This is a genomic window from Providencia sp. PROV073 (assembly GCF_033688125.1).
GTDB lineage: Bacteria > Pseudomonadota > Gammaproteobacteria > Enterobacterales > Enterobacteriaceae > Providencia > Providencia hangzhouensis.
In genome coordinates, this window is record NZ_CP096353.1 from 4037000 (window position 1) to 4152342 (window position 115343).

112 protein-coding genes and 6 tRNA genes (1 of these 118 cut by a window edge) are annotated in these 115343 nt (G+C 42.2%); 45 read left to right on the forward strand and 73 right to left on the reverse strand.

What is annotated here, in order from left to right; genetic code table 11:
- Window positions 1-288 precede the first annotated feature (288 nt).
- Both M1F17_RS18470 and M1F17_RS18475 read right to left on the reverse strand, forming a co-directional pair.
- Window positions 289-1563, reverse strand: coding sequence for a tyrosine-type recombinase/integrase (locus M1F17_RS18470; RefSeq protein ID WP_154639986.1), 1275 nt, complete (start codon window positions 1561-1563; stop codon window positions 289-291).
- A gap of 317 nt (window positions 1564-1880) precedes the next feature.
- Window positions 1881-1965, reverse strand: a tRNA-Leu gene (locus M1F17_RS18475).
- Window positions 1966-2379: 414 nt separating this feature from the next.
- Between M1F17_RS18475 and ampH the strand changes: the two genes are divergently transcribed.
- The 3 genes from ampH (at window position 2380) to M1F17_RS18490 (ending at window position 4936) form a co-directional block, all read left to right on the forward strand.
- Entirely contained in the window at window positions 2380-3603 is a 1224-nt protein-coding gene (gene ampH / locus M1F17_RS18480; RefSeq protein ID WP_144139663.1) for a D-alanyl-D-alanine-carboxypeptidase/endopeptidase AmpH, read from the forward strand.
- A gap of 203 nt (window positions 3604-3806) precedes the next feature.
- Entirely contained in the window at window positions 3807-4250 is a 444-nt protein-coding gene (locus M1F17_RS18485) for a hypothetical protein (RefSeq protein WP_136134054.1), read from the forward strand.
- A 182-nt stretch (window positions 4251-4432) separates the two neighbouring features.
- The gene (locus M1F17_RS18490) at window positions 4433-4936 is read left to right on the forward strand and encodes a hypothetical protein (RefSeq protein WP_318837108.1); all 504 of its coding nucleotides are present in this window, start codon (window positions 4433-4435) and stop codon (window positions 4934-4936) included.
- 56 nt (window positions 4937-4992) lie between these two features.
- On the opposite strand, the gene lptG is transcribed toward M1F17_RS18490, so the two are convergent.
- Together lptG and lptF are read right to left on the reverse strand one after the other, a co-directional pair.
- Window positions 4993-6069 carry an LPS export ABC transporter permease LptG gene (gene lptG, locus M1F17_RS18495; protein ID WP_004264322.1) on the reverse strand — a complete coding sequence of 359 codons (1077 nt, stop codon included), beginning with the start codon at window positions 6067-6069 and terminating at the stop codon, window positions 4993-4995.
- On the reverse strand, window positions 6069-7166 hold the full coding sequence (gene lptF, locus M1F17_RS18500) for an LPS export ABC transporter permease LptF (RefSeq protein ID WP_036958756.1): 1098 nt from the start codon (window positions 7164-7166) through the stop codon (window positions 6069-6071). Before lptF ends, lptG begins: the two co-directional genes overlap by 1 nt.
- Window positions 7167-7505: 339 nt before the next feature.
- On the opposite strand from lptF, the gene pepA reads away from it, so the two are divergent.
- The 4 genes from pepA (at window position 7506) to M1F17_RS18520 (ending at window position 13285) form a co-directional block, all read left to right on the forward strand.
- Window positions 7506-9017 carry a leucyl aminopeptidase gene (pepA, locus tag M1F17_RS18505; RefSeq protein WP_004264329.1) on the forward strand — a complete coding sequence of 504 codons (1512 nt, stop codon included), beginning with the start codon at window positions 7506-7508 and terminating at the stop codon, window positions 9015-9017.
- Between the two features lie 257 nt (window positions 9018-9274).
- A complete protein-coding gene (locus M1F17_RS18510; protein ID WP_094961630.1) occupies window positions 9275-9724 on the forward strand; it encodes a DNA polymerase III subunit chi in 450 nt (149 codons plus the stop codon).
- A gap of 37 nt (window positions 9725-9761) precedes the next feature.
- On the forward strand, window positions 9762-12632 hold the full coding sequence (locus tag M1F17_RS18515) for a valine--tRNA ligase (RefSeq protein ID WP_172412245.1): 2871 nt from the start codon (window positions 9762-9764) through the stop codon (window positions 12630-12632).
- Window positions 12633-12790: 158 nt separating this feature from the next.
- Window positions 12791-13285: a GNAT family N-acetyltransferase gene (locus M1F17_RS18520; RefSeq protein ID WP_004264338.1), complete on the forward strand. Its 495-nt coding sequence runs from the start codon at window positions 12791-12793 to the stop codon at window positions 13283-13285.
- Between the two features lie 68 nt (window positions 13286-13353).
- Here M1F17_RS18520 and rraB read toward each other — a convergent pair whose 3' ends face one another.
- Window positions 13354-13767 carry a ribonuclease E inhibitor RraB gene (rraB, locus tag M1F17_RS18525; RefSeq protein WP_172412242.1) on the reverse strand — a complete coding sequence of 138 codons (414 nt, stop codon included), beginning with the start codon at window positions 13765-13767 and terminating at the stop codon, window positions 13354-13356.
- Window positions 13768-13936: 169 nt separating this feature from the next.
- Between rraB and argF the strand changes: the two genes are divergently transcribed.
- On the forward strand, window positions 13937-14962 hold the full coding sequence (gene argF, locus M1F17_RS18530) for an ornithine carbamoyltransferase (RefSeq protein WP_004264341.1): 1026 nt from the start codon (window positions 13937-13939) through the stop codon (window positions 14960-14962).
- Between the two features lie 118 nt (window positions 14963-15080).
- On the opposite strand, the gene M1F17_RS18535 is transcribed toward argF, so the two are convergent.
- From M1F17_RS18535 to phnW, 4 genes are all read right to left on the reverse strand, one after another.
- The gene (locus M1F17_RS18535) at window positions 15081-15233 is read right to left on the reverse strand and encodes a hypothetical protein (protein WP_153673787.1); all 153 of its coding nucleotides are present in this window, start codon (window positions 15231-15233) and stop codon (window positions 15081-15083) included.
- A 94-nt stretch (window positions 15234-15327) separates the two neighbouring features.
- On the reverse strand, window positions 15328-15867 hold the full coding sequence (locus M1F17_RS18540) for a hypothetical protein (RefSeq protein WP_318837109.1): 540 nt from the start codon (window positions 15865-15867) through the stop codon (window positions 15328-15330).
- Between the two features lie 151 nt (window positions 15868-16018).
- Window positions 16019-16828, reverse strand: coding sequence for a phosphonoacetaldehyde hydrolase (gene phnX, locus M1F17_RS18545; RefSeq protein WP_094961635.1), 810 nt, complete (start codon window positions 16826-16828; stop codon window positions 16019-16021).
- Between the two features lie 9 nt (window positions 16829-16837).
- Window positions 16838-17941 carry a 2-aminoethylphosphonate--pyruvate transaminase gene (gene phnW / locus M1F17_RS18550; protein ID WP_094961636.1) on the reverse strand — a complete coding sequence of 368 codons (1104 nt, stop codon included), beginning with the start codon at window positions 17939-17941 and terminating at the stop codon, window positions 16838-16840.
- A 139-nt stretch (window positions 17942-18080) separates the two neighbouring features.
- On the opposite strand from phnW, the gene phnR reads away from it, so the two are divergent.
- The 5 genes from phnR (at window position 18081) to phnV (ending at window position 22719) form a co-directional block, all read left to right on the forward strand.
- Window positions 18081-18800: a phosphonate utilization transcriptional regulator PhnR gene (phnR, locus tag M1F17_RS18555; protein WP_004905839.1), complete on the forward strand. Its 720-nt coding sequence runs from the start codon at window positions 18081-18083 to the stop codon at window positions 18798-18800.
- 127 nt (window positions 18801-18927) lie between these two features.
- Window positions 18928-19941 (forward strand): 2-aminoethylphosphonate ABC transporter substrate-binding protein, encoded by a 1014-nt coding sequence (locus M1F17_RS18560; protein WP_094961637.1) that lies wholly within the window; start codon window positions 18928-18930, stop codon window positions 19939-19941.
- 6 nt (window positions 19942-19947) lie between these two features.
- Window positions 19948-21057, forward strand: a complete 1110-nt coding sequence (phnT, locus tag M1F17_RS18565; protein ID WP_096864319.1) for a 2-aminoethylphosphonate ABC transport system ATP-binding subunit PhnT — start codon at window positions 19948-19950, stop codon at window positions 21055-21057.
- A 1-nt stretch (window position 21058) separates the two neighbouring features.
- A complete protein-coding gene (gene phnU, locus M1F17_RS18570) occupies window positions 21059-21919 on the forward strand; it encodes a 2-aminoethylphosphonate ABC transporter permease subunit (RefSeq protein ID WP_004905842.1) in 861 nt (286 codons plus the stop codon).
- A gap of 2 nt (window positions 21920-21921) precedes the next feature.
- Window positions 21922-22719 (forward strand): 2-aminoethylphosphonate ABC transport system, membrane component PhnV, encoded by a 798-nt coding sequence (phnV, locus tag M1F17_RS18575; protein ID WP_094961639.1) that lies wholly within the window; start codon window positions 21922-21924, stop codon window positions 22717-22719.
- Between the two features lie 61 nt (window positions 22720-22780).
- Here phnV and M1F17_RS18580 read toward each other — a convergent pair whose 3' ends face one another.
- A complete protein-coding gene (locus tag M1F17_RS18580) occupies window positions 22781-23137 on the reverse strand; it encodes a hypothetical protein (RefSeq protein WP_036958764.1) in 357 nt (118 codons plus the stop codon).
- Between the two features lie 443 nt (window positions 23138-23580).
- On the opposite strand from M1F17_RS18580, the gene pyrB reads away from it, so the two are divergent.
- The 5 genes from pyrB to nrdG all read left to right on the forward strand — a co-directional run bounded on the left by pyrB (window position 23581) and on the right by nrdG (window position 28551).
- Window positions 23581-24516, forward strand: a complete 936-nt coding sequence (pyrB, locus tag M1F17_RS18585) for an aspartate carbamoyltransferase (protein ID WP_004907510.1) — start codon at window positions 23581-23583, stop codon at window positions 24514-24516.
- A gap of 12 nt (window positions 24517-24528) precedes the next feature.
- A complete protein-coding gene (gene pyrI / locus M1F17_RS18590; RefSeq protein ID WP_004905852.1) occupies window positions 24529-24993 on the forward strand; it encodes an aspartate carbamoyltransferase regulatory subunit in 465 nt (154 codons plus the stop codon).
- A gap of 162 nt (window positions 24994-25155) precedes the next feature.
- Window positions 25156-25542, forward strand: a complete 387-nt coding sequence (gene ridA, locus M1F17_RS18595; protein WP_004907508.1) for a 2-iminobutanoate/2-iminopropanoate deaminase — start codon at window positions 25156-25158, stop codon at window positions 25540-25542.
- 401 nt (window positions 25543-25943) lie between these two features.
- A complete protein-coding gene (gene nrdD, locus M1F17_RS18600; RefSeq protein WP_318837110.1) occupies window positions 25944-28082 on the forward strand; it encodes an anaerobic ribonucleoside-triphosphate reductase in 2139 nt (712 codons plus the stop codon).
- A 4-nt stretch (window positions 28083-28086) separates the two neighbouring features.
- The gene (gene nrdG, locus M1F17_RS18605) at window positions 28087-28551 is read left to right on the forward strand and encodes an anaerobic ribonucleoside-triphosphate reductase-activating protein (protein ID WP_096864323.1); all 465 of its coding nucleotides are present in this window, start codon (window positions 28087-28089) and stop codon (window positions 28549-28551) included.
- Here nrdG and M1F17_RS18610 read toward each other — a convergent pair.
- Complete coding sequence (locus M1F17_RS18610; RefSeq protein ID WP_241098175.1) at window positions 28548-28985, reverse strand: YhbP family protein; 438 nt, start codon at window positions 28983-28985, stop codon at window positions 28548-28550. The two genes, nrdG and M1F17_RS18610, sit on opposite strands and share 4 nt — an antisense overlap.
- 290 nt (window positions 28986-29275) lie before the next feature.
- Window positions 29276-29527 carry a multiple stress resistance protein BhsA gene (gene bhsA, locus M1F17_RS18615; RefSeq protein ID WP_004905862.1) on the reverse strand — a complete coding sequence of 84 codons (252 nt, stop codon included), beginning with the start codon at window positions 29525-29527 and terminating at the stop codon, window positions 29276-29278.
- Between the two features lie 270 nt (window positions 29528-29797).
- On the opposite strand from bhsA, the gene M1F17_RS18620 reads away from it, so the two are divergent.
- Window positions 29798-30136 (forward strand): GIY-YIG nuclease family protein, encoded by a 339-nt coding sequence (locus M1F17_RS18620; RefSeq protein ID WP_004905864.1) that lies wholly within the window; start codon window positions 29798-29800, stop codon window positions 30134-30136.
- Here M1F17_RS18620 and M1F17_RS18625 read toward each other — a convergent pair.
- On the reverse strand, window positions 30109-30612 hold the full coding sequence (locus tag M1F17_RS18625; RefSeq protein WP_004905865.1) for a GNAT family N-acetyltransferase: 504 nt from the start codon (window positions 30610-30612) through the stop codon (window positions 30109-30111). The genes M1F17_RS18620 and M1F17_RS18625 overlap by 28 nt on opposite strands.
- On the reverse strand, window positions 30606-31130 hold the full coding sequence (ubiT, locus tag M1F17_RS18630; protein ID WP_094961643.1) for a ubiquinone anaerobic biosynthesis accessory factor UbiT: 525 nt from the start codon (window positions 31128-31130) through the stop codon (window positions 30606-30608). Before ubiT ends, M1F17_RS18625 begins: the two co-directional genes overlap by 7 nt.
- Window positions 31131-31644: 514 nt before the next feature.
- On the opposite strand from ubiT, the gene ubiU reads away from it, so the two are divergent.
- Window positions 31645-32640 carry a ubiquinone anaerobic biosynthesis protein UbiU gene (ubiU, locus tag M1F17_RS18635; RefSeq protein ID WP_094961644.1) on the forward strand — a complete coding sequence of 332 codons (996 nt, stop codon included), beginning with the start codon at window positions 31645-31647 and terminating at the stop codon, window positions 32638-32640.
- 17 nt (window positions 32641-32657) lie between these two features.
- Complete coding sequence (locus tag M1F17_RS18640; protein ID WP_318837111.1) at window positions 32658-33533, forward strand: U32 family peptidase; 876 nt, start codon at window positions 32658-32660, stop codon at window positions 33531-33533.
- A 39-nt stretch (window positions 33534-33572) separates the two neighbouring features.
- On the opposite strand, the gene M1F17_RS18645 is transcribed toward M1F17_RS18640, so the two are convergent.
- The 5 genes from M1F17_RS18645 to M1F17_RS18665 form a co-directional block, all read right to left on the reverse strand.
- Complete coding sequence (locus M1F17_RS18645) at window positions 33573-33890, reverse strand: type II toxin-antitoxin system YafQ family toxin (RefSeq protein ID WP_206277228.1); 318 nt, start codon at window positions 33888-33890, stop codon at window positions 33573-33575.
- Window positions 33871-34158, reverse strand: coding sequence for a type II toxin-antitoxin system RelB/DinJ family antitoxin (locus tag M1F17_RS18650; RefSeq protein ID WP_004905876.1), 288 nt, complete (start codon window positions 34156-34158; stop codon window positions 33871-33873). Before M1F17_RS18650 ends, M1F17_RS18645 begins: the two co-directional genes overlap by 20 nt.
- A gap of 130 nt (window positions 34159-34288) precedes the next feature.
- On the reverse strand, window positions 34289-35443 hold the full coding sequence (locus M1F17_RS18655; protein WP_206277227.1) for an ABC transporter permease: 1155 nt from the start codon (window positions 35441-35443) through the stop codon (window positions 34289-34291).
- Window positions 35443-36588: an ABC transporter permease gene (locus M1F17_RS18660; RefSeq protein WP_004905879.1), complete on the reverse strand. Its 1146-nt coding sequence runs from the start codon at window positions 36586-36588 to the stop codon at window positions 35443-35445. The genes M1F17_RS18655 and M1F17_RS18660 overlap by 1 nt, the downstream gene beginning before the upstream one ends.
- 11 nt (window positions 36589-36599) lie before the next feature.
- Window positions 36600-37571: an HlyD family secretion protein gene (locus M1F17_RS18665; RefSeq protein ID WP_094961646.1), complete on the reverse strand. Its 972-nt coding sequence runs from the start codon at window positions 37569-37571 to the stop codon at window positions 36600-36602.
- 409 nt (window positions 37572-37980) lie between these two features.
- Here M1F17_RS18665 and M1F17_RS18670 point away from each other — a divergent pair, with 409 nt between their 5' ends.
- The 4 genes from M1F17_RS18670 to M1F17_RS18685 all read left to right on the forward strand — a co-directional run bounded on the left by M1F17_RS18670 (window position 37981) and on the right by M1F17_RS18685 (window position 41185).
- Complete coding sequence (locus M1F17_RS18670; protein ID WP_094961673.1) at window positions 37981-39666, forward strand: sensor histidine kinase; 1686 nt, start codon at window positions 37981-37983, stop codon at window positions 39664-39666.
- A gap of 19 nt (window positions 39667-39685) precedes the next feature.
- Window positions 39686-40402, forward strand: coding sequence for a two-component system response regulator BtsR (btsR, locus tag M1F17_RS18675; protein ID WP_004905884.1), 717 nt, complete (start codon window positions 39686-39688; stop codon window positions 40400-40402).
- Window positions 40403-40555: 153 nt separating this feature from the next.
- Window positions 40556-40825, forward strand: coding sequence for a hypothetical protein (locus tag M1F17_RS18680; protein WP_094961647.1), 270 nt, complete (start codon window positions 40556-40558; stop codon window positions 40823-40825).
- Between the two features lie 15 nt (window positions 40826-40840).
- Window positions 40841-41185 carry a type II toxin-antitoxin system RelE/ParE family toxin gene (locus M1F17_RS18685; protein WP_164456148.1) on the forward strand — a complete coding sequence of 115 codons (345 nt, stop codon included), beginning with the start codon at window positions 40841-40843 and terminating at the stop codon, window positions 41183-41185.
- Window positions 41186-41266: 81 nt separating this feature from the next.
- Here the strand turns inward: M1F17_RS18685 and M1F17_RS18690 are convergent, their stop codons facing one another.
- The 16 genes from M1F17_RS18690 to rlmE all read right to left on the reverse strand — a co-directional run bounded on the left by M1F17_RS18690 (window position 41267) and on the right by rlmE (window position 59554).
- Window positions 41267-43198 (reverse strand): DEAD/DEAH family ATP-dependent RNA helicase, encoded by a 1932-nt coding sequence (locus M1F17_RS18690; protein WP_004905887.1) that lies wholly within the window; start codon window positions 43196-43198, stop codon window positions 41267-41269.
- A gap of 170 nt (window positions 43199-43368) precedes the next feature.
- Window positions 43369-44286 (reverse strand): lipoprotein NlpI, encoded by a 918-nt coding sequence (gene nlpI / locus M1F17_RS18695; RefSeq protein WP_226617020.1) that lies wholly within the window; start codon window positions 44284-44286, stop codon window positions 43369-43371.
- A 93-nt stretch (window positions 44287-44379) separates the two neighbouring features.
- Complete coding sequence (gene pnp, locus M1F17_RS18700; RefSeq protein WP_094961648.1) at window positions 44380-46503, reverse strand: polyribonucleotide nucleotidyltransferase; 2124 nt, start codon at window positions 46501-46503, stop codon at window positions 44380-44382.
- Window positions 46504-46906: 403 nt separating this feature from the next.
- The gene (gene rpsO / locus M1F17_RS18705; protein ID WP_004905890.1) at window positions 46907-47176 is read right to left on the reverse strand and encodes a 30S ribosomal protein S15; all 270 of its coding nucleotides are present in this window, start codon (window positions 47174-47176) and stop codon (window positions 46907-46909) included.
- Between the two features lie 112 nt (window positions 47177-47288).
- On the reverse strand, window positions 47289-48242 hold the full coding sequence (gene truB, locus M1F17_RS18710; protein WP_144139682.1) for a tRNA pseudouridine(55) synthase TruB: 954 nt from the start codon (window positions 48240-48242) through the stop codon (window positions 47289-47291).
- On the reverse strand, window positions 48242-48652 hold the full coding sequence (gene rbfA, locus M1F17_RS18715) for a 30S ribosome-binding factor RbfA (RefSeq protein ID WP_144139685.1): 411 nt from the start codon (window positions 48650-48652) through the stop codon (window positions 48242-48244). The genes truB and rbfA overlap by 1 nt, the downstream gene beginning before the upstream one ends.
- 86 nt (window positions 48653-48738) lie before the next feature.
- Window positions 48739-51477: a translation initiation factor IF-2 gene (gene infB, locus M1F17_RS18720; RefSeq protein WP_094961650.1), complete on the reverse strand. Its 2739-nt coding sequence runs from the start codon at window positions 51475-51477 to the stop codon at window positions 48739-48741.
- Window positions 51478-51500: 23 nt separating this feature from the next.
- Window positions 51501-53009, reverse strand: coding sequence for a transcription termination factor NusA (nusA, locus tag M1F17_RS18725; RefSeq protein WP_004905898.1), 1509 nt, complete (start codon window positions 53007-53009; stop codon window positions 51501-51503).
- A gap of 23 nt (window positions 53010-53032) precedes the next feature.
- On the reverse strand, window positions 53033-53485 hold the full coding sequence (gene rimP / locus M1F17_RS18730; protein WP_036958775.1) for a ribosome maturation factor RimP: 453 nt from the start codon (window positions 53483-53485) through the stop codon (window positions 53033-53035).
- Between the two features lie 252 nt (window positions 53486-53737).
- Window positions 53738-53814: transfer RNA gene (locus M1F17_RS18735), tRNA-Met, on the reverse strand.
- Window positions 53815-53872: 58 nt separating this feature from the next.
- A tRNA-Leu gene (locus tag M1F17_RS18740) sits at window positions 53873-53962 on the reverse strand.
- Between the two features lie 115 nt (window positions 53963-54077).
- Window positions 54078-54422, reverse strand: a complete 345-nt coding sequence (secG, locus tag M1F17_RS18745) for a preprotein translocase subunit SecG (RefSeq protein ID WP_004905902.1) — start codon at window positions 54420-54422, stop codon at window positions 54078-54080.
- Window positions 54423-54642: 220 nt separating this feature from the next.
- The gene (gene glmM / locus M1F17_RS18750; protein WP_004905906.1) at window positions 54643-55980 is read right to left on the reverse strand and encodes a phosphoglucosamine mutase; all 1338 of its coding nucleotides are present in this window, start codon (window positions 55978-55980) and stop codon (window positions 54643-54645) included.
- Between the two features lie 4 nt (window positions 55981-55984).
- Entirely contained in the window at window positions 55985-56821 is an 837-nt protein-coding gene (gene folP / locus M1F17_RS18755) for a dihydropteroate synthase (protein ID WP_094961651.1), read from the reverse strand.
- Window positions 56822-56887: 66 nt separating this feature from the next.
- Window positions 56888-58867, reverse strand: coding sequence for an ATP-dependent zinc metalloprotease FtsH (gene ftsH, locus M1F17_RS18760; protein WP_094961652.1), 1980 nt, complete (start codon window positions 58865-58867; stop codon window positions 56888-56890).
- Between the two features lie 57 nt (window positions 58868-58924).
- Complete coding sequence (gene rlmE / locus M1F17_RS18765) at window positions 58925-59554, reverse strand: 23S rRNA (uridine(2552)-2'-O)-methyltransferase RlmE (protein WP_004905912.1); 630 nt, start codon at window positions 59552-59554, stop codon at window positions 58925-58927.
- Between the two features lie 135 nt (window positions 59555-59689).
- Here rlmE and yhbY point away from each other — a divergent pair, with 135 nt between their 5' ends.
- Window positions 59690-59983, forward strand: a complete 294-nt coding sequence (yhbY, locus tag M1F17_RS18770) for a ribosome assembly RNA-binding protein YhbY (RefSeq protein ID WP_004905914.1) — start codon at window positions 59690-59692, stop codon at window positions 59981-59983.
- A 118-nt stretch (window positions 59984-60101) separates the two neighbouring features.
- Here yhbY and greA read toward each other — a convergent pair whose 3' ends face one another.
- A complete protein-coding gene (gene greA, locus M1F17_RS18775) occupies window positions 60102-60578 on the reverse strand; it encodes a transcription elongation factor GreA (protein WP_004905916.1) in 477 nt (158 codons plus the stop codon).
- A 245-nt stretch (window positions 60579-60823) separates the two neighbouring features.
- On the opposite strand from greA, the gene dacB reads away from it, so the two are divergent.
- Window positions 60824-62272 carry a serine-type D-Ala-D-Ala carboxypeptidase gene (gene dacB, locus M1F17_RS18780; protein WP_272674591.1) on the forward strand — a complete coding sequence of 483 codons (1449 nt, stop codon included), beginning with the start codon at window positions 60824-60826 and terminating at the stop codon, window positions 62270-62272.
- Between the two features lie 60 nt (window positions 62273-62332).
- On the opposite strand, the gene cgtA is transcribed toward dacB, so the two are convergent.
- The 3 genes from cgtA to rplU all read right to left on the reverse strand — a co-directional run bounded on the left by cgtA (window position 62333) and on the right by rplU (window position 64259).
- Window positions 62333-63508 carry an Obg family GTPase CgtA gene (cgtA, locus tag M1F17_RS18785; RefSeq protein WP_036958779.1) on the reverse strand — a complete coding sequence of 392 codons (1176 nt, stop codon included), beginning with the start codon at window positions 63506-63508 and terminating at the stop codon, window positions 62333-62335.
- 165 nt (window positions 63509-63673) lie between these two features.
- Entirely contained in the window at window positions 63674-63931 is a 258-nt protein-coding gene (gene rpmA, locus M1F17_RS18790) for a 50S ribosomal protein L27 (protein WP_004905922.1), read from the reverse strand.
- Window positions 63932-63950: 19 nt separating this feature from the next.
- Entirely contained in the window at window positions 63951-64259 is a 309-nt protein-coding gene (gene rplU / locus M1F17_RS18795) for a 50S ribosomal protein L21 (protein WP_004905925.1), read from the reverse strand.
- A 334-nt stretch (window positions 64260-64593) separates the two neighbouring features.
- On the opposite strand from rplU, the gene ispB reads away from it, so the two are divergent.
- The gene (ispB, locus tag M1F17_RS18800) at window positions 64594-65565 is read left to right on the forward strand and encodes an octaprenyl diphosphate synthase (protein WP_096864332.1); all 972 of its coding nucleotides are present in this window, start codon (window positions 64594-64596) and stop codon (window positions 65563-65565) included.
- A 40-nt stretch (window positions 65566-65605) separates the two neighbouring features.
- Here the strand turns inward: ispB and M1F17_RS18805 are convergent, their stop codons facing one another.
- Together M1F17_RS18805 and M1F17_RS18810 are read right to left on the reverse strand one after the other, a co-directional pair.
- Entirely contained in the window at window positions 65606-65968 is a 363-nt protein-coding gene (locus M1F17_RS18805) for a DNA-binding protein (RefSeq protein ID WP_004905928.1), read from the reverse strand.
- Between the two features lie 132 nt (window positions 65969-66100).
- A complete protein-coding gene (locus tag M1F17_RS18810) occupies window positions 66101-66448 on the reverse strand; it encodes a DNA-binding protein (RefSeq protein ID WP_004905929.1) in 348 nt (115 codons plus the stop codon).
- Window positions 66449-66964: 516 nt separating this feature from the next.
- Here M1F17_RS18810 and M1F17_RS18815 point away from each other — a divergent pair.
- A complete protein-coding gene (locus tag M1F17_RS18815) occupies window positions 66965-67237 on the forward strand; it encodes a helix-turn-helix domain-containing protein (protein ID WP_004905930.1) in 273 nt (90 codons plus the stop codon).
- A 94-nt stretch (window positions 67238-67331) separates the two neighbouring features.
- Here M1F17_RS18815 and metC read toward each other — a convergent pair whose 3' ends face one another.
- Both metC and M1F17_RS18825 read right to left on the reverse strand, forming a co-directional pair.
- Window positions 67332-68504: a cystathionine beta-lyase gene (gene metC, locus M1F17_RS18820; RefSeq protein WP_094961656.1), complete on the reverse strand. Its 1173-nt coding sequence runs from the start codon at window positions 68502-68504 to the stop codon at window positions 67332-67334.
- Between the two features lie 25 nt (window positions 68505-68529).
- Entirely contained in the window at window positions 68530-69717 is a 1188-nt protein-coding gene (locus tag M1F17_RS18825; RefSeq protein WP_232062811.1) for an amino acid permease, read from the reverse strand.
- Window positions 69718-69977: 260 nt separating this feature from the next.
- Here M1F17_RS18825 and M1F17_RS18830 point away from each other — a divergent pair, with 260 nt between their 5' ends.
- Window positions 69978-70952, forward strand: coding sequence for a LysR family transcriptional regulator (locus tag M1F17_RS18830; protein ID WP_004905935.1), 975 nt, complete (start codon window positions 69978-69980; stop codon window positions 70950-70952).
- Window positions 70953-71031: 79 nt separating this feature from the next.
- Here M1F17_RS18830 and mdh read toward each other — a convergent pair whose 3' ends face one another.
- The gene (gene mdh, locus M1F17_RS18835; protein ID WP_004905937.1) at window positions 71032-71970 is read right to left on the reverse strand and encodes a malate dehydrogenase; all 939 of its coding nucleotides are present in this window, start codon (window positions 71968-71970) and stop codon (window positions 71032-71034) included.
- A 493-nt stretch (window positions 71971-72463) separates the two neighbouring features.
- Between mdh and argR the strand changes: the two genes are divergently transcribed.
- Together argR and M1F17_RS18845 are read left to right on the forward strand one after the other, a co-directional pair.
- Complete coding sequence (gene argR, locus M1F17_RS18840; protein WP_004907450.1) at window positions 72464-72934, forward strand: transcriptional regulator ArgR; 471 nt, start codon at window positions 72464-72466, stop codon at window positions 72932-72934.
- 248 nt (window positions 72935-73182) lie between these two features.
- Window positions 73183-73599: a DUF6122 family protein gene (locus M1F17_RS18845; RefSeq protein ID WP_036958784.1), complete on the forward strand. Its 417-nt coding sequence runs from the start codon at window positions 73183-73185 to the stop codon at window positions 73597-73599.
- Window positions 73600-73642: 43 nt separating this feature from the next.
- Here the strand turns inward: M1F17_RS18845 and mpl are convergent, their stop codons facing one another.
- On the reverse strand, window positions 73643-75025 hold the full coding sequence (gene mpl, locus M1F17_RS18850; protein ID WP_036958785.1) for a UDP-N-acetylmuramate:L-alanyl-gamma-D-glutamyl-meso-diaminopimelate ligase: 1383 nt from the start codon (window positions 75023-75025) through the stop codon (window positions 73643-73645).
- A gap of 163 nt (window positions 75026-75188) precedes the next feature.
- Here mpl and fbp point away from each other — a divergent pair, with 163 nt between their 5' ends.
- Together fbp and ppa are read left to right on the forward strand one after the other, a co-directional pair.
- Window positions 75189-76196 carry a class 1 fructose-bisphosphatase gene (gene fbp / locus M1F17_RS18855; protein WP_004905947.1) on the forward strand — a complete coding sequence of 336 codons (1008 nt, stop codon included), beginning with the start codon at window positions 75189-75191 and terminating at the stop codon, window positions 76194-76196.
- Between the two features lie 205 nt (window positions 76197-76401).
- Window positions 76402-76932, forward strand: coding sequence for an inorganic diphosphatase (gene ppa, locus M1F17_RS18860; RefSeq protein WP_004905951.1), 531 nt, complete (start codon window positions 76402-76404; stop codon window positions 76930-76932).
- A 144-nt stretch (window positions 76933-77076) separates the two neighbouring features.
- On the opposite strand, the gene M1F17_RS18865 is transcribed toward ppa, so the two are convergent.
- Genes M1F17_RS18865 through tamA form a run of 3 tightly spaced genes read right to left on the reverse strand, consistent with a single transcriptional unit; the run spans window position 77077 to window position 82943 of the window.
- Complete coding sequence (locus M1F17_RS18865; RefSeq protein WP_004905952.1) at window positions 77077-77424, reverse strand: gamma-glutamylcyclotransferase; 348 nt, start codon at window positions 77422-77424, stop codon at window positions 77077-77079.
- Window positions 77425-77427: 3 nt separating this feature from the next.
- The gene (tamB, locus tag M1F17_RS18870) at window positions 77428-81204 is read right to left on the reverse strand and encodes an autotransporter assembly complex protein TamB (protein WP_094961659.1); all 3777 of its coding nucleotides are present in this window, start codon (window positions 81202-81204) and stop codon (window positions 77428-77430) included.
- Window positions 81201-82943: an autotransporter assembly complex protein TamA gene (tamA, locus tag M1F17_RS18875; protein WP_094961660.1), complete on the reverse strand. Its 1743-nt coding sequence runs from the start codon at window positions 82941-82943 to the stop codon at window positions 81201-81203. The genes tamB and tamA overlap by 4 nt, the downstream gene beginning before the upstream one ends.
- Window positions 82944-83076: 133 nt before the next feature.
- On the opposite strand from tamA, the gene msrA reads away from it, so the two are divergent.
- Both msrA and M1F17_RS18885 read left to right on the forward strand, forming a co-directional pair.
- Window positions 83077-83718 carry a peptide-methionine (S)-S-oxide reductase MsrA gene (gene msrA / locus M1F17_RS18880; RefSeq protein WP_110591051.1) on the forward strand — a complete coding sequence of 214 codons (642 nt, stop codon included), beginning with the start codon at window positions 83077-83079 and terminating at the stop codon, window positions 83716-83718.
- Between the two features lie 253 nt (window positions 83719-83971).
- Window positions 83972-85339: a hemolysin family protein gene (locus M1F17_RS18885; RefSeq protein ID WP_144139691.1), complete on the forward strand. Its 1368-nt coding sequence runs from the start codon at window positions 83972-83974 to the stop codon at window positions 85337-85339.
- Window positions 85340-85413: 74 nt separating this feature from the next.
- On the opposite strand, the gene M1F17_RS18890 is transcribed toward M1F17_RS18885, so the two are convergent.
- Window positions 85414-85620 carry a DUF1107 domain-containing protein gene (locus tag M1F17_RS18890; protein ID WP_004905964.1) on the reverse strand — a complete coding sequence of 69 codons (207 nt, stop codon included), beginning with the start codon at window positions 85618-85620 and terminating at the stop codon, window positions 85414-85416.
- Window positions 85621-85910: 290 nt separating this feature from the next.
- On the opposite strand from M1F17_RS18890, the gene M1F17_RS18895 reads away from it, so the two are divergent.
- On the forward strand, window positions 85911-86471 hold the full coding sequence (locus M1F17_RS18895; protein WP_094961662.1) for a YtfJ family protein: 561 nt from the start codon (window positions 85911-85913) through the stop codon (window positions 86469-86471).
- 194 nt (window positions 86472-86665) lie between these two features.
- Here M1F17_RS18895 and qseC read toward each other — a convergent pair whose 3' ends face one another.
- Together qseC and qseB are read right to left on the reverse strand one after the other, a co-directional pair.
- Window positions 86666-88027, reverse strand: a complete 1362-nt coding sequence (qseC, locus tag M1F17_RS18900; protein ID WP_144139702.1) for a quorum sensing histidine kinase QseC — start codon at window positions 88025-88027, stop codon at window positions 86666-86668.
- The gene (qseB, locus tag M1F17_RS18905) at window positions 88027-88689 is read right to left on the reverse strand and encodes a quorum sensing response regulator transcription factor QseB (protein WP_004905970.1); all 663 of its coding nucleotides are present in this window, start codon (window positions 88687-88689) and stop codon (window positions 88027-88029) included. The genes qseC and qseB overlap by 1 nt, the downstream gene beginning before the upstream one ends.
- 179 nt (window positions 88690-88868) lie before the next feature.
- On the opposite strand from qseB, the gene M1F17_RS18910 reads away from it, so the two are divergent.
- The 4 genes from M1F17_RS18910 to mqo all read left to right on the forward strand — a co-directional run bounded on the left by M1F17_RS18910 (window position 88869) and on the right by mqo (window position 92183).
- Window positions 88869-89273, forward strand: coding sequence for a YgiW/YdeI family stress tolerance OB fold protein (locus M1F17_RS18910; RefSeq protein ID WP_036958838.1), 405 nt, complete (start codon window positions 88869-88871; stop codon window positions 89271-89273).
- A gap of 114 nt (window positions 89274-89387) precedes the next feature.
- Window positions 89388-89978 carry a GDP-mannose pyrophosphatase NudK gene (gene nudK, locus M1F17_RS18915; RefSeq protein ID WP_094961663.1) on the forward strand — a complete coding sequence of 197 codons (591 nt, stop codon included), beginning with the start codon at window positions 89388-89390 and terminating at the stop codon, window positions 89976-89978.
- A gap of 313 nt (window positions 89979-90291) precedes the next feature.
- Window positions 90292-90681, forward strand: a complete 390-nt coding sequence (locus M1F17_RS18920) for a cupin domain-containing protein (protein WP_036958789.1) — start codon at window positions 90292-90294, stop codon at window positions 90679-90681.
- A gap of 8 nt (window positions 90682-90689) precedes the next feature.
- Window positions 90690-92183, forward strand: coding sequence for a malate dehydrogenase (quinone) (mqo, locus tag M1F17_RS18925; protein WP_094961664.1), 1494 nt, complete (start codon window positions 90690-90692; stop codon window positions 92181-92183).
- Between the two features lie 44 nt (window positions 92184-92227).
- On the opposite strand, the gene cysQ is transcribed toward mqo, so the two are convergent.
- A complete protein-coding gene (gene cysQ / locus M1F17_RS18930) occupies window positions 92228-92968 on the reverse strand; it encodes a 3'(2'),5'-bisphosphate nucleotidase CysQ (RefSeq protein ID WP_004905978.1) in 741 nt (246 codons plus the stop codon).
- Between the two features lie 124 nt (window positions 92969-93092).
- Window positions 93093-93713, reverse strand: coding sequence for a peptidylprolyl isomerase (locus tag M1F17_RS18935; protein WP_004907421.1), 621 nt, complete (start codon window positions 93711-93713; stop codon window positions 93093-93095).
- Between the two features lie 218 nt (window positions 93714-93931).
- Here M1F17_RS18935 and M1F17_RS18940 point away from each other — a divergent pair, with 218 nt between their 5' ends.
- Window positions 93932-94531: a LysM-like peptidoglycan-binding domain-containing protein gene (locus M1F17_RS18940; RefSeq protein ID WP_094961665.1), complete on the forward strand. Its 600-nt coding sequence runs from the start codon at window positions 93932-93934 to the stop codon at window positions 94529-94531.
- 150 nt (window positions 94532-94681) lie between these two features.
- Complete coding sequence (locus M1F17_RS18945) at window positions 94682-95431, forward strand: CDP-diacylglycerol diphosphatase (RefSeq protein WP_112308113.1); 750 nt, start codon at window positions 94682-94684, stop codon at window positions 95429-95431.
- 97 nt (window positions 95432-95528) lie between these two features.
- On the opposite strand, the gene rplI is transcribed toward M1F17_RS18945, so the two are convergent.
- The 16 genes from rplI to tsaE all read right to left on the reverse strand — a co-directional run bounded on the left by rplI (window position 95529) and on the right by tsaE (window position 111607).
- On the reverse strand, window positions 95529-95978 hold the full coding sequence (gene rplI, locus M1F17_RS18950) for a 50S ribosomal protein L9 (protein WP_004905983.1): 450 nt from the start codon (window positions 95976-95978) through the stop codon (window positions 95529-95531).
- Window positions 95979-96016: 38 nt separating this feature from the next.
- On the reverse strand, window positions 96017-96244 hold the full coding sequence (gene rpsR, locus M1F17_RS18955; RefSeq protein WP_000135199.1) for a 30S ribosomal protein S18: 228 nt from the start codon (window positions 96242-96244) through the stop codon (window positions 96017-96019).
- A 4-nt stretch (window positions 96245-96248) separates the two neighbouring features.
- A complete protein-coding gene (gene priB / locus M1F17_RS18960) occupies window positions 96249-96566 on the reverse strand; it encodes a primosomal replication protein N (RefSeq protein WP_094961667.1) in 318 nt (105 codons plus the stop codon).
- 8 nt (window positions 96567-96574) lie between these two features.
- The gene (gene rpsF, locus M1F17_RS18965; RefSeq protein ID WP_004905988.1) at window positions 96575-96970 is read right to left on the reverse strand and encodes a 30S ribosomal protein S6; all 396 of its coding nucleotides are present in this window, start codon (window positions 96968-96970) and stop codon (window positions 96575-96577) included.
- A 155-nt stretch (window positions 96971-97125) separates the two neighbouring features.
- A complete protein-coding gene (rlmB, locus tag M1F17_RS18970) occupies window positions 97126-97875 on the reverse strand; it encodes a 23S rRNA (guanosine(2251)-2'-O)-methyltransferase RlmB (RefSeq protein WP_144139693.1) in 750 nt (249 codons plus the stop codon).
- An 88-nt stretch (window positions 97876-97963) separates the two neighbouring features.
- A complete protein-coding gene (gene rnr / locus M1F17_RS18975; protein ID WP_036958793.1) occupies window positions 97964-100432 on the reverse strand; it encodes a ribonuclease R in 2469 nt (822 codons plus the stop codon).
- A 42-nt stretch (window positions 100433-100474) separates the two neighbouring features.
- Window positions 100475-100897, reverse strand: a complete 423-nt coding sequence (nsrR, locus tag M1F17_RS18980) for a nitric oxide-sensing transcriptional repressor NsrR (RefSeq protein WP_004907407.1) — start codon at window positions 100895-100897, stop codon at window positions 100475-100477.
- 331 nt (window positions 100898-101228) lie between these two features.
- Window positions 101229-102530 (reverse strand): adenylosuccinate synthase, encoded by a 1302-nt coding sequence (locus M1F17_RS18985; RefSeq protein ID WP_004905994.1) that lies wholly within the window; start codon window positions 102528-102530, stop codon window positions 101229-101231.
- 280 nt (window positions 102531-102810) lie between these two features.
- Window positions 102811-103812: a protease modulator HflC gene (hflC, locus tag M1F17_RS18990; protein ID WP_004905999.1), complete on the reverse strand. Its 1002-nt coding sequence runs from the start codon at window positions 103810-103812 to the stop codon at window positions 102811-102813.
- Window positions 103813-103814: 2 nt separating this feature from the next.
- Complete coding sequence (gene hflK, locus M1F17_RS18995) at window positions 103815-105020, reverse strand: FtsH protease activity modulator HflK (RefSeq protein ID WP_094961668.1); 1206 nt, start codon at window positions 105018-105020, stop codon at window positions 103815-103817.
- 133 nt (window positions 105021-105153) lie between these two features.
- On the reverse strand, window positions 105154-106434 hold the full coding sequence (gene hflX / locus M1F17_RS19000; protein ID WP_004906004.1) for a ribosome rescue GTPase HflX: 1281 nt from the start codon (window positions 106432-106434) through the stop codon (window positions 105154-105156).
- 92 nt (window positions 106435-106526) lie between these two features.
- On the reverse strand, window positions 106527-106820 hold the full coding sequence (gene hfq / locus M1F17_RS19005; protein WP_004906005.1) for an RNA chaperone Hfq: 294 nt from the start codon (window positions 106818-106820) through the stop codon (window positions 106527-106529).
- Between the two features lie 107 nt (window positions 106821-106927).
- Complete coding sequence (gene miaA, locus M1F17_RS19010; protein ID WP_004906008.1) at window positions 106928-107869, reverse strand: tRNA (adenosine(37)-N6)-dimethylallyltransferase MiaA; 942 nt, start codon at window positions 107867-107869, stop codon at window positions 106928-106930.
- The gene (gene mutL / locus M1F17_RS19015) at window positions 107862-109832 is read right to left on the reverse strand and encodes a DNA mismatch repair endonuclease MutL (protein ID WP_094961669.1); all 1971 of its coding nucleotides are present in this window, start codon (window positions 109830-109832) and stop codon (window positions 107862-107864) included. The genes miaA and mutL overlap by 8 nt, the downstream gene beginning before the upstream one ends.
- Before the next feature lie 9 nt (window positions 109833-109841).
- Complete coding sequence (gene amiB / locus M1F17_RS19020) at window positions 109842-111128, reverse strand: N-acetylmuramoyl-L-alanine amidase AmiB (RefSeq protein ID WP_094961670.1); 1287 nt, start codon at window positions 111126-111128, stop codon at window positions 109842-109844.
- 14 nt (window positions 111129-111142) lie between these two features.
- Window positions 111143-111607, reverse strand: coding sequence for a tRNA (adenosine(37)-N6)-threonylcarbamoyltransferase complex ATPase subunit type 1 TsaE (tsaE, locus tag M1F17_RS19025; RefSeq protein WP_004906013.1), 465 nt, complete (start codon window positions 111605-111607; stop codon window positions 111143-111145).
- A gap of 288 nt (window positions 111608-111895) precedes the next feature.
- On the opposite strand from tsaE, the gene queG reads away from it, so the two are divergent.
- Window positions 111896-113077 (forward strand): tRNA epoxyqueuosine(34) reductase QueG, encoded by a 1182-nt coding sequence (gene queG, locus M1F17_RS19030; RefSeq protein ID WP_094961671.1) that lies wholly within the window; start codon window positions 111896-111898, stop codon window positions 113075-113077.
- 686 nt (window positions 113078-113763) lie between these two features.
- Here queG and M1F17_RS19035 read toward each other — a convergent pair.
- The 4 genes from M1F17_RS19035 to orn form a co-directional block, all read right to left on the reverse strand.
- Window positions 113764-113839: transfer RNA gene (locus M1F17_RS19035), tRNA-Gly, on the reverse strand.
- Between the two features lie 40 nt (window positions 113840-113879).
- Window positions 113880-113955: transfer RNA gene (locus M1F17_RS19040), tRNA-Gly, on the reverse strand.
- Window positions 113956-113994: 39 nt separating this feature from the next.
- Window positions 113995-114070, reverse strand: a tRNA-Gly gene (locus tag M1F17_RS19045).
- A 303-nt stretch (window positions 114071-114373) separates the two neighbouring features.
- Window positions 114374-114919: an oligoribonuclease gene (gene orn / locus M1F17_RS19050; RefSeq protein ID WP_036958796.1), complete on the reverse strand. Its 546-nt coding sequence runs from the start codon at window positions 114917-114919 to the stop codon at window positions 114374-114376.
- A 111-nt stretch (window positions 114920-115030) separates the two neighbouring features.
- Here orn and rsgA point away from each other — a divergent pair, with 111 nt between their 5' ends.
- On the forward strand, window positions 115031-115343 hold the beginning of the coding sequence (gene rsgA, locus M1F17_RS19055; RefSeq protein ID WP_004906021.1) for a small ribosomal subunit biogenesis GTPase RsgA. 740 nt of this gene lie beyond the right edge of the window; 313 of the gene's 1053 nt are visible here — the first part of the coding sequence; the start codon lies at window positions 115031-115033; its stop codon lies beyond the right edge, outside the window.

A 115343-nucleotide genomic window follows, 5' to 3' on the forward strand; every position in this document is an offset into this window, starting at 1 on the left:
AACGTATTTCTTTATTAACACCTACATATTTTTCAGTCAATCCCTGTATAAAGTAAATGAGTAATAGAAGCATTAAATTAGTATTAATAGCTTTATAAGTAGACTTTAAAATATATTTTTATCCAAATACTGAGCGTGATTATACGTGTAACGGATCTAATACTTATCTATATACCCAGCTCAATCCATGTAGAGTTATATCCCTTCTCATACAAAATTGTACCCATCGTGTAAAGGGCTCCATCCCCTTACAGCTTTCCTTTATATCACAACAATTGATGATCTAATTTAAATTATCTTTAATGGATCATTGCCAAACTTAGCAAAACTAAAAGGCGAAATTTCTTTCTCCCTATTCGCATCCAGATAATCTGCCCACCATTGCACCATCAATCGCCGTTCCTCAATATGTTCCGCTTTATGAATATAAGCAGCCCTGACTGAGTTACGCTCTTGGTGGCTCATTTGTCGTTCTACCGCATCCTTCGACCACAGTCCTGACTCAATCAACGAGCTACATGCCATCGTTCTAAAACCATGTCCACAGACTTCCGTCTTAGTGTCATAGCCCATTACACGTAATGCATTGTTAACCGTGTTTTCACTCATTGGTTTTCTTGGATTATGATCACCGATAAAGATCAGTTCGTGGTTACCACTGAATTGATAGATCTGTTTCAATATCTCAATGGCTTGTCGGCTTAAAGGTACTAAATGGGGCGTGCGCATTTTTGATCCACGATGTGAGTGTTTAACCCCTTCTATCGCTTCGCGTTCAGCAGGGATCGTCCACATGGCATTTTCAAAATCGATTTCATCCCAACGGGCAAAACGCAGTTCACTGGAACGAATAAAGACTAATAAGGTGAGTTTTACTGCAAGTTTAGTTAAAGGCCTTCCTTTATAATCATCAATGCGTTTTAAGAACTCTGGTAGGCGTTTAAGCTCTAATGCAGCTCTATGAACTCGTTTACCAGTGGCAACTGCACCAGCCATATCTTGCGCTGGATTATAGTCGATTAAACCACTTTGGACTGCATAACGCATTATGGCGGTTACACGTTGTTGCAAACGTGCCGCAACCTCAAGACGTCCAGACATCTCCACTGCTTTAATCGGTTCGAGTAGATCACGAGTTTTCAGTTCAGCAATATTGCGTTTACCAATAGCAGCAAAGATATTGTCCTCAAGGCTTTTGAGGACTCGATGACTATGCCCTTCTGACCACTTCTTATTGGTCGCATGCCAATCGCGAGCTACCTTCTCAAAGGTGTTAAATTCCTTTTTCTGTTCTTCCTTTAATTCTTTCTTGAGCTCGCGAGGATCGATGCCTAAAGCAACTTGCTTTCTAGCGGCATCCCTTCTTTCTCTTGCATCCGCTAAAGAAATTTCAGGGTATACACCAAAAGCCATCAAATGTTGTTTGCCGCCAAAGCGAAAACGAAAGCGCCAATATTTAGAACCATTGGGGTGAATATAAAGAAACAAGCCATCACTGTCTGTCAGTGTATAAGCTTTCTCGTCTGGTTTAGCTGCTCGAACTTTCGTATCGGTTAATGCCATATTCTTTGTCCTCTTCACCCCAGAGTGAGTATATAAACGAGATATCTCAGATTACTGTCGATGATTTCGAGCTGAATAACCAACTATGTGCCTACGCCACAGGCTGCGCCTGCATTGCTCTAACATCAGTAATTTGAGATAAAATGAGTATACATTCATTATCGAAGCGGTGTATATACTCAGATGTATACTCACTCGGAGGTTGATGTGGGTTGAGTTAAGTTGATATGCATTGACTGAAAACGCGGGAAAAGCCTTGCAAACACTGGATTTTAGATACAAAAAAAGACGTCGGTTGACGTCTCTTGATGTTCTTATGGTGCCGAAGGCCGGACTCGAACCGGCACACCCGAAGGCGGTTGATTTTGAATCAACTGCGTCTACCAATTCCGCCACTCCGGCACGAAGTGATGTGTTTCTTGGAAAACGCTGTCATTATACTTGCCTTGTGTCTACTGGCAACACTTATTCGTGAAGTTACAGTTTGTTCGATTAAAAAAAAAGCATATTCCTTAGATCTGATTAAATCACTGGGAAAGCTTCTTTTGTTTATATATCTATTAATGAGTATGTTAACTTCTCCCAAATTATTTTTCTTATCGCAAGGCTCTGTGACTGGCGGCAGGTCATTATTTTTGTTAGTTTATCTGCAATCTAATGTCAATATTTAAGGTTTAATCATGGGTTTTGTTGGGTGGATAGCAACAGGTATCTTTATTGGCATCTTAATTGGTGTCGTAATGAAGATTTTCGCGAAGAAAAAATAATATTGGCTGAAAGGTCATTTGCAAACAATCATATCGGCTGGCTTCCAACATGAAGAAATCATTTCTAAAAATTCTGTCTGTATCTGCATTGTCTTTGGTGTTAATGGCGTGCTCAAGTAAGACAGAAAAAGCACCAAAGTTTCTGCAAAGTAATGATATTGAATCCTCAGATTGGCAGGTTTTTGAGGGAGATAGAAGGACTTACGAGCGCGTCGCTAAGATTGTCGATTTGTATGCTAACCGCATTTTTAATGAAAGCAATGCACGGGGCATGGCAATCATTGTTATCGATAATAATCAGGCGTTGTCACGCTATTATGGTGAAACCGCACCTGGCAATGGTAAAAAACCCGGTCCAAATTCATTAATTCGCATTGCATCAATTACCAAATTAATGACAAGCGAAATATTAATTAAGCTCGAACAGGATAAGAAGCTGTTAATTACTGATCCGTTACAGCAGTATGCCTACCACGGCGTTAATGTGCCTGATAATGCCAGCGGGCAGCCTATTCGCTTATATCATTTAGCGAGCCATACCAGTGGATTACCTCGAGAACAACCCGGCGGAAAATGGGGTCGCCCTGTTTTTATTTGGCCAACTCAAGATAACCGTTGGACATGGCTAAAAACAGGTAAGTTAGATGCGACACCAGGCACAGAAGCTTCTTATTCCAACTTAGCATATGACTTATTGGCTGATGCGATGGTTAAAGCTTCGAGAGTCTCTTATCCCCAATTATTTAACCACTATGTGACATCTCCCGCCAAAATGACGAATACCACTTATACCCCTAACAATGCGCAGTGCGCACTGTTAATGGAAGGAACAAAACCAAGCCCTTGCCATAACACACTCGCGGCAGCAGGAAGTGGTGGCGTGTATTCTACCCCTGCAGATATGCAAAAATGGATGCAGCAATTTTTATCGACAGACAGTAACTTAAGAAAAGTCACCGCAGCCCGTGAGCAAGGTATCTATTTTCCACGCGAAAAGCTTTTGGAAATTAAAGGGATGGATGTTGCAGGCCATGCTGATGGACTCGGCCTTGGGTGGGTGTATATGAAGCCTAAAAACGGCACTCCGGGAATTTATCAAAAAACCGGCGGTGGCGGTGGGTTTAATACTTATATGGCGATGATCCCACAGCAAAATATTGGGATATTTGTGGTAATGACCCGCAAAGATAACAGTAAATTCAGTAAATTAACAATTGGAGTTAACGAACTGCTCGCTTCACTGTCGGCTAACCATGCGTATGGGAAACATTGAAGGAGTACCGCCGAAGCGTTACAAGCAATGGCGAATTACACCCCAACCTTAAAACGTGGATTTACCCGCATTATTACATTAATTGCGACAACAGCCTGAGATATTCAGGCTGTTTTTGATAATTTTCTTAGCCTTTTTTATAATCAATTTTATTAGGTTCTCGATAATATTTTAGTAATGTCATTTACTTATAAGAGTCCATAATGAGAACCAAGAACTCCTCAACAATACTGAACTATCATTCCGAACCACAACGTAAAATTAGCCCAATCGAGTTTAATAACATTCTGAATGATATTAAAAACCACTGTATTAACAGCCCAAAAGAGTTAAAAGCAAGATCAATAACTATCTCAATCCCCAAAAGCTATTCTGATGATTTTGAAATGCTAGCGATTAAAGCCTATCGACAAGAAGAGCGGCGTATTTATCGAGAAGAATGTTCTGCTGCTTTCAAATTCAAAACACATAATGGGATGAAACGAGGCATTTTTTCTTTAGCTCAACAACTGGCTAATAAAAGCGGTGAAAATATTTTAGCGATGGATCCCCAGCCTCACGCAGCCCTCCCCAAAAGAAAATTATTTCGGCCACAACCGCCATTTATCGCCTTTATCAGCGCACTCGGTTATACACTTTTTAGCTAACAGTAAAAAACGCTGAGTTATAACCGCCAAAATAGTTAGCAAAACCATGTCGTTACCTGATAAATATAATAGCTTGGCCCTTCAAGCTATTATTTCACTCTCGATGTCGCTTTATACAATGTTTTTACCTGCCGAAAAGCTAGGATTATTTTCTCTCTCATTTTGTTAAAATAGGAAGTCAGATGAACATATATTCACTTTTCTCACACCATATACTGCGCCCTTCCACGATTAAACAAGGTAGAGCATCTGAATTAGTTTTACAGCTCAGAAAAATCTATAATCACCACACAGCTTACCCCACTCCCCAGCAGCCTACTCAGATAGAAATCGATCTTAGCCAGCTTAATTATCTCAAACTGGGAAATAATCAAAAAGAGTTAGAAAAAACCGCTGAATATAAACAGTTAGTCGATAACACTCGCCAAAAAGCACAAAATGAATTTACCGAAAAAGTATGGAATCACGCCTACCCTCTTCGTCAGTCATATACCGCTAACGGTGGAATGTTTTCTTACGCCCAACAATTAGCTAACAAAAGCCGTTGCAATGTCATTGGTGTTAAAGGTGAATATGTCCCTGCATTAGAGGGAAACAAGCTGCAATATATTATGTTTCGCCCTCAAAACAAACTGTTAGGGATTATTAGTCACTTAGGTAATGTCCTGCTAAGTCAGCAATGCTAAAAAGAAAAGGGCTGTGAACCCCGAAGACTCACAGCCCTTTATTTGCCTATAAACGGTTATTTTCGTTTAACTAACAATGTGATACTTACTATCAGGAATAGGACGCTTGGCAATGCTGCTGCAATAATCGGTGGCACCGAATACACTAAGCTCCAATTACCGAACCCTTGGTTAAGTACGTAAAAGAGGAATCCCCCCACAATACCTGAAATAACACGAACGCCCATAGGAACGGTACGTAACGGCCCAAAAATAAATGAAACTGCCATTAGCATCATAACTGCCGCAGAAAGTGGTGCGAGGATTTTTTTCCACATGCTCAGCTCATAAACCGCAGCCACTTGGCCACTTTCTTTTAAATATGAGACATATTGATACAGGCCGCGGATTGATAGCGAATCAGCATTCAGTGAAACTATTCCTAGTTTTTCTGGGGTTAGGTTGGTCTTCCAATCCACCGTCAATCGCTGTGAACCTGTGATTTTTTTCTCGCTACTTAGAATTGACTCATCCACTTGAGATAACACCCAAAGCTGATTTGTCGAATCGTACTCACCATTCGCAGCAAACATCACCGACTTCAATTTACGTTGGTCATCAAAACGATAAATCGACACATCTTGAATCGATGTCGCATTATTAATCCGCTGAATATGAATAAAATCATTGGCATCTTTTGCCCACATACCTTCATCTGTCACAACTAATGAGTTACCCACGATTTTTTCTGCGCGATAATTTCTTGCCCACTGTTCTCCCGCAGGTGCGATCCACTCACCAATAAACATTGCGACAATGACCAATGGAACTGCTGTTTTCATCACCGATAATGCGATTTGTAAGCGGGTAAAACCGGAAGCTTGCATGACGACTAGCTCACTACGTGAAGCCAGTGCCCCTAACCCCATGAGTGCTCCCAACAAGGCTGCCATTGGAAAGAAGATATCAATATCTTTTGGGACAGTTAATAAAGTGAATACACCTGCGCTCAATGCCGTATAGTCGCCATCACCCACTTTGCGAAGCTGCTCGACAAATTTAATGATCCCTGCCAGTGAAACGAGCAGAAATAGCGTCACTAAAATCGAATTTAAAATGGTTCGACCGATATACCTATCTAAAACACCAAACATCAGGCAACCCCTTTACTCAATTTAAGACGCATACGTCTCATTGGGACGGTATTCCACGCATTTAGGACTATCGCTAATATTAAATACCCCACATTCACCGCCCACATAGTATACCTTGGGTCAAGGTCGCCTTTATCAGCACTATTACGCAATGTACTTTGTAATAAAAAGAAAATGAGGTATAGCAGCATCGCTGGAAGCATACTTAATACCCGTCCCTGACGTGGATTAACTTCGCTTAATGGCACGACCATCAAGGCCATGACGACAACGGAGAATACTATCGTTAAGCGCCAATGGAACTCCGCGTTCACTTCAGGAGTATTTTCAGACCACAGTTGTAGCATATTTTTTTGCTCGACTCGGTCACTACGCGTTTCTGCGGTTTGGTGGTCAACAATAGCTTGGTAATTAACAAAGTCAGTTATTCGAAAATCTCGCAATAACGCGGTTCCTTCATAGCGAGTACCTTCGTTTAAAACAACGACTTGTCGGCCATCGGGGTCTTCTTTCATATAACCGCTATCAGCCACTACAACTGAAGGCCGTTGTTCATTTGCAGCGCGTAGCTGTGCAAGAAATACGTTCTTGAAGTTGCTACCTTTTACATCACCAATGTACAGGACATAATTGCCATCTTTAGTGGTTTTAAATTGCCCTTCCACCATCGCAGCTAGCCCAGGGTTCGCTTTCGCATCAGCCAATACTTGTTCTTGATATTGCGATGACCATGGTAACATCCACGTGATATTAGCCACCGCAACCATTGCGGTAATGACCGCTAGGACTAACGCGGCTTTTACTAAAACACTTTTACCTAAACCGCAGGCGTGCATTACCGTGATTTCACTTTCAGTGTAAAGTTTACTGTAGGTCATCAAAAGCCCAAGGAATAGGCTCAAAGGTAAGATAAGCTGCGCCATTTCAGGCACACCTAACCCCAGTAAAGGAAGTACTAAGTTTGAGGGAATGTTGCCCTGAACCGCAGCGCCAAGAATATCTATCGACTTCTGGCTAAAAAAGATTAGCATCAATACAAAAAGTATGGCTAACTGACTTTTCAGGGTTTCCCGTACCAAATATCTAATAATGATCACGCTTATTACGCCTGTGAAAACTTGTCTTTTGGGAAGAAAATGGCTAAGTTCGTTCGATGTCTGCCATTTACTAACATATACTCTAGTTTATTGTATGGCTACAATGATATAAAAGCATTCTCTATACTGGTTGAAATATCAGAACATGCTTAATATTCGAGAAACCAGATATACCCGCCATACTTCATGGTGTATCGCAATTAACAGCATACAACGTGAGCTATTTCGCGTATAGATGGTTAGTTTAACATAAAGAGTTCATTCTCTATGAGGTAGATCATGCGAAACGCTAATTTTAGCGGGAGCATCGGCCTTTGTCTTTAAGATTCAGGAGAACGCATGGAGTTTAGTGTAAAAAGTGGTAGCCCGGAAAAACAACGCAGCGCTTGTATTGTTGTCGGAGTCTTTGAACCACGCCGTCTGTCCCCAATTGCTGAACAGCTGGACAAAATCAGTGACGGATATATCAGCGCCCTGCTGCGCCGCGGCGAACTTGAGGGTAAAGTAGGGCAATCCCTGCTACTCCATCATGTACCCAACGTTCTGTCTGAACGCATTCTACTTATCGGTTGCGGTAAAGAACGCGAATTAGATGAGCGCCAATTTAAACAAATTATTCAGAAAACAATCAGCACATTGAATGAAACTGGCTCAATGGAAGCCGTCTGCTTCTTAACTGAATTACACGTTAAAGGCCGCAATAATTACTGGAAAGTGCGCCAAGCCGTCGAAACAGCCAAAGAATCACTGTATGTGTTTGATCAACTGAAAAGTAATAAAACAGAACATCGTCGTCCACTGCGTAAACTGGTTTTCAATGTGCCAACTCGCCGTGAATTGACCAGTGGTGAACGTGCTATTTCCCATGGTTTAGCGATTGCTTCAGGTGTTAAAGCGGCAAAAGATTTAAGTAATATGCCACCAAATATCTGTAACGCAGGTTATTTAGCGTCTCAAGCACGTCAATTAGCAGATATTTCAGACAGTAAACTAACCACGCGAGTGATCGGCGAAGAGCAAATGAAAGAGTTAGGAATGAACGCCTATCTCGCGGTGGGTCAAGGTTCACAAAATGAATCGCTGATGTCCATCATGGAATATAAAGGCAATCCAGATCCAGACTGCAAACCTATCGTACTCGTAGGCAAAGGGTTAACCTTTGACTCTGGCGGTATTTCAATCAAACCATCCGAAGGCATGGATGAAATGAAATACGATATGTGCGGCGCGGCTTCTGTTTACGGTGTAATGCGCTTTATCACTGAATTGCAGTTGCCAATTAATGTCATTGGGGTATTAGCAGGCTGTGAAAACATGCCTGGTGGGCGTGCTTATCGTCCGGGTGATATTCTTACTACCATGTCTGGGCAAACCGTTGAAGTCCTCAATACGGATGCCGAAGGCCGTTTAGTTCTGTGTGATGCACTCACCTATGTTGAGCGTTTTGAACCTGAGCTAGTTATTGATATCGCGACCTTAACAGGGGCTTGTGTCATTGCATTAGGCAGTCACTACACTGGGTTGATGTCAAACCACAACCCATTGGCTCATGAGTTATTAAACGCATCAGAGCAAGCGGGTGACCGTGCATGGCGTCTACCACTGGCTGATGAGTATTTTGACCAAATCACGCCTAATTTTGCTGATTTAGCCAATACGGGTGGCCGTCCTGCTGGTGCTATCACCGCGGGTTGTTTCTTGTCTCGCTTTGCGACGAAATATAACTGGGCACACCTTGATATCGCAGGGACTGCTTGGCGTTCAGGCGCAGCAAAAGGCGCTACTGGTCGCCCTGTCTCCATGCTAGCGCAGTTCTTATTGAACCGTGCAGGCCTTAATGGTGATGAGTAATCCCATTTAGCGCTTTAGCTGTACATCACTTGTAAAAATATCCCGATGAGCATTTATGCGACTCGGGATATTATTTTTGGTTTTTTGATACACCAAGAAAGCCATTTTGAGGCAGCTATAAAAAAGGTTATAATTCAACATAGACATAATTCTGCGCTTGGTCACCAAAAACGCGTAGCCCACATCCCATACAAAAGTATGTGACTAAGGCGAAAGTGCGTAGCCAACACCCCTACAAATTGAAGTATGACGGGTATATGAAAAAAGGTACATTTTACCAACTAAAACAGGCATCACCACATCCTGAACTTGAAGCCCATGAATGGCTAGCTTGTGAGCTTGCCGCACAAATGTGGCGCAGTGGAAAGCGTGTTTTAGTTGCTTGCGAAACACAGCAACAAGCTGAAAAGATTGATGAGGCCTTGTGGCAACGCGATCCACACCAGTTTGTCCCGCATAATTTGGCGGGTGAAGGGCCGCGTTATGGTGCACCGATTGAAATTTGTTGGCCTGCTAAACGGGGAAATACCCCACGTGATATCCTGATTAATTTACAAAATCAGTTCGCAGATTTTGCCACGGCTTTCCATGAAGTGGTAGACTTCGTACCTATTGATGAAACTTTAAAACAGTTGGCGCGTGAGCGGTATAAAACTTACCGTAGCGTCGGCTTCAATTTGACTATGGCGGCGCCGCCAACTTACTGAATACAAAAAGATAATGGAAAAGAAACCAGATAGCCCAATGAATGAGCCTTCGCTCGATAAAACGTATAACCCCGCAGAAATTGAGCAATCTCTATATGCTCACTGGGAGAAAAGCGGTTATTTTAAACCTAATGGGGATACCACCCAAGACAGCTTCTGTGTTGTCATTCCACCACCGAATGTCACTGGTAGCCTGCACATGGGGCACGCCTTCCAACAAACCATCATGGATACGATGATCCGCTATCAACGTATGCAAGGTAAAAATACCTTATGGCAAACGGGAACTGACCATGCAGGTATCGCAACTCAGATGGTTGTTGAGCGTAAAATTGCAGCAGAAGAAGGTAAAAACCGTCACGACTACGGCCGCGATGCGTTCATTGACAAAATCTGGGAGTGGAAAGCGGAATCCGGCGGTACAATTTCACAGCAAATGCGCCGTTTAGGCGATTCTGTTGATTGGGATCGCGAGCGTTTTACTATGGATGAAGGCTTATCTAAAGCCGTTAAAGAAGCGTTCGTTCGCCTTTATAAAGAAAACTTGATTTATCGTGGTAAGCGCTTAGTTAACTGGGACCCAAAACTGCACACGGCAATTTCTGACTTAGAAGTTGAAAATCGTGAAATCAAAGGGTCTATGTGGCACCTGCGTTATCCATTGGCTGATGGCGCAAAAACGGCTGAAGGCAAAGACTATTTAGTGGTCGCAACTACCCGTCCTGAGACCATGTTAGGAGATACCGGTGTCGCCGTTAACCCTGAAGATCCACGTTATAAAGATTTAATTGGTAAAGAAATTATTTTGCCAATCGTTAACCGCCGTATTCCAATTGTTGGTGATGAACACGCTGACATGGAAAAAGGTACTGGCTGTGTGAAAATCACTCCAGCTCATGACTTTAATGACTATGAAGTCGGTAAACGCCATCAGTTAACAATGATTAACATGATGGACTTAGACGGCAACGTTCGTAACGAAGCGGAAATTTTCGATACCAACGGTAACCCATCTACCGCTTATAGCTGCGAAATCCCAGAAGCTTACCGTGGAATGGAACGTTTTGCAGCGCGTAAAGCTATCGTCGCAGAATTCGAACAACTTGGCCTGCTGGTTGAAGTGAAACCTCATGACCTGACGGTGCCTTACGGTGACCGTGGTGGTGTGGTTATTGAGCCTATGCTAACCGACCAATGGTACGTGCGTACCGAGCCTTTGGCTCGTGATGCCATTAAAGCCGTTGAAGATGGCCGTATTCAGTTCGTTCCTCGTCAGTACGAAAACATGTATTTCTCTTGGATGCGTGATATTCAAGACTGGTGTATTTCTCGCCAACTGTGGTGGGGCCACCGCATTCCTGCATGGTATGACGAAAAAGGCAATGTCTACGTGGGTCGCGATGAAGACGAAGTTCGTCGTGAAAATAATCTAGGTGCGGATATTGCTCTACGCCAAGACGACGACGTACTGGATACGTGGTTCTCTTCCGGTCTGTGGACATTCTCTACTCTCGGCTGGCCTGAAAATACCGACGCACTGAAAACATTCCATCCAACAGATGTATTAGTCAGTGGCTTCGATATTATTTTCTTCTGGATTGCCCGTATGATCATGATGACCATGCATTTCATCAAAGATGAAAACGGCGAGCCACAAGTGCCATTCAAAACCGTTTATATGACAGGCCTGATCCGTGATGAAGAAGGCCAAAAAATGTCGAAATCCAAAGGGAACGTTATCGACCCATTAGATATGATTGACGGTATCTCTTTGGAAGATTTACTTGAAAAACGTACTGGCAACATGATGCAGCCACAATTGGCTGAAAAAATTGCTAAACGTACTCGTAAAGAGTATCCAGAAGGGATCGAAGCCCATGGTACTGATGCACTACGCTTCACTTTGGCGGCATTAGCGTCAACAGGCCGTGATATCAACTGGGATATGAAACGCCTGTCCGGCTATCGCAACTTCTGTAATAAATTATGGAATGCGAGCCGTTTCGTTCTGATGAATACTGAAGGCCAAGATTGTGGTCAAAACGGCGGCGAAATAAGCTTCTCACTGGCTGACCGCTGGATCATGGCGCAATTCAATCAAACAGTGAAAGCTTACCGTGAAGCGTTAGATACTCACCGTTACGATATCGCAGCGGGTATTTTGTATGATTTCACATGGAATGAATTCTGTGACTGGTACTTAGAGCTGTCTAAACCTGCTGTTCATAAAGGTAACGAAGCACAAGTACGTGCGGCTCGCTTCACCTTAATTGAGGTATTAGAAGGCTTACTGCGCCTTGCTCACCCAATCATTCCATTTATCACTGAAACCATCTGGCAGCGCGTCAAAGTGGTTAAAGGTATTGATGCCGATACCATTATGTTGCAAGCGTTCCCTGAGTTCGATGCGGCTAAAGTGGATGAGCTCGCGCTAAGTGACCTTGAGTGGATCAAAGAAGCCATTATTGCTGTACGTAATATTCGTGCAGAAATGAATATCTCTCCAGGTAAGCCACTGGATGTGATGCTGCGTGGTGCTTCTGCTGATGCAAAACGTCGCGTTGAAGAAAACCAAAGCTTTATCAAATCAATGGCACGTTTAGAAAGCATCCGCGTACTGGCTGATGGTGAAGAAGCACCGGTTTCTGTCACTAAACTCGTTGGCGGTGCAGAGCTGCTGATCCCAATGGCTGGCTTAGTCGATAAAGACGCAGAACTGGCTCGTTTAGATAAAGAGCTGGAAAAAGTGGTGAAAGAAATCGAAACCATTGAAAGCAAGTTAGCTAACGAAGGTTTTGTGAGCCGTGCGCCTGCTGCCGTTGTTGAAAAAGAACGTGAACGCTTAACTGCCAATATTGAAGCAAAAGCTAAAATTGAAGCGCAAAAAGTGACCATCGCCTCTTTGTAATTATTAATTAGCTAATCATTTTTAAGCCCTTATCGATTCGTTGATAAGGGCTTTTTATTCGAGTATCATCAAATGACTGCGTTCGCAGTTCTCAGATTGAAGTTCCCTTCTGGTTCTCTCTACACTGAGTTGTACACAATAATAATCAAGAGTTTCACATGACAACACAAAACTACAAAATTCGTCCTATCGAACAACAAGATAACGCAGGTATTGCCGCGGTAATCCGCGAAGTTTCTGCTGAGCATGGCTTAACCGCAGACAAAGGCTTTGCTGTTGCTGACCCTATTTTAGATACCTTATTTGAGGTTTATAGCAAACCGCGCAGTGCTTACTGGGTGGTGGAAATGGATGGCGAAATTGTTGGCGGTGGCGGTGTTTCACAAGTCGCGGGAGGCGATAACGATACGGCAGAATTACAGAAAATGTATTTATCTTCCGTGCTACGTGGCAAAGGCTTAGCAAAACAAATCGTACTGATGTCACTGGAATTTGCTAAAGCGCAAGGCTACACTCGTTGCTATTTAGAAACAACCAAAGAACTTCAAGCTGCTATTAAGTTATATGAAAAATTAGGGTTTGAATTTATTGATGAACCGTTAGGAAATACGGGTCATAGTGACTGTGAAATTCGTATGTTAAAGGCATTATAATTCTACGCTAAACAAAAAAGGATAGTTTTTAGCTATCCTTTTAAGTAATTATATGATGCGACTAATAATTAATGCACGCGATCTTCAGGGTCAACATCATCACCGTCTTCGTCGTCATACTCTGCATCTGGGTCTTCAAAATACGTGCCCCAACCATCATAGTTGATGCCCATTTTTTCAGCCAACTTCATTAATTGCTCAACCTGTGCGTCAATCAGCTCTGCATTTAAAGCACTTTCACTGATTACATCGCAACACATCAGGGTTTCACCCGTTTCAATTTCGAGCTCTTCTGCATCCGTGACTTCATAGCCTAGTTTAAAAGCTTCAACGGCTGCTTTCTCTAACAGAGCAAAGTTGTCCGCAGAGAAGTGATGCTCAATCGCATACAATGCATCAGGATCGCTACCATCTTCCAGTAATTCCTCGATGATCAAGCGAGTTTCTTCGTACTGCGCATCGAGTTCAGCTTTATCTACCATATCCACACCCCTTTTGTTTCTTTGTCGCTCATCTTTCTTTGCGCCATTCTCCCACACGGTTGACAGTGAAACCATATATTTAAAGATAATTTCTTTTACATTGGGGGTTGATTTTGAATTTTTATGAATATAAATTGAATATTAATTCAAATCAAAAAGGCTACCAATTATGAATCCCCTATATAATAAACCTTTTTTAAGGTTACTTGATTTTACTTCTAGCGAAATTCATTCACTTTTAAAACTCTCTTCTTGGTTAAAATCAGAAAAAAAAGCGGGCACAGAGCAGCCCCTCCTTTCAGGGAAAAACTTTGCCCTTATTTTTGAGAAAGACTCAACACGGACACGCTGTGCATTTGAAGTTGGAGCATTTGACCAAGGTGCTAGAGTCACTTATTTAGGGCCTTCTGGTAGCCAAATCGGCCATAAAGAAACCATGAAAGACACCGCTAGAGTGTTGGGTCGGATGTATGACGGTATCCAGTACCGTGGATTCGCCCAAAACACGGTAGAACTCTTAGCCGCGCATTCGGGAGTGCCTGTATGGAATGGATTAACTAACGAATTCCATCCCACACAGTTATTAGCCGATCTGCTGACTATTCAAGAGCACCGACCAAATACGCCATTCTCAGAAATTAAATTTGCCTATTTAGGCGATGCGCGTAACAACATGGGCAACTCGATGTTAGAAGCTGCTGCTCTCACAGGTTTAGATTTACGCCTTGTTGCGCCAAAAAGTTGCTGGCCAGAGGAAGACTTAGTGAACACTTGCCAAGCACTAGCTCAAAAAACGGGTGCGAAAATCACGCTCACGGAAGATGTCGCCGAAGGCGTTAAAGATGCTGATTTTATCTATACCGATGTGTGGGTATCGATGGGAGAAGCCAAAGAAGTATGGGCACAGCGCATTAATTTATTAAAACCATACCAAGTGAATATGAATGTGATTAAGCTCACTGGCAACCCAAATGTGAAGTTCCTACATTGTTTGCCTGCCTTTCATAATGAAGACACCACATTGGGCGCACAATTAGCTAAAGAATTCAATATGTTTGGTGGCTTAGAAGTCACGGAAGAAGTCTTTGAATCGCCTTATAGCATTGTCTTTGACCAAGCAGAAAACCGTTTACATACTATCAAAGCGGTGATGGTGGCGACATTAGCGCCAGAATTGCCTGTTAATATATTTTAATTATGCTGCTCTGTAGACATCAATTTAAGCAAAGGATGTCTACAGAAAAGTTTGACGAGTTAGAAGTGGCTATCAGGGATAGATCAGGCGCTACAACAAAATTACATTGTAAAAATCTTTATTTTTGAAGCGTTGATATCACTTTCTTTTTTTGACCAGTAACTTCAGGGGCTGTTGTTCTAAACCGGTCAGACATTAGTACTTTAGCATTCGCTAACATAATATCGCGCATTTCTTGAGGCGATAATCTTTCAACCTTATTATTCCCCATAAATCACCCCGTATCATTAATGTTCACAAGCTGTATTGTATCAAATTCCACAATAATTTTACAGCATGGTGAAAAATAGACTATTTTAATAGCACTATTGATTCGACAGTAATTCCGTAAGTAACGATAGCTGAATTAATTGCAAAGCGTCACTGGTTGCAAACATAACATTTTCATCCCTTAATAATTTGAAACCAAACTTTTGATAATGTGAGATCAAGCCTTCATCAGGTTCAATAATATAAATGGCTTTACTATCTGGATATTGAGTAAGGAAAAAAGTTACCGCAATAATAACTAAAGTAGTTAAACGCCCATTTAGAGGGTGCTCTGGGAGGTCTCGCACAAAAGACTCAATCAAAAAAATATGTAAGTCGCCACGCTTAGTCGCGTAAACACCAAGTACTGCACCATCAATTTCAGAACCTTTCTCTAATCTGAACCCCATATGAAAGCTGTCTTCACTGAGAAAATGTCCAAATTTGCTAAGCCAATTTAACACAGACCGTTTATCTCTCACTAAGGACTCAAAGTCATCTTCTGATAGCGTACTTACTTGTAAATCTAAGAGAGCTTCATCAACAAACTCCTGTAAAAAATCGACTGTTTTATGTAGATTAGACTCCGAAGACACATGCGACTCCCTATATTGTTATCCGTTATACTCTGCTCCTCATACCTCACCTGCAAAAATATTTTGGCCTACTTTGCTGAAAATTTATATCAAATAAAAGTAGGCCATTCAGATAGAAAAAAGTGATTAATAAAGAAATAATATATACTGATTAGGATCTTTCACCATTAGCCAATCGGCTATTAATTATTTCAATAACTGATGGCAAATCAGCTAAAGTATCAATCACATAATGAGCGCCAGCAGCATATAGTTTCTCTGTGGCTTGTTGTTTCAACGCGTTAACTTCATCAATTGGCATCCCTTGATATTCTTCCCATGTTTTACCAAATTCATTACCCGAAACCGATAATCCAACGCTCCACATTCCCGCATTGCGCCCTTCTTCAATTCCGGGAACGGCATCATCCACTTTGATACAAGCGGATACGGAACCAACACCTAGCTCAATGACGTTCTGTAATGCCATCCAAGGTCCCGGACGCCCACCAGCAAGGAGGTCATCACTTGCTATCCAGTAGTCGGGTTGGTAGCCCAATGCCTTTGCAGCTGGAACTAACTTTTCCATCACGGCACGAGGGTAACCTGAACAAGAGCCAATTTTAATACTTTTGTTGCGTAATGTAGCGATTGTGTCGACAACTCCAGTGATTGGTGTTGCAAAGTCGATAACTTTCGCAATTTGCAATGGCATAAAGGCCGCGTAGATTTTATCGATATCCTCACTACTCATTGAGCGGCCAAACTTTGCGTTCCATAAAGCGTCTACTTCAGGCAATTTACCCAGTGCTTCAATATGTTGCCATTTTCCTAGTCCCATAGGAATGCGCGCTTGAGCCAATGTAATATTTATATCAAACACAGATTTAAATGCTTCGATGAAAATCTGAGTAGGAGCAAAAGAGCCAAAATCTACAGTGGTACCCGCCCAATCAAGGATAACGGCTTCAATACGGTTCATTTCTTTTCCTTATTTTTCCCAGTAAATGGCTTTTTTTATTGCTACCAACAATGCATCAATGTCTTTTTCATAAACTTCACCAATATTTCCAATACGGAAACAATCACTTTGCGAGACCTTGCCCGGATAAATGACAAAACCCTGAGATTTTAAACTCTGATAAAATTGCTTAAATTGGTAATCAGATGAATTTGGTGAGTAAAATGCGGTGATAATTGGCGAATGAAGGCTATCTTCTAACAACGTGGTAAAACCTAATTTACGCATACCGGACACCAACTTGTATTGATTCCCTTGATAACGTTGAAAGCGAGCGGCTACGCCACCTTCTTTAGCTAACTCCTTGAGTGCTTGGGCAAATGCTAATACAGTATGAGTTGGAGAAGTAAATCGCCATTTACCTTGGAAATCTTCCATACAGCGCCACTGTGCGTATAAATCTAGCGATAATGAACGAGAGCGCCCCTTACAACGTTCAAGCGCCTCGGTACGGGCGATAACAAAAGCAAACCCCGGAACCCCTTGAATACATTTATTCGCAGAACTAATTAAAAAATCAATGTTAAGCTCAGCAATATCCATGGGGACCCCACCAAAACTGCTCATTGCATCCACGATATAGCGTTTTTGATACTGCTTCGCTAATTTCGCGACTTTTTCTATCGGGTTTAAAATCCCTGTCGTAGTTTCACAGTGCACCATCGCAATATGAGTGATTTGGCTATCTTGTCGCAATAACTGTTCAATCTGTTGCACATCTGGCAACGACACTTCACCGCAATCATAAACACAATGAGCCACACCCAATCGCTGAGCCATTTCAGCCATTCGAGCACCGTAAGCGCCATTACTGATAATCAAAACTTTCTCTTTATCACCGATTGCACTACCTAAAACCGCTTCAACCGCATAGCTTCCACTTCCTTGAAGCAGGACCGAAGAATACCCTGCTTTGGCCGTTGCCAGTGCCACTAATTGTTGACGAATATTTTGTACAACGCCTAAATTATAATCATCATCCCATGTACAGCTATCAAACAGCATGGCTTCTTTCACCGTTTTAGACGTCGTAAGCGGCCCCGGTGTTAATAGCAAATAATTATTGTTTGTCATTCAATTTACCTATTGGTCTATACCAGATTTCCATTATAATGGTCGTAGGCTGCTCAAAAGGTCAAAGGAAAAGTGCTCGTGAAACAAAAAATTCATATAACTATGTATAATATGACTGAAACAATGACAGGAAATAACCATGAAATTATCAGCGGATGAAGCCCCGCAATATCTGCTTATCAAAGCCCAATTACAGGAAAAGATTCAAAATGGCTCGCTAAAATGTGGTGATAAACTCCCCTCGGAACGCGAACTTTGTGCCATTTTCAATACCACTCGTGTCACTATTCGCGAAAGTTTGGCACAGCTAGAATCCAGTGGGGCAATTTACCGGTCTGAACGTCGTGGTTGGTTTGTCACACCTGAGCGCCTTTGGTTAGACCCAACCCAAAATACTAATTTCCATAAACTTTGCCTCGAACAAGGTCGCCAACCAAAGACAGTTTTACTGGATGGAAAAGTTATTACCGTTCCTCTCGAAGCTATGGAGCCGTTAAAACTTCAATCATTTGAACAAATTTATTTACTCACCCGCCTACGTTTTGCTGATGACAGGCCCGTTTGTTACTGTGAGAACCATTGTTTACCAGCTCGCGTTCCTGAACTGCTACGCCACGACCTCAACGGCAGTTTAACGGAAGTGTACGAAGCTCATTTCAATTTAATCTATACCAGTATGCATTTGTCTTTCTACCCAACGGCAATGCCTGCCCAAGCGGCACAAGCACTGGGGGTTACGGTTGGCCGTCCAGCCTTATTGTTGCAACGCTTAAACTATGACCAACATGGGCGAATTTTAGATTATGATGTTGAATACTGGCGCCACGATAGCTTGCGCATCGAAGTCGATACTTTGTGATTATTTCTATTTATAGAAAATAATTTTATCTATTTAGCTGCATTTCATCTTTCTGTCATATAAACCCGTTAGCGTAAAAAACATCTGGTATATACCAGAATACATTTTACCTTAACAGGAGATAACCATGAAACGCACCTACTTAGCTGGTCTATTAATGGCAACCCTTTGCTCTACCTCTGTTTTTGCCGCTGATGTTGTGACTGTTTACTCCGCTGATGGCCTGCACGATGGCAACAACAGTTGGTATAAAAATCAGTTCGAGGCGTTTACCAAACAAACAGGCATTAAAGTACAATATGTCGAAAGTGGTTCAGGGGCGATAGTTGAAAGGCTCGCTAAAGAACGCACCAATCCACAAGCCGATGTGCTTATTACCGTTCCGCCTTTTATCCAACGTGCCGCAAAAAACCAGTTATTAGCTGAATTTATGCCAGAAAATGCAGCAAATATTCCTAATTCAAATCACTTTTACACGCCGTTGGTCAATAATTACCTGACCTTTATCTATAACGCTAAGCTGCTTAAGTCTCCTCCTGAAAATTGGGACTCCCTACTCGATTCTCGCTTTAAAAATAAACTTCAATATTCAACACCGGGACAAGCTGGGGATGGTACTGCAGTGATGTTACAAGTTTTCCACAGTTTTAATGGCAAAGACGCAGGGTTTGATTATCTCGGTAAGTTGCAGGCTAATAACGTTGGCCCATCCGCCTCGACAGGTAAGCTTACCGCCCTCGTGAATAAAGGGGAGCTCTATGTCGCTAATGGCGACTTACAAATGAATTTATCCCAAATGGTACGTAACCCTAATGTCCAAATTTTCTGGCCAAAAGATGCCAATGGGGAACGTAGTACACTGGTTTTACCTTATGTTGTCGGCTTAGTTAACAACGGCCCTGAAACCGAAAACGGTAAAAAACTCATTAATTTCCTGCTGGATAAACCATCACAAAGCCGTGTTAGTGAGCTTTCATGGGGTATGCCTGTTCGTTCAGATATCACACCATCTGATAAGCAATACCAGAGCGCTGTCCAAATGTTAGAAGGTGTGAAAACTTGGCAGCCTAATTGGGATGAAGTTGAAGTTTCCCTATCCGATGATATTTCCCGTTGGCAAAAAGTCACTGATGGTGAGTAACTTGTGATGTTGATGAAACGAAAAGCCACTACTGCAATGCAGCAAACCGAGCACTCTGGGATCACATTAGAGTCTTTACGTGTCTCATATCATAATAATGTCGTGCTAAAACCTTTAGATTTAACCATCGACTCTGGGGAAATATTGGTGTTGATTGGCCCGTCTGGTTCAGGAAAAACCACGGTATTGCGAGCCATTGCGGGGTTTGCTCAACCTGACAGCGGGCGCATCTTATTAGGTGATATGGATATCACCCACCTTCCCCCATACCAACGCGGACTCGGTATGGTTGTACAAAATTATGCGCTATTTCCCCATATGAAAGTGGAAGAGAATGTCGCATTTGGCTTACGAGCTCAGAAACAACCTAAAGCACTCATTAACGAGCGAGTCATTGAAGCCCTTAAAATCGTCGGAATGACGGATTACGCAACCCGCTACCCTCACCAACTTTCAGGGGGGCAGCAACAGCGAGTTGCGATTGCTAGAGCGATAGCCGTAAGGCCTCGTGTTCTGTTACTCGACGAACCGCTTTCCGCACTAGATGCGCAAATTCGTCATAATATGGTTGAAGAAATTGCCCGTTTACACCGCGAACTGCCCGATTTAACTATTCTTTATGTGACTCATGACCAAACTGAAGCTCTCGCACTTGGTGATAAAATTGGCATTATGAAAGATGGCTACTTAGTCGCACATGGTGAGAAAAATGCCTTATATCACCGCCCACCCAACCGTTTTGCTGCTGAGTTTTTAGGCCGAGCCAATATTCTAGCCGCTACTGCGCTTGGTTTTTCAACAAGCCCTGGAAAAGTGAATGTCAGTTGTGGTGGAACATTGTTGGAGGCTCATACATTAGGCATGCGAGCAGGCACTCACAAATGGGTGTGTATCCGCCCACAGCACATCACGCTAGTACCAAATTCCAATGCCACCAATCAATTACAGGCCACATTGACGTCTATTCGCTGGCAGGGGGATTTAACGCATTTAATTTGTGATGTTGCTGGTGAAACCGTGAGTGTTGCCATCACCCATTTGGCCTCACCGCCTAAAATAGGCGACAAACTCACTTTATGGTTTTCACCTGCGGATACCGTTTTAATTGAGGAATAACATGTCACATATTAGCGTGCCAAAAGGTTCATCAATAACGATAAAGCCCATTTATTGGATATTGCCGCCACTACTGGTGTTAGTTACGTTGTTTTTTTATCCCTTATTGTTGATAGCCCAACAAGCACTACAAAATGAGGCGGGTAGATGGGGGTTGGATGCATTTTGGCAACTTATTGAGTCAAAACGCTTTATTAATGGGTTATGGAATACACTCTACATTGCCATTTTGGCCACCTTAGGTTGCCTTGTGATAGGCAGTGTATTGTCACTGATCTTAGTGTTTATTCCTTTTCCGGGAAGCCGTTTTATCACGCAAGTGATTGATACTTTTATTGCTCTACCGACCTTTTTGATTACCCTAGCTTTTACCTTCATTTATGGTTCTGCAGGGCTACTCAATGGCACCTTGATGGCATTGTTTGATTTAGAATTCCCCCCCGTTGAGTTTCTTTATTCTATCCATGGGGTGATTTTGGCAGAAATTACCGTTTTTACCCCGTTAGTCATGCGTCCCCTTATGGCGGCACTGCGGCAAATCGACAAAAGCCAGTTAGAAGCGGCAAGTATTTTAGGCGCACACCCTGCACGGGTTATCGCGCAAGTTATTTTCCCTGCGGCGCTTCCCGCTTTATTAGCAGGGGGTAGCCTGTGCCTGCTGTTAACCACCAATGAATTTGGCATCGTACTGTTTATCGGGGCGAAAGGCGTCAATACCTTGCCGATGATGGTATACAGCAAGGCAATATTAGAGTCAGATTATACCGTGGCATGCATGATTGCCTTAATTAACATCTTGCTTTCACTCGGGTTATTTTTCCTATACAGAATGGCGACCACTCGCCTTGGGGTAAGGAATTAATTATGTTGATTTGGTCTAAAAAAGGACGAGCCACTGCCACTATCATTGCCATCAGCTTATTTGGTTTATTGTTTTTACTGCCTTTAGTAATGATTTTAATGTCGAGTTTCAGCCGCCAATGGAATGGCATTTTACCTTCAGGCTTTACTTTTGAACATTTTGTGAATGCGTTTAGTGGGCCAGCTTGGGATGCCATTTTATCCAGCCTAGTGGTTGGTTTTAGTGCCAGTCTATTTGCGCTGTTTTGTGGGCTTTGGGCTGCGTTAGCACTAAGAAGACACAGTGGGAAAATACAAAAGTGGCTGAGTATTGCATTTTATCTCCCCAGCGCTATTCCTTCTGTGTCTATTGGGCTTGGGATCCTTGTAGCATTCAGCCAAGGCTATTTACAGATGAACGGCACTTTTTGGATTGTATTTAGTGCTCATTTTGTGTTGATTTCTGCTTTTACGTTTAGCAATGTTTCCACTGGGTTAACCCGTATTTCTCCCGATATTGAAAATGTGGCTTTTAGCTTAGGCGCTTCTCCTTGGTATCGTTTATGCCATGTCACCCTACCACTATTGATGCCATGGATGATTTCAGCATTAGCATTAAGCCTATCACTGTCCTTAGGGGAACTTGGTGCCACAATGATGTTATATCCCCCCGGCTGGGCGACATTACCTGTTTCCATTTTCAGTTTAACCGATAGAGGCAATATTGCTGATGGTTCGGCACTAACGATTGTATTAGTTTCGATTACATTATTACTAATGATGAAATTAGAGAAAGTAGCAAAAAGGCTTGGGCAAAAATAAAAGTTATCACGCTAAATAGCCAAGTAACCTCTACCTACTGGGCTATTTAGCGGCCTGTATACTATTCCCACATATACTTATCTTTTTTTGTCCAGCCTTTGGATACCATACATTCCAAGTAATAATTATTACGGGTATCTTCATTGACATCAATCACATAGCTTTCCATAACTGGTGTTTGTTCTTTATAAGTTTTGTCTTTTCCACAATCATCATCTTTTTTGCATTTTTTTTCGACATAAGACATAACAGAGCGCTGCGCAACTTCATTTTTGATTGGGTACAAATGAAGGGCTTCGGGTTTACAAACTGCATTCGCCTCAGCTTGAGTGAATTTTGAGCCACCGGAAACAGGTACCCAAACAGATGAACAGCCAGAAAGAAGGAATGCCAATAGAATAAAAAGTCGTGATTTCATAATGATCATATTTAATTAAAAAGAAAAAATATCTTACTCGTACATAAAATGTGTGTAAATAAATGTACTGTATATTCAATCATGTGATTTAATTTTGGTTTAAAAAACACCAATGCTCAGCACATTCCCTATTGAGAGATACTATTTCTCCCATTTTTCAGTTAGTTCAAATATTCACCAAAACGCAAAAATAAAAAAAATATATTTTTCTTTATGCAAACGCTTGCGTCATAGAATGAGATGCGTATAATGCGCCACAATTTGCCGGGAGAAACCATGAACGCTGCTGCTCTATTTTTTACAGAGAACACCTCCACTGCACTGCCTTCTGGCGGTCTGGACAGCCTGTTTTTCCCCTTCTTATTTATAGAAAAGCCCCTCAATTGAGGGGCTTTTTTTTGGCCTATAGACCTAACATGTCTTGCTGACACAGGAGAACAACAATGCCGAATCCTTTATACCACCGCGATATCATCTCGATTAATGATTTAGACCGTTCAGACCTTGAATTAGTGCTTAATGTTGCGGCTTCATTAAAAAAACAGCCGCAACCTGAGTTTCTAAAACATAAAGTCATCGCAAGTTGTTTCTTTGAGGCCTCTACACGCACACGCTTGTCATTTGAAACGGCTATCCATCGTTTAGGCGCTTCCGTTGTTGGTTTCTCTGATAGCACCAACACATCCCTCGGTAAAAAAGGGGAGACATTAGCCGATACCATTTCTGTTATCAGCCAATATGTCGATGCTATTGTCATGCGCCATCCGCAAGAAGGTGCCGCTCGCCTCGCTAGCCAGTTTGCAGGCCACATTCCTGTCATTAATGCAGGCGATGGTTCAAACCAACATCCCACACAAACATTACTCGACTTGTTTACTATCCAAGAAACGCAAGGCCGTTTAGAGAACCTGCAAATTGCCATGGTCGGTGACCTAAAATATGGCAGAACCGTGCATTCCTTAACCCAAGCACTGTCTAAATTTGAAGGCAATCACTTCTACTTTATTGCCCCTGAAGCGCTTTCAATGCCAAACCATATTCTGCACATTTTAGAAGAAAAAGGCGCAACCTACAGCCTGCATAATAATATTGATGAAGTGATGCCAGAACTCGACATTCTGTATATGACCCGTGTACAAAAAGAGCGCCTCGACCCCTCTGAATACGCGAATGTGAAAGCACAATTTATTTTAAGTGCGGCTGACCTGCATTGTGCAAAACCGAATTTAAAAGTCTTACACCCACTACCACGGGTTGATGAAATCGCAGTTGATGTGGATAGCACACCTTATGCTTACTATTTCCAACAAGCAGGAAATGGGATTTATGCAAGGCAGGCATTGTTATCTCTAGTTTTAAATAAAGAATTAGCTATCTGAGGAGGACATACCATGACACAAGATCATAAATTACAAGTTGAAGCAATCAGCCACGGTACCGTTATTGACCACATTCCTGCTCAAATTGGTTTCAAATTACTAAAGTTATTTAAACTAACAAAAACAGATGAACGCATCACAATTGGTTTAAATTTGCCATCAAGCAATCTAGGTAAAAAAGACATTATCAAAATCGAAAATACCTTTTTAACCCCAGAGCAAGCTAACCAATTAGCCATGTATGCCCCTGAAGCCACCGTTAACCGTATTGAAGATTACCAAGTGGTAGAAAAACTTGAACTCACACTGCCTCAGTATATCGACAATGTGTTAATTTGCCCAAACAGCAACTGTATTAGCCATAATGAGCCAGTATCGAGCAGTTTCCGCGTGAAAAAAATCGGCAAAGAAGTCGCACTGACGTGTAAATTCTGCGAAAAAGAGTTCGATAGAGACGCTGTGATCAATAACCAATAGGTTGTTTTTGCGTAGACTGCGGTGTTGTGTAGGTGCAATCCATGTTTATAATGGCGCCTAACACCCCATAAAGTTATACTCAAAGTCACACTAAGCCACAAACACCGCTGTGGCTTGCCATATGACGAGTATTTTTTCTTTACGTGATGAAACGGAGTAGTTATGTCATACGAAATCAATACAGAAAACGCACCAGCAGCGATCGGTCCTTACGTTCAAGGCGTAGATTTGGGTAGTATGGTTATCACATCAGGGCAAATCCCTGTTGACCCTAAAACGGGTGAAGTGCCTGAAGATATCGCAGCACAAACTCGCCAATCACTGGCTAACGTAAAAGCAATTTTAGAAAAAGCTGGCTTAAGTGCGGCTAATATCGTGAAAACAACGGTATTTGTAAAAGATTTAAATGACTTTGCGACAGTGAATGCAACCTACGAAGAATTTTTCAAACAACATAATGCACCATTCCCAGCGCGCTCTTGCGTTGAGGTTGCTCGTCTGCCAAAAGACGTGAAAATTGAAATCGAAGCAATCGCAGTACGTAAATAACGATTAATTCGAGCCAAACACCCCATGCTTTGGGTGGGGTGTCTTTCATTACTTCCTACCCCCGATACAGAATAACCTCCCCGCCACAATGGTCATTTTCATGGTTTACAAATAAAGAAAATCACATCTCTTTTTTTATTTAGCTCACTGAAATGAATATTGGCAACTGAAAAGATTTATTTCCTCTGCGCTTTTGATCTTCATACAAATTATTTTTTTCTTTGTTTTAAATCAAATGTTGGCGATCTAAATAAAAGCAAAATCCCACATATTGTGCTTTAATTACACCAAATGACACAACATATAGTATTTATTCACATTTTATCCACAGATTAGTCCCCGTGATAAACATGGCGAATAGCTGAAGTCGTATTGTGGATAACTTAACAAGGAGAATGCCCGTGGGAACGGTTGTTATAAAAAGAGATGGTTGTCAGGTCGGTTTTGACCTTCCACGAATTCAGGAAGCCGTTAAACGTGCAGCGGCTGCTGTGAATGTTAAGGATGACGATTATTGTCTTCAGGTTGCTTCTGTTGTCACAGAGCAGCTTTGCAGCCGTGACCGAGTGGATATCGCTGACATTCAAGATGCTGTCGAAAACCAATTGATGGCAGGGCCTTATAAAGACTTAGCCCGTGCTTATATTGAATATCGCCACGATAGAGACAGCGAACGCGAAAAACGCAGCCAATTGACACATGACATTCGTGGGCTAATCGAACAAAGTAACGTCTCTTTACTTAATGAAAACGCCAATAAAGACAGTAAAGTGATCCCGACACAGCGCGATTTACTCGCCGGTATTGTCGCTAAACACTATGCAAAACAACATATTTTGCCGAGAGATGTCGTTATCGCACACGAACGTGGTGAAATTCACTATCATGATCTCGACTATGCGCCGTTCTTCCCGATGTTTAACTGTATGTTAATTGACCTTGAAGGCATGTTAACTAACGGGTTTAAAATGGGAAATGCAGAAATAGAGCCACCAAAGTCTATTTCAACCGCAACAGCTGTTACAGCACAAATTATTGCACAGGTTGCGAGCCATATTTATGGGGGCACAACCATTAACCGTATTGACGAAATTTTAGCGCCATATGTCGCTATCAGCTACGAAAAGCACCTAAAAGTCGCCAAAGAATGGGGAATAGCAGACGCAGAAGGTTATGCACACAGCCGCACCGATAAAGAGTGTTACGACGCCTTTCAATCCTTAGAGTATGAAGTCAATACGCTTCACACCGCAAATGGCCAAACCCCGTTTGTCACCTTTGGTTTTGGTCTCGGAACCTCTAAAGAAGCACGATTAATTCAGCAATCTATTCTGAAAAACCGCATTGCGGGACTTGGTAAAAACCGTAAAACGGCCGTTTTCCCTAAGCTCGTATTTGCAATTAAAGATGGCCTAAACCATAAGCTAGGCGACCCTAATTACGATATCAAACAACTCGCTTTAGAGTGTGCCAGTAAGCGCATGTACCCCGATATTCTTAACTACGACCGTGTCGTTGATGTTACTGGGTCATTTAAAACGCCAATGGGCTGCCGCAGTTTCCTTGGTACCTATGAAGAAAATGGGCAACAAATTCATGATGGCCGCAACAATTTAGGCGTTATCAGCCTCAATTTGCCTCGTATTGCTATCGAAGCTCAAGGCAATGAAGATGCATTTTGGGCATTACTGGATGATCGCTTAGCTATTGCCAAAAAAGCCTTAATGACTCGCATTGCCCGTTTAGAAACCGTAAAAGCACGTGTTGCGCCAATTTTATATATGGAAGGCGCTTGTGGAGTTCGCTTAAAAGCGGATGATAACGTCGCTGAGATATTCAAAAATGGTCGTGCATCTATTTCTTTAGGTTACATTGGGTTGCATGAAACCATCAATGCACTTTTTGGCACACAGACTCATGTCTATGATAATGAAAAATTGCGTGAAAAAGCCGTCGAAATTGTCAGCCACTTACGCCAAGCCACTGATGAGTGGAAAGCCAAAACAGGCTATGGTTTCAGTTTATACAGCACACCAAGTGAAAACTTGTGTGACCGTTTTTGCCGTCTCGATACCGCTGAATTTGGTGTGATACAAGGTGTTACCGACAAAGGCTACTACACAAACAGCTTCCACTTAGATGTTGAAAAACAGGTGAATCCTTACGATAAAATTGATTTTGAAGCACCTTACCCTGCACTCGCGAATGGCGGTTTTATCTGTTATGGCGAATACCCAAACTTACAACATAATGTTAGAGCCTTAGAAGACGTGTGGGATTACAGCTATCAACATGTGCCTTATTATGGGACTAACACCCCCATTGATGAGTGTTATGAATGCGGTTTCTCCGGTGAATTTTCCTGCACCAGCAAAGGTTTTACCTGCCCGGCTTGTGGTAATCATGATACTAACCGCGTTTCAGTTATCCGCCGTGTCTGTGGCTATTTAGGCAGCCCAGATGCAAGGCCATTTAATGCAGGAAAACAAGAGGAAGTCAAACGCCGTATTAAGCATTTAGGTAACGGCCAAATAGGTTAATGCCATGAATTATCACCAATATTATCCTGTTGATGTGGTCAATGGCCCCGGAACCCGCTGTACACTGTTTGTGGCAGGGTGTGTTCATCAATGCCGTGGTTGCTACAACCAAAGTACATGGCGAGTGGATTCAGGTGTGCCATTCACCCAAGAAATGGAAGACCAAATTATCCAAGACTTGCAAGACACGCGTATTCGTCGACAGGGATTATCCCTGTCCGGCGGAGACCCGCTACACCCAGCCAATTTGCCTGCAGTGCTCAAGTTGGTAAAACGCGTTAAAGCAGTTTGCCCAGATAAAGACATCTGGTTATGGACAGGATACACATTGGGTGATTTAACGCTTGAACAGCAAAAAGTGGTGAGTTTTGTCAATACCGTGATTGACGGTAAATTTGAGCAGGATTTACATGACCCGCGCTTAATTTGGCGCGGTAGCTCAAATCAGGTGATCCATAGGCTTCGTTAAATTTGGCATTCCCAATATAGCTTGGTGCCAAAACCTAATTTATTATCCACCATTTTGACATTCTGTAAGTGAAGCTGCCAAACTGGCAGTTTCGCTGCTATTGCCACAGGGAAGCGGCGGCAGTAGAAACCGCGAGCAAGCTGTGCTTCCTCACTTTCTAATATTTTAATTTCACCTGTAAATTGAATACCTTGTATTGTATTCACGGCTTTAGTTTGCGCCGATATTGTGCCAGCCACTTGCGGGTTAGCCACCATCAATTGCCCATGCTTGGAATTCGGGTCTGTCATTAAAATCAGACACATCGTTTTCGCATCAAATGCATAGTAACAACTGGCAGGCCAGATATCATTGTTGTGATGAGCAAAAAGGGAAAAAACGTGTTGGCGAGCAATATAGCGTTGGATGTGTTTTAAAGTTTGTTCAGACGTCATAGCGGTTTCCATATAAACCCGTTCAGAACAAGCTTTCGGGTTACCCCTAAGCTTGCTTAAACTGTTCTGAACGTAGGCATAAAATTCGCTATTACTATACTCTAACTAGCTGAAATATTAACCTAAATGTTTTTAGACTTATACGCCAACTAAATTCGAGTATTTATTCTAAATAATTCGTGGTACAGCTAGGCGGCAAGTGAACGAGACGCTAGGAGCATACATAAGTATGTGACTAGTGCGAGTAAACGTAGCCAACAACGCTGTGACGTGAATTATGACGAATAAAATTACTTATAAATAGCTGCAGTACCACTCATGCTATTCTCACCGCCAGCAGAAATCACACGGAATGAAGTTGCGCCAGCTTCATCAGCTTTTTTGGCTAATTGTGCGGTCAGGTCATTTACACTCACAGCACCCGTTACTGAGACATAACCAGCTGCAGGCTGATTAGTATGTTGAACTTCTTCAGCCGCCATTGAACCAAATGAAACAGCACCTAAAGTTAAAGCAGCAGCTAATAATGTTGATTTTTTCATTGTATATACCTTCTTGTAAAATTGATTTTTAGTTGGGATTTTTACTGTCCCTCTGTGATATGGATCATATTATGCGCTTTATTTTGAAAAGAAAATTAGCTAATTTTGCTATAGTTATTCAAATAATTTGAATGCCAACTTAGGTTGAGGTTACAACTTTGTGACAGTTTTATATCATTTTTTATTTAAATTTTAATATGTTATAAATATCTTACTTAACGAATATATTCGTTGTTAACCTAATGTTTTCTTCTTATAAATCAGCACAGAATGATAAAAACAACCCTAGAAAAAAAACAATCAAAACAAAGTGATTGGTATCTTTACTTAGTAAGAGAGAAAAATAATGCCTTGTATTGTGGTATCACCACCGATGTACAACGTCGTTTTGAGCAACATAAGGCAGGAACAGGGGCAAAAGCATTGAAAGGAAAAATGCCACTAGAACTGGTATTTTCTTGTTTTATTGGTTCTCGCTCAGCCGCGTCAAAAATAGAATATCAAGTTAAGCAACTGAATAAAAAGATAAAAGAAAGGCTGGTCATTGACCAGCCTGATGATTTAACTGACTACTTAGCTAACTATAAATTATTGAAGTGTGAAGAGTAAGTCACCAAACCTTGGTGTTCCCCGATTTCGCCATTTTCTAAGCCACAAACCAAAAAATGAGCCTGTTGTTCAGGCCATTGGCAGCTTACGCCGTGGCTTGAAGCCGGTTCAAAACCAAAACGCGAATAGTAGCGTTCATCTCCCAGTACAACGACAGCACCATAACCAAACTCATTAAGGCTATCTAACCCTTCATAGACCAGTTTTTCTGCGATCCCTTGGCCTTGATGCGCTTTACTTACCGCTAATGGCGCAAGACCTACCCATTGTACGTCTTCGTCGTTAACATCAACGGGTGTGAAGCCAACATAGCCAATCACTTCACCATCATCATTTGTTGCCACAACCCCGAGAGTTAACAAACCATCCTCACGCAAATGTTGAACAAGGTTAGCTTCCGCTTCAGTTGGAAATGTTTCACGCAATAATTTATCAATACCCATTGCATCGACAGGGATTTCAACTCGAATTAGCATGAAGTTAACGCAGGCGATTTAGGCTCTGCGTCCTCAGCTTCATTCACGGTTTTAATCACATCGGCTAATTGTAATAGAGCAAAACGCAGCGGTGCTGGCATGTTTTCGAGTTCGAAAGCGTCCATTAAATTCTTCACATAAAGTCCGAGCTCAGTATCCCCTTCAATCACCAATCTACGTTGGAAAAAGAGCGTATCGGGGTCTTCTTTACGCGCGGCGATCAGTACCAGATCATTCGCATTACCACTCACACTAACATCAGCCTCTGCATGCTGTTTTACAGACAATTGACCATCTTGCAAACTGATAAACCAGACTAATGCTAAGTCACGAACTTCAACTTTTAGCCATTTGTCTTCGAGAAAATCAAGTTCCCCTTCTTTTACTGATTCGCGAAATTGCCAACTTAGCAACTGCTCGAGAACCTGACGCTGTAATGCGAATGGGGTCACTTTTAAAGGCAGTTTCAAAAATGAAGGGCCTTTTGTGATGAGTTGAGAACGAATTTTACCTAACACAGTACTGACTCCCGTAGTAATTGTCTGCCCGTTTTCGTGTAACTACTTAACCGCAGTAGCAGCTCGAATTATTTAGGGTAACATATTGCATATTTAGATGATTAAATTTTCAACGCTAATAACCCCATTTATTGAAGTCATTAACCTAACATTTGACTCACGATAAGTTATCTTGCCAAAAAATGACATTATTGGTTTGATCCTATATCAATTTTTGCCCATCCCGCCAATATTTATTTCTCACTTCCCATTGATAAAAAACTATCTCTAATTACCGATACTATCCAATTAACGTTCAAAATTTAGTCAAAAATGATTTGTTTTCCCTATTTAATAAACTTATTCTCTACTATTTGATACAGTTTCTTTATTACCCACCAGTCCCCTTATTTCCCTAACAACCTTAATTAACGAATACTGATATCCATTAACAATTTCTCTGCTCTAAATCAAAATCTATAACAGTTCTGTTGACTAGAATGGCAGCTATTAAATTTTATACAGGGATAGGACAATGGAATTACTCTGCCCAGCAGGGAATTTGCCCGCGTTAAAAGCGGCTGTCGATAACGGTGCTGATGCCGTTTATATTGGATTAAAAAATGATACCAATGCGCGCCATTTCGCAGGACTCAATTTTACTGAAAAAAAACTGCACGAAGCTGAGCGCTATATTCATAACCGTAAACGAAAATTACATATTGCGATTAATACATTTGCGCACCCTAATGGTTACGAACGTTGGCAAAACTCCGTCGATCTTGCTGCAGATCTCGGTGCCGATGCCTTGATCTTAGCCGATATCGCAATGTTAGAGTACGCGGCAAATAAATACCCGCATATTGAAAGGCATGTTTCTGTTCAAGCCTCTGCGACCAATACTGAAGCCATACGCTTCTATGAACGTAATTTTCAAGTCCATCGTGTCGTCCTGCCGCGCGTGCTATCTATTCACCAAGTGAAACAATTAGCCAAAAATAGCCCTGTACCGCTTGAAGTGTTTGCTTTTGGTAGTTTATGCATCATGGCTGAAGGCCGCTGCTATCTGTCTTCTTATCTCACGGGTGAGTCGCCAAATACCGTAGGAGCCTGCTCTCCAGCCCGTTTTGTTCGTTGGCAACAAACTGAGGAAGGAATGGAATCACGCCTTAATAATGTGTTGATAGACCGTTACCAAAAAGATGAAAATGCCGGTTACCCAACACTATGTAAAGGACGTTATCTTGTCGATGAACAGAAATATCATGTCCTTGAAGAGCCCACCAGCCTCAACACCATTGAATTATTACCTGAATTAATGGCAGCGAATATTGCCTCTGTCAAAATTGAAGGCCGCCAGCGCAGCCCAGCTTATGTGACTGAAGTGACCCGTATTTGGCGCCAAGCCATCGACCGTTACAAATCCAACCCGAATAACTTTGTCACCGACCCTAAATGGCTAAAAGCATTAGGTGGGCTTTCTGAAGGAAGCCAAACTACATTGGGTGCCTATCATCGTAAATGGCAGTAATTTAAAAGGTAAATATCATGCAGTACTCGTTAGGATCTATTCTTTATTACTGGCCAAAGCAAACGCTGGAAGATTTTTATCAATACGCCATACAAAGTGACGCCGATATTATCTATCTCGGTGAGACAGTGTGCAGTAAACGTCGAGAAATGAAGCCCAATGATTGGATAGAACTCGCACAACAACTCACGAAAAGTGGTAAACAGATTGTGCTGAGCACCCTTGCTCTCCTTCAAGCACCTTCAGAACTTAAAGAGATCAGCAAATTAGTTGATAATGGCGAGTTTCTCGTTGAAGCCCATGATTTTGGTGTGGTCAACATGTTAGCCGAGAGAGGACTTCCTTTTGTCGCAGGCCACGGTTTGAATTGCTATAACGCACAAACCTTAAATATTCTCTTACGCCAAGGCATGGTGCGCTGGTGTATGCCTGTAGAGCTTTCTCGTGATTGGCTAGTCAATTTACTTCACCAATGTGATGATATCGGTATTCGTGGCAAATTTGATGTTGAAGTGATGAGCTACGGTCACTTACCACTTGCCTTTTCCGCACGCTGCTTTACTGCGCGCTCTGAAAATAAGCAAAAAGACGAGTGTGAAACTTGCTGTATAAACTACCCACAAGGGCGCAAAGTACTTTCCCAAGAACACCAACAGGTGTTTACATTAAATGGCATTCAAACGCTCAGCGGCGCTTGCTATAACCTTGGCAATGACCTGCATTCAATGCATGGTCTTGTAGATATTGTGCGCATTTCCCCTGAAAGTATAGAATCCCTTGAGATAATCAAACAGTTTAAAGCCAATGAAAATGGGGATATTCCGCTGAATATCGTAAACCAAAACTGTAATGGTTATTGGCGACAAATTGCAGGGTTGTCGCTAGTACCTTGATATACAATAGGTAATGAGCTCGAACTATAGCTCATTACCTTAACCAAATAATTCACTGTGCGAACCAATATCAACGAAAGTGATTAAATTACTTTTATCTGACAAGCGATAAACCAGTAAGAAATCACCACCAATATGAAGCTCCCTAGCTCCTTGCCATTCATGACCTTCTAATTCATGGTCAAGATATTCTTTTGGTATTATTTTTTGAGAAAACAGTATTTCCATAACGAGAACAGCCGCGTTCATATCCCTACGGCCCGCTCGGTTATATCGTTCCCATGACTTCTTAACCGTTGGTGTATAAGCAACCTGCCTTGGTTGCTTAGCTCGCTTATTACTTGGCTTCTGAGTCAACTTTGCTTAACTCCACCATCATTTCGTTAATTGAATCGTAGTGCTGCTCAATAGCTTTAGCTTCTTTCAACGCTAGTGTAGTTTTCAGCGAAGGTTGCTTACGTTTGATTTCAAAGGGAACTCTTTGCTCTTGAACTACTTGCTCTAAAAACAAACGAATAGCTGCGCTAATAGTCAAACCACAATCTTGTAATACACTCGTGGCTTCCGCTTTTAATTGTTCATCAATTCGACTACGAACATCTGTTGTTTTCAATAGTGTTGACATATCATCCCCCCACACATATCAAACGTAGCTACATTGTGACTACATTGTGGTTGAGTTTAGCATTTGTCGATTAATTAGTCATTATTTCTTTAGGCCGCCTTTTCTAATAGACCATAAACACGATTAAATATTAATGCCGATGCCTGCGCCAGCGGTTAAACATATGGCTAATATGACGCAGTTCGCCATCTCGGAGCATACCAATAAATACCCCAATGACCGTATAAATAACCCCTAAAATCAGCATCATCACGATATCCATCAGGACATCGCTAAACGGTAGTCCCATTTGGTTAAGACCTGCCATGGCGTTTGTGGCCCATGTTGATGGTAGTGCTGATGCAATCATACGAACCCAATCAGGCATCGCTTGCAGTGGCCAAATCGTACCTGACATATAAAACACAGGGGTCGTAATAAATGCCAAAGTTAAATAAATCATTTCGACACTGCGCAAACATTCCGTCACTAACTTGCCAAGCCCCAGAACAGCCAAGAGGAATGGGAACGTGAACATCCAAATCACATACAATGGCGCTTCTTGCCGGTAACCCAATACCCACGGCCAAAGGGCAAAAAATACGGTAGATAAAAATAACCAAATCGGAATTAAAGCAGATAGCGCCCCTAAATAAACGGCTAATGGCGGTTTTCCTTTCGGCGTAGAACGGACCGCGATACTGACTCGCACACAGGCAATCAATAGGGAGTGCTGTAATAACATCACCAATAGGCCAGGGAAAACGATCGCTGCGAAGCTGATCCCTGGGTTATACAATGGCTCAGTTTCACTGCGAATAGGGGTAATAATCACTTTAGCTTGCTCTTGGCTATAGCCTGCTTTAGTGAGTAACTGGGTGTTATAGGCATTGAGCAGTGTTTGGTAAGCTATTGATAACTCTTGCTGAATTTGCCCACTCGCTAGCCGGTTAGTGCCATCACCATACACTGGCACAGTGATATTTTTACCACTCAATAAGTGTTGTTGAAAATCTGTTGGAATGATAATTATCGCAAATAACTTTCTCGCAATCATATCCTGACGAGCTTGAGCAAGGTTATCATAACTCTGCAATTGCACCTTCGGCGTCGCATCAAGATCGCGGATTAACTCACGACTTGCTGTGCTGTGGTCCATATCAATCACTGCAACAGGTAAGTCCCAAAGAACAGGCTTGGCATAAACTAAGCTCATAACGCACAGAGAAACCAATAATAACAGCCACATCGGTTTTTCCAACATCCCCAGCAGCACTTTACGAAAGGTTGCAAAATAGATAGCCATTAGACAACCCCTCCTTGGTTTTCTAACCGTTTTACTAGTCGCTTACGGATTAAAAAGCCAATCACGAATGGGTAAATCAATAAAAATAGACACACTTGAACGATGCGAGTAAAAGAAATCTCCCGCAAGAAAATATCAAACATAGCATTCAATGTATGTGTAAGTGGTTCAATATTAGAAATAATCTGTGCAGGCAATATCATTGATAGCTCAGGCACAGCCATACCCGAAAAGGCTAAGGCGATACTCACCAGCATCCCTATCAAGCTATACGCCATGATGGCACTTGAGGTAAAACTAAACAGCAATAAACCGATACTTTGCGCTGCTATCACATAGAAAAACCCTAATACAATCATATATAACGGGTTCCCTACCACTTTAGCATCAAAAATAGTGACTAGCGCCGCAATCTCTACGGCGAGCAATATACTGAAAAATAAGGTGTAAGGAGCTAACTTCCCAAGTAACGCCATGACAAACGGTTTAACACTTTGTAAGGTAGAACCTCGTGACATGGTGTAGATTGTTGCGGTAACAACAAATAGCTGTAGCATATGAATAGTTGCAGCAAACTGTTGATAATAAATATAACTACCGCTCGGATTGAACAAACTGTCATAAGAAAGTGTGACTTGAGCTAATGGCGGCAATGCCTTTCCCATGGACTTAGCCATTTCTTGGCGATACTTCGCATTCAGCTCTGCCACTAGCCCACTAAAATCTTGAATCGCATAACTGCCTGATGCATAAAAGAGCGCATTATAATACATCCGCAGCTCTGGCTGACGCCCCCGTAAAACATCTTCTTCAAAGTTATGAGGAATATACAATAACGCGTAATCTTTTGAACTACCGAGTCTTTTTAATGACGTACTCAAATTATCATCAATCGTTTTTACATCAGCGTGCGGGCCTGCGTTAAGGTCACGAATAATTTGCCGAGACACGGGGCTATGGTTGTCATCCACCACAGAAACGGGTAAATCCATTAATGTCCCCTCTGAAAAGTTAGCGCTAACTAACGTAAACAGCATTAATGGAAACAGCCAACTTAACCAATGAAAAACAGGGCTACGAATAGCCATTTGGGTTTCACGGCTAAAGGCGTGCTCAAAACCGTGCCAAGCGAACTTAAATTTCATGGCAACACCTTTTACTTATCCCAGTGCCATAACACACTCATGCCAGGCCTTAACCCTTCGATCGGCTCTACAGGATATAAGCGAATTTCAAATGTTTTTAAATCGAAGTCACCCGTTGCACGTGTTGCTCGCTTAGTAGCATAGTCACCTTTTGGTGCAATATAACGAATTTCAGCTTCAACCACCTTATTACCCAACGCTGGGATATCCAGCTGTACTTTATCGCCTTTTTTCACATCAACTAAAATATCTTCACGCAAGTTATAGACAAAATAAGCTTGCGGCAGGCGTATTAATGAAACCAAAGGGCTTCCTGCATTAAATAATTCGCCAATTTCAGCGGGGATAGGTCCTACTTCCCCATCAACCGGGGCTTTAACTTGCAAATCATCCACCTGAACTTGCAATTCAGCCAATTTTTGTTCTGCTTGGTCAAGCGCCGCCTCATATTGCTGACGTAATTCAATACGGTCACCATGTAAGCCTTCTTCTAACCGTGCTTTTGCCCCCTGGACTTGCGAAAATGCCACTTCTTTGGCCTTACGTGCGTTATCTAACTCATTCGCTGAAACATACCCTTTGTTTTTTAAATTACTTAAACGGGCATATTCACGAGAGGCATTTTGATATTGAGAGTTGGCTTGTGCCAAGGTGGCTTTAAGATCACGAATAGTTTCTTCGCGAGTACCATTAATAGAGAGTTCTAGCTGCGCCTTTGCTTGGTCTCTTGCCGCTTTTGATGCTGCATACTGCGCCTGTAGCTCAGGGCTTTCTAATGTTAAGAGAAGTTGCCCTTGTTTTACATCATCACCACGCTCAATATGGCGCTCAATCACCCGCCCTTTTGCTTTCGAGGTTACGATAACTTCAGGTGCATCGACTTCCCCCTGTAACAATAAATATTGGTTATGGGAATGAAAAAGTGCCGCTGCTGCTATTAAGATAAGCATCAGCAAAATCAGTGCTATTGTTCTTTTTTTCATTATTTATGTGAACCTTAAATAATAACGGGGGAAACTACCATCCCTAGAGTATGACAAGAAAGTTAAATACAGCGTTAATAAATTCGTGCGCAAGATCACGAAAAGGTAGGTCATTGACTAATATTGAAGCGGTTTCAGCCTTATGTCAAATATTGATGAGTGTACTTTTCTCAAATGTCGATTACTTAACCAGTGACTTACGATATAATTTCAAGCCGAATAAAGACTAATAATAGATAGCAAGAATAAATAATTCCGCCACAAAATAAAAATCCCACAACGTATCATGCTCTAAATAGTTCACATTGTGGGTAGGCGACAAGAGAAGATAGCTTGGGGAGCATACACAAGTATGTGACCCAAGGAGCTGAACGTAGTCAACACCCCCAGAATGTGAAACATGACGAGCATGTACGAATTTGACTTAATATTACTCCTCCTCCAGCAAATGTGCGTCTACTTAGTGATCGCATGGGTCCTTAGTCGTACCCCGCTGGTTACCCCATTACTTAAAGTCACTATTCGCTTACCTCACAAGGTGATGTGCTACCTGATTTTCTCAGTATTTTGCATTATCGGTACTTATTTTGGTTTGCATATCAATGATTCTATTGCCAATACTCGCGCCATTGGTGCCGTGCTTGGGGGCCTATTAGGCGGTCCCGCTGTCGGCTTTGCCGTTGGTTTTACTGGTGGGTTGCATCGTTATTCATTGGGTGGTATGAGTGCATTTGCCTGTATGGTTTCAACGATTGTTGAAGGGTTGATTGGCGGGTTAGTTCATCGTTACTTTATGAAACGTGGCGAAATTAATAAAATTTTTAATCCTATGATTGCCAGCTGTGTCACTTTTATTGCTGAAATCATACAAATGCTAATTATTTTATTGTTGGCAAAACCTTTCGATGAAGCCCTCGAACTTGTTAAAAATATCGCTGCACCTATGGTCATCGCAAATACGATTGGCGCAGCTATGTTTATTCGTATTTTACTCGACCGCCGCGCTATTGTTGAAAAATACACAACTGCATTCTCTGCTCAGGCGCTAAAAATCGCCTTAACCACTGAAGGAATTCTGCGTAAAGGCTTTAATGCTGATAACAGTATGAAAGTTGCCAAGATTATTTATCAAGAACTAGAAATTGGCGCCGTCGCCATCACTGATCGTGAAAAAATACTCGCATTTATTGGTATTGGCGCTGATCACCATCGCCCGGGAACACCGATTTCGTCGAGTCAGTCAAGGCAAGCTATTGAGAATAATGAAGTTGTATATGCCGATGGCAATGAAACGCCTTACAAGTGTTCATTAAGCCCCACCTGTAAACTCGGTTCTGCATTAGTGATCCCATTACGCGGGGAAAACGAAAAGGTCATTGGCACAATAAAACTGTATGAAGCGAAAAATAGCCTGTTTAGTTCCATAAACCGGACCCTAGGTGAAGGGATCGCTAGCTTATTTTCTGCACAAATTTTAGCGGGCCAATATGAGCGCAATAAACAATCACTGTTACAATCCGAAGTTAAACTACTTCATGCGCAAGTGAACCCCCACTTTTTGTTTAATGTACTCAATACGCTGCAAGCCGTGATCCGCAAAGATAGCCAGCAAGCAGGCCAGCTTGTGCAATATATTTCGACATTTTTCCGCAATAATTTAAAACGGCCTGAACAAAATGCCACGCTTGGTGAAGAAATTGAACATATCAACGCCTATTTGCAGATAGAAAAAGCCCGCTTTCAAGAAAGCTTACAAATTCATATTGAGATCCCAGATGAAGTCAAACAGGTTGAACTTCCAGCATTTACCCTGCAGCCACTGGTTGAAAATGCAATTAAACACGGCACCTCACAGTTATTAGAAACAGGATATATTACAATACGTAGTTATATCGGCAGTGAACATGTCTACATCGAAATAGAAGATAACGCGGGGCTATACAAGCCCACTAAAAAGTCCGATGGCTTAGGAATGGGGCTAGTCGATAAACGCTTACGTTTAAAATATGGTGAACAATATGGTATCAGCGTAGAACATGAGCCAGAAAAATTCACTCGAATGAAAATTCGCCTGCCTTATTTGGCTACAACATAATAATGATTAAATTACCTCTATGAATGTATTGATTGTTGATGACGAACCTCTTGCACGGGAAAATGTGCGTTGCCTACTTGAAGAACACGATGATATTGAAATTATCGGTGAATGCGCCAATGCGATTGAAGCGATTGGGGTCATTCACAAAAAAAAGCCTGATGTGGTTTTTCTTGATATTCAAATGCCGCGCCTAACTGGCCTTGAAATGGTACGTATGTTAGATCCAGAAGACCGCCCCTATATCGTCTTTCTTACCGCTTTTAATGAATTTGCCATCCAAGCTTTTGAAGAGCATGCATTTGATTACTTGTTAAAGCCCCTTGAAACAGAGCGATTAAAAAAAACCTTAAACCGCCTACGTCAAGGTAAGCAAAAACAGAACCTTGAACTGCTCAGCAACAATGAGCCGCTCAAATTTATCCCTTGTACTGGCCATAGCCGCATCTATTTGATGAAGCTTGATGAAGTGCTATACGCCACCTCACGTATGAGTGGCGTGTATGTGATGAGCACACAAGGGCAAGAAGGCTTTACTGAGCTCACATTACGCACATTAGAAACTCGTACACCTTTAGTGCGCTGCCATCGCCAATATTTGGTCAACATGACTCAGTTAAATGAAATTCTGTTTGGCGACGGTGGACAAGCCGAGTTGGTACTCAGCTCCGGTGAACATATACCTGTCAGCCGCCGTTATCTCAAGCCACTAAAAGAGGCATTGGGGTTAGTTTGAGTCGCGCTTCAACTTCCTACGCACAAACTTGGTGTATAAATTAATAATAAATTTGTACATCTAACTGATTTTTTCTATAATCAGAAATATAAGTTCAAAAAATACACAATACGTTATTCTGGGTTGTGTGTTCACTATTTATAGGAACAAAATATGTCTAATACAATGTCGCAAAAAGCAGCACGTGAAGGCCTTGGTAACCCTGAGCTCTTTAAGGGCGGCGTTTTTGTAACAAAAAATGGGCAATCTGAGCTGTTTATCCAAACAAGTGAAGAACGTGAAATAGAGCTAAAAGAAAGGGAAAGAGAGCGCCAAGCAAATGCACTGCTAAAATTGGTGATGGCAGCAAAAGATGATGTTAAAAATAAGAGAACCTTATCACCAGAAGAAGCGCTAGAAAAATTACGTGCAGCAAGAAAATAATGAAAGGAAATTGTGATGGAACAACCCTATACGGTCACCCTCGCAGAAACTGCATTATGGTCACTACAGGATGTAGAATCCTTTAAAATCAATTTTATGAGCAGTGTTCAAGCAGCCGCGTTTGTTGATGAGCTACTTTTATCATCCGTTAGAGCAATATCAGAAGATCCAAAGCGTTATCGCCCAAATCAAATGTTAGCCGATAATGGTCTACTAATTCGGGAGCGAATCGATATAACTAGCCAATATCGTTGTTTATATGAATTTGATATGCAAACAAATAACGTTGTTATCCTACTTTTTATCAGTACAGCACAAGATTTAGAAAAAACGCTTTATCGCTACTACATACTTAGGTAAAAATGGCTAGCAAAAAACCCGCATTTCCAAGAAGTGCGGGTTTTCATTTTATTAGGGAATAACTTCCCTAAAACCTAGCAATTACGCGTTATGGCTGCTGCTACGACGACGAGGTGCTGCATTAGTACCATCTTGACGTGGAGCAGAGTTACCACGGTCACGGTTACCACCGCCACGACGCTCACCACCGCTACGACGTTCGCCACCGCGCTCACCGCCACGGTCATTACGACGACCTGCACCAAAGCCACCTTCGCTGCCGCCATCACGACGACCACCACCACGACGCTCACCACCGCCGCGACGTTCGAACGGTTGTGCATCACCGATCAGCTGCATTTGAGTTGGTTTATTCAAAATGCGTGCGCGACTTAAATGAGTTAACACGTCAGTTGGCATGCCTTTTGGTAATTCAATTGTCGAGTGCGTTCCGTACAATTTGATATTACCGATATAACGGCTGCTGATATCCGCTTCGTTAGCAATCGCACCAACAATGTGACGAACTTCCACACCATCATCACGGCCAACTTCAATACGGTACATTTCCATATCACCGACATCACGACGCTCACGACGTCCGCCACGCTCACCACGTTCTGCACGGTCAAAACCATTGCCGTTGCTGTTGCGGCGATCACCACGGCGATCATCGCGATCATTAAATTCACGACGTGGACGACGTGGCGCATCTGGTGGCAGGATCAGAGCACGTTCACCTTGTGCCATTTTCAGTAATGCTGCGGCTAAAGTTTCCATATCTACATCTTCTGATGGAGACATTTTTGCTAACAGTGAACGATATTGGTCTAAATCGCTGCTTTCTAATTGCTGTTGAATTTTCTCAGCAAATTTCGCCTGACGACGTTGGCTCAGCAGATCTGCATCTGGTAATTCAACTTCAGGAATAGTCAGTTTCATCGTACGTTCAACGTTACGTAGCAGACGGCGTTCACGGTTCTCAACAAACAGTAACGCACGGCCCGCACGACCCGCACGGCCTGTACGGCCAATACGGTGAACGTAAGACTCGGCATCCATTGGGATGTCATAGTTAACAACTAAACTAATACGCTCAACGTCCAAACCACGCGCTGCAACGTCAGTTGCAATCAAGATATCTAAACGACCATCTTTTAAGCGCTCTAAAGTTTGCTCACGCAGTGCTTGGTTCATGTCACCATTTAGTGCAGCACTGTTGTAGCCATTGCGTTCTAACGCTTCAGCCACTTCTAATGTTGCATTTTTGGTACGCACGAAAATAATTGCTGCATCAAAGTCTTCTGCTTCTAAGAAACGCACTAACGCTTCATTTTTACGCATACCGTACACTGTCCAATAGCTCTGAGCAATGTCTGGACGGGTTGTAATGCTAGCCTGAATACGAATTTCTTTCGGGTCTTTCATAAAACGACGTGTAATACGACGAATTGGCTCAGGCATTGTTGCAGAGAACAGCGCAGTTTGGTGCTCAGCTGGAATTTGGCTCATGATGTTTTCAACATCTTCAATGAAGCCCATACGCAGCATTTCATCAGCTTCGTCTAAGACTAAGCCTTTTAATTTAGAAAGATCTAACGTGCCACGTTTTAAGTGATCAAGAAGGCGGCCTGGTGTACCCACAACAATTTGTGGTCCTTGGCGCAGTGCACGTAATTGTACGTCATAACGTTGACCACCATACAGGGCAACAACGTTAACGCGGTTCATATGTTTAGAGAAATCACTCATTGCTTCCGCTACCTGAACAGCCAACTCACGAGTTGGAGCAAGTACTAAAATTTGCGGAGCTTTTAAATCTGGGTCGATGTTATGCAGTAATGGCAAACTAAATGCAGCAGTTTTACCGCTACCTGTTTGTGCCATACCTAATACATCGTTGCCATCCATTAACAATGGAATACATTGCTGTTGGATTGGTGATGGTTTTTCATATCCCAGGTCATTTAGTGCTGTCAAAATAGATGCTGATAAACCTAACTCAGCAAAAGAAATATCGGTCTCAGTAGTCATGTAAAGGTGCCTCATACATAATGGCAGCCAGTTTACATAACCATGCGAAAATCATTTCGGTCATTTTCATTTAAAATGTGAACTGGCTCAAATTGTGTTTATTAAACGAACAAATAGGCCGTCACCCCGAGGGATGATGACTTAAAAATTTATCATGAAATGTTCGTCAGCTATTGCTGGCCCGATTCTAAAAGGTCGTCTTGTTCTTGGCCTAACAGCGCCAATTCCAACAATGCATAGCGGTGTTCAACAAAGCTGTGAGCGTTGTTAGCTACCGTCAGTTTGAATAACGCAACTGCGCTATCCTTATCCCCCAGACTTAGGTAATGCTTACCTAAATAGAAGTTAGTTTCACTGAGATGCTCAGCGAGCGAAGTGTTATCCGTAGATGTTTCTTTCAAACGCTCCATCAATGTATTTTCATTGATATTGCCAAGATAGAATTCTACGATATTCCAGCCCCATTGCCCTTTCTCCGCTTGGTTGTAGCGGGCAGCAAGATTATCTTGCGCCATACGCGGGTCTATGTCTTTCTCTACGAGGTAAAGCCACAGAGTACGAAAAGGATCATTTGGATCTATCTGATAATACGCCAGCAGATCATCCTGCGCTAGTTTGTACCGTTCACCGTAATATAATGCGATGCCACGATTCATTCGCGCGAAATTGTAAGTTGGATCAAGCTCTAAAACAGAATCAAACGCTTCATAGGCAGCATCATAATTGCCTGCCTGCGTAAAATATATCCCTAAAAAATTAAAAACTTCAGGAATATCAGGACGAATGGCTAACGCAGTTGAAAAATCATTACGTGCCAGCGCCCTTAAACCGAGACTATCATACAACACACCGCGCTCATATAAAAGCTGTGCGTATTCATCATCGGTTAAAGACCGACTCGCAAGGATTTGTTCCATACGAGCCAGTATCACTTCTTGTTGCAATGAAGGTTGAAGTGGAACGGCAAATACCTCGTTCTTTCGCCAATCTTTGCTACTACATCCAATAATAACAAAAAAGATAAGCGCCAAGAGCACACGCGGTAACGTGCGATAATCTCTCACCCGAAGACAGATACTGTTCAACATACTCCGCCCTTACATTACCACGCTTTACAAATGATGGTTTCAGCAAATTTAGGCTGATAGCGCCCTAACTTAATAGAGCGCTGTTAAGTCAGCTTACTCTGCTGAGTCCTGCGGTTGTGCACTTGCTTCTTCAGTTGCTACCGCTTCTTTCATGCTAAGACGGATACGGCCCTGACGGTCGATTTCCAATACCTTAACAGGAACTTCTTGACCCATTTGTAGGTAATCAGTCACTTTCTCAACACGTTTGTCCGCGATTTGAGAAATATGAACCAGACCTTCTTTACCGCCGCCAATCGCAACAAATGCACCAAAGTCGACAATACGGGTTACTTTACCTGGGTAAATGCGGCCAACTTCAACTTCTGCTGTGATATCTTCAATACGACGAATTGCTTCTTTCGCTTTAATACCATCAGTTGCTGCAATTTTCACAGTACCGTCATCTTCGATCTCGATAGTCGTGCCTGTTTCTTCCGTTAACGCACGGATCACAGAACCACCTTTACCGATGACATCTTTGATTTTGTCTGGATTGATGCGGATAGTGTAAATACGTGGAGCAAATTCAGAGATTTCTTCACGTGGACCATTGATTGCTTGTTCCATCGTACCAAGAATGTGCAAACGCGCACCTTTCGCTTGGTTTAAGGCAACTTGCATGATTTCACGCGTGATCCCTTCAATTTTGATGTCCATTTGCAGTGCACTGATACCTTCACGGCTACCAGCCACTTTAAAGTCCATATCACCTAAGTGGTCTTCGTCACCTAAGATATCAGACAGAACAACGAAATCTTCGCCTTCTTTTACCAGACCCATTGCAATACCTGCAACAGCGGCTTTAATTGGCACACCAGCATCCATCAGTGCTAATGACGCACCGCAAACTGATGCCATTGATGATGAACCATTGGATTCAGTGATTTCAGACACAACACGTACAGTGTATGGGAAATCTGCGTGGTCAGGCATCACAGCTAACACACCGCGTTTCGCTAAACGGCCGTGACCGATTTCACGACGTTTTGGTGAACCCACCATGCCAGTTTCACCGACAGAGTATGGAGGGAAGTTGTAATGGAATAAGAAACGGTCAGTATATTCGCCCATTAATTGGTCGATAACCTGTGCATCACGCTCTGTACCTAAAGTTGCAGTTACCAGTGCTTGAGTTTCACCACGAGTAAACAACGCAGAACCGTGAGTACGTGGCAGAACCCCCGTACGAACGTCCAGTGCACGAACCATATCTTTTTCGCGGCCATCGATACGTGGCTCACCACGGATAACACGGCTACGAACAACTTGTTTTTCTAAGCTTGCTAAAATATCTGCAACTTCAGAAACATCAACGTTTTCGTCTTCAGCAACTAATACTGCAGTGACTTCTTCTTTGATTAAGTCAACCTGCGCGTAGCGCTCTTGTTTCTCAGTGATGCGATAAGCATCGCCCATACGGCTTTCAGCTAATTGTGCAACACGGTCATGAAGAGCTTGGTTAACTGGCTCTGGCTGCCAATCCCATTTCTCTTTACCAGCTTCTTTCACTAATTCATTGATATTCTGAATAACAACTTGTTGTTGATCGTGGCCAAATACCACTGCACCTAACATTTGCTCTTCGCTTAACAAATCAGCTTCAGATTCAACCATTAATACCGCGTTATCAGTACCTGCAACCACTAAATCCAAACGGCTGTTTTTCAGTTCGTCTGCTGTAGGGTTCAGAACATATTGGTCATTGATAAAACCAACACGTGCAGCACCGATTGGGCCATTGAATGGAACGCCTGACAGCGCTAATACCGCTGATGCACCAATCATCGCAACGATATCTGGGTTAACTTGTGGGTTAACAGATACAACGGTCGCAATGATTTGAATTTCGTTATAAAAACCTTCTGGGAACAGAGGGCGTAGAGGACGGTCAATCAGACGTGCGATTAACGTTTCGCCTTCACCAGGACGACCTTCACGACGGAAGAAACTTCCAGGGATGCGGCCCGCTGCATATGTACGTTCTTGATAGTTAACAGTTAAAGGGAAGAAATCTTGACCTTCTTTCACTTTTTTCTGTGCAACTGCAGTCACGAATACTGCAGTGTCATCCATGTTAACCATAACAGCAGCAGATGCTTGGCGTGCGATCATACCGGTTTCAATCGAAACAGTATGTTGACCGTATTGGAATTTACGAACAATAGGATTTAACACTATATTACCCTTTTTGTAAGGCTACCTGAGATTCTCAGGGAGCATTGGTTTACTCTTCCTACTACAGCCTCGCGACTAATGAGAATACTGATGTTCTAGTGATCAATTCTCTCATTAGCCGCGCGAATCGGATGTAGCGAAGAGGCATTAATAAAAACAACTCACTACGATTTATAGCTTAGCATTTAAGTTAAGTATAATTCGAGTATTACTTCAACTTTCAAAATAACTTTTAGAAGAAAAGGGGCCTCTGGCCCCTTTTCTCTGAAACTGACTCTACTCGTCATACTTCAAGTTGCAACGTTGTTGACTACATTCACTCGTACTAGCCACATACTCATGTATGTACCTAGTAACTCACTCATTTGTCGCCTAGCTGCAACTCAAATTATCTAGAGTAAGATTAGCGGCGCAGACCTAAACGCTCGATAAGAGCAGTGTAACGCGCGATATCTTTACCTTTCAAGTAAGCTTGTAAGCGACGACGCTGAGCAACCATACGCAGCAGACCACGACGGCTGTGGTGATCTTTTTTGTGCTCTGCAAAGTGACTTTGCAGGTGGTTGATTTGTGCTGTCAGCAGAGCGATTTGAACTTCGCTTGAACCAGTGTCATTTTCACCGCGGCCGAACTCAGCAACGATTTTAGCTTTCGCTTCATTACTTAGAGACATAATAAACTCCAAAATGATTAATGTAAGTGATGAGAGCCAATCTCTAATTTAGCATCTCAAGATTAAGCGCCGCTATTCTACGCTGCTTAAGGCAGCAAAGCAATAAGCGCCACTACACGGACTGTTCATTTTCCACAACCAAACGCTTCGGTGCTATACGGCCATCTTCACTCACCAGAGCAATACCGATAAACCGCTGCTCTGCGCCACAAGTGACTCGGACCATACAACCTTCTTCAAGGCCTTGGACTGCGGCTCGCACAGGTTGACCCTGCTTAAAATAAGCCGCTGTTTCTTCTGTAATATTTACAGCTGGAAAATGAACGACTGCCGTATCCATTGGCAACAATAGAGAGTCGAGCAATGACTCAAAAGAGCCTTCACCCGCATCTACTTTTGCCCGTAAATCAGCTAATTGTTCTAATGTTACCATCCGCTCATAAGGGTAATTAGCCACTTGCACTCGACGCAGGTAAATCACATGCGCACCACAGCCTAACATCTCACCTAAATCATCGATAATTGTACGAATATAGGTTCCTTTAGAACAGTGTATCTCCAGTTCTAATTCATTATTTTCTAAACGAATAAACTGCAATTCATACACTGTAATTGGGCGAGCTTCACGCTCAACTGTAATCCCTTTACGCGCATATTCATACAACGGACGACCTTGGTGTTTCAACGCTGAATACATTGAAGGAACTTGTAATGTATCACCACGGAAAAATTCTAAAGCATCATCTAGTTGCTGCTGTGTAAACTCTACGTTACGCTCACTAATAATTTCGCCATGTGAATCTGACGTATCAGTGCGTTGCCCAAGACGTGCAATCACGCGATAACGTTTATCTGAATCGAGTAAAAACTGGGAAAATTTCGTCGCTTCGCCGAGACAAACAGGCAACATACCTGTTGCAAGAGGGTCAAGTGCCCCCGTGTGCCCGGCTTTATTGGCATTAAAAAAGCGCCGCACTTTTTGCAGCGCATCATTTGAAGAAATGTCCGTGGGTTTATCCAGCAGCACTACGCCGTCAATATTACGGCCGCTACGACGACGCCCCATTATTTTTCCTCTTTATCACTAACATCCGCACGACGTTTTTCATCATCGCGGATCACATTTGACACTAAATTAGACATCCGCATACCGTCAACAAGAGAGTTGTCATATTCAAATGTTAACTCAGGAATAATACGCAAACGCATTGCTTTTCCAATTAATGAACGTATAAAGCCTGATGCTTCATTTAATGCTTTAATGCCATCTGTAACCATTTCTTCTTCGCTTTTATCATTAGCGATATTGAAAAAGGTCACAAAAACTTTACCGTATGCGAGATCGCGAGATAACTCGACACCTGAAACGGTAGCCATACCAATACGTGGGTCTTTGATCTCACGTTGTAAGATGATCGCAATTTCTTTTTGCATCTCTTGCGCAACGCGTTGTGCACGACTGAATTCTTTTGCCATCGTTATATCTCCTGACAATAAAGGGGGCAAGCGCCCCCTCATTCATACTGTTTTCTCACCACGACATTTAGTGGGTACTCACAAAATTAACCGTCAATAGAACGTTTAACTTCAATAATTTCGAAAACTTCAATCATATCGCCTACACGAACATCGTTGTAGTTCTTAACGCCGATACCACATTCCATACCGTTACGAACTTCATTGACGTCATCTTTAAAGCGACGTAGTGACTCTAGCTCACCTTCATAAATAACCACGTTATCACGTAATACGCGGATTGGGTTATTACGTTTGATGGTGCCTTCAGTGACCATACAACCAGCAACCGCGCCGAATTTCGGTGATTTAAATACATCACGAACTTCTGCAAGTCCAATAATTTGCTGTTTGTACTCAGGCGCTAACATACCGCTCATAGCTTGTTTGATTTCATCAATTAAGCTATAGATAACAGAGTAGTAGCGTAAGTCAACACTTTCACTTTCAATCACACGACGAGCAGAAGCATCTGCACGTACGTTGAAGCCTAAGATGATAGCATTCGATGCCGCAGCTAATGTTGCGTCAGTTTCAGTGATACCACCTACACCAGAACCGATGATTTTAATTTTAACTTCATCAGTCGACAGCTTCATTAGAGAGTCGGTAATTGCTTCACAAGTACCTTGTACGTCGGTTTTCAGAACAATGTTCAGCTCAGACACTTTACCTTCTTCCATGTTAGCAAACATGTTTTCCAGTTTAGATTTCTGCTGGCGAGCTAATTTAACATCACGGAATTTACCTTGACGATACAGGGCAACTTCACGTGCTTTTTTCTCGTCACGTACAACGGTAGCTTCATCACCCGCTGAAGGCACGTTAGATAAGCCTAAGATCTCAACAGGCATTGAAGGGCCTGCAGACTGAACTTCTTTACCTAATTCGTTACGCATTGCACGAATACGGCCATATTCGAAACCACACAGGACGATATCGCCTTTGTTCAGTGTACCTTCTTGAACTAAGATTGTTGCAACTGGGCCACGACCTTTGTCTAAGTACGACTCAACAACGACACCGCTTGCCATGCCTGCATATACCGCTTTCAGTTCTAAAACTTCAGCTTGCAGCAAGATAGCATCGAGCAACTCATCAATACCGGTACCTTTCTTAGCAGAAACACTGATGAACTGAGTATCACCACCCCAGTCTTCAGAAATAACACCGTACTGAGACAGCTCATTTCTAACGCGGTCTGGGTCAGCTTCTGGTTTATCAATTTTGTTTACTGCAACAACAATTGGTACACCCGCTGCTTTCGCATGCTGAATAGCTTCAATTGTTTGTGGCATAACACCATCGTCTGCAGCAACAACCAGAACAACGATATCCGTTGCCTGAGCACCACGAGCACGCATTGAAGTAAACGCGGCGTGACCTGGGGTATCTAAGAAGGTAATCATACCCTTATCAGTTTGTACGTGGTAAGCACCAATGTGCTGAGTAATACCCCCCGCTTCACCTGATGCCACTTTCGTTGAGCGAATGTAGTCAAGTAGAGAGGTTTTACCATGGTCAACGTGACCCATAATGGTCACAACTGGCGCACGTGGCTCTTGAAGTGCAGAACCTGTATCACGGTCATTCATTACCGCTTCTTCTAATTCGTTTTCACGACGCAGAATAACTTTGTGACCCATTTCTTCTGCAACTAACTGTGCAGTTTCTTGGTCAATCACTTGGTTGATAGTCGCCATTGCGCCCATCTTCATCATCGTTTTGATGACTTGAGAACCTTTTACTGCCATTTTATTAGCAAGTTCACCAACAGTGATTGTTTCACCAATCACAACATCACGGTTAACCGCAACTGCTGGTTTAGTAAAGCTTTGTTGTAAAGAACTACCTTTACGTTGCTTACCTTTGCTGCGACCCGAACGGCCTGCGGCACGTTCTTCTTCGCGATCTGCTTTTTCAGAAAGTTTATTACCTTTCTTCTGGCGAGGTGCTTTTGCAGTACGATTACGTGAACGACGGCCTTCTTCTTTCTCATCACTTTCATCTTCAGCTGCACGAGCGTGCGTTGAAGTTGTCGTGTGATAATCGCTGTCTTCTTCAGTTTTCGTTTCAGCAGTCCACTTTTCACCGTTTTCTTCTGCCATTTTGCGTGCTTCTTCAGCTACGCGACGTGCTTCTGCTTCAACTTTGCGCTGAGTTTCTTCTTCAGCTTTACGTTTTAGCTCCGCAGCTTCAGCTTCACGGCGTTGTTTGTCGGCATTACTTTCTACAGCTTTGCCTGGTTTTTGTTGATTTTCGCTTGGTTTCACTTTTTCTCTTTCCGCTGCTTCGCGCGTAGCTTTATCTGCTGCTTCACGTTTTGCTTTCTCTTCGGCTTCACGTTTTGCCTTTTCTTCCGCTTCACGTTTAGCTGTTTCTTCTGCTAATCGTTTTGCTTCTGCTTGACGTTGTGCCAGTTCTTCAGCTTCGCGCTGTGCCTGCTCTTCCGCTTCACGCTGCGCCTGCTCTTCCGCTTTTGCTTCTTCAGCATCACGGTTCACATAAGTGCGTTTTTTGCGGACTTCGACATTTACCGATTTGCTTTTGCCACCGGTGACGGGGACACTCAGCGTACTACGAGTTTTGCGCTGTAGTGTCAATTTGCTTGGCTGACCCGCTACCCCGCCTTGTTCACGGTTTAAATGGCTCAGTAAAGCTTCTTTTTCTGACTGGCTAACAGAGTCATTCTCACCTTTTTTGATCCCTGCTTCAGCAAATTGCTGTACCAGGCGATCAACTGTGGTTTGAATTTCCGTTGCCAATGTTTTTACAGTTTCTGTCATGCCGTTCCTTCCTGCTACAGTGTTTACGCATCGTTACCGAACCAGCAAATATTACGTGCGGCCATGATGAGCGTACCTGCTTTCTCATCATCCAGACCTTCAATATCAATCAGGTCGTCGATGCCCTGCTCAGCAAGATCTTCCAGTGTACAGATTCCACGAGTAGCCAAATTATAGGCAAGAGTACGATCCATACCTTCAAGATTCAATAAATCTTCTGCTGGCTGATTATCACCTAGGCTCTCTTTTTGAGCCAATTCTATTGTGGTGAGGGCCGCTTTCGCTCTTTCACGTAGAACTTCAACAGTCTCTTCGTCAAGACCATCAATTTCCAGAAGTTCATTAATAGGCACGTAAGCCAGTTCTTCTAACGTCGAGAAGCCTTCTTCAACAAGTGCAGTGGCAAACTCTTCATCAATATCAAGATGCTTGGTGAATGTATCAATAGAAGCATGTGCTTCTGCCTGATGTTTTGCATTAAGCTCTTCTGCGGTCATGACATTTAATTCCCATTTGTCATCACCACGGTGTTTTTTCAGTAACTGAGCTGCCAGACGAACGTTTTGACCGTTACGTCCAATGGCTTGTGCCAAATTACTACTTTCTACGGCAACATCCATCGTACATTTGTCTTCATCGACTACGATAGATGCAACATCAGCCGGAGCCATTGCATTAATAACGAATTGAGCTGGGTTATCATCCCATAACACAATATCAATTCTTTCGCCGCCTAATTCACTAGAAACGGCTTGAACACGTGCACCACGCATACCAACACAAGCACCAACTGGGTCGATACGCTTGTCATTAGTTTTAACTGCGATTTTTGCACGAGAGCCTGGGTCACGAGCAGCGGCTTTAATTTCAATAATTTCTTCGCCGATTTCTGGCACTTCAATGCGGAATAATTCAATCAGCATTTCAGGGCGAGAACGCGTAACAAAAAGTTGCGCGCCGCGTGCTTCAGGACGAACATCATACAGGACTCCGCGGATACGGTCACCTGGACGGAAGTTTTCACGTGGCAACATATCTTCACGCAGAATAACGGCTTCCGCGTTATTGCCTAAATCTAACGTGATATTTTCACGATTAACTTTTTTCACCTGAGCAGTGATAATTTCACCTTGTTGCTCACGGAATTGGTCAACAACCATCGCACGTTCTGCTTCGCGCACTTTCTGTACGATAACTTGTTTAGCTGTTTGGGTAGTAATACGGTCGAATACAACAGATTCAATTTGATCTTCGACGTACTCTCCAAGCTGGAGCGCTGGGTCTTCATACTGAGCCGCTTCCAACGTAATTTCACGCGTTGGCATTGTGACTTCTTCCACAATTAACCAACGACGGAACGTGTCGAAATCACCTGATTTACGGTCAATTTCCACACGAACATCAATTTCTTGCTCGTATTTCTTTTTAGTCGCCGTCGCTAATGCAGTTTCCAGAGCCTCGAAGATTTTTTCACGAGGGAGGGATTTTTCGTTAGAAACCGCTTCTACAACAGCCAGAATTTCTTTATTCATCCTAGTTGCCTCATTGAACTTTATTAAAAGTGGGGTACCAAGTTAGCTTTCTGGATGTTGCCGAGGGCGAACACCTCATCCTTACCATCTACAGTAACCGTAATCATTTCACCGTCTATGGCCTTAATAATTCCTTGCCACTTACGGCGGTTCTGCATTGCTATACGCAAAGTCAATGCCACCTCTTCCCCCATAAAACGCTCATAATGCGCAATGGTGAATAATGGACGTTCAAGCCCTGGTGACGATATTTCCAGGTTATAAATGACAGAGATTGGATCTTCAACGTCCAATACTGCACTGACCTGATGGCTGACATCAGCACAATCATCAACAGTGATGCCTTCTTCACTATCAATGAAGACACGCAGTGTTGATGTACGGCCACGGACAAACTCTAAGCCTACAAATTCAAAGCCTAGCGCCTCCACAGGTGCTGAGATCATCTCTGTTAATTTCTGTTCTAATGTGGACAAGCCCACCCCCAGACATAAAAAAAGGGCTATAAAAGCCCAGTTAATTCGATTGTCAAATAACAAAAAACCCCGAAATTCGGGGCTTTATGCAACTGGACCCTGTAGTGCACGGGTTCACCATATTCTTATTATACCTGTAAAATCTAGAGAAATCGATGAGAAATTTTGAGAGCTGTTAGATAACTGCACTTGATTACTACACCGGATAACTACTATAGACCACGATACTGACAAGGTATGTTGAATAAGAAATGGTTGCGGGAGCCGGATTTGAACCGACGACCTTCGGGTTATGAGCCCGACGAGCTACCAAGCTGCTCCATCCCGCGTTCGAAAGCGTGTCATATTCTACACAGATAACCTGTAAATCACAAGCATCTTAAATAATGGTGCCGAGGACGGGACTTGAACCCGTACGCCCGTTTTGTAGGCACTACCACCTCAAGGTAGCGTGTATACCAATTTCACCACCTCGGCACTGAGGCGAGGTTATCAATATTCAATCAATAACCTCAAATTTTAACTTCTTGCTCATCGCTGAGCTTACTACTTAATGATGGCATTAGTTGCCTTCATTCGGAATCTTTCACACTTAACGAGGGATATCGCTCGTTGGTGTAGCTGGTGCTGCCGGAACGTCTGTTGGTTGCTCGACTTTTGTAGGTTCACTAATGTTTTCCCACTTACTACCACTACCAGTTCCGTACTTGTTGGCGGTCATGTTGCCAAGTATTAAACTGATGATGAAAAACACAGCAGCCAAGATTCCAGTCATACGGGTCATGAAGTTACCTGAACCCGATGAACCAAACAGTGTTGCAGAAGCGCCCGCACCGAATGAAGCTCCCATGTCAGCACCTTTACCTTGCTGTAACATAATCAGACCAATAAGCCCGATAGCCGCTAGCAAGAAAATAATTAAAAGAGCTACATACATTTGAGTTACCTATTCAGTTGCGGTGCATAGCCTAATGCTATGACCTTTATCACTGCACACCTGCTCATTTCGGCCGTAAAGAAACACTCTTACGGGATTGAGCAGGTGCGAATACTAACCAAAGCTGAGCCGACAAGCAAGTCTATTTTAATTCCATTTGATTATTTGCAGAAAAAAACAACAAATCATCAAAATATCGCTCAGCTTCACCAATAACAACTTAGCCAGCTGCTTTTACTGCATCAGCAATATGGTTTGCCATTGCAGTCACATCAGCTTCGTTTTCACCTTCAACCATAACTCGGATTAATGGCTCTGTTCCTGATTTTCTCAGTAATACGCGGCCTTTTCCTGCCAATTGTTTTTCAACTTCTTCGTTCGCTGCAACAACTGCATCACTTTGTAATGGGTCGTGTTGGCCTTTGAAACGTACGTTAACTAGCACTTGTGGTAATAATTTCATACCACTGCATAAGTCATGTAGGCTCATATGGTTACGTACCATAGCGCTTAATACCTGCAAGCCTGCAACAATCCCATCACCAGTGGTCGTTTTATCTAATAAAATCACGTGGCCTGAGTTTTCAGCCCCCATGCGCCAACCTTTTTCCTGTAATTTTTCGAGAACATAGCGGTCGCCCACTTTTGCACGCTCAAAAGGAATTCCTAGCTGTTTTAGGGCGATTTCTAACCCCATATTACTCATTAATGTTCCCACTACCCCACCTTTTAACTGGCCTTGGCGTAGCGCTTCACGAGCAATAATGAAGAGAATTTGGTCACCATCGACTTTTTCACCGAGGTGATCGACCATAATAATGCGGTCACCATCACCATCAAATGCTAAACCGACATGCGCTTTTTCTTCCAAAACTTTTTGTTGTAACTGGCGAACGTCTGTAGCGCCACACTCTTCGTTGATGTTGATTCCGTTAGGATCGCAACCGATAGTGATGACTTCTGCCCCTAACTCACGGAACACATTTGGTGCGATGTGGTAAGTAGCCCCATTAGCACAATCAATGACAATTTTTAAACTTGCAAGGCTTTGTTCGTTCGGGAACGTACCTTTACAAAATTCAATATAACGGCCGGCAGCATCTACAATACGGTTTGCACGACCTAATTCAGCTGACTCAACGCAGGTGATCGGCTTTTCCATTTCAGCTTCAATGGCTTCTTCGACTTCATCAGGCAGCTTAGTCCCATCAATTGAGAAGAATTTAATCCCATTATCATAATATGGGTTATGAGACGCTGAAATAACAATTCCCGCTTCTGCGCGGAAAGTACGTGTTAAATAAGCAACCGCTGGCGTTGGCATTGGACCTGTGAAAGATGCGGATAAACCCGCTGCTGCTAAGCCCGCTTCTAATGAAGATTCCAACATATAGCCAGAAATACGCGTATCTTTACCAATAATAATTTTACGTGAACCATGACGAGCGAGGACTTTCCCTGCCGCCCAGCCTAATTTTAAAACAAAATCAGGGGTAATTGGGCTATCACCCACTTTGCCACGAATACCATCAGTACCAAAATATTTACGGTCGCTCATACGCTTATTTTTCCTTTTCTGACAGAGTCATCTGTACCACTTGCATCGCTTGCACGGTTTCTTTGACATCATGAACTCGAATGATGTGTGCCCCTTGCATCGCAGCAATCACTGCACAAGTTAGGCTGCCTGCGAGGCGTTCTTGTGGTGGAACATTCAATAATTGTCCAATCATAGATTTACGTGACATCCCTGCCAATAGCGGTAGTCCGAAATTATGAAATTGTTCTAAGTTTGCCAATAACTGGTAATTATGCGACAAGTTCTTACCAAAACCAAAGCCTGGATCAAGGATAATTTGTTGCCTCTCTATCCCTGCGCTCACACACCGGGTGATTTCAGCATCAAGATAGTCTTTTACCTCACGCACCACATTTTCATAATTTGGCGCTTCTTGCATCGTTCTTGGCTGGCCTTGCATATGCATAATACAAACGGGTAAACCTGTTTTCGCGGCGACGACTAATGCGTCTGGCTCATGTAGAGAACGAATATCATTGATGATATGCATACCTGCGTTTGCTGCTTCCGCCATGACTTGGGCTTTAGAGGTATCGACTGAAATCCATACATCAAAACGCTGGGCTATTGCTTCAACAACAGGAATAACCCTATCAAGTTCCTCATTCACAGAAACTTCGGCAGCCCCTGGACGGGTAGATTCACCACCAATATCAATGATAGTCGCACCGTGTTCCACCATTTTTGCCACATGTTCAAGCGCATCATGATAACGATTATGAGTGCCACCATCTGAAAAGGAATCAGGAGTGACATTCAAAATCCCCATCACCTTAGGTGTGGATAAGTCAAGGACACTGCCTCTCGCTTTGATTTGCATTGTTATTTTTCCTTAACGAAAAAAACCCCAGCGAACTGGGGTCTTAATATTTTATTTCACGACCGCTTATTGTGGTTTGCTGTCGTTATTATCTGATGGGTTTGATTCATCAGCATTATTACTATTATTTGTGTTATCTGGCTCTTCAGACTGTGGTTTTTCCGCTGTAGGTTCCGCTTTTGGCGCACCTGTACCGAACGAACCAGTGACATTACTCACTTTTTTGTCTTCATCCCAACCTGCTGGCTCACGCACTGGACGGCGGTTCATCAGGTCATCAATCTGTGGCATATCAATGGTTTCATATTTTAATAATGCATCTTTAGTCGCATGCAGAATATCAATATTGTCTTCCAATGTTTTGTATGCCAGTTGATAACAGTGGTCCAGAATTTTTTTAATTTCTTCATCGACAATACGTGCTGTCTCATCAGAAATTCCTGAACCATTACCTGAAGAGCGACCTAAGAACGCTGGGCCTTCTTCTTTCGAATACTGCATTGGGCCTAAGCGGTCAGAGAAGCCCCACTGAGTCACCATGTTACGCGCCGTATTCGTCGCAAACTGAATGTCGGAAGAAGCACCCGTTGTGACTTTATCGCGACCATAAATCAGTTCTTCTGCAATACGACCTGCATATGCCGTTGCAATCATACCTTCGAGCTTCAAGCGGCTACGACTGACTTCATCACCTTCTGGTAAGAAGAAAGCAACACCTAACGCTTGCCCACGCGGAACGATCGTGACTTTGTGAACAGGGTCATGTTCTGGCATTAAATGACCGATAATCATATGACCACCTTCATGGTAAGCCGTTGATTCTTTTTGCTCTTCGGTCATCATCAGAGAACGACGCTCTGCACCCATCCAAATCTTGTCACGCGCTTTTTCAAACTCAACCATAGAAACAACACGCTTATTCGCGCGAGCAGCAAACAATGCGGCTTCGTTCACTAAGTTTGCGAGTTCAGCACCTGAAAATCCAGGTGTTGCACGTGCAAGAATGAAAGTATCTACACTTGGGTCAATAGGAACACGACGCATATGTACTTTCAGAATTTGTTCACGGCCACGAACGTCTGGTAAGCCAACGACTACCTGACGGTCAAAACGACCTGGACGTAATAAAGCAGGGTCAAGTACGTCAGCACGGTTAGTTGCTGCGATAACAATGATCCCCTCATTACCTTCGAAACCGTCCATCTCAACTAGCATTTGGTTCAGTGTTTGTTCACGCTCATCGTGACCACCACCAAGACCTGCACCACGTTGACGACCTACCGCATCGATCTCATCGATAAAGATGATACAAGGCGCTGCTTTTTTCGCTTGTTCGAACATGTCACGAACACGAGAAGCACCCACCCCCACAAACATTTCCACAAAGTCAGAACCGGAAATGGTGAAGAATGGAACTTTTGCCTCACCAGCGATAGCTTTTGCCAGTAATGTTTTACCTGTTCCTGGAGGCCCTACCATCAGTACGCCTTTTGGAATTTTACCGCCAAGTTTTTGGAAACGAGCAGGTTCACGTAGAAACTCTACGATTTCGCCCACTTCTTCTTTGGCTTCATCACACCCAGCAACGTCTGCAAATGTTGTTTTGATCTGATCTTCTGTCAGCATGCGGGCTTTACTTTTGCCAAATGACATTGCCCCCTTGCCGCCACCGCCTTGCATCTGGCGCATGAAGAAAATCCAGACACCAATCAACAGAAGCATTGGGAACCAGGAAATAAAAATAGATGTCAGTAAGCTAGGTTCTTCTGGTGGTTCACCAACAACCGTCACATGCTTATTTAGCAAAGTGTCTAACAGCTTCTCATCCTGCATAGGAAGATAAGTTGTATAGCGGCTATTATCAGCCTTTCTGACGTTCAATTCACGACCTGTGATACGAACTTCACGTACCTGATCCTGGGCTAACTCATTGATAAACGTAGAATAATCAACTCTGCGACTATTCGAATCGCTTGGGCCAAAACTCTGGAACAAGGACATCAGAACAACTGCGATGACTAACCAGAGAATCAGGTTTTTCGCCATGTCACTCAAGGGATTAACCTCATATTACAACTGTGTTAACAAATAACGCTCAGGGTACTACAGTTTTAGCCCTGTCGCTACAATGTATACTTCACGTGACCGTGCGCGCGAAGATTCGGGTTTACGAACTTTTACTTTCGTAAACAGGGAGCGGATATCCCTAAGGTAATCGTCAAAGCCTTCTCCCTGAAACACTTTAACAATGAAACTCCCCCCAGGCGCCAATACAGCACGGCACATATCCAAAGCTAATTCAACTAGATACATAGAGCGAGGAATATCAACCGCTGGTGTCCCACTCATATTTGGAGCCATGTCAGACATGACCACCTGTACTTTTTTGTCGCCAACGCGTTCTAACAAAGCGGCGAGAACGGCTTCATCGCGAAAATCCCCTTGCAGGAAATCAACGCCAACGATTGGGTCCATCGGCAATAAGTCACAAGCAATAACCCGCCCATTATGACCTATTTGGCTAACAACGTATTGCGACCAACCACCAGGGGCTGCTCCTAAATCAACAACGGTCATACCTGGTTTAAAAATTTTATCACCTTGCTGGATTTCTTCCAGCTTAAACCATGCACGTGAGCGTAGCCCTTTTTTTTGTGCTTGCTGAACATATTTATCACTAAAATGCTCTTGCAACCAGCGACTTGAGCTTGCCGAACGTTTTTTATTGGCCATTGTGCTTTCCAACTATACTAAAAGAACTTCACCTAACTTGCTGCTTCTTTACCATCAAAAAGATATAATTGATGGTGATAGATATCAGATGGCGGTAGAATAAGCCATTTTCAATACTAACCAAGCAAAAAATCAATGAATCTTAATAAAAAACAAATTCAGCACCTAAAAAGTCTCGCTCACCATTTAAACCCTGTTGTTATGATCGGCAACAATGGTTTAACCGAAGGTGTTTTGGCTGAGATTGAACTCTCATTAGCACATCATGAGCTTATCAAAGTCAAGATCGCAGGCGAAGACCGTGATACTAAAAATTTGATCGCTGATGCGATTGTTCGCGAAACTGGTGCAGTAAATGTACAAATTATTGGTAAAATTCTTGTTATCTACCGTCCTTCGGCAGACCGCAAAATCATTTTACCTAAATAATCCCCCATCATTTATATAAAAATGCCATTGAAAGCATGTTTTATATGATGAAAAAGGCCGCCTGCGGCCTTTTTCTTTAAATCAGGGAAATAATATAACCAATTCAGGGAAATAGGAATCAGATATACTCAACTTTAAGAATTTCGAACTCGACATCACCACCTGGGGTTTTAATCGAGACCGCATCATCAACTTCTTTACCCACTAAACCGCGTGCTATCGGTGAGTTCACAGAAATCAGATTGATCTTAATATCTGCTTCATCATCACCAACAATACGATACGTTAGCTCTTCGTCAGTATCAACATTCAATACTGTCACAGTCGCGCCAAAGATAACACGACCGTTATTGACCATTTTAGTTACATCGATCACTTGAGCGTGAGAAAGTTTCCCTTCGATTTCTTGAATACGGCCCTCACAGAAACCTTGTTGCTCACGTGCTGCATGATATTCTGCATTTTCTTTTAAGTCACCGTGCTCACGCGCTTCTGCAATAGATGCAATAATTTCTGGGCGACGGACAGATTTAAGGAATTCTAGCTCTTCTCTTAGCTTATCCGCACCAAGTACCGTCATCGGGATCTGTTTCATTAATAAATACCTCGGTTCAATCCTATCTAAAAACAAGTATCTTCCTGATTTTGTAACAACAGTACACCGAACACCTGCGTAAAACCGGGGGTGTTCTAGTAAAAAAACGCAATCAGACTTATGTACTCATTTATCTTATCATAATGTACGCTATTTTAACTGAGACTTAATAACGGGTCACCGTTTACTTTCTTGGGCATTACACTTTAGTATGTATTATATGTCCACCCTAATGCGTGAAATATATGTCATTATTAACTTTAACCAGAAAATGGATAATCTCTTTAGGAATTACCTTAGCTAGTACGCAAGTTTTTGCGATTCCTATTGATGAATACAAACAATATTTACCTGATGGCACTAACCTTGCTCTGGTCGCGCAAAAAGTGGGAAGTAGCACCCCATTAATTGATTATAATGCACAGCAAATGGCATTACCTGCAAGTACACAAAAGGTTGTGACCGCTCTTGCTGCCCTATTGCAACTGGGGCCAGATTACCGTTTTGTCACCAATTTTGAAACTGATGCAAAACTTAGCAACAAAACGCTGACGGGTGATTTAGTGATCCGCTTCAGTGGTGACCCGACATTAACCCGCCAACAAATTCGCAATATGGCGAATGCATTAAAGCAGCTTGGGATCCATAAAGTTGACGGCGATCTCGTCGTTGATATTTCTGCTTTTACTAGCCATGACAAAGCACCGGGATGGGTTTGGAATGATATGACCCAATGCTTTAGTGCGCCACCCGCTGCGGCTATCATTGACCGTAACTGTTTTTCAGTTTCTCTTTACCCTGCTGAAAAAGCAGGAGATTTTGCATTCATTAAGGCGGCTAGTTTTTACCCTGTCAATATGTTCAGCGAAGTCAAAACATTACCTAAAGGTTCCCCTGAAGCGCGCTATTGCGAACTTGATGTCGTTCCTGGTGAACTGAACCGCTACACCCTAACAGGTTGTTTAACTCAACGCAGCGAGCCCTTGCCACTTGCCTTTGCGGTACAAAATGGAGCGAGTTACTCCGGAGCAATTGTTAAAAATGAGTTAACCACCGCGGGTATTGAGCTAACTGGCCATGTGAAAAAACGCACATTTCCTGCGGCTCAATCACAAGTATTAGTCAAAACCGAATCTAAGCCACTACATGACTTGTTGAAAGTGATGCTCAAAAAATCCGACAATATGATAGCGGATACCGTTTTTCGTACCATTGGGCGTGAATATTATGGTGTTCCGGGAACTTGGCGTTCAGGATCCGATGCGGTAAGACAAGTGCTGAAGCAAAAAGCGGGGATCGACCTTGGTAATACCGTGATGGTAGATGGATCGGGATTATCTCGCCATAATTTAATCACCCCAGCAACCATGATGGAGATCTTGCAGTTTATCGCTAAAAATGATCAACAACTCGATTTTATTTCTATGCTTCCACTTGCCGGCCATGATGGCACTTTACGTTACCGTGGTGGTTTTGATGAGGCGGGTGTGAATGGTAAAGTTTCCGCCAAAACGGGAGCATTACAAGGTGTTTATAATCTCGCTGGTTTTATCACAACCGCCAGTGGTCAACGTGTGGCTTTTGTGCAATTTATCTCTGCTTATGCGGTACCACAGAGCCAGCAACGTACACGTCGAGTACCATTAGTGCGATTTGAAAGCCGTTTGTATAAAGATCTGTATCAGAAAAACTGATCATACGCGATTTAGACAGTAAAAAGGCGCTTTCGCGCCTTTTTACATTTCTAAGATAAACTATTTTTGATAAATAATTTCGACACCTTCGTCGTCATCTTCATCCCAATCATCATCCCAGTCATCATCAAAATCTTCAGTACCAGAAAGTTGTTCTTTGTGATAATCATCCCACATGAATTCAACTTTTTCAGGTTGCTGTGTATCTTCAGTCGTTGCCATATCACGCGGTTGAGTATTCATAAATTCCATGATATCCCAACACAGTGCTTTCACACCTTCGTGGTTAACTGCTGAAATCATATAGAATTTATCTTCCCAGCCCATCGCTTTGGCAATTTCTGCTGCGCGCTGTGCTGATTCCTCTTCACCTAAGATATCAATCTTATTGAAGACTAACCAACGTGGTTTTGCTGCCAGCTTTTCACTGTATTTTTCTAACTCACTGATGATGATCTTCGCATTTTCGACAGGATCAGACTCATCAATAGGGCAAATATCAATCAGGTGAAGTAAGACACGACAACGTTCTAAGTGTTTCAGGAATTGGATCCCAAGGCCTGCACCTTCCGCTGCGCCTTCGATCAACCCTGGAATATCCGCAACCACAAAGCTTTGTTCGTTATCCATACGCACGACACCCAAGCTTGGGACTAAAGTGGTAAATGGATAATCAGCAACTTTTGGTTTTGCTGCTGACACTGAACGAATAAAGGTAGATTTACCTGCATTCGGCATACCAAGCATACCAACATCTGCTAACAGCATCAGTTCTAACAGTATTTCGCGAGTTTCCCCTTTTGTCCCCATGGTACGTTGACGTGGAGCACGATTCACTGAAGATTTAAAACGGGTATTTCCAAGCCCATGGAAACCGCCTTTAGCGACCATATGACGTTGATCATGACGAGTCATATCACAAAGTACTTCATTGGTCCCTAAATCGCGTACACGCGTTCCTACAGGCACTTTAACTGTGATATCTTGACCCCGTTTACCTGTACATTCACGGCTTTGGCCATTCTGGCCGCGCTCTGCACGAAAGGATTTTTCAAAACGATAGTCGATTAGCGTGTTGAGGTTTTCGTCTGCTTGTAAGTAAACGTCCCCACCATCGCCACCGTCACCACCGTCCGGTCCCCCTTTAGGGATGTATTTTTCACGGCGGAAGCTGACACAACCATTGCCACCATCTCCTGCCACGACCAATATTTTGGCTTCATCTACAAATTTCATAATTCTCTCTCCGCTTCTGAGCCGCATAACGCTGGATGGCTGTTCTACTCAGAGATGGTGCATCTTTAATACGTGTGTAGTTCATTAAAGATCAAATATCTGAATATAAAAAGCCCCGCAAAAGGTTTTTGCAGGGCTTTAATTCTGAATTAAAGGTCAGAAAACTTATTCAGCTTCGATGCTGATAAATTTACGATTGTTTGGACCTTTAACTTCAAATTTAACTTTACCGTCCGCTAATGCGAACAGAGTGTGGTCACGGCCACAACCTACGTTGTTACCTGCGTGGAACTTAGTACCACGTTGACGAACGATGATGCTACCTGCTAATACAGCTTCACCACCAAAACGTTTAACACCTAAACGTTTTGCTTCTGAGTCACGACCGTTACGAGTCGAACCACCAGCCTTTTTGTGTGCCATTAATCTGCTCTCCTAAATCTTAAGCGATGACAGTGATCTTAACATCAGTGAACCACTGACGATGACCCTGTTGTTTACGGCTATGTTTACGACGACGGAATTTGACGATTTTAACTTTTTCGCCACGACCGTGTGCAACCACTTCCGCTTTCACTTTAACGCCTTCAACGACAGGAGCGCCAATTTGGATCTCATCGCCATTAGCAACCATCAGAACTTGATCAAATTCAACAGTTTCACCTGTTGCGATGTCCAGCTTTTCTAGGCGGACAGTTTGACCTTCGCTAACTCGGTGTTGTTTACCACCACTTTGGAAAACCGCGTACATATTAACTCCGCTTTCCGCGTACCCGCTAAATATTTCAATTCCAGAGCACGCTATAAAATATTCACAATAGGGCGCGAATTCTACGCAAAAAAGCAGCAGAACACAAGCCAATAATGCGGTTAGATGACAAAAAATACGACTTTTTTCTCAATAACCGTTTTTGAACGTTGATTTTGTCCCTATTCACTCAATTGTTACTTATTTAAACATTTTTTGCATCACACCTGATAATCTTATAATTAATAATGTTATGCTAGAAAGATAACTGTTCTATCGGTCTCCCAACTTTTTATTTCGGGAATGAACCAAAAACTAATAATATGAATAAATTAAGATGAATTTAGAATCTATTATTGAACTGACAACTGAGGATATGTCAGCGGTAAACGAAGCCATCCTCAGTCAATTGAATTCAGATGTTGCGCTAATTAACCAGCTTGGTTATTACATCGTCAGTGGTGGCGGTAAAAGGATCCGGCCTATGATCGCAGTGCTTGCTGGTCGATCCTTAGGTTACTCGGGTCATAAACATACCCAAGTTGCTGCATTGATCGAGTTCATTCATACAGCAACTTTGCTGCATGATGACGTCGTTGATGAGTCCGATATGCGTCGCGGAAAGCAAACTGCAAATGCTGTTTTTGGTAATGCAGCGAGTGTCTTAGTTGGTGATTTTATTTACACTCGATCATTCCAGATGATGACGGATCTCGATTCAATGCGGGTGCTAAAACTGATGTCTGAAGCGACGAATGTGATCGCTGAAGGGGAGGTTTTGCAATTGATGAACTGCAACGATCCTAACATTACTGAAGAAAACTATATGCAAGTGATCTACAGTAAAACCGCACGTCTTTTTGAAGCAGCAGCCCATGCATCTGCGATTTTAGCCAATGCGACACCAGAGCAAGAAAAAGCACTACAAGATTATGGTCGTTATATTGGGACAGCTTTTCAGTTAATTGACGATCTACTCGATTATGATGCAGACAATGCTCAGCTGGGGAAAAATACGGGGGATGATTTAGATGAAGGTAAGCCTACACTTCCCCTACTTCACGCGATGCAAAATGGTAATGAAGAAGAGTCAGCATTGATCCGCCAAGCGATTGAACAAGGCAATGGGCGTCATCTGTTAGATACTGTTCTTGCAACTATGAAACGCTGTGGTTCCCTTGAATATACTTATGCAAGAGCCCAAGAAGAAGCACAAAAAGCGATTGATGCCTTAAATGTAATTGAAGATTCAATTTATAAAGATGCATTGATCGGCTTAGCTTATATCGCAATCCAACGCCATTCTTAGTCACTAGAAAAGGCAAAACAGGTCAAGAAAAGGGGAAACGCTATTTTTCCCCTTTGTCTTCTTCATCGATTTGCGCAAGCAGTGACGACAAACCATAACGCAGGATATATTTCACTATTTTATTGCGCTCAGACTCTGTCAATTGATAATACGCTTCTGACCAGATCTGTAATGCATCTGTTCTTTGACTTTGGTAAGTTACCGAAGGCTCATGCAGGCTAAGTTGCCCTTGGATTTCCCCCGGTAAGCTTTCATAATAATACTCAACAGCCTTACCTTGCACCCCTCTTTTACGGCGGTTTTTCCAGCCTTCTCGTCTTGCCATTAGGTTAATTCCCTGGGGTGATGTCGGGAGTCCTTCTAACCCAGCTAATTCTTTGGCAGTGAACCACAATTTTTTCATTTTTCACTTCACACTTATATTATGAAACCTGCTGTTGCAGCTTTACTAAAATGTCATCTGTTAAAAAATTTTTTAAATTCAATATAATATTATTTTTATATATTAATTATTTACACCTTAAGTAATTGTAAATTATTTATTATTAATTAAATCAATTAGTGCTAATGTGCCTTCACGCATAATAAATGTCAGGATAGTGTCTCGTTCATCATTAGAAAGCTGGTTATAAGCTTCCTGCCAAATAAAGGCATTATCATTTCGTTTTACTTGATAAGGAGATGAAGTTTCGTTAGCAAACTGCCCCTCAAAAATATCGATAGGTAAAGAACTAATATGGTACTCCAACGCTTTGCCTTGAATACCTCGCCTTTTACGGCTTACCCAGTTTTCACGCCTTGCCATTGCATTAATACCTTGAGTTGTCATGGGAAGCCCTTGTAACCCAAGCAGCTCTTTTGCCGTTAGCCATTCCTTGTACATGCTGACCCTCCTAGTCATGATGACAATTTAATTCTCAGTTGTTGAAAACTATCTATATTTTCTCAAAATCTCATTAACTCATTCGTTTTATTTATGCCTATAAATAATAATATACAAATTATATTTGTTATTAGCATTCTAATTTCTTTTAATAACAGACAATTAAATAATTTACTCACTAATAATTTAACTAATTTTATTAACTAATCTAGATATATTACGAGTACGAGTAAAAAGTAGCATTAAATATGCCATTTCTATCCCTAACTAGAAAGAGTTAGTTTTAACATCAAAGTTTTATCCTAATTCACAGTTATTCATTCTGACTTTCTATTTAATTTCATAAAAACCACGATAGTTTCATAAAATGAATTTTTAAGAAAAAATCAGAAATTATTTTAGGAAATTTCTGTTATTTTATTTCCAATAACTAAACGGATGTACTGAATGTATCATAATTTTCGGTTACTCGTACCACTAACTCTACATGATTCTAAGTGAAAAAAGGACTAAAAAATGATTTTACGGAAGTCGGACTGGCACCCTGCAGATATCATTGCAGCTTTACGTAAGCGTGGGACAACTCTTGCCGCAATTTCGCGCGAGGCAGGACTAAGCTCTTCAACGTTAGCAAATGCACTATCACGCCCTTGGCCTAAAGGGGAATGGATTATTGCCAATTTCTTAGCGATCCACCCCGCTGAAATTTGGCCAAGTCGTTATTATGACCCAATTACAGGGGATTTATTAGAAAGAAAAGTCAGAGTAAAAACACCAGCAGAAGATTAAAAATTGAATTGATATAATTATAACGCCGTGAATAATAAATCAATTTATTCACGGCATTATCCTTAGATGGCTCTCCAATAAAGAACGGCCTTGTTTATTTCATCCGAGAAAAACCGTCAGCGAGATCTTGTTTTAAGTCATCTAAATTTTCTAAGCCAATCTGCAGTCGTAATGTCGGTCCACCAGGGTTCCAATTAGTCACAGTTCGATATTCAGCACAATTAAATGGAATAATTAAGCTTTCAAAACCGCCCCATGAATACCCCATACCAAAAATTGATAAACCATCCAGCATTTTTGCAATATCTGTTTGGGTATATTTAGGGTCAAGTACAATGGAAAACAGCCCCGATGAACCAGTAAAATCCCGCTTCCAAATTTCATGGCCTGGGCAATCAGCAAATGCAGGATGTAAAATACGAATCACTTCGGTTCGTTCTTGCAGCCAATGTGCAATATTTAAAGCTCTTTCTTGAGCTTCTTTTAAGCGAATAGGTAAGGTTCGCAAACCCCGCAATGCAAGAAAACAGTCCTCTGCTCCCGGCAACATGGCCATGTAATCATAAGTTTCACGTAGTTTCGGCCACCACGCTTGATTCGCCGAGACAATTCCCATTAGCAAATCAGAATGGCCGCCTAAATATTTGGTGCCTGCTTCCAGCGAGATATCACAACCCAGTTCATGAGCTTTAAAAAATAAAGGTGTCGCCCATGTATTATCAATAATCGTCGCAATGTCATGGCGTTTTGCAACCTCAACAATTGCAGGCACATCTTGAATTTCAAAACTTTGAGAACCTGGAGATTCTAAAAAAATTGTGCTGGTATTTGGCGTTACCAGTTTTTCAATGTCAGCACCAATCATCGGGTCATAATAGGTTGTGATGATCCCCATTTTATCCAACAGACCATGACAAAACTTACGTGTTGGCCGATAAACACTATCAGGCATTAATAAATGATCACCTGTTTTCAATGTTGTCAGCAATGCCAACACAATCGCGCCTAAACCAGATGGTGAAAGCACCGTCCCTTCGGCTCCAGCAAGAGCGGACCAAGCTTGCTCCAATTGCTTAATTGTTGGCGTGCCCGCTGTACCATAATTAAATTCCGCCCTATCATTGATTAAGGCATCAACAGTTGGAAATACGACCGTCGAACCGCGATAAACGGGAGCATTTACAAAACCAGCTTGCTTAGCAGGGTCTCTCCCTAGCTGGGTGACTTGTGTATCAACATGAAATTCAGATACCGCTTTTTTCTTCATGAGATCCTCTCAACAACATCATTATTTATTCGAAAAATTTAAAGAATGGAGATAGGCATAACAGCACACCAAAGAAAATGATGAACCACACTGTTGGGCCTTTAAATTTGTGTAATGCCGGAACTTTGTAAACCAGATAGCAAGGAATTAAGCAAGAAACGATACCAAATAATGGACCGCCAAGTTGCATGAAAAACAGAATAGAAAACCGTGTTGAAACCCAAAACCACAGTGCAATGATAACGCCTAAGCATACCCCATAATGTAGCACTGTTTGGTTAATGCGTTCTTCAGGAATAAATCGACTCAATAGATTGACAACAATGCCTTTTATTGCTTCTTGGAAGCCTAAATAAATTCCTAAGAATGCCGTCAAGATTGCAAAAATATTGAGTAATGCGGTCATCACTTTCACTATTGCCCCAGGTATCACTTGAGCAGCAATCGCTAATGCTGAAATATTTTGTTCAAAGGCCGATACGGCTTGCTCATGGCTAATTGAGAAAGTAAAAGAAAAAGCAAAAAACAAGACTGCAACGGCGAGAATAATATACGCAACACGGTTAGCGCGTATTGCTCGGTATGTCGCGATACGCTTATTACTTTCTATTTTACGATACGCAATGTTCATGGGGCTCAATATTTGCACAAACAATATAGAAAATAAGGTAAATGGTAGTGTTAAAAAAACATCTCTCATAAATGGGAGAAAATCAGGAAATGCTGTGATATTGGCAAAATTCCAATATGGAACCATCACTATACCAAGCAGTACGATAATACCGAATTTTACAATAACCATTGGACCAGAGACTTTAAACAGTAACCGCTCCCCTTGTGCAGCAATTGCGACTAATACTGAAATAATAATCAACCCATACCAAACAGAATCAGATAATAGCCCTTCCGTTAATCCAAACGTTTTAATGTAAGAAGCACTATCGAAGGTGACCGCCAGCGAGTAAGAGAACATTCCATGCAATAACATCAAAAAATAGGCAATCCCTAATGCTATCCCCCAGTTTTTACCTAAATATTGTGTAATAACACTGGCGTAGTCATTACATTCTTCAGATTCAGATAATGTTCTGAGATATAAATTTTGTAGCCAATAAATTGCTGGATAAGAAAGTATTGTTGCAGCAATAAAGACCCAAATACCTTTGATACCAATTTGCACAGGCATAAAAACAATCCCTGAACCAATTGCCATACCAATGCATAAAATAACCCAACCAACATCATATTTTGTAAAGGGGATCTTTTTTGTATTAATCGGATTATCTGCACTTGCCTGAATACTATTAGACATAGTCTATTCCTCAACGTTATAGATTTAATTATTAAAAAAGTTAGGAACAACAATATTGTGTAGAAGCTACATTTTTTTTTAAAACTGGTGTGGCATGAGTAAACTGCGATAAATTCACAATTATAGTATGCTGGAATAAACGGGTTTAATAGGGCATGACAATGCTAATAAATAAAAACACTTTTGCGTTTAAAGCAAAAATTGACAGCTACGCGATTTTTCGGCATTTAGAGTTATTCATCAAAATCGTCGAGTGTAATAGCTTCAGCCTGGCTGCAAAGAAGCTGAATGTAACGCCATCATCAGTTAGTCGAGGCCTTCAACAACTCGAAGATCAATTGGGGGTTGTACTCCTAAAGCGCACAACGCGAAATTTTATTTTAACAGACGCAGGGCGCTATTTATTGCAACGATCGCAAAACTTATTGGCCGATCTCGATGACTCACTGGTCAATACCGCCAGCTTCTATCAACATGCTCAAGGGCAATTAAAAATTACCTGTTCTATTGCATTTGGAGTTTGTCATTTAATGCAAATATACAGTGAATACCGAGAAACCAATCCTAAAGTGAGTTTGTCTGTTGACCTTAATGACGAACTTATTAATTTAAATGAAGTTGATTTCGATATTGCATTACGAATTACCAGCCACCCACCTGAAAACTTTGCATTACGGAAAATTTGTAATATTAATTGGGTATACTGTGGAAGCCGTACTTATTTCGAACGATATGGTATTCCTCAATCCCCTGCCGATATTGCATCACACAATTGTTTAATTAATCCAAATATTCCTGACACCTGGCGCATGACGGATAAAGACGGTAGCGCATATCCTCTAGAAATTAATAATATGATTGAGGTAAATAGTAGTTTAGGGTTATTAGAGGCAGCACGCTGCCATCAAGGTATCGTTTGTTTACCTACTTATATGCTAGGCAATTATATTGAAAACGGAGAGTTGCTCCCTGTCTTATTGGATTATGACCCTAAATCCACCCCATTTGCCCTATATGCTTTATACCACCCAGCCCATACACACTCACCTAAAATCAGGACATTTATTGATTTTTTAGTAGAGAAAATACCATCAGATCCGCATTGGGACCATTGGATGCGACAGCATGCTTCATGATGACTTACCCAATAAAAAAGGTTGAGTTCTAAACGAAACTCAACCCTTCACATTCACTATTAGGAAAAATTAATTGGCATTAGCCATTAATGAATTTTTCACCTAATTCGATATCTGCTTTTAATACATCTAGCATGTCTTTCAGCGCTTTCTCTTCAAATGCGCTTAATTTACCGATTGGTAAATGCTTTTCGATACCGTTTTTACCTAAAACAACTGGTTGTGCGAAGAAGCGAGCGTGTTCACCATCACCTTCAGTGTAAACACATTCAACTACATTGCTTTCGCCTTGGAGACCACGAATTAAAGATAAACCTAAACGTGCGGCTGCTTGGCCCATAGATAAAGTTGCAGACCCGCCACCCGCTTTCGCTTCAACGACTTCTGTACCTGCGTTTTGAATACGTTTGGTTAACGCGGCAACTTCCTCATCAGTGAAGCTAACACCTTCAATTTGAGATAACAATGGCAGAATAGTCACACCTGAGTGGCCGCCAATAACAGGCACTTCAAGGTCATTAACATTTTTGCCTTTCAGCTCAGCAACAAACGTATTAGAACGAATGATATCTAACGTCGTCACACCGAATAAACGGTTTTTATCGTATACTCCTGCTTTTTTCAGGACTTCCGCAGCGATAGCAACGGTGGTATTCACTGGGTTAGTGATAATACCAATCAATGCCTTAGGGCAGGTTTCAGCAATTTGTTGGATCAGATTACGGACAATACCCGCATTGATGTTAAATAAGTCAGAACGATCCATACCTGGTTTACGTGCAACACCCGCAGAAATAAGAACAATGTCAGCACCTTTCAATGCAGGTTTTGCATCTTCGCCGGCAAAGCCTGTCACTTTAACATCAGTTGGGATATGGCTTAGGTCAGCAGCAACACCTGGAGTAACTGGTGCGATGTCGTAGAGGGAGAGTTCTGAACCTGCTGGGAGCTGGTTTTTGAGAAGAAGGGCGAGAGCCTGACCGATACCACCTGCTGCACCTAGGACTGCAACTTTCATTCTGAAACTCCTTAATTTGTACTTTAAAAAGATATCACTTTATTTGTTATACACTTAACACATTACGTATAAAAAACAATTTGTTAACAGATAGAGAGAGAGTTTAACGCAAGAGAACTTGTTTATTAATTGCCAGTATTCTAAACAAATTCCTTATCTGTTAATGAGATAACGGGCACTTTTTTAACAAATAGTTTTTCAGGGTATTGCATTTCGCACAATAAGTTGTTTTTAGTGTATATTATTCAATCAAAAATATTTTTATTAACAATAAATTTACAGCAGACATCTGAAAAATTCATTGTTCTATTATGCTAATTTTTCATTCCCACAATTTACGATAAATAAATACTTCTGACTATCAGCTCGAAACAAGCTTATCTAACTTTAAGTTATTCACTGGTTATAAAATCATCATAACGCAATTTTGTTGCATAAAAATGCACTTTTACGGATAATACAACTTGGTTCAATGCAAAAGAATGGGTTAATTATGCGCACTCCGTCTAAACAAGAAGACTTGGTTAAGGCTTTTAAAGCCCTACTTAAAGAAGAAAAATTTAGCTCGCAAGCTGAGATCGTCACAGCTTTGCAAGAAGAAGGCTTCGAAAATATTAACCAATCAAAGATTTCCAGAATGCTTACCAAATTTGGTGCAGTTCGCACCCGTAATGCAAAAATGGAAATGGTATATTGCCTGCCTACAGAGCCTGGTGTCCCTACCGCTACCAGTCCACTCAAAAACTTGGTTTTGGATATAGACTATAACCCTTCTGTTGTCGTGATCAGAACTAGCCCTGGTGCTGCACAGCTTATTGCACGTTTGTTAGATTCATTAGGCAAAGCTGAAGGGATTTTAGGTAGTATTGCTGGTGATGATACTATCTTCTCAACACCAGCAAATAATTTCACCACAAAAGAACTGTATGAAGCGATTCTAGCGTTATTTGAACAAGAGCTTTAATCTATTGATATACATTAGCTTAAGAGGGAAATTGATTTCCCTCTTAAGTTGTTGACAAAGCGGGATAAAAGCGTGGTTTTTCCCACTTTGTGTTATCAGCCGAAAATCAATAAATTGATTTTCCTAGTTTATTTTCAAAACCTATTCGACTTGCTGCCAAACATAATATGTTTGTCAGCAGTCTGAGAGGGAAATTGATTTCCCTCTTATTGTTTTTGTCTGTTTCTATTCTATTTTGAGACATCATTTTGCTATTTGATATTTTCCGTAACTTCATACACTACGGCTTTCACTTCCTAATGCCAATTGCCTTTGGTTACCTATTTTGGCGAAAAAATTGGAAACTAGCGGCCCTGATTATGATTGCCACGATGGCTATCGACTTAGATCATCTGCTAGCTGATCCGATTTTCGACCCAGAGCGCTGTGGCATTGGTTTCCACCCACTCCATTCCTTTTGGGCTGCGGTTGTCTATGTCGTATTATTATTCATGCCATCATGGAAACTTAAAGCCATTGCTGTTGGTTGTTTATTCCACCTTTTTACTGATTCAGTAGATTGTTATATGGGAAGTTTAAAAAAAGAAATGAATAGTCCAATAACATTAAGTCTCGTCACAGAACAGTGCCCATTGGGTATGCCAAACATAAAAAAACCCCAGTAATCATAAGAATCACTGGGGTTATCAAATAGCTAGCTAAGAGAATTTAATCATCTCGCTCTGTTTCTGCTTTCGCTTTCAAACCTGCGAGCAATTTGCCATGAATGCCACTAAAGCCACCGTTGCTCATCACCAAAATATGATCGCCCGGTTGTGCGGTTTCAATAATCATATTGGTAAATGCCTCAATATCTGCACTCCAACGCGCGGGTTGGACGCATTTTTCAGCGATGTCTGTCACCATCCAAGGGATATTGGCGGGTTGGAAAAGAAACACTTCATCTGCACGGCCAAGCGCAGGCGCAATATCATTTTTATTGATACCCATTTTCATCGTATTCGAGCGAGGTTCGAGCACCGCAAGAATACGTGAAGTTCCCCCAACTTTGCTGCGAAGTGCTTCTAACGTCGCCAAAATAGCAGTTGGATGATGTGCGAAGTCATCGTAAACACTGACACCATTTTCAACGCCTCGTAGCTCAAGACGACGACGTGCATTGATAAAACTATCTAAGGCGAGACAAGCTTCTTTTACTGGAACGCCCACATGGTGAGCCGCTGCAATCGCCATCAATGCATTTTGGATATTGTGGTTACCCACTTGTGACCAAGTGACTTCTCCAACTTTTTCTTGTTGGTAATACACCGCAAAATGGCTGCCATCGTGGCTGAGCTTCTCAGCTTGCCATCCGCCATGCTCCCCGCCCACCAGCTCTTGTTCACTCCAGCAGCCCATTCCAATCACTTGTTTTAAATGATTGTCGTTGTCCGGTGTGAAAATTTTGCCACTGGCGGGCACAATACGTACAAGATGATGGAACTGTTTTTGAATCGCTTCGAGGTTTTCAAAGATATCCGCATGGTCGAATTCAAGGTTGTTCAATACCAAGGTTTTCGGGCTGTAATGAACAAATTTAGAACGTTTATCGAAGAATGCACAGTCATATTCATCAGCTTCGATGACAAAAAACGGGCTTTCACCAATCTTAGCGGAGACATCAAAGTTACCTGGGACACCGCCGATTAGAAAACCTGGCTTGTAACCGCAGTCTTCTAAGATCCACGCAAGCATCCCCGCGGTGGTCGTTTTTCCATGGGTCCCCGCCACAGCCAGTACCCAACGTTCCGGTAACACATAGTCATGGAGCCACTGTGGGCCAGAAGTATACGGCAAACCTCTTTCTAATACGGCTTCAACACAAGGGTTTCCACGCGTCATTGCATTACCAATCACCACCATATCCGGTATTGGGTCAAGCTGAGCCGGATCATACCCCTGAATAAGCTCAATCCCTTGATTTTCAAGCAATGTGCTCATCGGTGGATACACATTGGCATCCGAACCCGTCACTTTATGTCCTAAAGAACGAGCCAATATTGCTAAGCTTCCCATAAAGGTACCGCATATACCTAAAATATGTATGTGCATTCTTTTTCATCCAATTAGCATGAGGTTGGTCACTATTCTACCCATCAAAAACAGGTTTATAAATGCATTAACCTATTAATCTTTTTTTTATTTAGTTAAACTCTTCCCGCGCGAGGGTAAATGCCCCGCAAAACCTCTGTCAATTTTATTCAGGACCTTCGTCATGAAAACATTAGGCGAATTCATCGTCGAAAAGCAACAAGATTTTCCTCATGCAACAGGTGAGCTGACTTCTTTATTATCAGCTATCAAACTGGGCGCTAAAATTATCCATCGTGATATTAATAAAGCTGGACTTGTCGATATTCTTGGCACTAACGGTGTTTCGAATATTCAAGGTGAAGTTCAGATGAAGCTTGACCTGTATGCAAACGAAAAACTGAAAGCGGCTTTAAAAGCACGCGGAGAAGTCGCCGGTATCGCCTCTGAAGAAGAAGATGAAATTGTCATTTTCGAAGGAGACCGCGCAGAAAACGCAAAATATGTTGTTTTAATGGACCCACTTGATGGTTCTTCAAACATCGATGTAAACGTTTCCGTTGGAACAATTTTCTCAATCTACCATCGTATCACGCCAATTGGCCAACCGGTTACAGAAGCGGATTTCCTGCAACCTGGTAACCGCCAAGTGGCTGCGGGCTACGTGGTTTACGGTTCATCAACGATGTTGGTTTACACCACTGGTGTTGGTGTACATGCGTTTACTTACGACCCATCATTGGGCGTGTTCTGCTTGTCTCATGAAAAAGTGATGTTCCCATCAGAAGGAAAAATGTACTCCATCAATGAAGGTAACTATATTAAGTTCCCGATGGGTGTTAAAAAGTACATTAAATATTGCCAAGAAGAAGATAAAGCAACAAATCGTCCGTATACCACGCGTTATATCGGTTCTTTGGTTGCAGACTTCCATCGTAACTTGCTCAAAGGGGGAATTTATATTTACCCAAGTACGGCAAGCCATCCAAATGGGAAACTGCGCCTTCTGTACGAATGTAACCCAATTGCATTTTTAGCAGAACAAGCCGGTGGTAAAGCCAGTGACGGAGCAAACCGCATTTTAGATATCATACCTAGCGAATTACACCAACGTGCGCCGTTCTTTGTCGGAACTGAGTCGATGGTAGAAAAAGCAGAATCATTTATGCGTGAATTCCCTGACACGGAATAATCTAATTCATTAATTATAAGGCGGGGCTTCCCGCCTTTTTTGTCCCTTTTTTTCACCAACTAGTGAGTTTTGTCCCCTTTTACGGCTATAATGTCCCTCACGCTATCTACTCTATTATTTAATTTGCCTAAAGGCGGCAATAAATGCGATGCCAGCGACAAATTAAAATGAGTAAATTCATTATTCACACAAAGGATACATTTAAATGGGCCTGAACAATGTACCGGCAGGTAAAGATCTGCCAGAAGATATCTATGTTATCATCGAAATCCCTGCGAACGCAGATCCTATCAAATATGAAGTTGATAAAGAGTCTGGTGCGCTGTTTGTAGACCGTTTCATGTCAACAGCGATGTTCTATCCATGCAACTATGGTTACATCAACAACACCCTGTCTTTAGATGGTGACCCAGTTGATGTATTAGTTCCAACTCCATACCCATTGCAACCAGGCTCAGTCATCCGTTGCCGTCCTGTTGGCGTACTGAAAATGACTGACGAGTCTGGTGAAGATGCAAAATTAGTGGCTGTTCCGCACACTAAATTAAGCAAAGAATACGATCACATTAAAGATGTGAACGACCTGCCAGAATTACTGCGTGCTCAAATTACTCACTTCTTTGAACATTACAAAGATTTAGAAAAAGGTAAGTGGGTTAAAGTTGATGGTTGGGAAGACGCGGCATCTGCAAAAGCAGAGATCATCGAATCTTTCGAACGCGCTGCAAAAAAATAATCCCCCTATAGGGAGATTATGAAAGCTCTGGTTAATACCAGGGCTTTTTTTATGGGTTATAATCAGTTAATTAATCTATAAAAAACGCCAGCTATCATAGCTGGCGTCCTGTATAACTATAGCATTCAATATAATATTGGATAGCTACTTTTCTTCATCACGTTTCAACCAGTCGCCACTTTTTATTTGGCGTAGACCATCAACGGAATGTTTATATAGATAAATCCAAGCGTTACCATACGGCGTTGGGATGAGCTCCCTCACATAGTCTTGAGAATTTTTCTTTAGCTCATCTAACTCTGTCAAAATGGACGGGTTGATTCGATAAACTTCGCACTCTATCGCCCCATCCCCTTTGACAACCGCTGGATAATATCCAAGATCATACAGTTCATAGCCTTCTAGCTTATGCTCACCAAGTAGCTGAGCATAAGTCATCCAGTGATGATTTCCTTGCTTTTGTCTTAAGCTGCCATAAACAATTACACGCATAATCTAAAACTCAAATTGGTAAAGGAGATCCAATGCCTGATTAACACCAGACACAGCTTCTAAATACAGTTTTGGCATCAATCGATAACGTAAAGTTAACGTCGCCAATGAGTCAAAGATACCAACTCCATACTTCACTTGTAAATCATTAGTGATCTTACCACTTACAACGACTTGAGAACCATCCCCCACACCTTGGGTATCGACGGCTAAATCAGAGACCCCAAATGTCTCACCAATTTTGCCCACGAGTTGCCCACTTTGTGCTACACCTAAGCCTATTAACATAGATGTCATTTGTGAACCATTTGCGTCCCCACTGTCTAAGCCCTCTCCTCTTAATAAGTAAGACAGCGCTTCTTGTTGTGTTTTCGCCGGTTCAGAGAATATTTCTACTTTCGGTTTATCTGCAAGCCCAGTGACCTTCACCCCTGCAATCACGCCATCTGCCGTGTTGTCTGGGTTACGTATAGCTTCTAAGTTTAAGAATGGTTGGTCCGCAGGGCCTGAGAACTGAATTTGCCCCTTACGTACAATCAAATCTTGCCCATAAGCACGGAAACGACCAGCTGGAATATCCACCTGACCATTGATGTGCAAGCCATGGATATTTTGAACCACTTTCAATAAACCCGTCAGGCGCGCTTTTAAGCCAAACGCATCCAATCGAACATCGTTACCAATTTTAATATCCAAATTGGTCTGAATAGGAATGGATGGCGCTTTTTGTTCAATTGGCTGTAAGTTGCTATCTAACATCACCACATCTGAAGATGCGCTTACCGCCGACTCAGGGAGCTCTTGAACAGTAATTCGAGCCCATGGAATATTGACCGTACCATTTAACGTGAGTACCGAAGGTGATGCATCAAATACAATATCCGGTTGAACATCAATTTGGATCATCGGCGGTAAAGAAACACGGAGGTTATTACCTCGCGCCATGATTTTTGCACGCCATGCATCAATATTGCGCCAATCTGCGTCACCATCAATGTTCAGATAGCCCTCTGGCGTGTTTATCTGACCATTCATGACTGAGCTCGTGCCGTTGAAATTAACACCTAAATGACCACTTTTGATATCAAACGGGATCATTGCAGATCTCACTTCTAAACTCGAAAGCGCTAAATTACCATTTAATAACGGGTTATTCGCTGACCCGCCTAAGCGTAGATTTCCACTTAAACGGCCATTCGCCACTTCCTTCTGGCCCAGTAACGGCTTGATTAAATCTAATGTCACCGAATTAATTTCAACATTACCCGACAACAAGCGACGTTTCTCAATATCAGACACTTGGATGTTACCGCGCATCTGTCCGTTATTAGCCAACCCAAATAACCAACTAAGGTCAGCCTTACCATTTTTCAACCCAGCACTTAACGTTAAGGTATCAAAAGCAATAGGCAAACGGGTTCCATCCACGAACTGAACCGCTTTGACATCATTTCCTCGCAAGTCCAGCTTCACTTGTGGCATGCTGCCATCCGCTTTCCAAATGGCATTGGCTTTACCCGTAAATACGCCACTGACTCGAGTATCTTGTGGCATAAATGGTTTAAGCATTGCGAGATCAAAACGTTCTAGCACGATATCCGCGCTACCACTTTTACCCGCTTTAATCGGTTTTGGTACACACAAACGGGCATTCGGGTTAACCCAACAATGTCTGCCAATGGTCACTTCTTGTGTTTGGTTGGCATAATCGAGTGACATTGCTTGGTTTAAGCGCCATTCACCCACCACCGTATCAAATAAGGTATTGGTTAAATTCCCTTTCCACACTTCAGTCTGCCGGTCAAAACTCCCCGCTAATGCTAATTGCCCAGAAACCGGCTCACCCTTCATATTTAATTTTAAAGTGTGCTGTTTTTCACTGCCTTTCGCATCTAAAGTCAGGTTATTGACGACAAGATCGCCTTGTTTTAGCTGACGCAGAACAACGGATAAATCCCCTTTAATTTGTTCGCCTGTTGCCACATTTCCTTTGATAACAACATTTTCGATAGCAAGGTCATCCTGCCACTTCACACCGCGTGCCGTAAGGTCAACAAGGGCTTCTGGTGTTTGTAAATTACCACGTAATTTCACATCACCCGCAATCACACCACCTAAGCCCGGTAGCAAACCATTGAGTGCAGGGGCATTAATTTTGGCATCAAGATTCCATTTATCGGCAAGAGAACCTTTTACATCAACATTGTTTTTACCTAATGCCAAATTAAAGTTCGGAATATCCCATTGGCCTGCTGCGTTACCTTTGGCTTTACCCCGTGCTTTTAAAAGATTATTTTTAACATTACCGTCTAAAATAATTTCAGGAATATCCAACTGCCAGCTGCCACCGTATAAACTTCCGCGAGTGGCAATTTTGCCATCCACTTTAGCAGGCCATTCAGGGTACTGTTTTGCCGTATTAATACCCGAAAGAGTCAATACTGCATTCCAACTAATCGCCTTGCTCCAGTCCGCAACGCCAGTAATATCCGCATTACCTTGCAAAGCGGCTAAACGTAAGCGAGTTAAATTAATTTGCTCTTCATTACCTTTCGCATCTAATAACAAGGTAGAAGGAGGGAGATCCTGCCCAGTGATCGCTGAGCGTACAGACATATCATAAGCCGATGGCCGGCCATTTAGGCGCAGACGTGTCCCATCGAGTTGATATTGCGCATCCCCCACTAACGGCCACGTTAACTTATCACTTTCTAATGTAAGCAAAATAGGCAGGTCTGCTTGTGACAAATCCGTTTCTGCATCTAGTTTTGCATTAATTGGCCCATGTAAATTCAATGCCAATTTTAGCTCATCAATCAAACCGCCTTTTAAGGAGAGATCTACCTTTTGCCCATCTAAATCGTCTAAACGGCTTTCCCCCACGACTGACAATGAGACTGGCCATTTATCTTGCAAGGTCGCCGTGCCAGATAACGCAATATTCCCCTGCGGTGCATCGACTTTTAACTGTTTAACGAGAACTTGTTGCCCTTCATTTGAAAGACTCAGGTGCAATTGGTTAATTTTGAGATCAGTCGCACCCGTTAATTGAAAATTCGAAGCATTAATACCGTCGACATTCAAATCAACAGGTAAAATAACTTCGGGTAATTCAGCAAGTAACGGTTTAGAAAATAGCGCTTTTAATTCATCTGCTAATGATTTTTGTTCATTAATCGGCGTTGGCTCTGGCTGTTTTTCTTCAGCGACGACATCTGATTTGGTTTCAGGTAAATTAATCGCCAAATCAATGATATCAGTTGGAATAATAGTGATCGCTTTCCCTTCCCACGTGACCCCTGTGGTAAATTTAGCTAAATCAATATCCATACCATCCACATTGACGTGCGTTGAAACCAAAGCCAATTGATTCAAACGAATAGTCAAAGGCGCCTTGAGTTCAGTCAAAGGTTCAGATGGTGGCGTTTCTTCAGCAGGGGGAAATTGGGTGGTATCGACAGTAACAGTAACATTTTCCGTGCCTAAGTTGTCGACACATAGCTCACGGCTTGTTAAACAACCTAGACGTACCGCTAAATTTAATTTCCCCGCATTAACATCAACTCCCGGCATTTGATATTTAACGCCACTTAGCGTTAAGTTACTAATATCACCGTCAATTTTATCAATGGTTAATTCAGGAACAAAACGTGTCGCTGTATTTAATGCAAAGTGAAGACCTGATTGCGTTCCAATCACCCAACTGAGTGCGGCAACAACCAGAACGAGAATTAATAAAATGGAAAGACTGGTCCATTTTAGCCACTTCAACCACCTCATAACTCAGTCCCCAAGCCGATATAAAACTGTATTTTGTTGTTATCTGGATCACCGATAGGTTTTGCTAAGTCTAATTTTATTGGACCAACCGGTGAGACCCAGCGGATACCGACTCCCGCACCCGTTTTAAAATCATTATCTTTAAAGTTATCAACGGCTTCACCACTATCAATAAAGGTCGCTCCCCACCAATTTCCTGTAAAGTTATATTGGTATTCCACAGAGCCTACCGCCAATTTTGATGCCCCTGTCAGCTTACCTTTACTATCTTCTGGCGAGATCTTTTGATAACCATATCCACGCACGCTACCATCACCACCCGCAAAGAAACGCAAGTCCGGTGGAACTTTGTCGAAGTCATTGGTTTCAATCCAACCGATATTTCCACGAACGACAAAGCGATGCCCCTCCCATGGCGTTCTGATCCATACATTTTTGGCTTGTAGTACAGCGAAGTCGATATCTGAACCCCAAATTTTATTCGAATAATCAATAGAATAACGTTGGCTATCTCCCCATGTTGGCATCACACCGCCGCGTTGGCGAATGCGGCTTACATAGGCCCCGGGATACAGCAACATCGTCGTATTCGTCACGTTAGCTTGGGTAAAGTTACTCAGCATCCAACGCATGTTTACGCCATATTGCCAACCGGATGAATAATCCCAGTTACGAGACACATTCAAGGTTGTTGTATTCGCTTGTGTATCATTCAAATCTGTCCGTTTAAAGCCCCCTTGAACCGCATAATATTGCTCAAGCGGGTTCGCTTTTAATGGAATTTTATAACTCGCATCAATTAATTGTTCTGGTTGGGATAAACTAATATTTGACGTTAAACTCTGCCCACGAGAGTTAATCCAAGGCTTATTCCATGTGGCTTTAACGCGAGGGCCGACATCGGTGGCATAGCCTCCCCCAAGCTCAATAAAGTTTTTCGCTCTAGGGGTCATTACCGCTTCCATCGGTAACTCATAAGAATTTGCTTTGCGCGCACTCACAATACGCGGTGTCACAATTGCAGAAGAGAACCAACCTGTTTCAGCTAACCGACGGTTAAACTCAGCAAGTTGCTCTGATGTGTAGTATTCCCCTTTTTTAAAAGGGGCTAGGTTATTCAGGTAATCTTCTCGGATTTGCGAACCTGAATAAGAAATTGCACCAAACCGATAACGTTCACCACTGTTAAAATCAAAATCCCAATAAGCCGCATGGTGATCAAGAGAAATACCCAGTTGGCTTTTCTCCATCATCGCATCAAAATAACCTTTGCGAACAGCTAAACTACTAAAGCGCCCTTTAAATTCTTCGTATTCGCCATCATTTTGAACTGTATCAAGCTTTGGCGTATATTGTTTGAGCATCTTTTCATAGTCGGGATCCGTTTTTGCTCCACCTTGCAATTCAACAGTCACTCCCTTCAATAAAATAGGTTCTCCAGGAGTGACCTTGGCGGTTAAAACGGAACGAGCAGGCGGGGTTTTTTCTTCATAGCTAAATTCAACCGTGGGTTGGTAGTAACCTAAAGGCTTTAAACCTTCTTTAATTGCTTTCTCAACACGGGCTCGAAAACGACCATTTGGCACAACTTCATCTTGCGATATATTAGACAGTTGTACTCGAACGTTTTGATTAAGTTGTCCTTCAAGGCCTTCAATATTAAGACGAAGATTAGCTGCGTGTACCACTGGCACTGCCGCAGTTAGGCAGAGAAAACAAATTAGAGGGTATTTCGACACGCCTACTCCTAAGGTGATTGTTCGATTGACTAAATACTTCATATCAATTTATTTTGAGTAAAATTCGCCATATACACAAGTTTTTATCCCTATTTTTAGATTATTTGTGTGGTCAATACATATAGGAATCATTATGCCTTTTAATAAATTTCACTCTGCAAGTATTGCACAACCTCTGCCCGGCAGAGCAACTGCTATGACTTACTCACCATATCATGCGCTTAACCATCATTCGATTGAGATTATTCCTAAGAATATGGAAATTGCTTATTTTGCCATGGGTTGTTTTTGGGGAGTTGAACGATTATTTTGGCAGCAAGCTGGGGTTTATTCAACTTCTGCTGGGTATTGTGGTGGAGTGACCCCTAACCCGACCTACGAGGAAGTTTGCTCTGGGCGAACTGGCCACGCAGAAGCGGTTCGTGTCGTTTTTGATCCGCAAGTTATCAGTTACTCTCAACTATTGACATTATTTTGGGAAAACCATGACCCTGCACAAGGCATGCGCCAAGGAAATGACATGGGAAGCCAATATCGTTCCGCAATTTATACTGTGTCAGATGAGCAAGACCAGCAAGCGATGGAAACACTGCAAGCTTACCAAAATGCAATGATAGCGCAGCATGACTCTCGTGCAATCACGACCGAAATAGCGCCCTTAGACACTTTCTATTTTGCCGAAGATTACCACCAGCAGTACTTATACAAAAACCCGAATGGATATTGCGGATTAGGAGGGATTGGTATCTGTTTACCACCTTCGTTAAACAAATAAATCAATAACTTAATACAGTGAGTTCATCTTCCCAACCATTCAAGTTGCTTTTCAATATGACTTAAAGCAGCTTGAATGATGATGAATATCTAGGCAGATAAATCACCTCAGTGCTATACTAATGCAACATATCAACAATTTGCGCATATTGCGCAACATATATTTGCATACTCAATATATTTAAATACACGAGACTATGCCTTCAGAGATTTTTGAATTTTATGGATTCTTCCTTTGATTGGCTGGATAACTTATGCTCAACAGTTTATTAATTGTTCTATTATTATGTGCAATTAGCGCATTCTTTTCTTTGTCAGAAATTTCTCTGGCAGCTTCCCGCCGCATTAAACTTAAACTTATGGCCGACGAAGGCAACATTAATGCGGCTCGCGTGCTTAAATTACAAGAAATGCCGGGAATGTTTTTTACCGTCGTTCAAATTGGTTTAAATGCCGTTGCTATCCTTGCCGGTATTGTGGGGGAATCTGCTTTTTCTCCAGCTTTGTACGATATCTTTATTCAATTTTTATCCCCAAGCTGGGCTCAACAAGTTTCATCAATCCTGTCATTCACCATTGTGACAAGCTTGTTTATTTTAGTGGCTGATTTAACGCCTAAGCGCATTGGTATGGTAAAACCTGAAGCCATTGCAATTCGTATTGTGAATCCGATGCGCTTCTGTTTAGTGGTACTGAGCCCATTCGTCTGGTTTTTTAATGGCCTTGCGAACCTGTTTTTTAAATTATTCAAATTACCTACATCACGCAATGAAGATATCACTTCTGATGATATTTTTGCGGTCGTTGAAGCAGGTGCTGTAGCGGGTGTGTTACGTAAACAAGAACACGAATTAATTGAGAACGTGTTTGAGCTGGAATCACGTACTGTACCATCAGCGATGACTCCGCGTGAAAGTATCATTTATTTTGACAAAGACGAGTCAGAAGAAAGCATCAAACATAAAATTTCAACCCAGCCACATTCTAAGTTTCTAGTATGTGCAGGGGGTATTGACCATGTTATTGGTTATGTTGATTCGAAAGAATTACTTAACCGTGTACTCAATGGGCAGAGCTTAAGTTTAAAAGATGGTGTTCACATTAGAAATACGCTCATGATCCCTGACACCCTCTCATTATCAGATACCTTAGAAGCATTTAAAACAAACGCCGTCGATTTTGCTGTGATTCTCAACGAATATGCATTAGTCATGGGTATCATTACCATCAATGATGTAATGATCACTCTAATGGGGGACTTAATTGGTCCAGGGCAAGAAGAGCAAATCGTAGTACGTGATGAGAATTCTTGGTTAGTTGAAGGCGGAACGCCAATTGAAGATGTGATGCGCATTTTAGATATTGATGATTTCCCTGACTTTAGCAACTATGAAACCATCGCAGGGTTTATGATGTACCGGTTAAGAAGAATGCCGAAACGGACAGATTATGTGAAATATGCGGGCTATAAATTTGAAGTCGTCGATATTGATAATTACAAAATTGACCAATTACTCGTAACTCGCCTGACTACAGCGCCATCACCTGTCGTTGTACAACCCGGAAAAAATACTATTGAAACGGCTGGCGCAAGACAACAAACAAAAGATACAGGACATTAATGCTTGATAGCGAAGCCGTTTCTTTCAATGCGCCACCTATGTGGCGCGTTGTTAACCAAAAACTGCTGATTAACCTACCCCAGTTCTGCCTGCAATAATGAAACCTGTTTATTGACCTCACTCATCACATTGTAATGGCGCTTATCACTGATTTTAGGTGGTAGAATTTTCCCATAGTTAAACTCAAATGCCCCAAAATCCTTAATATAGAGCCTGCCACGGAATAGCGTTTTGACGTAAAGAGCAATCTTAGATGGGTTATAACGGTTAAAAATTTTCATTAGAACTTTGCCTCCCCTTTGTTCTTACGATATTCAATAACTCATACCGTACAATAATCATAGACCAGAAATTTTTATTTTGGTTCTAAAATTGCAGTTTTATTCAATTTACTGACATAACATGACACTGTAAATTAACTGTTAAAACCCCATAAACTTTGCTTTTATTCTAAATTTTAAAAAAATGTTAAATTACCTCTTGTAACTCATCCGATGAGCTATGCTATAAATAGTAGTCATCAGACAAACCACTAGGCTCACATGGCAAAATAATCAATCAAGGGGCTTTTATGATAAAAAATTATTTACTTTTAATATGCTTGCTTGGGGTATCTGCAGTAGCTTCTGCAGCAAATATTCAATTAAACCAATCTGTTCCTGCTGTTTCTGTCACTGACAAGGGTGAGCTTGTCATGAATAATGACGGGAAATTGGATTATCAACCGTGGAAAAGCCAACAGCTCGTTGGAAAGGTGCGTACTATCCAACACATTGCTGGCCGTTCTTCAGCAAAAGAACTCAATGCCCCCTTAGTTGAGGCTATCAAGCAAGCCAAGTTCCCTCATGATAGCTATCAAACAACAACAATCATTAATACCGATGATGCAATTTTCGGTACGGGTGTATTTGTGAAAAACAGCGTTGAAGATAGCAAAAAAGAGTTTCCATATTCACAATTTATTGTTGATAGCGAAGGTACGGTGAAGAACGCATGGGGCTTGAAACCAGAAAGTTCAGCAATTATCGTATTAGATAATCAAGGGAAAGTGTTGTTTTTCAAAGATGGTGAATTAAATACCCAAGAAATTCAAAAAGTCATTAGTTTGTTAGTCTCATCACTAAACCAATAACGTCTACCTTTTGCAGTTACTAAGTTAGTATGTAGTGTGCGCAATTCGCACACTACAATTTCTCACACGCGACAGGTAGTTAGCCCTATCTCACTTGAGTTAAAAATAGTGAGTTATGCTAAAATGCCCTTACATTAAATATGCATAATTATGATTATTATTTTAATAAACAATCATAATTAATGCGCTTATTATCACGTTTTAGTTTCATTCCAATACACTTTGGCACAAAAGCCCCCATTAACGCCATGAGTAAAAATAACTTGTAAATGATGCAATTGCGCAATCCGTTTAACAATAGAGAGCCCTAAGCCACTCCCAGTTTTTTCTTGTCCCGGCGGACGATAGAAGCGCTCACCTAACCGCCGTAAAACTTCAGGTGTCACGCCATTACCATCATCTTGAATTTCAAGGTGATCAGCATACAAAATAATCTCCACTCGCCCCTCTATTTTTCCATAACGGATTGCATTATTGAGCAAATTTCTCAGCAACGCATTGAGTAGTAATGGCTGACCTTGAAAATCAGGGGGGCTAGCAACTAAAGTATTTATTATCGTTGTTTGCTGCTCTTTAGCTTCCGGCTCTACATCTTTTATCGCCGCTTCAATTAACTCAGGCCAAGATACAACTGTAATATCATCAAGTTGCGTGGATGACTCTAACCGAGACAACATCAGTAGTTGGTCAACAAGCCTTGTCGCCCTATCAATACCTTCCGATAAATTAGCCACTGCATGGTTACGGATATCTGCATCATTCCCTGCAATTTGCACCACTTCTGCCTGCACCCTTAATGCTGCAAGTGGGCTACGTAGTTCATGAGCCGCATCCGAGGTAAATTGTCGTTCACGAGCAAACATTTCATTAATACGGCCAAACAGTACATTCATAGAGTCAATAATAGGTCTTACTTCACTGGGAATTCGCGTCACTTGTACTGGGGTTAGTTCATCAGGTTTTCGGTGATATAACTGGTTTGCTACGTCCTTCAATGGGCGTAAAGCTCGTGTCAACAGCCATAAAAATAGTAATAACATGATTGGCAAAGCAATCAACCAAGGCATAAATTGTGCAACCATAATATCGGTTGCCATTTCTTGTCGGTATTCCCACTCTTGCCCTACTGCAATGATATATCGACCATCTTGAGATTTTAGCCACACAAAACGCCAAGGGTCGTCACTTCCTTGGATCATCCCATCGCTAAACCCTTCTCGCTTAAATTGATAGACGATGTCTCTACCGTTATCACCGTCGTTTAATACCATTTCGCCGCCTGGTGTAAAAATAGCAAATGCCAGTGCATCGTCATCTTGATGGCCACGGTTCTTTCGCAATAGTTTTTTGGTTTTAGTCAGTGAAGGCTGGCTCAATTCAAAGCCTGATGGTAAAACAGATAACCGTTTAGCAAACGCCATTTGCTGGGTATCAAACAGCTCATTAATCGTTTTATAGCTTTGGTACCACGCTAACGAACTGGCGATCCCCCATGTCAGTAAAGCTAACAAGAGCAGCATTAAAGTGAGTTTCAGCCTAAGACTAAATGTCTTCATCATTTATCATCACCTAATCGATAACCAACACCATGAATGGTTCGAATAAACTTATTGCCTAATTTACGCCTTAAATGATGGATATGTACCTCAACCGAGTTACTAGAGACCTCTTCATCCCAGTTATATAATTTTTCTTCAATTAAAGGGCGAGAAAAAACTTTATTTGGGTTATGCATAAATAAAGAAAGTAAAGCAAACTCTTTCCCTTTTAGTTGTACAGGTTCACCTTGCTGTGTCACCGTCATTGCAACTGGATCCATTTCGACATCACCATGCGTAAGTTTAGAAGATAATTGCCCACTTCGGCGGCGGATCAACGCTTGCAAACGCGCCATGACTTCCATTAAAGCGAATGGTTTACAAAGATAATCATCAGCCCCTTGTTGAAGTCCTTGAACACGCTGATCCAAAGCATCCCGTGCCGTCAAAATCAAGACTGGCTCATCACGCCCCTCCTTACGCCAATGCTTCAAAATATCCATTCCATCAATATTTGGTAACGAAAGATCGAGTACAACAGCGTCATAAGGTGCATCAAATAAAGCGAGTTGCCCCTGTTTACCATCCATAAACCAATCAATGGTAAATCCTAATTGGGTTAAGCCCACTTTTAAGCCATCACCAATTAACCGGTCATCTTCAATTAGTAGAATTCGCATAATCTACCCCCATATTAGAATATTATTATATTTATCCTATCAGCTATAATATGACTAGCTATTATTGGCAAAATTAAAAATATAATTCGTTAGTTAAGTTTCTTAAGATCCTGTTAAGATTTACTTGGTTTAATACCCTCCATACAAACAAGTTTACATCCAATTTGGAGATACCGATGATGAAAAAATTACCTGTAATTGCTTTAGTTGCTGCACTCGCGAGTGCACCTGTTTTCGCTGCAAATGGCGGGTTTGACGGCCCTGGCGCTGCCACAAATACAACAGCCCAAACCTCTCCAACCGGTGGTTTCATCGGCCCAAATAGTGGGGAAATGACTGTCGCAAAAGCACTTGATATGTCAGATGACAGCTGGGTTATTTTACGTGGGAATATCGTCAAACAACTTGACCATAAACATTATGAATTCACCGATGGTACTGGCACTATTAATTTAGAAATCAGCGAAAAGCGTTGGAATGGCATAAATGTAACGCCAAAAGATAAAGTTGAAATTCGCGGTAAAATTGATAAAGACTGGAATTCAAGAGAAGTCGAAGTTAAACAAATCCAAATAATTAAATAACCCGCAAGTTTACAATGGGATCTGCTCTAAAGCAGGTCCCATCTAAATCCTATTTCATACAGAAATTAACAGTGCTAAATTAACAAAATTATTTTTGCTTACTAAGGCTGCTTAATGACTGTAAAACTCCCTAACATACGGAATATTCGTGAGAAACTGCTTTCAGATAATTGGTATATTTTAAAAAAATATACTTATGAGTTACAACGTCGAGATGGTAGTTGGCAACAACAAGAGCGCGAAGTCTATGATAGAGGCAATGGTGCCGTTATTTTGTTATATAACAAAATAAAAAATAGCATTATTTTAATTCGTCAATTTCGTATGCCTGTTTATGTTAATGGCTATTCTGATTTTCTGATCGAAGCCGCCGCTGGTTTACTAGAAAATGTCTCACCAGAAGCTCGTATTATTGCTGAAGCAGAAGAAGAAACGGGTTTTAAAGTCGATAAAATTCAAAAAGTTTTTGAAGCCTTTATGAGCCCTGGTTCAGTCACCGAAAAACTCCACTTTTACATTGCTGAATATAGCGATAATAATCGTCGTAACGCAGGTGGTGGGCTTGAAGAAGAAGGGGAAGATATTGAAGTTTTAGAGTGGCCCTTCCCTAAAGCCGTTGATGCGATAAGAACGGGAGAAATAGTTGATGGTAAAACCATTATGCTAATCCAATATCTCGCCCTAAACTCTATTCTAAAAAGCTGATCCTATACTTATAGCTCATAATGATAAAATAAGTCATCGTGAGCTCTCCTATTTTTTATCAGTCATTAAACGAACGATAAAAATAAAACAAATCATAAAAAGACAATCAACTTTTATTATTTTGTTGTTTAATTAAAAAATAAAATCATAAAGCCAAGATAAAACATATTTAGCTTTGACCTACTCGCTAAAAAACTTTAAATTCAAATAATATTAATTTTATATATCATCATTTTAAGAGTCTTATTTTTGCATCTAATGAATATCAAATAATTGTTATACATTACAGTCGGTGATTAAGGAGCTAAATAAAATGATACGCTGCGTTCGTATGTGGACAGGAGAAGATGGAAATTCTCTATTTGAAGAGGGCACTCTTGAGCTCAATAATATAGCAGGAGGCGATAACCAAACCCCTACCATTGCAGTCAACGAGCTTACCTTTCGTGAAACAGTTTCTGGCGGCTCTTTTGATTGGCATCAAGACCCAGTTCCTCGCTATGTCATTACACTTTCAGGCACTTTAGAATTCGAAACCAAAGATGGTTCTAAATTTATCATCAACCCAGGTGATATTTTACTTGCGCAAGATAATACAGGAACAGGCCATAAATGGCGGCTTATTGGTGATGAGCCTTGGCGTCGTGCTTATGTTGTCTATCAAGAAGGCACCGATCTTTGCTTCACTCCAACAAAAAAATAGGGGGCATCATGAGCAAACCCATTGCTGAGAATGTCGATATTGCTCTCATAGGTGCAGGGATCATGAGTGCAACGCTTGGTACATTTCTCAAAGAACTTGAACCTTCACTGACGATCGCCGTTTTTGAAAGGCTAAACGACTGTGCCCAAGAAAGTTCCCACCCGTGGAACAATGCGGGAACAGGGCATGCCGCTAACTGTGAGATGAACTATACACCACCAAATCCAGATGGTACGGTGGACATCAGTAAAGCCCTTGAAGTCAATACTGAATTCGATCTCTCTCGTCAGCTTTGGTCTTATCTGGTCACCAAAGGCAAAATTAAAGACCCACGTGACTTTATTCACCCATGCCCACACATGAGCTTTGTTTGGGGTGAAGACAATGTAAAATTCTTGAAACAACGCTACCAACAGATGTCTGCTCACCACTGTTACCACAACATGGAATACAGTGATGATCCAAAGCAGATCAACGAGTGGGCACCTCTGATCATGGAAGGCCGAGACCCTAAAGAAGCGATTGCGGTTACCCGTGTTAATACCGGTGCTGATGTCGATTACGGTGCGCTAACGCATTTATTAATCGCACAATTAAGCGAACAGCCCGGTTTTTCAATTCACTATAAACATGAAGTCATCGATGTTAAAAAAACCGCCGATGGCAGATGGAATATTGAAGTTAAAAACCTACTCACGCACGAGAAAACAATGACTTCCGCGAAGTTTGTGTTTGTTGGTGCAGGCGGTAGAGCAATCGAATTACTACAGAAATCAGGGATCCCTGAAGGAAAAGGGTATGGTGGATTCCCCGTCAGTGGTATCTGGCTGCGTTGTGATAACGAAGAAATTGCCTCTCGCCACCATGCAAAAGTCTATGGTAAAGCAGACAAAGGCTCACCACCAATGTCTGTTCCACACTTGGACACTCGTATTATTGGTGGTAAACGTTCTCTATTATTCGGGCCTTATGCCGGTTTTTCGAGTAAATTCCTTAAGCACGGCTCTTATTTAGACCTGTTTGAATCGGTTAAATTGAATAACATTGAACCAATGCTTGCGGTTGCGAAAGATAACTGGTCACTCGCAGAATACTTAGTGGGCCAAGTCCTGCAAACTTCTGCTCACCAATTTGCTATGCTGCAACAATTCTACCCAGAAGCACAGCATGAGGATTGGAAAGAGGTGGTTGCAGGGCAACGAGTACAAATTATTAAACCTGACCATGATAAAAAAGGGGTTTTAGAGTTTGGTACAGAACTGATTACTAGTGCGGATAAATCATTTACTGTATTGATGGGAGCATCTCCGGGGGCCTCCACAGCGGCATTTATTGCGCTAAACGTATTAAAAACGTGTTTTGATGAGCAACTCAAAGGCGATGGATGGGAAACACGTTTAAAAGACATCATTCCAACCTATGGGATTGACTTAAAAACGGATGCAAAAGCCTGTTTAGATATTCGTACAGCCACTGCCAAAGTGCTGCAACTAGATAATTAGTTATTAATTAGGTTGGGAAATCACTTCCCAACCTTTATTGATGTTTAGAATAAAATCACCCGAAAACCTGGATTTAAGAAAGACTCTCGAGGTGTATAATCGAGCGTTTTTCCATGCCAATCAACGACTTTTGCCCCTGCACCAATGGCAACCGCATGTCCAGCTGCAGTGTCCCAAATATTTGTAGGCCCAAAACGTGGGTAAAGCTGTGCTTTTCCTTCCGCAACCAAACAAAATTTGAGTGAAGAACCAATTTCTACTGTCGTGTGTTCACCCATTTGTTTTAAATAATCCATTAATTCATTGTCTTGATGGGAACGGCTGATAACAATGACTGGTGGCTTGGCATCATTCACATGAATAAGTTGCTTATGGCCACCCTCCTCCTTCCATGCCTGATTACCTTCAGCGTAGTACAGCAGCCCTTTCGCTGGGGCATATACTACCCCCATCGTTGGTACACCGTTCTCGATAAGGGCAATGTTAACCGTAAAATCCCCATTACGATTAATAAATTCTTTCGTTCCATCCAATGGGTCAATCAACCAATAGCGTTGCCAATTCTGCCTGACTGGCCATTCAGGAGGATCTTCTTCAGACAGTTGGGGGATATCAGGAGCAATACGAGCAAGGCCCGCGGTAATCACATTGTGGGCGGCAATATCAGCCTCTGTAACAGGCGAATTATCACTTTTGTGTTCAACCTGTAAAGGTTCTTGCGCATTATAAGTTTCCATAATCGCATAACCCGCTTCTTGAGCTAATTCGCAAATTTGCTGTAGCATATTATTCACCTCTCTGATGACCCTTTACTGCAAGAGTAGCAATTGTGTGAAATTAACGCCATAAAAAAAGCCCCAAAGTCCAAAGACAATGAAGCTTTTTAACTGTGAACTGAACTAACAGAAATTATAAAATTTCAAGTAATTCAACTTCAAATACTAATGTACTGAATGGCGGGATTGATGCACCTGCACCACGCTCACCATAAGCTAATTGGTGAGGGATATATAATTCCCATTTAGAGCCGACTGGCATCAAGGTCAATGCTTCAATCCAACCTGGAATAACGCCGCTTACAGGAAACTCTGCTGGCTGCCCACGCTGTACTGAGCTATCAAACACAGAGCCATCAATTAAACGCCCTGTATAGTGAACACGTACGCGGTCTGAGCGAGATGGGATAGCACCATCACCTTGGTTAATCACTGAAAATTGTAAGCCAGACTCAGTCGTTGAAACACCATCACGTTTTTGGTTTTCATCTAGGAATTTTTGGCCTTCTTCCGCTAATGCTGCCTGGCGGGATACACGAACAGCGTCGGCACGCTCATGCACTTCACGCAATGCTTTGTGCAGAGTTTCAACAGGTACCGATGGCATATTGCCTTCTAAAGCGTCAACGAGGCCTGCTAAAATTGCATTTGGCACTAAACCTTCTAGCCCTGACTCTAATAATTGCTGCCCAACTTGTAGACCTATGCCATAACTCGCTTGAGCTTCTACCGAATCGAAATTTTGGTTTGCCATGAAAATACCCATATGATTTTGAGAAAATCCAAGAATAGCAGCCCCATCCTTATGGGTAAACCCAAACAATGAATCTAAAGAATAAAACTGATTGATTCCCGACAAATTTATTCAGTGTTCTCTGAAAAATTCAGCCCAACGCTAAAAAAGCCTAAAAAGGGTGCTAGTATGCGTATTAATACGGTCTAATTTACTCATTGCCTCATCAAGGAGGAGTGATGTTTAAACTTTCAAAATTTCATCGCTATGGTATTGCACTGCTTGCCTTAATTGTCGTGGTCGCTTTTTTTTGGCCTGCAAGCGAAAAATCCCCCAGCGATATTGTTCAAAACCAGCCTATTGTTATCCCACCACCTACTACCCCTGAGGTTGTGCCTGAACCGACTATTACACCGCCGATACCAGAGCCCGTGCCGGCACCTGAAGATAATTCACCTCTTTTACCTACTGAGCCCGAAATTATCCCAGAACCTAATGAGCCTGAACCTAATGAGCCTACGACGGTAACATCACCAGAAAAAACGCCTGAGCCCAAAACAACTCGCCCTTCTGCTAATGAATGGCAAAACTACCGAGTACAAAAAGGGAAGACGCTCGCACAACTCTTTCGCGATAATAACTTACAAGCCAATGACGCTTTTATTATGGCACGCGTTGAAGGGGCGGAGAAACCACTGAGTAATTTACGCCAAGGGCAAAAAATTCGTCTGAAAGCGAATACAAAAGGTGAAGTTCAATTATTAGAAACTACCGGCTCTGATGGGAAAACTTATAGTTTCGCGCGGTTAAGTGACGGAAGCTATTACCGTACACCTTAGTTTAAACACCGACTTTAGGGTAGCATCCCGCTACCCTAATACTTAGTCTGAATTTGCACTATTTACCCCACCTTGGCTTAACAATATATAAATTTAGCGATATATAATAAATAGTCTCTCTCACTAACATGTTAAGCAATAAAAACTATCATGCTAAAGCGCAAATGGATTAACATATTTTTAGGTGTGGCTCTTTTATTACTTATCGTGATTGTTAGCTCTATTTCATGGTTCAAGATCAATTCAAATGCGCTGTGGAACATCGTTAATACTCAATGTATTCCATTACTTCCAACAACGCTGCCCTGCTTGAAAGTGGAACAGGAAAAATACTATGTATTATTCAAAGATAAAAAAGGGCCTTTACACAACTTAATTATCCCGACTGAAAAGATCACAGGGATAGAATCTAGCCAATTATTGGAACAAAACTCACCCGACTATTTTGCTATCGCTTGGCAAGAAAGGGGCAGTTTGTCACAACAAACAACCCACCCAATTCCTGAACATTTATTGGCCATTGCGGTAAACTCCCAATATGGCCGCTCCCAAGACCAACTCCATATTCATATTGCCTGCTTAAAACCTGAGATAAATAAAACGCTTAATCAACTTTCATCAACAATAACAACACATTGGGCTTCTTTATCTTCTGAACTAGCGAGTCATCATTACTTAGCCAAAAAATTTCCGGAAGGCTCACCCCATGTAGAAAATTCGTTTCATCAACTAAACGAATATGTCATCAAGCATCACGATAAAATGGGTAATTTTGGCCTAGCAATGGTACAGCTTAAAGATGGTTCTAAGGTATTACTTGCCAACCGATTGAATTTTTGGGATTTGAACTTAGGTTCTGCGGGTGAATTACTCGACTACCAATGCTTAGCTAATCAATAAATACAAAAATATTGTCTAGAAAATAAAAAACACCGGACTTAGCCGGTGTTTTTATTCGCATCATGGATAACCCAGTGATGCATATCATCATTATTGATTACTCAGCAACGATGATAACGTTCAGCTCTGCGAAAACATCGCTGTGTAACTGGAAGTGAACTTCGTGGTCACCAGTAGTACGCAGAACGCCGTTTGGCAGGCGAACTTCGCTTTTCGCGATTTGAACGCCAGCCGCAGTAATTGCGTCAGCGATATCACGAGTACCGATTGAACCGAACAGTTTACCTTCGTCACCAGCTTTAGAAGCTAAAGTTACAGAACCCAGAGCAGTAACAGCTGCTGCACGAGCCTGTGCTGCTGCCAGAACGTCAGCTAATTTAGCTTCCAGTTCAGCGCGGCGAGCTTCGAAGAATTCGATGTTTTTCTTAGTCGCAGGAACAGCTTTGCCCTGTGGAACTAAGAAGTTACGAGCATAGCCCGATTTAACGTTAACCTGATCACCCAGGCTACCTAGGTTAGCTACTTTATCAAGCAGAATAACTTGCATTACCTTATCCTCTATTAGTCGTTAATGGACTGTACCAATTACTGATGACGATCAGTGTATGGTAACAGAGACAGGTAGCGAGCGCGCTTGATAGCACGAGCGAGCTGGCGTTGATATTTTGCACGAGTACCGGTGATACGGCTTGGTACAATTTTACCACTTTCAGTGATATAGTTTTTCAGCGTTGCGATATCTTTATAGTCGATCTCTTGAACGCCTTCCGCTGTGAAACGGCAGAACTTGCGACGACGGAAATAACGTGCCATATGGCTAGTCTCCAGAATCTATCAAATCAATCTGCTCGGCATGGAGGACAATCTTGCTGATCCCATTGCGCCCTTGATGGGTACTAATGAAACCGCTTACTGTAATCCAACTGCCGACCGTTATACTGTGAGTATGGGCTTGTAAGGTTTGTCCGCTGGCGATAATGGGCATTCTGCACCATGCTTGCCTTAACAGTCCTGCTTCCAGCTGCTGTGAACGATGTTCTAAAACAAACTGGCAGTGAGGAATGCCTGACGGACTCACTTTTCGAATCAATGCTTTACAGACTATGCCTGTTAACACCAAACGATTAGTGGTCACCTGCGCAATTACTCTTCAGAATCCCCAGTTTCTTCTACTTCTTCATCCTGATATTCATCAGACATGTCACGGCCACGACGTTCGTCTTTAGCTTTGACCATTGGAGAAGCTTCTGTTACTGCGTGTTTTAAGCGCATAACCATGCTGCGGATAACGGCATCGTTGAAGCGGAAGTTAGTTTCCAGCTCATCAATCGCTTCCTGCGGCGCTTCTACGTTCAGAAGAACATAGTGTGCTTTGTGCAGTTTATTGATTGGGTAAGCCAGTTGACGGCGGCCCCAGTCTTCCAGACGGTGAATCTGACCTTGTGCGTTAGTGATAACAGCACTGTAACGCTCGATCATGCCCGGAACCTGTTCGCTTTGGTCAGGATGGACCATAAAAACGATTTCGTAATGACGCATTAGTAGTTGCTCCTTACGGATTATTAGCCTCCTGTCTGGGTTAACCGCGGCCCGCGGAGGCAAGGAACTTATTGAGTGCGGCTAAAAAATTGACGCGTAACTATACCCATCCCTGAGATAAAACTCAAGAGATGGATACCGTTTTACATTAAATATTATTTTTCTACAGAAACAGGTAAGCGCTGACGCACCGCTTCAAATAAACAAACCCCTGTCGCCACTGACACATTTAATGATGACACAGAGCCCGCCATTGGAATACTAATTAACTCATCACAGTGCTCACGAGTTAAACGGCGCATGCCTTCGCCTTCAGCTCCCATAACTAAGGCTATCGAGCCAGTTAATTTGCTTTGGTATAAATTATGGTCAGCTTCACCCGCCGTTCCCACAATCCATACATTGTATTCTTGTAGCAAACGCAATGTCCTTGCCAGATTCGTCACACGAATAAGTGGAACATTTTCTGCCGCGCCACAGGCCACTTTTTTCGCGGTTGCATTAAGCTGAGCAGATTTATCTTTAGGAACAATCACAGCATGAACGCCAGCGGCATCAGCGCTACGTAAACACGCGCCTAAGTTATGAGGGTCTGTCACGCCATCCAATACCAATAAAAATGGCGATGGTGTGCTCTCCAATAAATCAGGCAGGTCACCTTCTTGATACTGTTTACCCGGTAATACTTTCGCAATGATACCTTGGTGAACGGCGCCTTCGGTTTGGCTATCCATCCATTGACGGTTCGCTACTTGAACAACAACACCTAATGCTTCGATTTCATGCACCAGCGGCATTAATCGGCGGTCTTCACGACCTTTCAAAATATAGACTTCTTTAATGCGTTGCGGTGAACGCTCAAGTAAGGCTTTCACTGCGTGAATGCCATAAATCATTTCGCTCATAAATTTCTTATTTATATTAATAAATAGTAAAGTGGCGTGTTAGCGCCACTTTGGTTAATAACGATGGTTAATAACTACAGCAATACCATTATCCCTCTTGTTTTTGGGATTTTTTTGCAACGCGTTTAGCTTTTAATTTTGCTGTAATTTTTCTGGTTTTATCGGAAGGCTTTTTGCCTTTTCCTTTCCCTTTCGCCTCTGGCTTAGCCTCAGCTTTTTTTCCTTTTTTATCGGAACGACGAAATGCAGAATCAGGCTCGAAGTTTTTATCTTTACTCGCATCCGCTTTTCGACGAGCTGGGCGTGTAGCATTTTTAACTTCTTGCTTCATTTTGTCCCGCGCCGTTTTGCCCGGGTTTTTCGCTTTCCGAGTGGTTGAAATTAATGCGAAATCGATGGTACGTTCATCCATATGCACCGCTTCAACACGAATTTCCACTTCATCGCCAAGACGGTAAGTGGTACCTGATGATTCACCAATTAAACGCTGACCGACCGCATCATAACGATAGTAGTCATTATCCAACGTTGAAATATGCACTAAACCATCAATAAATAAATCATTAAGGCGAACAAAGAAGCCAAAACCGGTCACACTGGTAATTAAACCTGTAAAGGTTTGGCCTACTTGGTCCTGCATGAAATCACATTTCAGCCAGTCAGCCACATCACGTGTTGCTTCATCAGCACGGCGCTCAGTCATTGAGCAGTGCTCGCCAAGCTGTAACATGCTATCCATGTCTGAATGCCAGCCACCCGTTTCCGTCCAGCGTTTATCTGAATGACCATGTTCTTTAGCCAGCAGATATTTTATCCCGCGGTGTAACGTCAGGTCTGGGTAACGACGAATTGGTGATGTAAAGTGAGCATACGATTTCAAACCTAGACCAAAGTGACCACGATTTTCAGGATCATAAATCGCTTGTTTCATTGATCGTAAAATCATGGTTTGTAGTAATTCATGATCAGGGCGTTCAGCCACTTCATTCATTACCTGCGCATAATCTTTCGGCTCCGGCTTCATTCCGCCCGGCAGAGTCAACCCTAATTCACTAAAAACAGAGCGTAAATTCATCACGCTTTCTTCTTTAGGGCGGTCATGCACACGGTACAATGCAGGCTCTTCATTTTTCTCAACGAACCGAGCCGCCGCAATGTTAGCCAAAATCATGCACTCTTCAATCAATTTATGTGCATCATTGCGCTCTACTGGCTCAATACTTTCAATACGTCGCTCCGCATTAAAAATAAATTTCGCTTCTTCAGATTCAAAAGAAATCGCACCACGCTCAATACGTGCAGCATCAAGTGCTTTATATAATTGATGCAAATGCTCAATATGTGGCACTAGCGCTTTATAGTGCTCGCGCAGTTCTTCGTCTCCTTCCAAGATTTTCCATACTTTTGTATAAGTTAACCTTGCATGAGAACTCATAACCGCTTCATAGAACTTGTATGAAGAAAGCTTACCAGATGCCGACACCGTCATTTCACACACCATACACAGGCGGTCAACACCAGGGTTAAGTGAGCACAGACCGTTCGATAAGACTTCCGGTAGCATAGGAACGACTTGAGATGGGAAATATACCGAATTACCGCGGCTACGCGCTTCTGTATCCAGAGCCGTTTGTGGGCGGACATAATAGCTTACATCCGCAATCGCCACCCATAAGCGCCAGCCACCGCCTTTCTTCGGTGCACAGTACACTGCATCATCAAAGTCACGAGCATCTTCACCATCAATCGTGACTAACGGTAAGTCGCGTAAATCCACGCGCCCTTTTTTCGCAGACTCAGGGACATGTTCACTTAGGTCAGCGACTTGTTTTTCAACTTGTGGTGGCCATGAATGTGGGATTTCATGAGTACGTAAAGCGATTTCCACCGCCATACCTGTGCCCATTGTTTCGCCTAATACTTCAATGATATTCCCCACCGCTTGCGAGCGACGTTGTGGACGAGTGACTAATTCAACCACCACCACATTACCCATTCGAGCGCCAAGAACACGATCTTTCGGTATCAAAATATCAAAGCTTAAACGGCTATCATCCGGTACGACAAACCCCATCCCCGATTCGATAAAATAGCGACCAACAATTTGGTTATTACGCGGCTCTAACACACGAACAACCCGAACTTCTGTACGCCCTTTACGATCTTGCCCATAAGGTTGCGCCAAGATAACGTCCCCATGCATGGCGCGTTTCATTTCATCTTGAGATAAATAGTAATCTTCTTTTTTACCATCAACACGTAGGAAGCCGTAACCATCACGGTGACCAATGACTTTCCCTTTTAATAAGTCTAAACGCTCCGGTAAGGCATAACACTGACGGCGAGTGAAGACCAGTTGACCATCACGTTCCATGGCTCTTAACCGACGACGTAATGCCTCTAATTCATCTTCTGTCGATAAATTCAATAATTGTGCGATTTCTTCGCGGTTAGCTGGTGCAGTACGCTTCGAGATAAGGTCAAGAATATATTCTCGACTTGGAATTGGGGACTCGTATTTTTCTGCTTCTCTTTCCTGAAAAGGATCTTGTGACATCGTTACCTCCGTTGTCATCAGAATTCATAACTACCGCAAATGCTAATCAAGCAGTAGTTGATAGAGCGGGCTGTTATCTTTCACCATGTCCGCCAGCGTGTATTGATCAAGTTCTTGTAAAAACTGCTGTATTGCTTGGTGTAGCACACCTTTTAAACGACACGCAGGTGTAATGTGGCAAAACTCACCACTACAATTAACAAGAGTCAGGGGTTCTAATGCTCTAACAACGTCCCCTATACGAATTGATTCTGCTGGTTGTCCTAGTGTAATCCCGCCATTTTTGCCACGAGTGGCTTTAATATAACCTAAGTGACTGAGCTGATTAATAATTTTTACCATATGGTTACGAGATACACCGTAGACCTCGGTGACCTCAGTAATACTGGTCATTTTCCCTTCACCCAGAGAAGCCAGATAAATAAGAGCTCGTAACCCATAATCTGTAAAACTAGTCAGTTGCACAATCACCTCAAAATTTTAGCTATAACGCTGTTGGCCGCAAATCAGTGGCCTAAAAACATGTGACTTCTTTTAAAATTCACATTTACTATTTCTAACCCAACACATTCAGTTTTCTGAATAAAATATAGCATGCTAATAAATTATATGTTGCTAAATACAGTTTAACGTATAACACAGGTCAAATATGCATTTAATTGCACAGAATTTGCACACAAAAGTGACTTAATTCAATCATTATGGGGAATTTTGACTGTTTTATCAAAGAAGCGACATATTGGAAGGAGGTAAAGCAGTAAAAAAACTGCGCCCGTTTAAGGCGCAGTCAGTGTTATTACTCAACATCAAATGGATCACGCAGGATCATGGTCTCTGAACGATCTGGGCCCGTTGAAATAATATCAACTGGAATACCCGTTAGTTCTTCAACACGTTCGATGTAATTCAGAGCTGCTTGTGGCAGTAATTCTCTTTGTTTCACACCAAAAGTTGTTTCTTTCCAACCTGGCATTGATTCATAAACTGGCTCTAAACCATCCCACTCATCAGCAGCTAAAGGTGTTGTTTCTAACACTTTACCATCTGGACGGCGGTAGCCTACACAAATTTTGACTTCTTCTAAACCGTCTAAAACATCCAGTTTAGTCATACAGAAGCCTGACAGTGAGTTGATTTGTACCGCACGATTAATCGCAACGATATCTAACCAACCAGTACGGCGTTTACGGCCTGTAGTTGCACCAAATTCTTGGCCTTTTTCACGCAGGAACTCACCCACTTCGTCAAACAGCTCAGTAGGGAATGGGCCCGCACCAACACGTGTTGAGTAAGCTTTGATGATACCTAATACGTAGTTTACATAGCGAGGACCTAAACCAGAACCCGTCGCCACACCACCAGCTGTCGTATTTGAAGAGGTTACATAAGGATACGTACCGTGGTCGATATCTAATAATGTCCCTTGTGCGCCTTCAAACATCACTAATTCATTCTTCTGATTTGCTTTATAGAGCAGATCAGAAACATCAATTACCATGCCAGTTAAGATATCAGCCACAGCCATAATATCATCTAACGTTTTTTGGTAATCGACAGCAGGTTCTTTATAGTAATGAACAAGTTGGAAGTTGTGGTATTCAACGATTTCTTTTAATTTTTCTGCAAACGTTGCTTTATCGAATAAATCACCAACGCGCAAACCACGACGTGCAACTTTATCTTCATAAGCAGGACCAATACCACGACCTGTTGTCCCAATCGCTTTGGAACCACGAGCTTTTTCACGCGCATTATCTAATGCGATATGATAAGGCAGGATCAGTGGGCATGCTTCAGAAAGACGTAAACGTTCCCGAACAGGAACACCGCGGTCTTCCAATTCTTTCATCTCTTTCATTAATGCGTCTGGCGCTAAAACAACACCATTAGCAATAATGCTGATGACATTTTCACGAAGAATACCGGATGGAATTAAGTGGAGAACGGTTTTTTCACCGTTTACAACAAGAGTATGGCCAGCATTATGGCCGCCCTGATAGCGAACTACATATTTAGCACGCTCTGTCAGCAAGTCAACGATCTTGCCCTTCCCTTCGTCACCCCATTGGGTGCCCAGTACGACAACGTTCTTACCCATTTTGAAATACACTCGGTTGCTTAAAAATGAATTCTACCATCAAAAATGAACTGTTCCAGTGATATTTTGGCAATACAAAAATTTTTTTCTGGAAAGCAAGTAAAATGGTATTTTTTATTTCTGCCGTAAACTCAAAATGAATGCCATCAGTTGAGCAGCTCAAATTTTCCCTGAAAAATCCTATACTTAAAACGACAGGCGAAAAAAAGCCCACCGAAGCGGGCTTTTCTTTAATAGATTAACAGTTATTTTGCTAGGTTGCACGCAACTTAGCTTGTTATTAATCTGTCGCGCGAAGCTTAGTTGGCGCCTTCATAAAGCGGAAGAAGTCAGTGTCTGGGCTTAATACCATCACGTCTTCACCACTCTTGAAGCTTTGCTCATAGGCACGCAAGCTACGAATAAACGCATAGAACTCTGGATCTTGGTTGAATGCATCAGCAAACAGTTTCGTTGCCATCGCATCACCCTCACCTCGGTAAGTTAGAGCGGTACGTTCTGCTTCAGCCAACGTTTCTGTTACTGTTTTATCTGCAACAGCGCGGATCTTAGTCGCTTCTTCTTGACCTTGTGAACGATGTTGACGTGCAACTGCTTCACGTTCTGCACGCATACGCGCATAGATAGCTTCAGAAACTTCGTTTGGCAGCTCAATACGTTTAATACGTACATCGACAACCTCGATACCTAACGCCGCCATACTGTTTGCATTCACAACCAGTGGCTTCAGGTTCGTTTCCTCTTCAACACGTTTTGCTGCATCCGCAATCGCTGCATCCGCTTCTTTTGTTGAGTCGTCAATTGCAGTACCTTTGTTCAAAGCATCACGCACATCAACAGTTAAACGACCACGTGAATCAGTGATAATGTCTTTAACGCTTAAACGACCAAACTCAGAACGTAAACGGTCACTAAATTTACGTTTTAACAGTGTTTCCGCTTGGAATGGATTACCACCGCCAGTCGCTACATAATAACGACTGAAATCAGTAACACGCCATTTCAGGTAGGAGTCCACCATTAAGTCTTTGTTTTCACTTGTCAGATAGCGGTCAGCTTGAATTTCAAGAGTCTGAATACGTGCATCCAACATTTTCACAGTTTCAATAAATGGAACTTTGAAATGCAGACCCGGCTCATAAATGATCGGTTTGTTTTCAGAGTCACGTAGAACTTTACCAAAACGCAATACGATACCGCGGTCAGTTTGAGGAACAATAAAGATAGATGCGTATGCAACTGCCAAGATGGCAATAACGATAACAATTAGCGATTTACGCATGATTATTGTCTCCCTACTCTAACAGCATCACCACGAACAGCGTTATTTGGCTGTGCTGGTGTTGCAGCAGATGATGACGAACTATTGCTTGGCGTCGCCATTCTTGCTGACGGATTAGCTTTTGACGTTGAAGCCGCATCTGAATTTGTACCGCGCATGATTTGATCCAGCGGCAACACTAACATGCTGTTGCTCTTATCATTCGCAATCACTTTACGTGTATTACTTAACACACGCTCCATTGTGTCGATATACAAACGCTCACGGGTGATTTCTGGCGCAGCACGATATTCAGGTAACATTTTCGCAAAACTTGCCACCTCACCCTCTGCTTTGAAGACCACACTCGCTTTATACGCTTCGGCTTCTTCAATTAGGCGTTGTGCGTTACCTTTTGCCAGAGGAAGAACTTCATTTCGATAAGCGTGCGCTTCACGAATGGTTTTTTGTTCTTCTTCCCTTGCTGAGATTACGTCATCAAATGCCGCTTTAACATCTTCAGGTGGACGCGCTGCTTGGAAGTTAACGTCAAGCAGTGTGATACCCATCTTGTATGGTGCAATTGTTGCTTCGAGCTCTTTTTGTGTAACATCACGGATAAAAGCACGATTCGTAGTCAGTACTTGCTCCATCGCAGACTGACCGATTACACCACGCACAGCACTATCTAGCGCCTGACGCAGACTATTGTCTGGGTTTGTGACACTAAATAAATATTGCGCAGGGTCGGTAACACGATATTGAACGTTCATTTCAACGCGGATCACGTTTTCATCTGACGTTAACATCATGCCATTTGTCGCTTGTTCACGCACGGTTTCTACGTTGACAGGAATGACCCTATCAATGAAGGTTGGTTTCCAGTTCAAACCAGGCCCAACAATACCACTATATTCACCAAAACGTAATACTACGCCACGGTCACTTTCTTTGATGGTGTAGAAGCCTGAACCTGCCCATACAACAACGATAGCAGCAAGAGCTAACATACCTAAACGGCCACTGATTTGTGATGGTTGTTTATTATCACCATCACCACCGCCGCCTTTATTTCCACCAAGCTTGCTGCCTAGTTTACGAAAGAGATCGTCGAGATCATAAGCCCCACGTTTTCGACCACCTTTGTTCCCGCCAGAGTTGCCGCCTTTATTGCCGCTTCCCCACGGATCGCGGTCTTGTCCGTCATTACCGGGCTGATTCCACGCCATGTTTTAGCTCCATTCTTTATGATTGATTTTCAGGGCTAAGAGCGATAGGGCTCTTAATATCAATTCCATTGCCTAACTATATTATTAACGGCCAAATTATTAACGGCCAAAGCATTATTAATAACCAAAGCGATTAAATAACATAGTCAGGTAATTGCTGCTCTTGTTTGCACAGACGCCGCCAATCCACCATTGGCATACGCACCTCAAGGCCAATTGAGCCGTCTTCTTCCTGCCATTCACGTTCGATTGACTGAAGTTGATAGAAACGGCTACGTAAACGGCCTTCATTCGGTGGTAAACGCAATTCAACATGTGCGATTTCACCTGAAAGACGTTCCGTCAATGCCTGTAGCAACAATGGGATACCATCGCCCGTTTGCGCTGAAACCCAGACACGAACCGGCTTGTTATCCTCATCTCTGTCAATACGCGGGACAAAATCCTCCAGCATATCAACTTTGTTCATCACTAAAAGTGTTGGTATTTCATCCGCTTCGATTTCTTCTAACACACTTTCAACTGCATGAATATTTTCATCCAAGCGATTGTCAGCTGCATCGATAACGTGCAGCAATAACGTTGCTTCACGTGTTTCTTGCAGGGTTGCTTTAAAAGCTGCAACCAAATCATGGGGTAAATGGCGGATAAAACCCACAGTATCTGCAAGAACGACAACACCAACATCTTCTACATCAATACGACGAAGTGTTGGGTCAAGTGTTGCAAATAACTGGTCAGCAGCATAAACATCAGCGGCCGTCATGCGGTTAAACAAGCTAGACTTACCAGCATTGGTATAACCGACAAGCGAAATAGTCGGGATATCTGCCTTACTTCTCGCTTGACGCCCTTGTTCACGCTGTTTTTCCACCCGACTAAGACGAGATAAGATTTGTTTAATTTTATCTCTTAATAGCCGGCGGTCAGTTTCAAGTTGAGTTTCACCGGGGCCTCGTAAACCAATCCCGCCTTTTTGTCGCTCTAAGTGCGTCCATCCCCTCACTAAGCGAGTCGATAAATGCCTTAATTGAGCCAATTCAACTTGAAGCTTACCTTCGTGTGTACGTGCGCGTTGAGCAAAAATATCTAAAATTACCCCTGTACGGTCAACCACCTTACATTGGCAAATCCTTTCGAGATTACGTTCTTGAGCAGGGCTTAGAGTATGATTAAACAACACCACATCTGCACCACTTTCCTCAACAGCTTGGGCAATTTCTTCTGCTTTACCTTCCCCAACAAAAAACTTTGGATGAGGAGCTTTACGACTGCCCGTGACTATTTGTACTGGTTTTACCCCAGCAGATGTCACAAGTGACTCAAATTCTGCCAGATTATCAACGTCTTTCTCTTGAGAAAAAAAGACATGGACTAATACAGCTAGTTCACCGCCTTCATACCTATCAAACAAGGTGTAACCTCTTAGGCTAAACAATAATTGCAAAGGAAAAACACAGGTACAGTCTCCCTACCCATGCTTTCCTTGTCTTTTAGCGTACAAACTTACTCAGTTACTTCGCCATCTTGCGCTGCAGGGTTACCTGAATGGTAATTACCATTACCAGTGCTACCCGCAGTACCGCTATGATGAGAAACAGGGCGAGCAGGGACAACAGTCGAGATAGCGTGTTTATAAACCATCTGGCTAACTGTGTTTTTTAATAAAATGACAAATTGGTCAAAAGACTCAATTTGCCCCTGCAATTTGATGCCATTAACGAGATAAATAGAGACCGGAACCCTTTCACGACGTAATGCGTTCAGGAACGGATCTTGCAAAGATTGCCCCTTAGCCATTCTATGTTTTCCTTATTTTGTTGTTTTTAAAAGAGAATCTTTTAGATTCCAAAAAGTAACTACTCAAAAATTGCGCTTAACGTTCTAATTGTACACAAACATCAGTCCTATGCACGCATAACCTGCATAACGGTGCTAAGCGCTTGCTGAGGTTGTTCACTATCTAGCCAATGAACATTCTCCCAGCTTCTTAACCAGGTAATTTGACGTTTTGCCAATTGGCGAGTTGCACAAATCCCCCGATAAATCATTTCATCATGGCCAATTTCACCATCTAAATATGACCACATTTGCCGATACCCCACACAACGAATTGAAGGGAGGTCAACATGTAAATCATTTCGTTGATGTAACTTGCGAACTTCTTCTTCAAAACCCGCATCTATCATCAGATGAAAACGTTGTTCTATGCGCTCATGTAAAATTTTACGATCTTGTGGCGCAATAGCAAACTGAAACACATTATAAGGCAATTCTTCCCCTGCTGTTTGTATCATTTCAGTCAAAGTTTGTCCCGAAATGAGATATACCTCTAAAGCACGGGATAATCTTTGTGGGTCGTTAGGGTGAATCCTTGCCGCGGCAACTGGGTCAACCTCAGTAAGACGACGGTGAATCTCCCCCCACCCTTGTTCTTTCGCAATGTGTTCAATTTCAGTACGAACTGCTTGGTCAGCTGAAGGAAGAGGTGAAAGCCCTTCTAATAAGGCTTTAAAATACAACATTGTGCCGCCAACTAATAATGGAATTTTACCTTGTGAGGTAATTTCAGCCATGGCATTTAATGCGTCACGGCGAAAATCGGCAGCACTGTATGGTAGAGACGGATCGAGGATATCAATCAGACGATGGGGAGCTTGGCTGAGTTCTTCTGTTGTTGGTTTTGCTGTGCCAATATCCATCCCTCGGTAAATTAATGCCGAATCGACACTAATAATTTCCACAGGCAAATGCTTGCGAAGTTCTATCGCCAAAGCGGTTTTACCTGAGGCCGTCGGACCCATTAGGAATATTGCGTCAGGTTTTTTCTGAGTTGCTAAATCACTCATTTGTTAGTGTAGCTACCACGGATTGTAAATTAATTAATTGTAATAATGTTGGTGGAGGGTTTTTCACCCACTGCGGACATACCCGCTCAACATCAGCCAGCAACTGAACAGCCTGTGCTAAACTCCAACTTTCTTCTGTTTTAACCTGTGAAACTGCTTTAGCGAGCCATTGTGCTATCTCTTCGTCAGTGACACTTTCTTTTCTCGATAAAAAATCGAGTAGCTCAGAAAAAAGCTGTGATAAATTTTGTGTTCTTAATGGTAACGATACCGTATGAATTGTTACTTTTCCATGTAATATCGTGGCTTCGATACCAAATATTGTCAATTGTTCCTTGTACCGCTGTAAAACCTCTATTTCATCATTTTTAAGTGACAATTTTAGAGGTATTAACAATGGTTGGGGCTTTAAGGCTCCACCACTCGGTGACAATTGTGACAACTTCAATAAATAATTAGCTTCCGTTAAGGATAACAGGATTAGCCCCAACGAAGACTCAATTAATGCAAAGTTTTTTGCGTAAATTGTCAATACTTTGCCAAAAAGGTAGTTATCCGCATTTTTTGCTACAGGTTGTGAGGATATTTGCGGTGAACTGATTGGGTTACGTTCAGGAAAAAGCGGCTTTTTATCTTCAGGAGCAACCGGAATGGACATTAAGCTCTGATACAGTTCGCCTGCTTTTTTGTCATAAGTTGAGCCAAACGTTTTTGCTGGTACATTTTCTGAAAAACCTGACGTTGATTTCGGCGAAGAAAAAGCGTGATTTTTAGCATTATCCTTTAAGTGGCTAGCCTGCTTATAAGGTGTTTTAGGCTCTAGAAGGGTATTCTCGACTATCGTCTTGTTTTCTGCCTTATGTTGCTTAGGAGCCACACTAGGAGAAGAAAAATAATTTCCCCCCGCAGAAGGCCGATTTTCCAGTTCTGTATTTACAGGTTCGATACCCGGAAGCTCATCAATAGATGCGGCTTCTAATAATACTGTTCGTACCGCTTGATAAATAAAATCATGTACCAGACGAGCTTGGTGAAAACGAACCTCATGTTTTGCTGGGTGTACGTTAACATCAACTTGTTTTGGGTCAATGGTCAAATACAGGACATAAGCTGGCTGCTGGTTTTCGTCTAAATGCCCTTCATAAGCTTGACGAATAGCATGATTAATCAGGCGATCACGCATCATACGGCCATTGACATAGCAATATTGTGTTTCACTACCCGACGTCATTGATGGAGAAACGACCCACCCTTTGATAGCAAGATCGCTATGTTCCCAAGACAACGCCAAAGCGCCTTGCATAAAGCCCGTTCCACAAATCGTCCCAAGACGCCTCTCTTGCTGTGCCTCATCATGAGCCGCTCGGTATTGCTTTACTAATTTCCCATTGTGAGTCAGGTTGATAGCCACATCAGGGCGAGAAAGCGCAATTCGGCGAACAATTTCATCGATATGACCGAATTCAGTTTTTTCTGTGCGCATAAATTTACGACGAGCTGGCGTATTATAGAATAAATCTAATACTTCAACCGTTGTGCCATTGGGATGCGCTGCGGGTTTAACTATTACCTCCATATCCCGACCTTCTGCATAGGATTGCCATGCTTCTGTCTGGTCTGCAGGCTTTGATGTCAACGTTAAACGTGAAACAGAACTGATACTCGCTAGTGCCTCACCGCGAAACCCCATACTCATAATGGCTTCAAGATCATCTAATGTGGCAATTTTACTGGTCGCATGGCGAGCTAAAGCCAAAATCAGTTCATCTTTACTGATACCACAACCATTATCACGAATACGGATCAGTTTTTCTCCACCGCGCTCAATGTCGATATCAATACGCGTTGCCCCTGCATCAAGACTATTCTCAACGAGCTCTTTAACCACTGACGCAGGCCTTTCAACCACCTCACCTGCTGCGATTTGGTTGGCAAGTTGTGGGGATAGAATATGTATAGCCATGCCTCCCCCTTATTGTGGCGCTGCTTGTATTGGATTCGCCAAGAAATATTGACGTAACCCTAAATGGATAGCTTCTGCAACTTTGTCTTGGAATTCATTCGATTTTAGCAACTGCTCTTCCGCTGCATTACTAATAAACCCAGTTTCGACTAAAATCGATGGGATATCAGGAGAACGCAATACACCTAAGCTTGCATGTTCAGGGGTTCTTTTGTGAATATTACCTACTTTTCGCAGCTGTTCGATCACTTTAACTGCAACATCGTACCCCACACGCTGAGAATGACCGAATTGTAAATCTAAAACGGCTTGGCTTAAGTAAGGGTCCGCGCCACTCAGTGCATCACCCGCCCCACCTAATAATTCCGATTGTTTTTCACGTTGTTCCAGCCAACTACCCAGTTCACTGTTTGCACGCCGATTAGACAATACCCATACTGATGCGCCCCGTGCACTGCTATTCGGAGCCGAGTCCGCGTGAATTGACACCAACATATTAGCCCCTTTCTTACGTGCCACATCAGAACGACCACTAACAGAAATAAAATAGTCACCGTCACGTGTCATCGCGGGCTTAAACATTGGGTCGGCTTCAAGGCGTTGGTATAATTTACGTGCGACGCTGAGAGTCACATCTTTTTCTTTATAACCATTCTTGCCTATCGCACCAGGGTCTTTTCCACCGTGTCCTGCATCAATAGCAATGACGACCTGCTTGCTACCCTTTGGCATATTTTTATATTTGGTTGGTGTTGGTGTAGCCACAGGTGCAGGGTTACTCATCTTCAATGGTTTATCTTGAGTATTATTTGCCGCTGGTTTAACTGTATTATTGGTTTGATTAAAAGAGGTAGAACCGGATGCATTTCCAGTCGATATCGTTAACACCAACTGATATTTACCTGAAACCTGTTTAAGTGTCGCTTTTGTTTTCGCTGCGCGAGATAGCTCTAAAACTAAGCGTTTGTGTTGGTTATCAGAAGGTTGGCTCGCCCGTACCAGTTTTACAAGGTCTCCTGCGGGAACTTTAAGTGGTAAACCAATAATCTCACCTCGTTGTTTGATATCAACAACAAGGCGCTCAGGTGAATGCAATGGGAAATAGGAGTAGTCGGGCTTACCATCAATAAAACTTAGCACCACTTCTGCTTGTGATGGGCTGTTATTAACTTGAATATTTGATAATGTTGCCGCTTGTGCTTTTGCTCCAAACAGCCACATAGCTGATGCCATAAACAAGACGAAAACAGTAAAAAAACCCTTTTTTGTTATTCTGTGGATTGATGCATTCAACATGAGCAATAGCTTCCTTAGAGTAGGGGTAATGCTTCTAACAACGACTCCCCATTGGCAGAAAAAGCAACAAAGTGAGCCTGACGCCCTTCGCCTTGATAGGTCAGATGGAGCTCAAGATCCGCTTCAGGTAAAAAACCTTTACCTTGTTGCGGCCATTCGACCAAACAGATCGAATTTCCAGAAAAATAGTCACGAATCCCCATAAATTCAAGTTCTTCAGGGTCTGCTAACCGATAGAGATCAAAGTGAAAAACTTGACGATCTGCTAATTCATAAGGTTCAACCAAAGTGTAGGTTGGGCTTTTTACGTGACCTTGATGGCCCAGCGCTTGTAAGAAACCTCGGCTAAAGGTGGTTTTCCCTGCTCCGAGATCACCATATAAGTGAATAATTGTGCCTTGATGGCAAGCCTTAGCGATAGCATTACCTAAAGCGACAGTTTGCGCTTCATTGGCAAGTTGTATTGTACGTTCTTTCATATTGTTCTTTTATTATGTCATTAATAGGCGGTGTCGCCTGTTTATCCTTTAAATGCATAGTTTATCTTGCTGATCAAAATGCATAAAGAGATATCAACAAACATCAATATTACTGCTTATCTTAACCTAAGATGGGGCTTTTTTCTTAATTAACATTGCTTGAATGATGAGTTCAGAAATATCCTATAATTGTTCTCAATATTGAAGGCATTTTTTCATGCGTTTTGATGAATAACGCAGGTCATGTTAGAGTGCCAGCCGTTTTAATCTTTCTCAATATAGGATCTGATGCCAAGATACCTCGATCTCGATCTTCTCGCTCAGAATATTAAACAATGGGGTGTTGAAGCAGGTTTCCAACAAGTCGGGATCTGCGATACTGACCTTTCAGCGGAAGAGCCCAAATTACAAGCATGGCTAGATAAACAATTTCATGGTGAGATGGAATGGATGAATCGCCATGGGATGATGCGAGCCAGACCACACGAACTGCACCCTGGCACGTTACGTGTCATTAGCGTGCGTATGAATTACTTGCCTGCCAAAGCCGCATTTGCTAGTACATTAAATAACCCTGAATTAGGTTATATCAGCCGTTATGCCCTAGGGCGAGACTACCACAAATTATTAAAAAAACGTCTAAAACAACTTTCAGATCGTATTTTAGACTATTGTCGTGAATTTAACGGAGTGATACTGGCCGATGGCACCACCATTGACGATCTTAATTTTCGACCTTTTGTCGACTCTGCGCCAATCTTAGAGCGCCCTCTCGCCGTCAAAGCGGGTTTAGGATGGACAGGAAAACATTCATTAGTCTTAAATCGTGAAGCAGGATCTTGGTTTTTTCTCGGTGAATTATTGATTAATTTACCCGTTTCTGTTGATAAACCTGTCGAAGAAGATTGCGGCCGCTGTGTTGCTTGTATGACAACTTGCCCAACAGGTGCAATTGTCGAACCTTACACCGTAGATGCTAGGCGCTGTATTTCTTATCTTACCATTGAGCTAGATAGTGCTATCCCTGAAGAATTTCGCCCTCTAATGGGAAATCGGATCTACGGTTGTGATGACTGCCAGCTTATTTGCCCGTGGAACCGTTTTTCCCAGCTAACTGATGAAGATGATTTCAGTCCAAGAAAGGACTTACATACACCAAAGTTGCTCGACTTGTTCTCATGGGATGAAAAAACCTTTTTAAAGGTGACCGAAGGCTCTGCAATCCGCCGCATTGGTTATATTAAGTGGTTGCGAAATATCAGTGTGGCGCTAGGTAACGCACCTTATCAAGACAGTATTGTACTGGCTTTACAAAATAGGTTGGGAATTAACGAAATGCTAGATGAGCACTTCCAATGGTCTATACAACAACAGCTTAATCGACGTAATGCAAACCAAGTCACAATTCAAACTTCACAGCAAAAACGCCTTGTACGTGCTATTAACAAAGGTTTACCGAGAGATGCATAGAAAAAAGTCAGCTATATACCTGAAATGAAGAATTGTCAAATTGATGTGAATAAAGTAAAAAGTGCTTAGCAGACAATAGGTAAAGAATTTGCAAGATGTGCTAGCCGCATTTTGACAAAATAAATCACTTAACAAATAAATCAATAAGTTACAACAATGCTATTTAAATACTAGAATTAAATAGCACAACAGAAATTTGTTAATTAGCCTGTGGATAACTCTGTGTAATAAGTTATTTCAAATCGCGATAAAAACCCAGATTGATTGAGCGGGCTGTGGATAACTTTCTAATGGCACATTGAAAAGAAAAATACTGATTTTACGTTTACTAGCAATACAAAAGTTACCAAAAAACAAGACTAAAATGAAAAGTGACTCGAAGTAAATAAAAAAGCATATTTTTGTTTATTATTTAAACTTCTAATCATCATCTTAGAGATGGAAGCAAAACACCCTATTGCTAAGGGGTGGCTATTCTATGGCGACCTGAAAACGAATGCAAGAGGAAATCTGGATCTGATCCAAAAAAGATCGCAAAACCCATGTAGATCCTAGTGTTCAAGATATAAAAGGATAAAAACAGTGAACAAGCGCAATTCATATGCACACTAGGTGATTCTACTTAAGTTAAATAGGTATTGTGTAAGAATTAATTAAGAAGAAAAGTTAAGAGACTAAGAAAATATTGGAGCGGGAAACGAGACTCGAACTCGCGACCCCGACCTTGGCAAGGTCGTGCTCTACCAACTGAGCTATTCCCGCATTTGGTGGGTACTACTTTGACTAAAACACTAAGAAAGTTTGGAGCGGGAAACGAGACTCGAACTCGCGACCCCGACCTTGGCAAGGTCGTGCTCTACCAACTGAGCTATTCCCGCATCACGAAAATAGTGCTTTAGCTAAAACATCAAAAAATTTGGAGCGGGAAACGAGACTCGAACTCGCGACCCCGACCTTGGCAAGGTCGTGCTCTACCAACTGAGCTATTCCCGCATCACATTTTTGGATGTTTCACGTGCCGACTTAATAACAAAAACTTCATCGGTACGGGGAGCGCATTATACGAAAAATTCAGATACTAGCAAGCCCTTACACTCAAAATTTTTATTTTTTTATTCGTTTGCTGACAATTCAATCACAATGGTGATTTTATCAACACCCGTTGTAATAAATTGATTTCAATAAGTTAACATTGTTAACTTATTGGGAGAGAACAGCTTATGAAAGCCGCTCAAGTGAAGTGAACCCACAAAGTTGGACACTTTTAGTTAAGCGGCTTATTCGTTAATTTAATATTTATTCTTTAATAAATGTTTCTCGATAATAAGCCAGCTCAGCAACTGATTCACGAATATCATCAAGGGCCTGATGAGTATTTTTCTTAGTAAAACCCGCTAGAATTTCAGGTTTCCATCGGCGAGCAAGCTCTTTTAATGTACTGACATCAAGATAGCGATAATGAAAATAGCTTTCTAATTCAGGCATGTAGTTGAACAAAAAACGTCTATCTTGCCCAACACTATTACCACAGATTGGGGATGCCCCTTGAGGAACCCATTTTTCTAAAAACGCAATCGTGGCTAACTCAGCTTCACGCTCACTCACTGTACTTTTGCGTACACGTTCAACTAAGCCGCTATTAGTGTGGGTGTTTACATTCCACTCATCCATCAAAGCGAGTTGTTCATCCGTTTGATGTACTGCAATTACAGGGCCTTCTGCTAAAATATTAAGATGACTATCTGTTACAATGGTCGCTATTTCAATAATACGATCACGAACAGGATCGAGCCCCGTCATTTCTAAATCGATCCAAATTAAATTATTCTCATTCTTTTGCATGATATACCCTAACTGCATTCTATGAAGTTAAGGTATGATAGCACTCTTCATGCCATCAGTGACAGGCGTGAGTAACCCCCTAAAATACAGCCCATAGTAAAGAGAGGACAGGTGGCTAAACAGAAACTTTCGAAAGGCCAACAGCGCCGAGTTCAAGAAAATCATCAAAAAAGACTTAAAAAGCAAAAAACAGTTGAAATTGATGATAGCCAATTAGGTGAAGCACAAGAAGGCTTAGTCATTAGCCGTTTTGGGCAGCATGCTGATATTCAAGCAAGTGACGGGACTATCCAACGCTGTAACTTGCGCAGAACGATTTCGTCCCTCGTTACAGGGGATAATGTGGTGTGGCGACCAGCCTTGAACACACAAAGTGATATCAAAGTAAATGGCATCGTCGAAGCGGTTCACGAGCGCCGTTCTG

Coding starts and splice junctions, on each gene's coding strand:
- M1F17_RS18470 (WP_154639986.1), bottom strand. CDS start 1,563: ATGGCATTAACCGATACGAAAGTTCGAGCAGCTAAACCAGACGAGAAA.
- ampH (WP_144139663.1), top strand. CDS start 2,380: ATGAAGAAATCATTTCTAAAAATTCTGTCTGTATCTGCATTGTCTTTG.
- M1F17_RS18485 (WP_136134054.1), top strand. CDS start 3,807: ATGAGAACCAAGAACTCCTCAACAATACTGAACTATCATTCCGAACCA.
- M1F17_RS18490 (WP_318837108.1), top strand. CDS start 4,433: ATGAACATATATTCACTTTTCTCACACCATATACTGCGCCCTTCCACG.
- lptG (WP_004264322.1), bottom strand. CDS start 6,069: ATGTTTGGTGTTTTAGATAGGTATATCGGTCGAACCATTTTAAATTCG.
- pepA (WP_004264329.1), top strand. CDS start 7,506: ATGGAGTTTAGTGTAAAAAGTGGTAGCCCGGAAAAACAACGCAGCGCT.
- M1F17_RS18510 (WP_094961630.1), top strand. CDS start 9,275: ATGAAAAAAGGTACATTTTACCAACTAAAACAGGCATCACCACATCCT.
- M1F17_RS18515 (WP_172412245.1), top strand. CDS start 9,762: ATGAATGAGCCTTCGCTCGATAAAACGTATAACCCCGCAGAAATTGAG.
- M1F17_RS18520 (WP_004264338.1), top strand. CDS start 12,791: ATGACAACACAAAACTACAAAATTCGTCCTATCGAACAACAAGATAAC.
- rraB (WP_172412242.1), bottom strand. CDS start 13,767: ATGGTAGATAAAGCTGAACTCGATGCGCAGTACGAAGAAACTCGCTTG.
- argF (WP_004264341.1), top strand. CDS start 13,937: ATGAATCCCCTATATAATAAACCTTTTTTAAGGTTACTTGATTTTACT.
- M1F17_RS18535 (WP_153673787.1), bottom strand. CDS start 15,233: ATGGGGAATAATAAGGTTGAAAGATTATCGCCTCAAGAAATGCGCGAT.
- phnX (WP_094961635.1), bottom strand. CDS start 16,828: ATGAACCGTATTGAAGCCGTTATCCTTGATTGGGCGGGTACCACTGTA.
- phnW (WP_094961636.1), bottom strand. CDS start 17,941: ATGACAAACAATAATTATTTGCTATTAACACCGGGGCCGCTTACGACG.
- phnR (WP_004905839.1), top strand. CDS start 18,081: ATGAAATTATCAGCGGATGAAGCCCCGCAATATCTGCTTATCAAAGCC.
- M1F17_RS18560 (WP_094961637.1), top strand. CDS start 18,928: ATGAAACGCACCTACTTAGCTGGTCTATTAATGGCAACCCTTTGCTCT.
- phnT (WP_096864319.1), top strand. CDS start 19,948: ATGTTGATGAAACGAAAAGCCACTACTGCAATGCAGCAAACCGAGCAC.
- phnU (WP_004905842.1), top strand. CDS start 21,059: ATGTCACATATTAGCGTGCCAAAAGGTTCATCAATAACGATAAAGCCC.
- phnV (WP_094961639.1), top strand. CDS start 21,922: ATGTTGATTTGGTCTAAAAAAGGACGAGCCACTGCCACTATCATTGCC.
- M1F17_RS18580 (WP_036958764.1), bottom strand. CDS start 23,137: ATGAAATCACGACTTTTTATTCTATTGGCATTCCTTCTTTCTGGCTGT.
- pyrB (WP_004907510.1), top strand. CDS start 23,581: ATGCCGAATCCTTTATACCACCGCGATATCATCTCGATTAATGATTTA.
- pyrI (WP_004905852.1), top strand. CDS start 24,529: ATGACACAAGATCATAAATTACAAGTTGAAGCAATCAGCCACGGTACC.
- ridA (WP_004907508.1), top strand. CDS start 25,156: ATGTCATACGAAATCAATACAGAAAACGCACCAGCAGCGATCGGTCCT.
- nrdG (WP_096864323.1), top strand. CDS start 28,087: ATGAATTATCACCAATATTATCCTGTTGATGTGGTCAATGGCCCCGGA.
- M1F17_RS18610 (WP_241098175.1), bottom strand. CDS start 28,985: ATGACGTCTGAACAAACTTTAAAACACATCCAACGCTATATTGCTCGC.
- bhsA (WP_004905862.1), bottom strand. CDS start 29,527: ATGAAAAAATCAACATTATTAGCTGCTGCTTTAACTTTAGGTGCTGTT.
- M1F17_RS18620 (WP_004905864.1), top strand. CDS start 29,798: ATGATAAAAACAACCCTAGAAAAAAAACAATCAAAACAAAGTGATTGG.
- M1F17_RS18625 (WP_004905865.1), bottom strand. CDS start 30,612: ATGCTAATTCGAGTTGAAATCCCTGTCGATGCAATGGGTATTGATAAA.
- ubiU (WP_094961644.1), top strand. CDS start 31,645: ATGGAATTACTCTGCCCAGCAGGGAATTTGCCCGCGTTAAAAGCGGCT.
- M1F17_RS18640 (WP_318837111.1), top strand. CDS start 32,658: ATGCAGTACTCGTTAGGATCTATTCTTTATTACTGGCCAAAGCAAACG.
- M1F17_RS18650 (WP_004905876.1), bottom strand. CDS start 34,158: ATGTCAACACTATTGAAAACAACAGATGTTCGTAGTCGAATTGATGAA.
- M1F17_RS18655 (WP_206277227.1), bottom strand. CDS start 35,443: ATGGCTATCTATTTTGCAACCTTTCGTAAAGTGCTGCTGGGGATGTTG.
- M1F17_RS18660 (WP_004905879.1), bottom strand. CDS start 36,588: ATGAAATTTAAGTTCGCTTGGCACGGTTTTGAGCACGCCTTTAGCCGT.
- M1F17_RS18665 (WP_094961646.1), bottom strand. CDS start 37,571: ATGAAAAAAAGAACAATAGCACTGATTTTGCTGATGCTTATCTTAATA.
- M1F17_RS18670 (WP_094961673.1), top strand. CDS start 37,981: ATGTACGAATTTGACTTAATATTACTCCTCCTCCAGCAAATGTGCGTC.
- btsR (WP_004905884.1), top strand. CDS start 39,686: ATGAATGTATTGATTGTTGATGACGAACCTCTTGCACGGGAAAATGTG.
- M1F17_RS18680 (WP_094961647.1), top strand. CDS start 40,556: ATGTCTAATACAATGTCGCAAAAAGCAGCACGTGAAGGCCTTGGTAAC.
- M1F17_RS18685 (WP_164456148.1), top strand. CDS start 40,841: ATGGAACAACCCTATACGGTCACCCTCGCAGAAACTGCATTATGGTCA.
- M1F17_RS18690 (WP_004905887.1), bottom strand. CDS start 43,198: ATGACTACTGAGACCGATATTTCTTTTGCTGAGTTAGGTTTATCAGCA.
- nlpI (WP_226617020.1), bottom strand. CDS start 44,286: ATGTTGAACAGTATCTGTCTTCGGGTGAGAGATTATCGCACGTTACCG.
- rpsO (WP_004905890.1), bottom strand. CDS start 47,176: ATGTCTCTAAGTAATGAAGCGAAAGCTAAAATCGTTGCTGAGTTCGGC.
- truB (WP_144139682.1), bottom strand. CDS start 48,242: ATGGGGCGTCGTCGTAGCGGCCGTAATATTGACGGCGTAGTGCTGCTG.
- rbfA (WP_144139685.1), bottom strand. CDS start 48,652: ATGGCAAAAGAATTCAGTCGTGCACAACGCGTTGCGCAAGAGATGCAA.
- infB (WP_094961650.1), bottom strand. CDS start 51,477: ATGACAGAAACTGTAAAAACATTGGCAACGGAAATTCAAACCACAGTT.
- nusA (WP_004905898.1), bottom strand. CDS start 53,009: ATGAATAAAGAAATTCTGGCTGTTGTAGAAGCGGTTTCTAACGAAAAA.
- secG (WP_004905902.1), bottom strand. CDS start 54,422: ATGTATGTAGCTCTTTTAATTATTTTCTTGCTAGCGGCTATCGGGCTT.
- glmM (WP_004905906.1), bottom strand. CDS start 55,980: ATGAGCGACCGTAAATATTTTGGTACTGATGGTATTCGTGGCAAAGTG.
- folP (WP_094961651.1), bottom strand. CDS start 56,821: ATGCAAATCAAAGCGAGAGGCAGTGTCCTTGACTTATCCACACCTAAG.
- ftsH (WP_094961652.1), bottom strand. CDS start 58,867: ATGGCGAAAAACCTGATTCTCTGGTTAGTCATCGCAGTTGTTCTGATG.
- rlmE (WP_004905912.1), bottom strand. CDS start 59,554: ATGGCCAATAAAAAACGTTCGGCAAGCTCAAGTCGCTGGTTGCAAGAG.
- yhbY (WP_004905914.1), top strand. CDS start 59,690: ATGAATCTTAATAAAAAACAAATTCAGCACCTAAAAAGTCTCGCTCAC.
- greA (WP_004905916.1), bottom strand. CDS start 60,578: ATGAAACAGATCCCGATGACGGTACTTGGTGCGGATAAGCTAAGAGAA.
- dacB (WP_272674591.1), top strand. CDS start 60,824: ATGTCATTATTAACTTTAACCAGAAAATGGATAATCTCTTTAGGAATT.
- cgtA (WP_036958779.1), bottom strand. CDS start 63,508: ATGAAATTTGTAGATGAAGCCAAAATATTGGTCGTGGCAGGAGATGGT.
- rpmA (WP_004905922.1), bottom strand. CDS start 63,931: ATGGCACACAAAAAGGCTGGTGGTTCGACTCGTAACGGTCGTGACTCA.
- rplU (WP_004905925.1), bottom strand. CDS start 64,259: ATGTACGCGGTTTTCCAAAGTGGTGGTAAACAACACCGAGTTAGCGAA.
- ispB (WP_096864332.1), top strand. CDS start 64,594: ATGAATTTAGAATCTATTATTGAACTGACAACTGAGGATATGTCAGCG.
- M1F17_RS18805 (WP_004905928.1), bottom strand. CDS start 65,968: ATGAAAAAATTGTGGTTCACTGCCAAAGAATTAGCTGGGTTAGAAGGA.
- M1F17_RS18810 (WP_004905929.1), bottom strand. CDS start 66,448: ATGTACAAGGAATGGCTAACGGCAAAAGAGCTGCTTGGGTTACAAGGG.
- M1F17_RS18815 (WP_004905930.1), top strand. CDS start 66,965: ATGATTTTACGGAAGTCGGACTGGCACCCTGCAGATATCATTGCAGCT.
- metC (WP_094961656.1), bottom strand. CDS start 68,504: ATGAAGAAAAAAGCGGTATCTGAATTTCATGTTGATACACAAGTCACC.
- M1F17_RS18825 (WP_232062811.1), bottom strand. CDS start 69,717: ATGGCAATTGGTTCAGGGATTGTTTTTATGCCTGTGCAAATTGGTATC.
- M1F17_RS18830 (WP_004905935.1), top strand. CDS start 69,978: ATGCTAATAAATAAAAACACTTTTGCGTTTAAAGCAAAAATTGACAGC.
- mdh (WP_004905937.1), bottom strand. CDS start 71,970: ATGAAAGTTGCAGTCCTAGGTGCAGCAGGTGGTATCGGTCAGGCTCTC.
- argR (WP_004907450.1), top strand. CDS start 72,464: ATGCGCACTCCGTCTAAACAAGAAGACTTGGTTAAGGCTTTTAAAGCC.
- mpl (WP_036958785.1), bottom strand. CDS start 75,025: ATGCACATACATATTTTAGGTATATGCGGTACCTTTATGGGAAGCTTA.
- fbp (WP_004905947.1), top strand. CDS start 75,189: ATGAAAACATTAGGCGAATTCATCGTCGAAAAGCAACAAGATTTTCCT.
- ppa (WP_004905951.1), top strand. CDS start 76,402: ATGGGCCTGAACAATGTACCGGCAGGTAAAGATCTGCCAGAAGATATC.
- M1F17_RS18865 (WP_004905952.1), bottom strand. CDS start 77,424: ATGCGTGTAATTGTTTATGGCAGCTTAAGACAAAAGCAAGGAAATCAT.
- tamB (WP_094961659.1), bottom strand. CDS start 81,204: ATGAGGTGGTTGAAGTGGCTAAAATGGACCAGTCTTTCCATTTTATTA.
- msrA (WP_110591051.1), top strand. CDS start 83,077: ATGCCTTTTAATAAATTTCACTCTGCAAGTATTGCACAACCTCTGCCC.
- M1F17_RS18885 (WP_144139691.1), top strand. CDS start 83,972: ATGCTCAACAGTTTATTAATTGTTCTATTATTATGTGCAATTAGCGCA.
- M1F17_RS18890 (WP_004905964.1), bottom strand. CDS start 85,620: ATGAAAATTTTTAACCGTTATAACCCATCTAAGATTGCTCTTTACGTC.
- M1F17_RS18895 (WP_094961662.1), top strand. CDS start 85,911: ATGATAAAAAATTATTTACTTTTAATATGCTTGCTTGGGGTATCTGCA.
- qseC (WP_144139702.1), bottom strand. CDS start 88,027: ATGAAGACATTTAGTCTTAGGCTGAAACTCACTTTAATGCTGCTCTTG.
- qseB (WP_004905970.1), bottom strand. CDS start 88,689: ATGCGAATTCTACTAATTGAAGATGACCGGTTAATTGGTGATGGCTTA.
- M1F17_RS18910 (WP_036958838.1), top strand. CDS start 88,869: ATGAAAAAATTACCTGTAATTGCTTTAGTTGCTGCACTCGCGAGTGCA.
- nudK (WP_094961663.1), top strand. CDS start 89,388: ATGACTGTAAAACTCCCTAACATACGGAATATTCGTGAGAAACTGCTT.
- M1F17_RS18920 (WP_036958789.1), top strand. CDS start 90,292: ATGATACGCTGCGTTCGTATGTGGACAGGAGAAGATGGAAATTCTCTA.
- mqo (WP_094961664.1), top strand. CDS start 90,690: ATGAGCAAACCCATTGCTGAGAATGTCGATATTGCTCTCATAGGTGCA.
- cysQ (WP_004905978.1), bottom strand. CDS start 92,968: ATGCTACAGCAAATTTGCGAATTAGCTCAAGAAGCGGGTTATGCGATT.
- M1F17_RS18935 (WP_004907421.1), bottom strand. CDS start 93,713: ATGGCAAACCAAAATTTCGATTCGGTAGAAGCTCAAGCGAGTTATGGC.
- M1F17_RS18940 (WP_094961665.1), top strand. CDS start 93,932: ATGTTTAAACTTTCAAAATTTCATCGCTATGGTATTGCACTGCTTGCC.
- M1F17_RS18945 (WP_112308113.1), top strand. CDS start 94,682: ATGCTAAAGCGCAAATGGATTAACATATTTTTAGGTGTGGCTCTTTTA.
- rplI (WP_004905983.1), bottom strand. CDS start 95,978: ATGCAAGTTATTCTGCTTGATAAAGTAGCTAACCTAGGTAGCCTGGGT.
- rpsR (WP_000135199.1), bottom strand. CDS start 96,244: ATGGCACGTTATTTCCGTCGTCGCAAGTTCTGCCGTTTCACAGCGGAA.
- rpsF (WP_004905988.1), bottom strand. CDS start 96,970: ATGCGTCATTACGAAATCGTTTTTATGGTCCATCCTGACCAAAGCGAA.
- rlmB (WP_144139693.1), bottom strand. CDS start 97,875: ATGAGCGAAATGATTTATGGCATTCACGCAGTGAAAGCCTTACTTGAG.
- rnr (WP_036958793.1), bottom strand. CDS start 100,432: ATGTCACAAGATCCTTTTCAGGAAAGAGAAGCAGAAAAATACGAGTCC.
- M1F17_RS18985 (WP_004905994.1), bottom strand. CDS start 102,530: ATGGGTAAGAACGTTGTCGTACTGGGCACCCAATGGGGTGACGAAGGG.
- hflC (WP_004905999.1), bottom strand. CDS start 103,812: ATGCGTAAATCGCTAATTGTTATCGTTATTGCCATCTTGGCAGTTGCA.
- hflK (WP_094961668.1), bottom strand. CDS start 105,020: ATGGCGTGGAATCAGCCCGGTAATGACGGACAAGACCGCGATCCGTGG.
- hfq (WP_004906005.1), bottom strand. CDS start 106,820: ATGGCTAAGGGGCAATCTTTGCAAGATCCGTTCCTGAACGCATTACGT.
- miaA (WP_004906008.1), bottom strand. CDS start 107,869: ATGAGTGATTTAGCAACTCAGAAAAAACCTGACGCAATATTCCTAATG.
- mutL (WP_094961669.1), bottom strand. CDS start 109,832: ATGGCTATACATATTCTATCCCCACAACTTGCCAACCAAATCGCAGCA.
- amiB (WP_094961670.1), bottom strand. CDS start 111,128: ATGTTGAATGCATCAATCCACAGAATAACAAAAAAGGGTTTTTTTACT.
- tsaE (WP_004906013.1), bottom strand. CDS start 111,607: ATGAAAGAACGTACAATACAACTTGCCAATGAAGCGCAAACTGTCGCT.
- queG (WP_094961671.1), top strand. CDS start 111,896: ATGCCAAGATACCTCGATCTCGATCTTCTCGCTCAGAATATTAAACAA.
- orn (WP_036958796.1), bottom strand. CDS start 114,919: ATGCAAAAGAATGAGAATAATTTAATTTGGATCGATTTAGAAATGACG.